This is a genomic window from Actinokineospora auranticolor (assembly GCF_002934265.1).
In the GTDB taxonomy this organism is placed as follows: domain Bacteria; phylum Actinomycetota; class Actinomycetes; order Mycobacteriales; family Pseudonocardiaceae; genus Actinokineospora; species Actinokineospora auranticolor.
Map to the genome: position 1 here is coordinate 340,113 of NZ_PTIX01000003.1, position 115,343 is coordinate 455,455.

Annotated in this window: 106 protein-coding genes and 3 pseudogenes (1 of these 109 only partly in view); 47 read left to right on the forward strand and 62 right to left on the reverse strand. The window is 72.4% G+C overall.

From position 1 onward, the window contains the following. Window positions 1–342: the 5' portion of a DUF4386 family protein gene (locus tag CLV40_RS07700; RefSeq protein ID WP_104478136.1), read on the reverse strand. 267 nt of this gene lie to the left of the window's left edge; 342 of the gene's 609 nt are visible here — the first part of the coding sequence; its start codon is at window positions 340–342; its stop codon lies off the left edge, out of view. A 55-nt stretch (window positions 343–397) separates the two neighbouring features. On the opposite strand from CLV40_RS07700, the gene CLV40_RS07705 reads away from it, so the two are divergent. After that, window positions 398–1,039 carry a TetR/AcrR family transcriptional regulator gene (locus tag CLV40_RS07705; protein ID WP_104478137.1) on the forward strand — a complete coding sequence of 214 codons (642 nt, stop codon included), beginning with the start codon at window positions 398–400 and terminating at the stop codon, window positions 1,037–1,039. 304 nt (window positions 1,040–1,343) lie between these two features. Here the strand turns inward: CLV40_RS07705 and CLV40_RS07710 are convergent, their stop codons facing one another. Beyond that, on the reverse strand, window positions 1,344–1,994 hold the full coding sequence (locus tag CLV40_RS07710) for a DUF1707 SHOCT-like domain-containing protein (RefSeq protein ID WP_104478138.1): 651 nt from the start codon (window positions 1,992–1,994) through the stop codon (window positions 1,344–1,346). Between the two features lie 101 nt (window positions 1,995–2,095). Between CLV40_RS07710 and upp the strand changes: the two genes are divergently transcribed. Both upp and CLV40_RS37815 read left to right on the forward strand, forming a co-directional pair. Continuing rightward, window positions 2,096–2,719 (forward strand): uracil phosphoribosyltransferase, encoded by a 624-nt coding sequence (upp, locus tag CLV40_RS07715; RefSeq protein ID WP_104478139.1) that lies wholly within the window; start codon window positions 2,096–2,098, stop codon window positions 2,717–2,719. After that, window positions 2,694–3,176, forward strand: coding sequence for a hypothetical protein (locus CLV40_RS37815; RefSeq protein ID WP_181043367.1), 483 nt, complete (start codon window positions 2,694–2,696; stop codon window positions 3,174–3,176). The genes upp and CLV40_RS37815 overlap by 26 nt, the downstream gene beginning before the upstream one ends. Before the next feature lie 3 nt (window positions 3,177–3,179). Here the strand turns inward: CLV40_RS37815 and CLV40_RS07725 are convergent, their stop codons facing one another. Next, on the reverse strand, window positions 3,180–3,776 hold the full coding sequence (locus CLV40_RS07725; RefSeq protein WP_104478324.1) for a TetR/AcrR family transcriptional regulator: 597 nt from the start codon (window positions 3,774–3,776) through the stop codon (window positions 3,180–3,182). A gap of 61 nt (window positions 3,777–3,837) precedes the next feature. Here CLV40_RS07725 and CLV40_RS07730 point away from each other — a divergent pair, with 61 nt between their 5' ends. From CLV40_RS07730 to CLV40_RS07750, 5 genes are all read left to right on the forward strand, one after another. Continuing rightward, window positions 3,838–4,044 (forward strand): ribbon-helix-helix protein, CopG family, encoded by a 207-nt coding sequence (locus CLV40_RS07730; protein ID WP_104478140.1) that lies wholly within the window; start codon window positions 3,838–3,840, stop codon window positions 4,042–4,044. Window positions 4,045–4,087: 43 nt separating this feature from the next. Continuing rightward, window positions 4,088–4,471 (forward strand): type II toxin-antitoxin system death-on-curing family toxin, encoded by a 384-nt coding sequence (locus tag CLV40_RS07735; RefSeq protein ID WP_104478141.1) that lies wholly within the window; start codon window positions 4,088–4,090, stop codon window positions 4,469–4,471. Between the two features lie 60 nt (window positions 4,472–4,531). Beyond that, on the forward strand, window positions 4,532–4,921 hold the full coding sequence (locus tag CLV40_RS07740; RefSeq protein ID WP_104478142.1) for a MerR family transcriptional regulator: 390 nt from the start codon (window positions 4,532–4,534) through the stop codon (window positions 4,919–4,921). Next, complete coding sequence (locus CLV40_RS07745) at window positions 4,918–5,898, forward strand: aldo/keto reductase (protein ID WP_104478143.1); 981 nt, start codon at window positions 4,918–4,920, stop codon at window positions 5,896–5,898. Before CLV40_RS07740 ends, CLV40_RS07745 begins: the two co-directional genes overlap by 4 nt. A gap of 78 nt (window positions 5,899–5,976) precedes the next feature. Then, complete coding sequence (locus CLV40_RS07750; protein WP_104478325.1) at window positions 5,977–6,909, forward strand: aldo/keto reductase; 933 nt, start codon at window positions 5,977–5,979, stop codon at window positions 6,907–6,909. Between the two features lie 55 nt (window positions 6,910–6,964). Here CLV40_RS07750 and CLV40_RS07755 read toward each other — a convergent pair whose 3' ends face one another. The 7 genes and pseudogenes from CLV40_RS07755 to CLV40_RS07785 all read right to left on the reverse strand — a co-directional run bounded on the left by CLV40_RS07755 (window position 6,965) and on the right by CLV40_RS07785 (window position 14,085). After that, window positions 6,965–8,119: an NADAR family protein gene (locus CLV40_RS07755; RefSeq protein ID WP_146107961.1), complete on the reverse strand. Its 1,155-nt coding sequence runs from the start codon at window positions 8,117–8,119 to the stop codon at window positions 6,965–6,967. A gap of 151 nt (window positions 8,120–8,270) precedes the next feature. Beyond that, the gene (locus tag CLV40_RS37820) at window positions 8,271–9,794 is read right to left on the reverse strand and encodes an FG-GAP-like repeat-containing protein (protein WP_181043369.1); all 1,524 of its coding nucleotides are present in this window, start codon (window positions 9,792–9,794) and stop codon (window positions 8,271–8,273) included. Between the two features lie 188 nt (window positions 9,795–9,982). After that, window positions 9,983–10,215, reverse strand: a pseudogene (locus CLV40_RS07765) (flavodoxin family protein); the annotation flags it as partial. An 87-nt stretch (window positions 10,216–10,302) separates the two neighbouring features. Further along, a complete protein-coding gene (locus CLV40_RS07770) occupies window positions 10,303–11,943 on the reverse strand; it encodes a phospho-sugar mutase (RefSeq protein ID WP_104478145.1) in 1,641 nt (546 codons plus the stop codon). After that, a complete protein-coding gene (locus tag CLV40_RS07775; RefSeq protein WP_181043370.1) occupies window positions 11,940–12,752 on the reverse strand; it encodes a purine-nucleoside phosphorylase in 813 nt (270 codons plus the stop codon). The genes CLV40_RS07770 and CLV40_RS07775 overlap by 4 nt, the downstream gene beginning before the upstream one ends. Then, entirely contained in the window at window positions 12,749–13,195 is a 447-nt protein-coding gene (locus tag CLV40_RS07780; protein ID WP_104478327.1) for an ABA4-like family protein, read from the reverse strand. Before CLV40_RS07780 ends, CLV40_RS07775 begins: the two co-directional genes overlap by 4 nt. Beyond that, the gene (locus tag CLV40_RS07785; RefSeq protein ID WP_181043371.1) at window positions 13,192–14,085 is read right to left on the reverse strand and encodes a hypothetical protein; all 894 of its coding nucleotides are present in this window, start codon (window positions 14,083–14,085) and stop codon (window positions 13,192–13,194) included. The genes CLV40_RS07780 and CLV40_RS07785 overlap by 4 nt, the downstream gene beginning before the upstream one ends. 87 nt (window positions 14,086–14,172) lie before the next feature. Here CLV40_RS07785 and CLV40_RS07790 point away from each other — a divergent pair, with 87 nt between their 5' ends. Together CLV40_RS07790 and CLV40_RS07795 are read left to right on the forward strand one after the other, a co-directional pair. Further along, window positions 14,173–14,823: a MerR family transcriptional regulator gene (locus CLV40_RS07790; protein ID WP_104478146.1), complete on the forward strand. Its 651-nt coding sequence runs from the start codon at window positions 14,173–14,175 to the stop codon at window positions 14,821–14,823. A gap of 45 nt (window positions 14,824–14,868) precedes the next feature. Then, window positions 14,869–15,738 (forward strand): class I SAM-dependent methyltransferase, encoded by an 870-nt coding sequence (locus tag CLV40_RS07795; RefSeq protein ID WP_104478147.1) that lies wholly within the window; start codon window positions 14,869–14,871, stop codon window positions 15,736–15,738. 105 nt (window positions 15,739–15,843) lie between these two features. On the opposite strand, the gene CLV40_RS07800 is transcribed toward CLV40_RS07795, so the two are convergent. Further along, window positions 15,844–17,532: a serine/threonine-protein kinase gene (locus CLV40_RS07800; protein WP_104478148.1), complete on the reverse strand. Its 1,689-nt coding sequence runs from the start codon at window positions 17,530–17,532 to the stop codon at window positions 15,844–15,846. Window positions 17,533–17,653: 121 nt separating this feature from the next. On the opposite strand from CLV40_RS07800, the gene CLV40_RS07805 reads away from it, so the two are divergent. The 5 genes from CLV40_RS07805 to CLV40_RS07825 all read left to right on the forward strand — a co-directional run bounded on the left by CLV40_RS07805 (window position 17,654) and on the right by CLV40_RS07825 (window position 24,590). After that, window positions 17,654–19,519: a methylmalonyl-CoA mutase family protein gene (locus tag CLV40_RS07805; RefSeq protein WP_104478149.1), complete on the forward strand. Its 1,866-nt coding sequence runs from the start codon at window positions 17,654–17,656 to the stop codon at window positions 19,517–19,519. Further along, window positions 19,516–21,705, forward strand: coding sequence for a methylmalonyl-CoA mutase (scpA, locus tag CLV40_RS07810; RefSeq protein WP_104478150.1), 2,190 nt, complete (start codon window positions 19,516–19,518; stop codon window positions 21,703–21,705). Before CLV40_RS07805 ends, scpA begins: the two co-directional genes overlap by 4 nt. After that, window positions 21,698–22,690, forward strand: a complete 993-nt coding sequence (gene meaB / locus CLV40_RS07815) for a methylmalonyl Co-A mutase-associated GTPase MeaB (RefSeq protein WP_104478151.1) — start codon at window positions 21,698–21,700, stop codon at window positions 22,688–22,690. Before scpA ends, meaB begins: the two co-directional genes overlap by 8 nt. Window positions 22,691–22,798: 108 nt before the next feature. Beyond that, window positions 22,799–23,071 carry a hypothetical protein gene (locus tag CLV40_RS07820; RefSeq protein ID WP_146107962.1) on the forward strand — a complete coding sequence of 91 codons (273 nt, stop codon included), beginning with the start codon at window positions 22,799–22,801 and terminating at the stop codon, window positions 23,069–23,071. 214 nt (window positions 23,072–23,285) lie between these two features. After that, on the forward strand, window positions 23,286–24,590 hold the full coding sequence (locus tag CLV40_RS07825) for an amidohydrolase (protein ID WP_104478153.1): 1,305 nt from the start codon (window positions 23,286–23,288) through the stop codon (window positions 24,588–24,590). Window positions 24,591–24,768: 178 nt separating this feature from the next. On the opposite strand, the gene CLV40_RS07830 is transcribed toward CLV40_RS07825, so the two are convergent. Then, on the reverse strand, window positions 24,769–25,341 hold the full coding sequence (locus CLV40_RS07830) for an AMIN-like domain-containing (lipo)protein (protein WP_104478154.1): 573 nt from the start codon (window positions 25,339–25,341) through the stop codon (window positions 24,769–24,771). A 146-nt stretch (window positions 25,342–25,487) separates the two neighbouring features. Next, entirely contained in the window at window positions 25,488–25,949 is a 462-nt protein-coding gene (locus tag CLV40_RS07835) for a gamma-glutamylcyclotransferase family protein (RefSeq protein WP_104478155.1), read from the reverse strand. Window positions 25,950–26,088: 139 nt separating this feature from the next. Here CLV40_RS07835 and CLV40_RS07840 point away from each other — a divergent pair, with 139 nt between their 5' ends. After that, window positions 26,089–27,492 (forward strand): NAD(P)H-quinone dehydrogenase, encoded by a 1,404-nt coding sequence (locus CLV40_RS07840; RefSeq protein WP_104478156.1) that lies wholly within the window; start codon window positions 26,089–26,091, stop codon window positions 27,490–27,492. A gap of 676 nt (window positions 27,493–28,168) precedes the next feature. On the opposite strand, the gene glpK is transcribed toward CLV40_RS07840, so the two are convergent. After that, entirely contained in the window at window positions 28,169–29,680 is a 1,512-nt protein-coding gene (glpK, locus tag CLV40_RS07845) for a glycerol kinase GlpK (RefSeq protein WP_104478157.1), read from the reverse strand. 25 nt (window positions 29,681–29,705) lie between these two features. Further along, complete coding sequence (locus tag CLV40_RS07850; protein ID WP_104478158.1) at window positions 29,706–30,455, reverse strand: MIP/aquaporin family protein; 750 nt, start codon at window positions 30,453–30,455, stop codon at window positions 29,706–29,708. Window positions 30,456–30,607: 152 nt separating this feature from the next. On the opposite strand from CLV40_RS07850, the gene CLV40_RS07855 reads away from it, so the two are divergent. After that, on the forward strand, window positions 30,608–32,347 hold the full coding sequence (locus CLV40_RS07855; protein WP_104478159.1) for a glycerol-3-phosphate dehydrogenase/oxidase: 1,740 nt from the start codon (window positions 30,608–30,610) through the stop codon (window positions 32,345–32,347). Between the two features lie 3 nt (window positions 32,348–32,350). Here the strand turns inward: CLV40_RS07855 and CLV40_RS07860 are convergent, their stop codons facing one another. Further along, window positions 32,351–33,487, reverse strand: coding sequence for an NsdA family TPR-like regulatory protein (locus CLV40_RS07860; protein ID WP_483860556.1), 1,137 nt, complete (start codon window positions 33,485–33,487; stop codon window positions 32,351–32,353). Here CLV40_RS07860 and CLV40_RS37090 point away from each other — a divergent pair. Next, the gene (locus tag CLV40_RS37090) at window positions 33,368–33,622 is read left to right on the forward strand and encodes a hypothetical protein (RefSeq protein ID WP_146107963.1); all 255 of its coding nucleotides are present in this window, start codon (window positions 33,368–33,370) and stop codon (window positions 33,620–33,622) included. The genes CLV40_RS07860 and CLV40_RS37090 overlap by 120 nt on opposite strands. Window positions 33,623–33,841: 219 nt before the next feature. Here the strand turns inward: CLV40_RS37090 and CLV40_RS07865 are convergent. From CLV40_RS07865 to CLV40_RS07895, 7 genes and pseudogenes are all read right to left on the reverse strand, one after another. Then, window positions 33,842–34,570: pseudogene (locus CLV40_RS07865) on the reverse strand (ESX secretion-associated protein EspG). A 5-nt stretch (window positions 34,571–34,575) separates the two neighbouring features. Continuing rightward, entirely contained in the window at window positions 34,576–35,901 is a 1,326-nt protein-coding gene (locus CLV40_RS07870) for a PPE domain-containing protein (RefSeq protein ID WP_104478160.1), read from the reverse strand. Window positions 35,902–35,929: 28 nt separating this feature from the next. Continuing rightward, window positions 35,930–36,301: a transcriptional regulator gene (locus CLV40_RS07875; RefSeq protein ID WP_104478161.1), complete on the reverse strand. Its 372-nt coding sequence runs from the start codon at window positions 36,299–36,301 to the stop codon at window positions 35,930–35,932. A 143-nt stretch (window positions 36,302–36,444) separates the two neighbouring features. Next, window positions 36,445–36,981: a GNAT family N-acetyltransferase gene (locus CLV40_RS07880; RefSeq protein ID WP_104478162.1), complete on the reverse strand. Its 537-nt coding sequence runs from the start codon at window positions 36,979–36,981 to the stop codon at window positions 36,445–36,447. A 59-nt stretch (window positions 36,982–37,040) separates the two neighbouring features. After that, complete coding sequence (locus CLV40_RS07885; RefSeq protein WP_104478163.1) at window positions 37,041–37,553, reverse strand: DUF1707 SHOCT-like domain-containing protein; 513 nt, start codon at window positions 37,551–37,553, stop codon at window positions 37,041–37,043. Between the two features lie 121 nt (window positions 37,554–37,674). Continuing rightward, complete coding sequence (locus CLV40_RS07890; RefSeq protein WP_104478164.1) at window positions 37,675–38,130, reverse strand: DUF1707 SHOCT-like domain-containing protein; 456 nt, start codon at window positions 38,128–38,130, stop codon at window positions 37,675–37,677. Window positions 38,131–38,187: 57 nt separating this feature from the next. After that, window positions 38,188–39,966, reverse strand: a complete 1,779-nt coding sequence (locus tag CLV40_RS07895; RefSeq protein ID WP_104478165.1) for an acetyl/propionyl/methylcrotonyl-CoA carboxylase subunit alpha — start codon at window positions 39,964–39,966, stop codon at window positions 38,188–38,190. A gap of 162 nt (window positions 39,967–40,128) precedes the next feature. On the opposite strand from CLV40_RS07895, the gene CLV40_RS07900 reads away from it, so the two are divergent. Then, a complete protein-coding gene (locus CLV40_RS07900) occupies window positions 40,129–40,827 on the forward strand; it encodes a hypothetical protein (RefSeq protein WP_146107964.1) in 699 nt (232 codons plus the stop codon). A gap of 62 nt (window positions 40,828–40,889) precedes the next feature. Here CLV40_RS07900 and CLV40_RS07905 read toward each other — a convergent pair whose 3' ends face one another. The 7 genes from CLV40_RS07905 to CLV40_RS07930 all read right to left on the reverse strand — a co-directional run bounded on the left by CLV40_RS07905 (window position 40,890) and on the right by CLV40_RS07930 (window position 49,165). Next, a complete protein-coding gene (locus CLV40_RS07905; RefSeq protein WP_104478167.1) occupies window positions 40,890–42,275 on the reverse strand; it encodes a dicarboxylate/amino acid:cation symporter in 1,386 nt (461 codons plus the stop codon). 34 nt (window positions 42,276–42,309) lie between these two features. Further along, window positions 42,310–42,405 (reverse strand): putative leader peptide, encoded by a 96-nt coding sequence (locus CLV40_RS40525; protein WP_342752250.1) that lies wholly within the window; start codon window positions 42,403–42,405, stop codon window positions 42,310–42,312. Window positions 42,406–42,468: 63 nt separating this feature from the next. Beyond that, a complete protein-coding gene (locus tag CLV40_RS07910) occupies window positions 42,469–43,092 on the reverse strand; it encodes a Maf family protein (protein WP_104478168.1) in 624 nt (207 codons plus the stop codon). A gap of 104 nt (window positions 43,093–43,196) precedes the next feature. Further along, a complete protein-coding gene (locus CLV40_RS07915) occupies window positions 43,197–45,020 on the reverse strand; it encodes a Xaa-Pro dipeptidyl-peptidase (RefSeq protein ID WP_104478169.1) in 1,824 nt (607 codons plus the stop codon). Window positions 45,021–45,031: 11 nt separating this feature from the next. Next, window positions 45,032–46,648: a DHA2 family efflux MFS transporter permease subunit gene (locus CLV40_RS07920; RefSeq protein WP_245931159.1), complete on the reverse strand. Its 1,617-nt coding sequence runs from the start codon at window positions 46,646–46,648 to the stop codon at window positions 45,032–45,034. Window positions 46,649–47,197: 549 nt separating this feature from the next. Beyond that, window positions 47,198–48,490, reverse strand: a complete 1,293-nt coding sequence (locus CLV40_RS07925; RefSeq protein ID WP_104478171.1) for an ATP-binding protein — start codon at window positions 48,488–48,490, stop codon at window positions 47,198–47,200. A gap of 6 nt (window positions 48,491–48,496) precedes the next feature. Continuing rightward, on the reverse strand, window positions 48,497–49,165 hold the full coding sequence (locus CLV40_RS07930) for a response regulator transcription factor (protein ID WP_104478329.1): 669 nt from the start codon (window positions 49,163–49,165) through the stop codon (window positions 48,497–48,499). A 39-nt stretch (window positions 49,166–49,204) separates the two neighbouring features. On the opposite strand from CLV40_RS07930, the gene hisN reads away from it, so the two are divergent. After that, a complete protein-coding gene (hisN, locus tag CLV40_RS07935; RefSeq protein ID WP_104478172.1) occupies window positions 49,205–49,981 on the forward strand; it encodes a histidinol-phosphatase in 777 nt (258 codons plus the stop codon). On the opposite strand, the gene CLV40_RS07940 is transcribed toward hisN, so the two are convergent. From CLV40_RS07940 to CLV40_RS07970, 7 genes are all read right to left on the reverse strand, one after another. After that, complete coding sequence (locus CLV40_RS07940; RefSeq protein WP_104478173.1) at window positions 49,978–50,241, reverse strand: hypothetical protein; 264 nt, start codon at window positions 50,239–50,241, stop codon at window positions 49,978–49,980. The genes hisN and CLV40_RS07940 overlap by 4 nt on opposite strands. After that, entirely contained in the window at window positions 50,238–53,108 is a 2,871-nt protein-coding gene (locus CLV40_RS39350) for a glycohydrolase toxin TNT-related protein (protein ID WP_245931160.1), read from the reverse strand. Before CLV40_RS39350 ends, CLV40_RS07940 begins: the two co-directional genes overlap by 4 nt. A 10-nt stretch (window positions 53,109–53,118) precedes the next feature. Further along, entirely contained in the window at window positions 53,119–53,433 is a 315-nt protein-coding gene (locus tag CLV40_RS07950) for a WXG100 family type VII secretion target (protein ID WP_104478174.1), read from the reverse strand. Then, the gene (locus CLV40_RS07955; RefSeq protein WP_104478175.1) at window positions 53,433–53,861 is read right to left on the reverse strand and encodes a YbaB/EbfC family nucleoid-associated protein; all 429 of its coding nucleotides are present in this window, start codon (window positions 53,859–53,861) and stop codon (window positions 53,433–53,435) included. Before CLV40_RS07955 ends, CLV40_RS07950 begins: the two co-directional genes overlap by 1 nt. Window positions 53,862–54,066: 205 nt before the next feature. Next, window positions 54,067–55,008 (reverse strand): hydroxymethylglutaryl-CoA lyase, encoded by a 942-nt coding sequence (locus tag CLV40_RS07960; RefSeq protein WP_104478176.1) that lies wholly within the window; start codon window positions 55,006–55,008, stop codon window positions 54,067–54,069. A 2-nt stretch (window positions 55,009–55,010) separates the two neighbouring features. After that, window positions 55,011–55,580: a PH domain-containing protein gene (locus CLV40_RS07965; RefSeq protein ID WP_104478177.1), complete on the reverse strand. Its 570-nt coding sequence runs from the start codon at window positions 55,578–55,580 to the stop codon at window positions 55,011–55,013. A gap of 110 nt (window positions 55,581–55,690) precedes the next feature. Next, entirely contained in the window at window positions 55,691–56,497 is an 807-nt protein-coding gene (locus CLV40_RS07970; RefSeq protein WP_104478178.1) for a biotin--[acetyl-CoA-carboxylase] ligase, read from the reverse strand. 170 nt (window positions 56,498–56,667) lie between these two features. Here CLV40_RS07970 and CLV40_RS07975 point away from each other — a divergent pair, with 170 nt between their 5' ends. Then, a complete protein-coding gene (locus CLV40_RS07975; protein WP_104478179.1) occupies window positions 56,668–58,305 on the forward strand; it encodes an acyl-CoA carboxylase subunit beta in 1,638 nt (545 codons plus the stop codon). A 155-nt stretch (window positions 58,306–58,460) separates the two neighbouring features. Next, window positions 58,461–58,706: an acyl-CoA carboxylase epsilon subunit gene (locus tag CLV40_RS07980; RefSeq protein WP_104478180.1), complete on the forward strand. Its 246-nt coding sequence runs from the start codon at window positions 58,461–58,463 to the stop codon at window positions 58,704–58,706. A 587-nt stretch (window positions 58,707–59,293) separates the two neighbouring features. Here the strand turns inward: CLV40_RS07980 and CLV40_RS07985 are convergent. Continuing rightward, a complete protein-coding gene (locus CLV40_RS07985) occupies window positions 59,294–59,839 on the reverse strand; it encodes a GtrA family protein (protein WP_104478181.1) in 546 nt (181 codons plus the stop codon). 24 nt (window positions 59,840–59,863) lie between these two features. Then, complete coding sequence (locus CLV40_RS07995; protein ID WP_219823926.1) at window positions 59,864–62,146, reverse strand: sigma-70 family RNA polymerase sigma factor; 2,283 nt, start codon at window positions 62,144–62,146, stop codon at window positions 59,864–59,866. Between the two features lie 240 nt (window positions 62,147–62,386). On the opposite strand from CLV40_RS07995, the gene CLV40_RS08000 reads away from it, so the two are divergent. Beyond that, complete coding sequence (locus CLV40_RS08000) at window positions 62,387–63,181, forward strand: GGDEF domain-containing protein (RefSeq protein WP_104478182.1); 795 nt, start codon at window positions 62,387–62,389, stop codon at window positions 63,179–63,181. Window positions 63,182–63,467: 286 nt separating this feature from the next. Here the strand turns inward: CLV40_RS08000 and purE are convergent, their stop codons facing one another. The 3 genes from purE to CLV40_RS08015 are packed head-to-tail and all read right to left on the reverse strand — an operon-like array spanning window position 63,468 to window position 66,405. Then, window positions 63,468–63,938, reverse strand: a complete 471-nt coding sequence (gene purE / locus CLV40_RS08005) for a 5-(carboxyamino)imidazole ribonucleotide mutase (RefSeq protein WP_181043389.1) — start codon at window positions 63,936–63,938, stop codon at window positions 63,468–63,470. Between the two features lie 52 nt (window positions 63,939–63,990). Further along, on the reverse strand, window positions 63,991–65,175 hold the full coding sequence (locus CLV40_RS08010; protein ID WP_104478184.1) for a 5-(carboxyamino)imidazole ribonucleotide synthase: 1,185 nt from the start codon (window positions 65,173–65,175) through the stop codon (window positions 63,991–63,993). Between the two features lie 12 nt (window positions 65,176–65,187). Next, window positions 65,188–66,405: a glycosyltransferase 87 family protein gene (locus CLV40_RS08015; protein WP_104478185.1), complete on the reverse strand. Its 1,218-nt coding sequence runs from the start codon at window positions 66,403–66,405 to the stop codon at window positions 65,188–65,190. A 67-nt stretch (window positions 66,406–66,472) separates the two neighbouring features. On the opposite strand from CLV40_RS08015, the gene CLV40_RS08020 reads away from it, so the two are divergent. The 5 genes from CLV40_RS08020 (at window position 66,473) to CLV40_RS08040 (ending at window position 70,599) form a co-directional block, all read left to right on the forward strand. After that, complete coding sequence (locus CLV40_RS08020) at window positions 66,473–67,531, forward strand: DUF1152 domain-containing protein (RefSeq protein WP_104478186.1); 1,059 nt, start codon at window positions 66,473–66,475, stop codon at window positions 67,529–67,531. Window positions 67,532–67,863: 332 nt separating this feature from the next. After that, on the forward strand, window positions 67,864–68,310 hold the full coding sequence (locus tag CLV40_RS08025) for a hypothetical protein (RefSeq protein ID WP_146107965.1): 447 nt from the start codon (window positions 67,864–67,866) through the stop codon (window positions 68,308–68,310). Beyond that, the gene (locus tag CLV40_RS08030; protein ID WP_104478188.1) at window positions 68,303–68,851 is read left to right on the forward strand and encodes a hypothetical protein; all 549 of its coding nucleotides are present in this window, start codon (window positions 68,303–68,305) and stop codon (window positions 68,849–68,851) included. Before CLV40_RS08025 ends, CLV40_RS08030 begins: the two co-directional genes overlap by 8 nt. Continuing rightward, complete coding sequence (locus CLV40_RS08035; RefSeq protein WP_104478189.1) at window positions 68,848–69,363, forward strand: hypothetical protein; 516 nt, start codon at window positions 68,848–68,850, stop codon at window positions 69,361–69,363. The genes CLV40_RS08030 and CLV40_RS08035 overlap by 4 nt, the downstream gene beginning before the upstream one ends. A 78-nt stretch (window positions 69,364–69,441) precedes the next feature. After that, entirely contained in the window at window positions 69,442–70,599 is a 1,158-nt protein-coding gene (locus tag CLV40_RS08040) for an acyl-CoA dehydrogenase family protein (RefSeq protein WP_104478190.1), read from the forward strand. Here the strand turns inward: CLV40_RS08040 and CLV40_RS08045 are convergent, their stop codons facing one another. Then, window positions 70,600–72,678 (reverse strand): tetratricopeptide repeat protein, encoded by a 2,079-nt coding sequence (locus tag CLV40_RS08045; protein ID WP_104478191.1) that lies wholly within the window; start codon window positions 72,676–72,678, stop codon window positions 70,600–70,602. It abuts the gene before it with no gap. Window positions 72,679–72,716: 38 nt separating this feature from the next. Continuing rightward, window positions 72,717–74,723 carry an FxSxx-COOH system tetratricopeptide repeat protein gene (gene fxsT / locus CLV40_RS08050; protein ID WP_245931161.1) on the reverse strand — a complete coding sequence of 669 codons (2,007 nt, stop codon included), beginning with the start codon at window positions 74,721–74,723 and terminating at the stop codon, window positions 72,717–72,719. 153 nt (window positions 74,724–74,876) lie between these two features. Here fxsT and CLV40_RS08055 point away from each other — a divergent pair, with 153 nt between their 5' ends. After that, window positions 74,877–75,425 carry a DinB family protein gene (locus CLV40_RS08055; protein ID WP_104478193.1) on the forward strand — a complete coding sequence of 183 codons (549 nt, stop codon included), beginning with the start codon at window positions 74,877–74,879 and terminating at the stop codon, window positions 75,423–75,425. Between the two features lie 51 nt (window positions 75,426–75,476). Here CLV40_RS08055 and CLV40_RS08060 read toward each other — a convergent pair whose 3' ends face one another. The 3 genes from CLV40_RS08060 to CLV40_RS08070 are packed head-to-tail and all read right to left on the reverse strand — an operon-like array spanning window position 75,477 to window position 78,552. Then, the gene (locus CLV40_RS08060) at window positions 75,477–76,271 is read right to left on the reverse strand and encodes an SDR family NAD(P)-dependent oxidoreductase (RefSeq protein ID WP_104478331.1); all 795 of its coding nucleotides are present in this window, start codon (window positions 76,269–76,271) and stop codon (window positions 75,477–75,479) included. Beyond that, a complete protein-coding gene (locus tag CLV40_RS08065; RefSeq protein WP_104478194.1) occupies window positions 76,271–76,939 on the reverse strand; it encodes a TIGR03089 family protein in 669 nt (222 codons plus the stop codon). Before CLV40_RS08065 ends, CLV40_RS08060 begins: the two co-directional genes overlap by 1 nt. A 23-nt stretch (window positions 76,940–76,962) precedes the next feature. Then, window positions 76,963–78,552, reverse strand: coding sequence for an LCP family protein (locus CLV40_RS08070; protein ID WP_104478195.1), 1,590 nt, complete (start codon window positions 78,550–78,552; stop codon window positions 76,963–76,965). 288 nt (window positions 78,553–78,840) lie between these two features. Between CLV40_RS08070 and rfbB the strand changes: the two genes are divergently transcribed. Together rfbB and rfbD are read left to right on the forward strand one after the other, a co-directional pair. Then, window positions 78,841–79,833: a dTDP-glucose 4,6-dehydratase gene (gene rfbB, locus CLV40_RS08075; RefSeq protein WP_104478196.1), complete on the forward strand. Its 993-nt coding sequence runs from the start codon at window positions 78,841–78,843 to the stop codon at window positions 79,831–79,833. Between the two features lies 1 nt (window position 79,834). Beyond that, window positions 79,835–80,728, forward strand: a complete 894-nt coding sequence (gene rfbD, locus CLV40_RS08080; RefSeq protein ID WP_104478197.1) for a dTDP-4-dehydrorhamnose reductase — start codon at window positions 79,835–79,837, stop codon at window positions 80,726–80,728. Here the strand turns inward: rfbD and CLV40_RS08085 are convergent, their stop codons facing one another. Further along, window positions 80,729–81,811, reverse strand: a complete 1,083-nt coding sequence (locus CLV40_RS08085) for a glycosyltransferase family 4 protein (protein ID WP_104478198.1) — start codon at window positions 81,809–81,811, stop codon at window positions 80,729–80,731. 403 nt (window positions 81,812–82,214) lie between these two features. On the opposite strand from CLV40_RS08085, the gene CLV40_RS08090 reads away from it, so the two are divergent. Further along, window positions 82,215–83,078 (forward strand): glycosyltransferase family 2 protein, encoded by an 864-nt coding sequence (locus tag CLV40_RS08090; RefSeq protein WP_104478199.1) that lies wholly within the window; start codon window positions 82,215–82,217, stop codon window positions 83,076–83,078. Window positions 83,079–83,171: 93 nt separating this feature from the next. Here the strand turns inward: CLV40_RS08090 and CLV40_RS08095 are convergent, their stop codons facing one another. Next, window positions 83,172–83,495, reverse strand: coding sequence for a hypothetical protein (locus tag CLV40_RS08095; protein ID WP_104478200.1), 324 nt, complete (start codon window positions 83,493–83,495; stop codon window positions 83,172–83,174). Window positions 83,496–83,607: 112 nt separating this feature from the next. Next, window positions 83,608–84,726 (reverse strand): mannose-1-phosphate guanylyltransferase, encoded by a 1,119-nt coding sequence (locus CLV40_RS08100; RefSeq protein WP_104478201.1) that lies wholly within the window; start codon window positions 84,724–84,726, stop codon window positions 83,608–83,610. Between the two features lie 77 nt (window positions 84,727–84,803). Here CLV40_RS08100 and CLV40_RS08105 point away from each other — a divergent pair, with 77 nt between their 5' ends. After that, window positions 84,804–85,727, forward strand: a complete 924-nt coding sequence (locus CLV40_RS08105; RefSeq protein ID WP_104478332.1) for a DNA-3-methyladenine glycosylase family protein — start codon at window positions 84,804–84,806, stop codon at window positions 85,725–85,727. Here CLV40_RS08105 and CLV40_RS08110 read toward each other — a convergent pair whose 3' ends face one another. The 6 genes from CLV40_RS08110 to CLV40_RS08135 all read right to left on the reverse strand — a co-directional run bounded on the left by CLV40_RS08110 (window position 85,728) and on the right by CLV40_RS08135 (window position 90,377). Next, entirely contained in the window at window positions 85,728–86,219 is a 492-nt protein-coding gene (locus CLV40_RS08110; protein ID WP_104478202.1) for a tetratricopeptide repeat protein, read from the reverse strand. A gap of 22 nt (window positions 86,220–86,241) precedes the next feature. Continuing rightward, window positions 86,242–86,598, reverse strand: a complete 357-nt coding sequence (locus tag CLV40_RS08115) for a GntR family transcriptional regulator (protein ID WP_104478203.1) — start codon at window positions 86,596–86,598, stop codon at window positions 86,242–86,244. A gap of 40 nt (window positions 86,599–86,638) precedes the next feature. After that, a complete protein-coding gene (locus CLV40_RS08120; RefSeq protein WP_104478204.1) occupies window positions 86,639–87,166 on the reverse strand; it encodes an NUDIX hydrolase in 528 nt (175 codons plus the stop codon). Between the two features lie 14 nt (window positions 87,167–87,180). Then, a complete protein-coding gene (locus CLV40_RS08125; RefSeq protein WP_104478205.1) occupies window positions 87,181–88,572 on the reverse strand; it encodes a coenzyme F420-0:L-glutamate ligase in 1,392 nt (463 codons plus the stop codon). Beyond that, the gene (gene cofD / locus CLV40_RS08130) at window positions 88,508–89,506 is read right to left on the reverse strand and encodes a 2-phospho-L-lactate transferase (protein ID WP_104478206.1); all 999 of its coding nucleotides are present in this window, start codon (window positions 89,504–89,506) and stop codon (window positions 88,508–88,510) included. The genes CLV40_RS08125 and cofD overlap by 65 nt, the downstream gene beginning before the upstream one ends. 82 nt (window positions 89,507–89,588) lie before the next feature. Beyond that, window positions 89,589–90,377 (reverse strand): site-2 protease family protein, encoded by a 789-nt coding sequence (locus CLV40_RS08135; protein ID WP_104478207.1) that lies wholly within the window; start codon window positions 90,375–90,377, stop codon window positions 89,589–89,591. A gap of 231 nt (window positions 90,378–90,608) precedes the next feature. On the opposite strand from CLV40_RS08135, the gene CLV40_RS08140 reads away from it, so the two are divergent. Both CLV40_RS08140 and CLV40_RS08145 read left to right on the forward strand, forming a co-directional pair. After that, window positions 90,609–90,923, forward strand: coding sequence for a WhiB family transcriptional regulator (locus CLV40_RS08140; protein ID WP_104478208.1), 315 nt, complete (start codon window positions 90,609–90,611; stop codon window positions 90,921–90,923). 197 nt (window positions 90,924–91,120) lie between these two features. Beyond that, window positions 91,121–94,465, forward strand: coding sequence for a glycosyltransferase family 2 protein (locus CLV40_RS08145; RefSeq protein WP_245931162.1), 3,345 nt, complete (start codon window positions 91,121–91,123; stop codon window positions 94,463–94,465). Here the strand turns inward: CLV40_RS08145 and CLV40_RS08150 are convergent. Continuing rightward, window positions 94,462–94,920 (reverse strand): metallopeptidase family protein, encoded by a 459-nt coding sequence (locus CLV40_RS08150; RefSeq protein WP_104478210.1) that lies wholly within the window; start codon window positions 94,918–94,920, stop codon window positions 94,462–94,464. The genes CLV40_RS08145 and CLV40_RS08150 overlap by 4 nt on opposite strands. A 108-nt stretch (window positions 94,921–95,028) precedes the next feature. Between CLV40_RS08150 and CLV40_RS08155 the strand changes: the two genes are divergently transcribed. The 6 genes from CLV40_RS08155 (at window position 95,029) to CLV40_RS08180 (ending at window position 100,961) form a co-directional block, all read left to right on the forward strand. Then, window positions 95,029–95,388 (forward strand): DUF3499 domain-containing protein, encoded by a 360-nt coding sequence (locus CLV40_RS08155; RefSeq protein WP_181043372.1) that lies wholly within the window; start codon window positions 95,029–95,031, stop codon window positions 95,386–95,388. 213 nt (window positions 95,389–95,601) lie between these two features. Further along, complete coding sequence (locus CLV40_RS08160; RefSeq protein ID WP_104478211.1) at window positions 95,602–97,011, forward strand: phosphomannomutase/phosphoglucomutase; 1,410 nt, start codon at window positions 95,602–95,604, stop codon at window positions 97,009–97,011. 54 nt (window positions 97,012–97,065) lie between these two features. After that, entirely contained in the window at window positions 97,066–97,272 is a 207-nt protein-coding gene (locus tag CLV40_RS08165; RefSeq protein WP_104478212.1) for a Trm112 family protein, read from the forward strand. Continuing rightward, window positions 97,269–98,363 carry a hypothetical protein gene (locus tag CLV40_RS08170; RefSeq protein WP_104478213.1) on the forward strand — a complete coding sequence of 365 codons (1,095 nt, stop codon included), beginning with the start codon at window positions 97,269–97,271 and terminating at the stop codon, window positions 98,361–98,363. Before CLV40_RS08165 ends, CLV40_RS08170 begins: the two co-directional genes overlap by 4 nt. Window positions 98,364–98,645: 282 nt before the next feature. Beyond that, window positions 98,646–99,875: a mannose-6-phosphate isomerase, class I gene (manA, locus tag CLV40_RS08175; RefSeq protein ID WP_104478214.1), complete on the forward strand. Its 1,230-nt coding sequence runs from the start codon at window positions 98,646–98,648 to the stop codon at window positions 99,873–99,875. A gap of 162 nt (window positions 99,876–100,037) precedes the next feature. Further along, the gene (locus CLV40_RS08180; RefSeq protein WP_104478215.1) at window positions 100,038–100,961 is read left to right on the forward strand and encodes a cation diffusion facilitator family transporter; all 924 of its coding nucleotides are present in this window, start codon (window positions 100,038–100,040) and stop codon (window positions 100,959–100,961) included. On the opposite strand, the gene CLV40_RS08185 is transcribed toward CLV40_RS08180, so the two are convergent. From CLV40_RS08185 to CLV40_RS08200, 4 genes are all read right to left on the reverse strand, one after another. Then, window positions 100,934–101,152, reverse strand: coding sequence for a hypothetical protein (locus CLV40_RS08185; RefSeq protein ID WP_104478216.1), 219 nt, complete (start codon window positions 101,150–101,152; stop codon window positions 100,934–100,936). The two genes, CLV40_RS08180 and CLV40_RS08185, sit on opposite strands and share 28 nt — an antisense overlap. A gap of 42 nt (window positions 101,153–101,194) precedes the next feature. Then, on the reverse strand, window positions 101,195–102,481 hold the full coding sequence (locus CLV40_RS08190; protein ID WP_104478217.1) for a glutamate mutase L: 1,287 nt from the start codon (window positions 102,479–102,481) through the stop codon (window positions 101,195–101,197). A gap of 37 nt (window positions 102,482–102,518) precedes the next feature. After that, complete coding sequence (locus tag CLV40_RS08195; RefSeq protein ID WP_104478218.1) at window positions 102,519–104,027, reverse strand: amino acid permease; 1,509 nt, start codon at window positions 104,025–104,027, stop codon at window positions 102,519–102,521. A gap of 190 nt (window positions 104,028–104,217) precedes the next feature. Continuing rightward, a complete protein-coding gene (locus tag CLV40_RS08200) occupies window positions 104,218–106,557 on the reverse strand; it encodes a hypothetical protein (RefSeq protein ID WP_104478219.1) in 2,340 nt (779 codons plus the stop codon). Window positions 106,558–106,677: 120 nt separating this feature from the next. On the opposite strand from CLV40_RS08200, the pseudogene ahcY reads away from it, so the two are divergent. Beyond that, window positions 106,678–108,167, forward strand: a pseudogene (ahcY, locus tag CLV40_RS08205) (adenosylhomocysteinase). Window positions 108,168–108,402: 235 nt separating this feature from the next. Further along, window positions 108,403–109,041: a dTMP kinase gene (locus CLV40_RS08210; protein WP_104478220.1), complete on the forward strand. Its 639-nt coding sequence runs from the start codon at window positions 108,403–108,405 to the stop codon at window positions 109,039–109,041. Window positions 109,042–109,049: 8 nt separating this feature from the next. On the opposite strand, the gene CLV40_RS08215 is transcribed toward CLV40_RS08210, so the two are convergent. After that, window positions 109,050–109,532: a VOC family protein gene (locus CLV40_RS08215; RefSeq protein ID WP_104478221.1), complete on the reverse strand. Its 483-nt coding sequence runs from the start codon at window positions 109,530–109,532 to the stop codon at window positions 109,050–109,052. 99 nt (window positions 109,533–109,631) lie between these two features. Between CLV40_RS08215 and mtrA the strand changes: the two genes are divergently transcribed. The 4 genes from mtrA to CLV40_RS08235 are packed head-to-tail and all read left to right on the forward strand — an operon-like array spanning window position 109,632 to window position 114,586. Then, the gene (gene mtrA, locus CLV40_RS08220; protein WP_104478334.1) at window positions 109,632–110,309 is read left to right on the forward strand and encodes an MtrAB system response regulator MtrA; all 678 of its coding nucleotides are present in this window, start codon (window positions 109,632–109,634) and stop codon (window positions 110,307–110,309) included. A gap of 13 nt (window positions 110,310–110,322) precedes the next feature. Then, complete coding sequence (gene mtrB, locus CLV40_RS08225) at window positions 110,323–111,987, forward strand: MtrAB system histidine kinase MtrB (protein ID WP_104478222.1); 1,665 nt, start codon at window positions 110,323–110,325, stop codon at window positions 111,985–111,987. Next, complete coding sequence (locus tag CLV40_RS08230; RefSeq protein WP_104478223.1) at window positions 111,984–113,702, forward strand: LpqB family beta-propeller domain-containing protein; 1,719 nt, start codon at window positions 111,984–111,986, stop codon at window positions 113,700–113,702. Before mtrB ends, CLV40_RS08230 begins: the two co-directional genes overlap by 4 nt. Before the next feature lie 59 nt (window positions 113,703–113,761). Beyond that, window positions 113,762–114,586, forward strand: coding sequence for a ComF family protein (locus CLV40_RS08235; RefSeq protein WP_104478224.1), 825 nt, complete (start codon window positions 113,762–113,764; stop codon window positions 114,584–114,586). Window positions 114,587–115,343: the final 757 nt, after the last annotated feature.

Genomic DNA, 115,343 nt, shown 5'->3' on the forward strand with positions numbered 1-115,343 from the left:
GGACAGTGCGTGGAAGGTGTCGGGGTCGTCGACGAACGGGACGATCAGCGGCCACCGCATGAGTCCGATGACCTGTACCGCTGCTGCTGCGATGCCCAGCGGCACGATCGGGCCGGGGTTGTTTGTGCGTTTGGCGAGGTTGGTGGAGATCGGGGCCATAAGAGCGGCGGACGCGGCTAAGAGGAGAAACAGCGCGGAGATGACGAACTGGTTCGCGTGGAACTGCGTGAGCACCTCCTGGGCGGGCTTGGCGAGGACGTCGGGGTAGTCGAAGACGCTTCCCAGGCCGAGGAAGGCCAGGTTGGCGCCCGCGGCACCGGCGATGAGCAGGAGGGGCAGCACGGTCGCTCCGATCTCTGTACGGCGTGCAATATTGCACACTGTACAGTGATGCACCGTGGAAGAGAAGAGCGGTCGTCCGGGCCCGAAGCGGAGCCTGTCCGCCGGGCGGATCGTCGACGTGGCGTTGGAGCTGTTCGACGGTGAGGTCCCGTCGATCCGCGGTGTCGCCGCGCGGCTGGGGGTGCGGCCGAACACGCTGTACACGTACCTGCCGGACCGCGCGGCCCTGGAGCGCGCGCTGGTGGACCGGCTGCTGGCCGAGGCCGACCCGGACCTGCTGCTCGGCCGCCGCAGCTGGCGTCGTCGGGTGGAGGATTACGCGTGTGCGCTAAGAGGGGTGTTGTTGCGCCGTAGGGGGGCTGCGGCGCTGCTGCACTCCGCTCCGATGGACGGGCCCAACGCGCTTCTGGTGGGGGAGCGGTTGTTGGCGCTGTTCATCACGGCGGGTCTACCGCCGACGGAGGCGTCGCGGGCGACGTATGCGGTCATCGTGCAGGTCTTGGGCGCGGCGACGCTGACCGCCGCGGACCAGGACGGGCGGTCGGAGGAGGAGGTCGTCGCGGCTCGACAGTCGTTGGAGATCCCGGCGGAGCACTTCCCCCTGACCGCCCAAACCTGGCCGACAGCGGCGACGTGGAACACGGAACACCAGTTCCGCTGGTCGTTGCGCGCGCTGCTGGACGGCCTGGTGCGGTAGCGATCGGAGTTATCCACAGGCCGCCCGCTGACCTGCTCGCGGGCTGCTTTCGCCCGGTAGAATTGATATTGAGGGATCCCCGGCCCGGATGGGGTACCTGGCTGAAGGTCGCCCGGATTCGGGGTGGGCCGCAGCAGGGTTGGCTGCGGCTGGGTTGATCGCGGACCTGGGCCGGCTGGGCTCGGAGCGGCGAGTGCGGGTCGATCGCGGGCTGGGGCTTGCTCGGCGCGGCGAGTGCGTGTGGATCGGGCAGCGACCGCGTGCGCCGAGGGGCGTCTGGCGGTTGTGCGAGCGGCGGGGTGGGTCAGCCCTGCTCGATCTGCTTCTTGTTCTTCGGCTTCTTCGGCGACCGGATCTCCACGCCGCCCATCAGCGCGAGGCCGGTGACGCGGACGACCGGGGCACCCGGCGGCGGCGCCTGGTCGCGCAGGCCGTTGTGGAAGGCGCCCATGAAGCCGGAGCCGGTCACGTGCACGACGACGTCCGGCGGGACCGTGATCTCGATGCCGCCCATCAGCGCGAAGGCGTGGATGACGGTCTCGCGGGCCTCGAACGTGGCGTGCGTCAGGTCGATCTCCACGCCGCCCATGACCGCGACGGCGTTGAAGGTCGGCGGCACGGTCCACTGTCCCTTGACCTCGGACCCGGAGAGCACCGCGATGGCGTTGTTCTGCGTGCCGCGTCCCCCGATCCGGTGACCCACGGCGTGCTGGGCGACCGGCCCGGGCTGGGTCGGCTGGTAGGCGATGACCTGCTGCCCCGGCAGGTCGCGGACCAGCGGCTCCAGCTCGCCGAAGGTCTTCGCGGCGTAGACGTGCGTCAGCCGTTCGTCCAGCTCGGTGACGGTGAGCCTGCCCTCGGCCATGGCGTCGTGCAGGACCTTGGCGAACCGCTCCCGATCGGCGTCGGAGGCGCGCATGTCGCGCGGACCGGGGAGGCTTGGCTGCTCACTCACGCAGATGAGGGTAGCGCCATCGGGTGGCGCCGTGGTCTGGACATAACCGCTGGAAAAGTGGACCGCGTTCCGCCTGCCCCGGTGCGGCTACGGTGTCGCCCATGGACGTGCTCACCGTCGACCACCCGCTCGCCAAGGCGCGGCTCACCGTCATGCGCGACGCCCGGACCGACAGCGCCACCTTCCGGGCCGCGCTGCACGACCTCACCAACATGCTGATCTACGAGGCCACCCGGGCCGCGCCGCTGCGGGTCGAGCGCATCCACACCCCGGTCGCCCGCACGGACGGGTACTGGCTGGCCAACCCGCCGCTGCTGGTGCCGGTGCTGCGCGCCGGGCTGGGCATGGCCGACCAGGCGCACAAGCTGATCCCGGACGCGCAGATGGGCTTCGTCGGCCTGGCCCGCGACGAGGCGACCCTCAAGCCGACCCCGTACATGGAGTCGTTGCCCGAGGACCTGTCGGGCCGCCCGGTGTTCGTCCTCGACCCGATGCTGGCGACCGGCGGTTCGATGCTGCACACCATCCGCCTGCTGACCGACCGCGGCGCCACGGACGTCACCGCCATCTGCGTCCTCGCCGCCCCCGAGGGCATCGAACACCTCGGCGCGGCGGGCCTGCCCGTGCGCCTGGTGACGGCCAGCGTCGACGACCGGCTGAACGACTCCGGCTTCATCGTCCCGGGCCTGGGGGACGCCGGTGACCGGCAGTACGGCGCGGTCTGACCTCCTCGACGAGGTCGAACGGCACTGGGCCGCCCTGCTCGACGGCCGCCTGACCCGCGACGAGGTCGACCGCTGGGCGGCCCGGTGGCACACCGACGACCGCGCCGCCCCGGAACCGCTGGCGGTGTGGGCGCTCGACCTGCTGCACGGGGTCGACCTGCCCGACCTCGACGGCGGCTTCCTGTTCGCGGACGAGCAGGTCGCCGACTGGTTCGCCGAGTTCCGCCGCCTGCGCGCCGAGGCCCCGCCGGGCCTGGCCGCCATCGGGGAACGCCTGGTCGACCTGGTCGAGGGGCGCGCAGAACGCGACGCCGTCGCGCACTGGGCGCGCTACTGGTGCGACCACTCGGCACGCCCCTTCACCGAGGCCGAGCGCCGCCTGCTCCAGGTGCTCACCCAGGCCCAGGAGCACTCGGACGAGCAGTTCCGCGAGTGGCTGGCCGGGACCCGGCGGTAGTCGTCACGGGGGTGCCACGGTCCAGCCCCTGGTGTGGGCGCGGAGGGCCTGTTCGTACATCGCCGGGACGTCCAGGCCCGGGGGTAAGTTCCCGCGCAGTTCCAGGGAAACCAGCCCGTGGACGATGCCCCAGCAGCCCATCGTCATGGTGGTTGCGTCGTCGTGGAAGACGCCGCGGGTGGTGCCGGTGGTGATCACCTCCATCAGGGGGGCCAGGGCCGCGCGGGCCTGTTCGGTGGCGTCGTCGTCCGGTTCGAAGCCGGGGATGGCGCCGCCGAACATGACCCCGTAGAGGTGGGGGCTGGTCCGGGCGCTCTCGCGGTAGGCGATGCCGAGTGCGACGAGGTCGGTCGCGGGGTCGCCGGTCGGGCGCACCGCGCGGAGGTGGCTGCCGAGACGGCGGAACGCCTCGACGTACAGCTCCCGCACCAGGGCGGGTTTGCCGCCGAAGAGCGAGTACACGGCCGTGGTGGAGGTACCCGCGTCCGCGGCCAGCCTGCGCAGGCTCAGCGCGCTCGCGCCTTCGGCGGAGAGCAGTTCCCCCGCTCGGTCGAGCAGCCGCACCCGAAGCGCCTCGTCGTGGGTCCTGGGTCTGGGCACCACGGGAGTCTACCGTTCTGTAACACTGTCACGGTGGTACCACCGTGGTACCGTCGGCCGCATGGCGATGACGTTGCGGCTCACCGAGGAAGACAACGCCCGGCTCGACGAGCTCGCCGCCGCCGAGGGGCGCTCGAAGCAGGAGGTGCTGCGGCTCGCCCTGGCCGACCGCTGGGCCCGCCTGCACAAGGAGGAGCAGCTCGGCGACGTCCTGGCCCGCGTCCTCCCGCGCTACCAGGGCCTGCTCGACCGGCTCGGCCCGGTCTGAAAGCCGCACGCGGACTGTCCGACCCCTATGTGATCATCTTTCGGTGACCACCTACCTCGACGCCAGCGACCTCCTGGTGCTCGCCGCCGCGGTGACCGGCGGCGACCTGGTGGTCCGCGACCTCGGCCTGCTCGACTCCGCCGCCTACCGCCCCCGCGCCACAGTGCTCGGCGTCGAGGCCTACGGCACCCTATGGCTCAAGTCCGCCGCCCTGCTCGACTCGATCGTGCGCACCCGTCCCCTGGCCGAGGGCAACTGGCGGCTCGGCTGGGTCGCCGCGGTCACCCTGTGCGACCTCAACGGCTGGTGGATCGACGCCGACACCGACGACGCCCTGGAAGTGGTGCGCGAGGTCGGCCGCGGCGCCGTCGAGGTGCCCAAGATGGCCGAACACCTCGAGGCCTGGGCGCTGCCGAAGAACGAGTAGCCGGTGCGAGAAATCAAACACGCTTGACCTGGAGCGCACTCCAGCTCTTACGGTCAGTGCGTGACTTACGCGATCGCCGAGGCGGCCCACCGCAGTGGGCTGTCGATCGACACCCTGAGGTACTACGAGCGGATCGAGCTGATCGACCCGCCTGCGCGTGACTCCGGCGGCAGGCGCGCCTACACCGACGAAGACCTGGCGTGGCTGCACTTCCTCACCAAGCTGCGCACGACCGGCATGCCGATCAAGCTGATGCGCGAGTACGCGCGCCTGCGCCACCAGGGCGTCGCCTCCGTAGGCGCGCGCAAGCACATCCTGGTCCGCCACCGCGAGGACGTGCTCGCGCGGATCGAGGAGCTGCGGTCGTGCCTGCAGGTCCTCAACTACAAGATCGAGAACTACGAGCGGATCAGCGGTTCCGAGCAGGACCGCCAGGAGGTTCCGGCATGAGCATCCCCACCCGCGCACTCGGCTCGCTGCAGGTGAGCGCCCAGGGCCTCGGCTGCATGGGCATGAGCCAGGGCTACGGCCCCGGTGACGCCGAGGAGTCGGTGGCCACGCTGCACCGGGCGCTGGAGCTGGGCGTCACGTTCCTCGACACCGCCAACGTCTACGGCGACGGCGCGAACGAGGAGCTGCTGAGCGGGTTCCTCAAGGGCAGGCGCGACCAGGTCGTGCTGGCCACCAAGTTCGGCATCGCCGGTCGCGGCCCGAACGGCCCGGCCGTGCGGGGTGACGCGGCGTACGTGCGCGAGTCGATCGAGGCGTCGCTGCGCAGGCTGGGCGTCGACCACGTCGACCTGTACTACCAGCACCGCGTCGACCCGGACACGCCGATCGAGGAGACCGTCGGCGCCATGGCCGAGCTGGTCGCCGAGGGCAAGGTGCGCCACCTGGGCCTGTCCGAGGCGGGCGCGGACACGATCCGCCGCGCGCACGCCGTGCACCCGATCGCCGCCGTGCAGAGCGAGTGGTCGCTGTGGACCCGCGGCATCGAGGCGGAGGTGCTGCCGACCTGCCGCGAGCTGGGCATCGGCGTGGTGCCGTTCTCGCCGCTCGGCCGGGGCTTCCTCACCGGGCGGCTCACCGCGACCGAGATCGGCGACGGCGACATCCGCGCCGCCATGCCCCGGTTCGCGGCGGAGAACTTCGACCGCAACCGGGCCATCGTGACCGCGTTGGAGGAGCTGGCCGCGGCGCGCGGGGTGACCGCCGGTCAGCTGGCGCTGGCCTGGGTGCAGGCGCAGGGGCCGGACGTGGTCCCGATCCCCGGCACCAAGCGGCGCGCGTACCTGGCGGAGAACGCGGCCGCCGCCACCATCGAACTGTCCGAGTCAGACATCGCCGCCATCGAGGCGGCCGCTCCGGCCGACGCCTTCATCGGGGACCGCTACGCCCCCGGGATGATGCGCGCGGTCGGCAAGTAAGAGGGGAAACGAGAGTTGAGCAAGCTGGAAACGCGGCACCTCGGTCAGCTCGCCGTCGGCGCCCAGGGGCTGGGCTGCATGGGCATGAGCGACTTCTACGCCGGCCGCGACGATGACGAGTCGGTCGCCACCATCCACCAGGCGCTCGACCTGGGCGTGTCGCTGCTGGACACCTCGGACATGTACGGCCCGTACACCAACGAGGAACTGGTCGGCCGCGCCATCCGCGACCGGCGCGACGAGGTCGTGCTGGCCACCAAGTTCGCCATCGTCCGCGACCCGGACGACCCGACCCGCCGGGACGTGCGCGGGGACGCGGCCTACGTGAAGCAGGCCTGCGAGGCGTCCCTGCGGCGCCTCGAGGTGGACCACATCGACCTGTACTACCAGCACCGCGTCGACCCCAAGACACCCATCGAGGAGACCGTCGGCGCGCTGGCGGAACTGGTGGCGGAGGGGAAGATCCGGCACATCGGGCTGTCGGAGGCCGGTGCGTCGACCATCCGGCGGGCGCACGCGGTGCACCCGGTCAGCGCGCTGCAGAGCGAGTGGTCGCTGTGGTCGCGCGACATCGAGGACGAGATCGTGCCGACCTGCCGCGAGCTGGGCATCGGCGTCGTCCCGTACTCGCCGCTCGGCCGCGGCTTCCTGACCGGCAAGTACACCTCGACGGCCGACTTCGGCGAGGGCGACTACCGGTCCGCGGCGCAGCCCCGGCTCTCCGAGGAGAACCTGGCCAAGAACCTCGCCATCGTGGCGGCGCTGCGGATCCTGGCCGAGGAGCGCGGGGTCACCGCCGGTCAGCTCGCGCTGGCCTGGGTGCAGCACCGGGGCGCGGACGTGGTGCCGATCCCGGGGACCAAGCGGCGCAAGTACCTCGCGGAGAACGTGGCGGCGCTGGACGTGCGGCTGTCCGAGGACGACCTGCGGGTGATCGAGGCGGCGGTGCCGCTGGAGTCCGTGGCCGGGGAGCGGTACCCGGAGCAGGGCATGAAGATGATCGGTCTCTGAGCCGATCGGCGCGCCGAAGTCCGCCCGGGTAGGTCCCGGGCGGGCCACGGCCCGTTCACAGCCGGATCCAGGCGCGGCTGAGCGCCGACTCCGAGCGGATCAGCTCCAGCAGCTGTCCCATCCGGTTCCGGTTGCCCACCCCGTGGACGCCCCAGAAGTCCGACAGCTCCTGGGGGTAGACCAGCCGCGCGGTACCGGTTGCGGCCAGCGCCTGGGCGAAAGCGGGGTGCGCACTGGACTTCAGGCGCAGCAGGTACGCCATCGTCGCGGTTCGCAGGTGGGGCCAGTCGGCGCGGCGTTCGAGCCGCATGGCGAGCAACCGCGCGTCGTACGCGGCTTCCGTGCGCAGGATCGCGGCTTGGTCCCGCTCGTTGGCGACCGCCAGCGCCCAGTAGGCGTGCGTGACGGTCGGGTAGGTCCGGCCCGCGACGGTGATGGGTGCCGGGAACTCGTTGCGCAGCACCAGGATTCCGGGATTCGGCGGTCTCTCGTCCGAGGGCCGCGGCTCACTGATGACGACGGTGGGCTCGTCCGGTTCAGGCGGGCTGCTCGCGGGTTCCCCTTCCGCGTGGAGCCGCGCTGCCTCCTCTTCCGCGTAGCGCTGTGCGGCCCGGCCTTGCTGGACGAGGTAGTCCAGCGCTTCGGCGTGCTTCTCCTCGGTGACCAGCACGGCTCCGCCGAGTCGGTTGACGTAGTGGTTGCCCGGTCCGGCCGCCACCACGCGCAGCGGCCAGCCCTTGCGGTCGTGGTCGCCGAGGAGGAAGTCCCGCCGGTGTTCGGGGACCGCGGCGAAGGCCGCGCGCAGCACCGCGCGGTTCTCCTCGGTCGGGTGGTCGCGGAAGACCTTGAGCGCGGCGACGCACCGGCCGGCGGAGTCCGGTCGGTCGTTGTACCTGTCGATGACGTCGCGGGCCTCGCCGATCAGCCCCTCGGCGGTGATGCGGGACCGCGGGTTGGCGAACTCCCAGCCCGCGAGCTGGTAGGCCGAGGCCGTGGCGCCCTCGGGGAGTTCGGTGGCGATCCAGCCCGAGGTGACCGCCGCGACGAAGTCGTCGAAGGTGTGCAGCGTCCCCCAGTCGACCATGCCGTCGGCGTAGACCACCAGGTTGTCCAGGTGGTATTCGCCGTGGTTGCGGACGAACACGGGGCGCGAGGAGCCGATGATCCGCTCCCCGTCCACGGTCCGCCAGGTCGATTGTCCGGTCCCCATGGGGATGAGCCTAGGGGTGCGGAAAAAACAGGGTTCCGCCGCGGTGGGGGCATCACCGCGACGGAACCCCTGGTGTGGCCGCGGGTCGCCCGAAGGAGGGGGTCGGGCGACCCGCGGGGGCATTCGGTTGTCTGTCCGCTATGGACAGTCCTTAGTAGATGCTGCCGGTGTAGCAGACGGCGGCGATGTAGCCGAGGGTGGTGCAGCTCGACGGGGTGCCGCTGTCGTTGGCGGCGTTCGGGTCGGCGGGGGAGCTCGCGGTCCGCTTGGCGGTGACCTTCCAGGTGCCGATGGTCGACAGCTTCAGCGGGACCGAGAAGGTCTTGGTGACCGACTGGCCGACCGCCAGCGGGCCGACCTCGCAGCTGACGGTGCCGCCCGCGACCGTGCAGCCGGGGCCGGCGACCGCGAGCAGCGGCGACGGGACCGCGGCGGTGACCGTGCCGGAGACCAGGGCGTCGGGGCCCGTGTTGCGGACGGTCATCGCGTACTGCAGCGCGGGCACCATGATGCCGACGCGCGGCGAGGCCTGCAGGGACACCGCGAGGTCGCTGGCCTTCGGGGTCGGCAGGACGGTGCGGTTGAGCAGCACCGAGATGCCGTCCGCGACCCGGTTCGTGGTGATCAGGTCGGCGCGGTTGTCGTTGTCGACGTCGGCGGCGTGCACCTCGGTCGGGGTGGTGCCGGTGGCCAGCGTGGCGGTCTGCTGGAACGTGCCGTCGCCGTTGTTGAGCACCGTGACGCTGTCCGCGCCGGAGAGGGAGACCGCCAGGTCGGGGTCGCCGTCGAGGTCGAGGTCGGCCACCGCGACGCCGAACGGGTTGGGGCCGATGGCCTTCGCGGTCGGCAGTCCGAAGACGCCCGCGCCGTTGTTCAGCAGGATCGAGACCGTGCCCGCGCCGTAGTCGGCGGTGGCCAGGTCGACCTTGCCGTCGCGGTTGAAGTCGCCCGCCGCGATGTCGATCGGGTTGACGCTGGTCGGGAACGGGATCGCCAGGCCGAAGGTACCGTCGCCGAGACCCGCGAAGACCGAGACGGTGCCGGTGAAGAAGCCCGCGGTCGCGATGTCGACCTTGCGGTCGCCGTTGAGGTCGGCGAGCACCACGCCGCGCGAGTAGCCGCCGGAGAGGTAGTCGGTGGGCGTGCCGAGCGTGCCGTCGCCCTTGCCCAGCAGCACGGTGATGCCCTCGGGCCTGCTGATCACGACGTCGGCCTTGCTGTCGCCGTTGAGGTCGCCGGTGGCGATGCCCTCCGCGCCGCCGCTGACCGGGTACCCCACGCGCGGGGCGAAGGTGCCGTCACCGTTGCCGAGCAGCACCGAGACGGCGCCCGAGGTGGTGACGGCCAGGTCGGCCTTGCCGTCCCGGTTGAAGTCGGCCGCCGCGATGGCGGTCGGCTCGTCGCCCGGGTAGATGGTCTGGCGGGGGCCGAGGACGCCGCCGCCGGTGCCGAGCAGCACGGTGAGGCGCCACTCGTAGCGGTCGGCGGTGATGACGTCGGTCTTGCCGTCACCGTTGAGGTCGGCGTCGATGACCGCTTCCGGGTGGTTCCCGGTCGAGTAGTCCACGCGCGGCGCGAACGTGATCGGGTTCGCCGCGGACGCGGGGACTGCGGCGAGGGTCAGCGTGGCGGCGGTGGCGGCCACCACACCCAACACCCGGGAACGAGCGGTCACGGAATACCTCCTAATCGGCACATGCCGTCGACCGCCCCATCGCTTTCCGCGCGCCACCCGTTTCGGGGTTGTCGCAGGTACCTCGCTGTGTGTCACGTCCGATTCGGACAGTGACTGTTGATCGGTGTTCTTGCTCTTCTTGACCGGTTCACAGTGGACCGTGTCTTGATTTGTTGCCGAACCCCGCCTTACGGCATCAGGCGGGCGGCGACGGTGGCACCGAGTTCGCGGCAGGCCAGAAGGTCGACTTTGGAGGGCTCTCCCGTGACGCTGACGTGGGGGTGACCTTCTCCCAACCGAGCCCGGTGGTGATCGACTCGATTCCCCGGATCGCCCCCGCGGTGTCGTTGTTGCCGTGCGCGTAGAGGCCGAACGGGCGCGCGCGGGTGGCGTCGAGGCAGGGGTAGTAGGCGTCGAAGAATGGCGGAGACCAGAGGCCTCCGCCATCCAGGACGCAGTGGCCGACTTCCAGTCGGACTGTGCCGTGGTCTTCAGCCGATAACATTCGCTATCCGTTGAGTAGGTCGCGGATTTCCGTGGAGATCGCGGTGAGGCGGTCCTGGGCCGCGGTGCGGGCGGCCGGGAGGGCGTCCGCGGTGGGGGCGGGTTCGACGACTTCCAGGTAGGCCTTGATTTTTGGTTCCGTGCCGGACGGGCGGACCAGGACTCGGAGGCCGTCGCCCGTGTAGCGCAGGACGTTCGCGCCCGGCATGAGGTCCTCCGCGGTCACCGCCACCCCGGCGAAGGTGGGGGGTGGGTTGGCGCGCAGCGCCGTCATCAGGGTACCGATTCGGGTTAGGTCGGTGACTCGCAAGGAGACCTGGGACGTCAGGTGCAGGCCGTGGCGCAGGGCCAGGTCGTCGAGGGCGTCCGCCAGGGTGCGGGTGGTGGCGCGGAGGGTGGCGGCCAGGTCCGCCAGCAGAATGGCGGCGGAGATGCCGTCCTTGTCGAGGACCGAGGTGGGGTCCACGCAGTGGCCCAGGGCCTCTTCGTAGGCGTAGATCAAACCCTCGCCCGCGCGGACCAGCCACTTGAAGCCGGTCAGGGTGGCTGCGTAGCGGGCGCCGTGCGCCGTGGCGATGGCGGAGAGCAGAGAAGAAGAGACGATGGTGTTGGCGACGAGCGGGGACACCGAGTCCGTTGTGGACAGGATGTGTTCGCCCAGCAGGGAACCGGTTTCGTCGCCGGTGAGCATGCGCCAGCCGGTGGGGGTGGGGATGCCGATCGCGCAGCGGTCGGCATCCGGGTCGAGGGCGATGGCGATGTCCGCGTCCACTGTGGATGCCAGGGAAAGCAACAAGTCAGTGGCGCCGGGCTCCTCCGGGTTGGGGAAGCCGACGGTCGGGAAGTCCGGGTCGGGTTCGGTTTGCTCGCGGACCAGGTGGACATCGGTGAAACCCGCGCGGTGCAGCGCCAGGCTGAGGGGACCCGCGCCTACGCCGTGCAGGGCCGTCGCGGCGATGCGGAGTTCGCGGGCCGTGCCGCGGGGGAGCGTCGCCGCGCGGTCGAGGTAGGCGTTGAGGGTCGGCTCCTCGATCGGGGTCCACGTGCGCACCTGGGGGATCGACACGGCCGCCGGGCACGCGGCGATGGCGGCCTCGATGGCGTGGTCGTCCGGCGGCACGATCTGACCGCCGCCCTGGACGTAGAGCTTGTACCCGTTGTCCTGCGGCGGGTTGTGCGACGCCGTGATCTGGACGCCCGCCACCGCGTTCTGCGCGCGGACGGCGTAGGCCAGCAGCGGGGTGGGCAGGGCATTGGAGAGCACCCGCACGTCGAACCCGGCCGCCGCGAGCACACCGGCGGCAGCGGCCCAGAACGCCTCTGAGCCGTGCCGCGCGTCGCGGCCGACGACGACCACACCGCCCCGGTGCCCCTGGGACACCAACCACGCCGCCACCCCGGCCGTCGCCCGGATGACGACCGCGGTGTTCATCCCGTTCGGACCCGCCCGCACCGGCCCGCGCAGTCCCGCCGTGCCGAACGTCAGGGGGCCTGCGAGACGGTCCTCAAGCTCCTCGGCCCTCCCCGGCACGCCGCCCATCGCCTCCGCGACGATCTTCTGCAGCTCCGCGCGGCTGTCCGGGTCCGGGTCGTCGGCGATCCAGCGGAACGCCTGGTCGCGCAGGGCCGGGGTCAGCCTGCTCACGAGCGCGCGACCAGTTCGCGCAGGAAGCCGCCCATGCCCTCGGCGGCGATCCGGCCCGCCTCCAGCACCTCCAGGTGGTTGAGCGGCTCACCGGTGATGCCCGCCGCCAGGTTCGTCACCAGCGACAGGCCGAACACCTCCACGCCCGCCGCGCGCGCCGCGATCGCCTCCAGCACGGTCGACATGCCGACCAGGCCCGCGCCGAGGACCCGCAGCATGTGGATCTCGGCGGGGGTCTCGAAGTGCGGGCCGGGCAGTCCCGCGTAGACCGCTTCGACGAGCGTCGGGTCGATCTCCTTGGCCAGCGCGCGCAGGCGCGGCGAGTACAGGTCGGTCAGGTCGACGAACTCGGCGCCGACCAGCGGGGACCGCGCGGTGAGGTTCAGGTGGTCGCTGATCAGCACCGGCTGCCCGACCCGGGCGCCCTCGATCAGGCACCCGGCCGCGTTGGTCAGGATGACCGTTCGGACCCCGGTCGCCGCCGCGGTGCGCACGCCGTGCACCGCGCGCGCCACGCCGTGGCCCTCGTACAGGTGGGTGCGGCCGAGCAGCACCAGAACCCGCTTGTCGCCGACCTCGATCGAGCGGATCGTGCCGCCGTGACCCTGCACCGTCGGCGCGAGGAAGCCGGGCAGCTCCGCCACCGGCACCTCGGCGGCGGGCTCGCCGAGCTGGTCGACCGCGGGGCGCCAGCCGGAGCCCAGGATCAGGGCGATGTCGTGGCTGGTCGCCCCGGTGCGGTCGGCGATGGCCTTGGCCGCCTCTTCGGCGGCGCGGCCCGGGTCGGTGTCAACGTCGATTCCGGTCACGCTCCGGAGCCTACGCGCGACACCTCCTCGCGTGCCGGGAATCCCAGTCGCACCAGCAGGTAGAGCGGGAGCCCGAGCGGCGAGAGCAGGATGGTGAAGACCAGGATCGGCGCCATCAGCAGCGGGTGCACGCCGCGGTCGCGGCTGTCGAGGTACATCCACCGGCCGATGAACAGGTCCCACGCCAGCACCTGCGCCCAGACGAGCACGACGGCGTTGTCGTCGGTGAAGAACGCCAGCCAACCGGCCAAGGTGGGCTGGGTGACGCCCGCCCACAGCTCGCCGAACACCGGCACCGCCGCGACCGCCCACACCACCAGCGCGGGCAGCAGGATCAGCGGCGACTCGGCGATCCGCCGCGACCACGACCAGGTCGGGGCCACGATCATCAACGCCCAGAACGGGACGACGGCGTAGAACGCCAGGTTGAACAGGGTGCTCACGCGGTGCTCGCTTCCCGGGTCGCGACCGCGGCCGGGCGCCGGGCGGACAGCGCGCCGATGGCGACGCCGACGACGATCACGCCGAACGCCGTCGCGGTCACCCAGTCGGGGTGGATCAGCGACTGCCCGCGCAGCGCCTGCCAGGTGAGCAGCACCAGCAGCGCCGTGTAGCCCGCGCCGACCGTCCACACCAACCGGACCCCGGACCGCTCGTCGACCCGGCCGCGCAGGAAGTAGCCCAGCAGCGGCAGCAGTTGCAGCGCGTGCATGCCGACGAAGTGGCCGACGCGCAGGTCGCCGCCCGTGGTGCTCCAGCCGGTGAGCGGCATCGACGGGCCGCCGTCGGGGACGCCGACGCTGTGCGCGCCGACGATGTCCGGGACGCCGCTGGTGTTCATCGTCATCAGCACGCCGACGGCCATGCCCGCCAGCGACAGGAACATGCCCAGCCGGATCGCCGCCAGTTCCGGCGCCGGGGCCAGCCGCTGCGCGGCGAGCTTGATGGCGATCAGCAGCGTGCAGACCCACAGCACCGCGACGGTGATGCCCATGATGCTGAACATCAGCGTGTTGAACGGCGTGGTGTTGTTGAAGTGGCTGCGCTCCCCGCGCACCACCTGCATGACGACGATGACCATCTCGATCACGGTCGCGCCGACGATCACCGTCGCGGACCGGTTCAGCAGCTTGGACGGCTTCTCCGGCAGCGACAGCAGCCACGCCCAGCTCAGCGCGAACGCCACGAACGACACGCTGAACTTCAGCGGCTTGAGCCAGATCGCCGAGCCGACCAGCACCCGGTCGTCGACGACCAGGCCGACGGCGGAGACCAGCCCGGTCAACACCATCAGCCCGGTCAACACCAGTAACGGTCGGTGCCAGGTCCGCATCGTGAGCCCCTCGAATGGATAGTAGTGCTATCTGCTATCGATAGATACTCTATCCACCTACCCGTTGTCGAGGGGTTGGGAAGGTGCATGCGGATCAGCGAGCTGAGCAGGCGCAGTGGCGTGGCGGTGCCGACGATCAAGTACTACCTGCGGGAAGGCATCCTCCCGCCGGGCGAGCGCACCAGCCCCAACCAGGCCAGATATGACGACGGCCACGTGCACCGGCTCCGCTTCGTCCGCGCGCTGATCGAGGTCGGCGGCCTGTCCGTGGCCACGGTCCGCGAGGTGCTGGCCCGCATCGACAGCGACGAGGCGAACCTCGACCTCCGGCTCGGCACCGTGCAGAAGGCGCTGCTCCCGTCGACCGACGGCCTGTCCGGGCCCGCGCAGGAGGCTGCCGAGCAGGAGGTGGTGAACCTGTTGGAGGAGTACGGCTACCGGTACTTCCGCGACCACCCGGCGATCGCGTCGCTGGCGAACGTCATGGTGGCCGCGCAGGCGCTGGGGCACAACCGGTTCGCCGAACACCTGCGCCGGTACGTCGCCGTGATGCCCCAGGTCGGCGTGATCGACATCGACTACATCGAACAGGCCCGCACGATCGACCACATGCTGGAGAGCGTCGTCGTCGGCACCGTCCTGGGCGACACGGCGATCGCGGCCGTGCGCAGGCTGGCCCAGACCAGCGAGTCGGCCAAGCGCTTCCCCCCGCGCGGGTCGGAGACCCCCGGCCCGTAGGAAACCCCGTGGCCCGCCCGGACGCGCCTCGCTACGGTCGCTCCCGTGAGCTACGAGCACCCGCTGGCCTACCTGCTCGGCATCGAGGGATTGGCCCTGCTGCGCGGTTTCACCGGCGACCACGACCGCGAGTTCACCGAGGCGCGGATCGCCGAGATCCGGCGGCTGCTCGACGAGCCGTGGACGGGGGTGGAGGTCGACCGGGTCGGCGCGGCCGACGGCTACCGGATCTGGTCGCGCACGTACGACCAGCCCGGCAACGGCGCCTTCGCCATCGACGAACCGGAACTGCGGCGGATCATCGACCCGCTGCCCCCGGGCACCGCGCTGGACGCCGCGTGCGGCACGGGCCGCTACGCGCGGCTGCTGGCCGACCGCGGCCACCGGGTGCTCGGCGTCGACGGCTCACCGGAGATGCTCGACCACGCCCGCCCCCGGGTGCCCGAGGCCGAGTTCCGGCTCGGTGACCTGCGTGGACTCCCGGTGGACGACGCGTCGGTGGACCTGGTCACCTGTGGACTCGCGCTGACCCACCTCCCCGACCTCACCCCCGCCTTCGCCGAGTTCGCCCGCGTGCTCCGCCCCGGCGGCCACCTGGTGGTCGTGGACATGCACCCGGAGTCGGTGGCCCGCGGGTCGATCCCGTCGGTGCGCGACCAGGACGGCCGACCCGGTCGGCTCCCGGCCCACCGACACCTGGTCGGCGACTACCTGCGTGCCGCACTGCCACGGGGTTTCCAGGTCCGGGACTGTCGGGAACCGGTCGCGGAACTGGGTGGGACCCCCGAACCCGCCGACTCCCCGGGCCCCTGGGACGTCTGGCCGTGGAGCCTGATGGCGATGGTCCCCGAAGCCGCGCGCGCCGTTTACCCCGGCTCGCCCGTGATGCTCGTCTGGCACTTCCAACTCGCCTGACCCCGAAAACCGGAGAATCTCTCCCGTACGAGGAAATACCGACCAGTGGCCCGGGGTGCGCATTCCCGTCGTTATCGCTTACGTGACCGCGGGACTTCCCACGAGCTACTTGGTCAATACCCGGAACTCGGGTGCGATCCTGGCGAAGAGGCCCCGCCTGCCCGTGTCCTCCAATTCGATCGGCACGGTCACGCTGACCACCCACAGGTCCCGGTCCATCGGCAGGATGTTGGCGATCGACGTCCGGTTGACGTCCGTACCCGAGGAACCCGGGCCGCCGTCTTCGGCGAAGTCGACGCTGCGGTAGGTCAGCTGGACCGCGGTTTCCGGGATGTTCCCCGATTCCAGCGGCGTGCTGCCCACCACCCGGTATCCCGGTGTGCGGCTCGACAGGACGCGCAGGTACTGCTCGACCGTGTGCTTGGTGTAGAAGTTCGGGAACCGCTCCACGACCAGTTCCGAGGTGCCGTCCGGGGAAACCCAGTGCACGCGGGTGCTGTTCGGGAGGGTTTTCGCGGTGCGCTGCTCCACGAACTTCACCCAGTTGTCCGGCACCGGGACGGTGAACGTCCCACCCTGCTCGCCCGCCAGGGTCGCCGCGTCGGCGGTGCGGGGGGCGAGTTCGCGGATCGGGGCCGCGGCCTGCTGGGACGCGGGGGGCGGGCTCTGCGGCAGCACCTCCTGCCCGCCCACCGCCCGGGTCATGGCGAAGCCGCCGACCGCGGCGCCGCCGAAGAGCAGGACCGCCGACGCCGCCAGGGCCGCGGTGACCAGCGGGGCGCGCCGGGGCAGGCGCTCCTGGCGGGTCGCGAACGGCAGGGGGCCGGGGGCCGCGGCGAGCGGGGCGCCCCGCTCGGTGGGCGCCTCGACCGACACCACCGGCTTGGTCACGACCGTGCGCGCGTCCTCGGGTGACGGCGGGTCCAGGCGCAGGCTCTCGTGGACCGGGCTGCCCGCGGGCGGCAGCAGCGGCAACAGCAGCTCCCTGGCCTCCCGCAGCGTCATCCGGGTGTCCGGGTCCTTCACCATCAGCCCGGTGATCACCGGGCGCAGCGGGCCGTCGTAGTCGGGGACCGGGACCTCGCCGTTGACGACCTGGCCGATGGTCTCCAGGGCGGGCGCGTCCGGGTCGTACGGGGCGTGCCCGTCGACGGCGGCGAACAGCGTCGCCCCCAGCCCCCACAGGTCCGCCTGCGGGGTCACCGCGCCGCCGGAGGCGACCTCGGGGGCGATGTAGCAGGGCGACCCGAGCATCACGCCGAGCTGCGTCAGGGTGCGCTCGGAGACGTTGCGGGCGATGCCGAAGTCGGTGAGCTTGACCCGGCCGTCCGGGCAGACCAGGACGTTGCCCGGCTTCACGTCCCGGTGCACCACCCCGACCTCGTGCGCGGCCTGCAGCCCCGACGCCACCGCGTGGCCGACGATCGCGGCCTGCTCGGTGCTCAGCGGGCCGTTGCCCGCGATCAGCTCGGCCAGGCTGACCGCGACCAGGAACTCCATCACCACGAACGGCTCGTCGTCCTCGCGGGCGACGTCGTGCAGGATGATGACATTCGGGTGCGACACGACCGCGATGGCCCGGGCCTCGCGCAGCGTGCGCTCGCGCAACTCCTCGATCTCCTCGACCGCGTCGTCGGCGAGGATGCGGACCTGCTTGACCGCCACCGGCCTGCGCAGGAACTCGTCGTAGGCCTCCCACACCGTGCCCATCGAGCCCTGGCCGAGCTGTCTGCGCAGGCGGTAGCGCTCCGCTACGAGGCGTTGCTCGGGCTCCTGGGTCGACACGGCCGACATTCTCACCCACGGGCCCATCGGTCAGGGGTGAAAAGTGAAAGGTATCCGAGTGTCTACTCGTCGGTAACCGCGATCTGGCTCACACGCCGGTGCTCTTGCCGGGTCCGTAGAGTCGACTGGCATGACAGCTCAGACCGGGCCCACCGCCGGGCCGGACGACCTGGTCCTCGCGGGTGAGTTCGAGCCCGCGACGCATTCGCGCTGGCAGGGCATGGTGGACCGGGTGCTGCGCAAGTCCGGTGCCGTGCCCGACGACTACGACCACCCGGTCGAGACGCTGCTCACCACCCGCACCTACGACGGCGTCGAGCTGAAACCGCTCTATAACCGAGCTGAAGTCCCGGAGAACTTTCCCGGGCTCCCGCCCTTCCTGCGCGGTGCCCGGCCGGAGGGGTACGTGGCCGGTGGCTGGGACGTCCGCCAGCGGCACGCCGACCCCGACCCGGTCGCCACCCGGGCCGCGGTGCTCGCCGACCTCGAGCACGGCGTCACATCGCTGTGGCTGGTCGTCGGTGCCGCCGGGATCCCGGTGGGCGCGCTCGGCGACGTGCTCGCCGACGTCTACCTCGACCTCGCCCCGGTCACCCTGGACGCGGGCGCCGACTTCCGCGCCGCCGCCGGCGAGCTGCTGCGCCTGCACGCCGACAAGGGCGTCCCACCCGCCAGGGTGCGCGGCAACCTCGGCGCCGACCCGCTCGGCCACCGGGCGCGCACCGGCCAGGACGCCGACCTCGACGGCGCCGCCGCACTGGCCGCCGAGACCGCCCGCAGCCACCCGGGTCTGCGCGCGGTCGTCGTCGACGGCCTGCCCTACCACCAGGCGGGCGGCTCCGACGCCGAGGAACTCGGCGCCGCGCTCGCCGCGGGCGTCGCCTACCTGCGGGCGATCACCGCGGCCGGGCTGACCGTGGACGAAGCGGCGGCCCGGCTGGAGTTCCGCTACGCCGCCACCGCCGACCAGTTCGGCACCACCGCCAAGTTCCGCGCCGCGCGCAGGCTGTGGTCGCGGGTGCTGGAGGTCTGCGGCGCCACCCCGGTCGGGCAGCGGCAGCACGCGGTCAGCTCGCCCGCCATGCTCACCGCGCGCGACCCGTGGGTGAACCTGCTGCGCACCACCCTGGCCTGTTTCGGCGCGGGTGTGGGCGGCGCGGACGCGGTCACCGTGCTGCCCTTCGACACCGCGCTCGGCCTGCCCGACCCGTTCGCCCGGCGGATCGCCCGCAACACCCAGGCGGTGCTGCTGGAGGAGTCGCGGTTGGCCGGGGTGATCGACCCGGCGGGCGGCTCCTGGTACGTCGAGGCGCGCACCGACGAGCTGGCCGGGGCCGCGTGGGCCTGGTTCACCGAGATCGAGCGCGCGGGCGGGCTGCTCGCCGCGCTGGACTCCGGCTTGGTCGCCGAGCGGCTCGCCGCGACCTGGGCGGCCCGGTCGGCGAACCTGGCCACCCGCACCGACGCGCTCACCGGGGTCAGCGAGTTCCCGAACCTGGCCGAGCGGGTCCCGAGCAGGCGGCCCGCGCCCGCCGCGCCGTCCGGCGGGCTGCCGGTCGTGCGGTACGCGCAGGAGTACGAGGAGCTGCGCGACCGCGCGGACCGCGTGCTCGCCGAGACCGGCGCCCGGCCGAAGGTCTTCCTCGCCACCCTCGGCCCCGTCGCCGCGCACACCGCGCGCGCCACTTTCGCCGCCAACCTGTTCCAGGCGGGCGGGATCGAGACCCCCGACGGCGGCGTGCTCACCGACGCGGAGACCGCCGCCGCGCGGTTCACCGAGAGCGGCGCGACCGTCGCCTGCCTGTGCGGGGCCGAGCGGTCCTACGGCGAACTGGCCGCCCCGGTCGCCCGCGCGCTCAAGGCCGCTGGTGCCGCCACCGTGCTGCTCGCCGGTAAACCGTCCGATGTGGAGGGTGTGGACGGTTTCGTGTTCACCGGCTGCGACGCGCTCGACGTCCTGCGCACCACCCTGGAAACCCTGGGAGTCCCCGCATGAGCATCCCCGACTTCGGCGGCATCGACCTCGGCGAGCCCGCGACCGCCACCGCGGCCGACTGGCGCGCGGCGTTGCAGGCGAGCACCGGCAAGGACGCCGACGCCCTGGTGTGGGAAACCCCCGAGGGCATCGGCATCCGACCGGTCTACACCGCCGAGGACCTGGCCGGGCTGGATTTCCTCGACACGTACCCGGGCATCGCCCCGTACCTGCGCGGTCCGTACCCGACGATGTACGTCAACCAGCCGTGGACGATCCGCCAGTACGCGGGTTTCTCCACCGCGGAGGAGTCCAACGCCTTCTACCGCCGCAACCTCGCCGCCGGGCAGAAGGGCCTCTCGGTCGCCTTCGACCTCGCCACCCACCGCGGCTACGACTCCGACCACCCCCGGGTGGCCGGTGACGTCGGCATGGCGGGTGTGGCCATCGACTCCATCTACGACATGCGCCAGCTGTTCGAGGGCATCCCGCTCGACAAGATGAGCGTGTCGATGACGATGAACGGTGCCGTGCTGCCGGTGCTCGCGCTCTACGTCGTCGCGGCGGAGGAGCAGGGCGTCGCGCCGCAACAGCTCGCCGGGACCATCCAGAACGACATCCTCAAGGAGTTCATGGTCCGCAACACCTACATCTACCCGCCGCGGCCGTCGATGCGGATCATCTCCGACATCTTCGCCTACACCTCGCGGACCATGCCGAAGTACAACTCCATCTCCATCTCCGGCTACCACATGCAGGAGGCCGGGGCCACGGCCGACCTGGAACTGGCCTACACCCTCGCCGACGGCGTCGAGTACCTCCGCGCCGGTCGCGACGCGGGACTCGACGTGGACCGGTTCGCGCCCCGGCTCTCGTTCTTCTGGGCCGTGGGCATGAACTTCTTCATGGAGGTCGCCAAGCTGCGCGCGGCCCGGCTGCTGTGGGCCAAGCTGGTCAAGGGTTTCGACCCGAAGGACGCCAAGTCGCTGAGCCTGCGCACGCACTGCCAGACCTCCGGCTGGTCGCTGACCGCGCAGGACGTCTACAACAACGTCATCCGCACGTGCGTCGAGGCGATGGCCGCCACCCAGGGGCACACGCAGTCCCTGCACACCAACGCCCTCGACGAGGCGCTGGCGCTGCCGACCGACTTCTCCGCGCGCATCGCCCGCAACACCCAGTTGTTGCTGCAACAGGAATCCGGCACCACCCGGGTCATCGATCCCTGGGGCGGCAGCGCTTTCGTCGAGCGGCTCACGCACGACCTCGCGCGCCAGGCGTGGGGGCACATCGGCGAGGTCGAGGCCGCGGGCGGGATGGCCAAGGCGATCGACGCGGGCATCCCGAAGCTGCGCATCGAGGAGGCCGCCGCGCGGACCCAGGCGCGGATCGACTCCGGGCGCCAGCCGGTGATCGGGGTGAACAAGTACCAGGTGTCCGACGAGGAGGCGATCGACGTCCTCAAGGTCGACAACGCCGGGGTGCGGGCGCGGCAGGTGGAGAAGTTGCGGCGGTTGCGCGAGGAGCGCGACGGCGACGCGGTCGAGCGGGCGCTGGCCGCGCTGACCCGGGCCGCCGACGCCGACGGGAACCTGCTGGAGCTGGCCATCGACGCGGCGCGGGCGAAGGCCACCGTCGGGGAGATCTCCGAGGCGCTCGGCCGGGTCTGGGGCAGGCACTCGGCGCAGATCCGTACCATCTCCGGGGTGTACCGCGACGAGGTCGGCAAGGGCGCGGCGAACGGCGCGGTGGACACCGCGCGGTCCACTGTGGACGCGTTCGCCGACGCGGAGGGCCGCAGGCCGCGGCTCCTGGTCGCCAAGATGGGCCAGGACGGGCACGACCGCGGCCAGAAGGTGATCGCCACCGCGTTCGCCGACCTCGGCTTCGACGTGGACGTGGGCCCCCTGTTCTCCACCCCCGACGAGGTCGCGCGCCAGGCGGTCGAGGCGGACGTGCACATCGTCGGGGTGAACTCGCTGGCCGCCGGGCACCTCACCCTGGTGCCCGCGCTGCGCGCCGAACTGGCCGCGCTCGGCCGTCCGGACATCATGATCGTGGTCGGCGGCGTCATCCCGCCGCAGGACTTCGACGAGCTGCGGGCCGCGGGCGCGGCGGCGATCTTCCCGCCCGGCACGGTCATCGCCACCGCCGCCACCGAGCTGCTGCGCAAGCTCGCCGAGCAGCACGGGCACGGGCTTGGCTGAGCCGGTCGACGTCGGGACCTACGCCAAGGGCGTGCTGGCGGGTGACCGCGCGCTGCTCTCGCGCGCGATCACCCTGGTCGAGTCCCGGCGGGCCGACCACCGCGCCATGGCCCAGGAACTGCTGGTCGAGCTGCTGCCGCACGCGGGCGGCGCGCACCGGGTCGGCATCACCGGCGTGCCCGGCGTCGGGAAGTCGACCTTCATCGACGCCCTCGGCACGAACCTGACCGCGGCGGGTCGCCGGGTCGCGGTGCTGGCCGTCGACCCGTCGTCGACCCGCACCGGCGGCAGCATCCTCGGCGACAAGACCCGGATGTCGCGGCTGGCGGTGGACCCCCGGGCGTTCATCCGACCGTCCCCCACCTCAGGGACCCTCGGTGGGGTGGCCCGGGCGACCCGGGAGACCATCGTGCTGATGGAGGCGGCGGGATACGACACCGTGCTGGTGGAGACCGTCGGGGTAGGCCAATCCGAGACGACCGTGGCGGCCATGGTCGACTGCTTCCTGTTCCTCACGCTCGCCCGAACGGGCGACCAGCTGCAGGGCATCAAGAAGGGCGTGCTGGAACTCGCGGACGTCATCGCCGTCAACAAGGCCGACGGCGACCACGCGCGCGAGGCCGCCAAGGCCGCCAGGGAACTGGCGGGCGCCCTGCGGCTGCTGCGCGACCCGGATGCGACCTGGACCCCGCCCGTGCTGACCTGCAGCGGCCAGGAGAACCACGGACTCGACGAGGTGTGGCAGCAGGTCGAGGCCCACCACCGCACCCTGACCGACTCCGGCGAACTGGCCGCGAAGCGCAGGCAGCAGCAGGTCGACTGGACCTGGGCCATGGTCCACGACACCCTGCTCTCCCGGCTCCGCGACCACGCCGGCGTCCGCGCCGCGGCCCCTGGCCTGGAAGAACGGGTCCGCGCGGGCACCCTCACCGCCACCCTGGCCGCCGAGGCCATCCTCGCCGCCTTCACCGACCCGGTCGAGTGACCCCGACAGGCTGACCCGCGCGGGACGCGCGGTGTTCGCGGACGGTGACCGCGACCACTAATCTTGGTGACGACTCTCTCTCCCCGAGCCCGGAGGGCAGGCAGTTCCATGCGCATGGCCAGAGTGCTGCTCGCGGCGGTCGCCGCCGTCGTGCTCCTCGTCGGCGGGCCGCCCGCCGCCTTCGCCGCGTCACCCACGCAGGCGGGGGTGGTCGGTCTGGCGCAAGCCCCGACCGCGCCCGGTGTCGACCTCCAGCCCCCGCCCACCGAGGCCGAGCGGGACAAGGCCAAGAACAAGATCGTCGTCGGGGTGGTCGCGGTGGTGCTGCTCGGCATCGTCATCTACGGCAACCGGGTGCGGGCCAAGCGGCGCAAGGGCTGACGCGGTCGGCGGGTGATGCGGTTCACCTCCCCTGGACCACCCCTCATCTTGATCAAGGACCAGTGCGGGCGAACCCCCGTCGCCCGCTCACCGCAGCACCACGACCGCGGGCCGTAAGCCACTGCTTTCCGGGGTTGTTCGACCCTCGAAATGCGGCAGGATCGTGGCAAATGGAAATCGGAACCACGATAGTCGTCGCAACCAGGGGGGTCGCGTGACCGTGTTGGACTCGCGTCCCGACGTGCCGTCCGAGGGGGGACGGAAGGCGCGCTCGGGTGGGGGTGGGCCGGAGCCCACCGTGCTGATCACGCCGACTGGCGTCACGATGCCCCCTGTGCAGGATCTCGGAGCGGGTCGCGGGCCCGCGTGGCTCGACCAGTGGCTGACCGCCAACGCCTCGGACGTGGTGGCCTGGTTCCGCCACATCCACGCCAACCCGGAGCTGTCCCGGCAGGAGTTCGCGACCACCGAGCTGGTCGCGGGTCTGCTCAAGTCGTTCGGCCTGCAGCCGGAGCTGCTGCCCGGCGGCAGCGGGCTGGTCTGCGACGTCGGCACCGGCGAGCGCTGCGTCGCGCTGCGCGCGGACATGGACGCGCTGCCCATGACCGAGGCCACCGGCCTGCCGTACGCGGCCACGGCGCCCGGCGCCGCGCACGCCTGCGGCCACGACGCGCACACCACCATCCTGCTCGCCACCGGCATCGCGCTGGCCTCCGCGCCGTCGCTGCCCGGCCGCGTCCGGCTGATCTTCCAGCCCGCCGAGGAGGTCTTCCCCGGCGGCTCGCTCGACATCATCGACGCGGGCGGCCTGGACGGCGTGGAGCGGATCTTCGGCCTGCACTGCGACCCGCGCACCGAGGTCGGCAAGATCGGCACCCGGGTCGGCGCCATCACCTCGGCCACCGACCTGGTGCAGGTGCGGCTCACCTCCCCCGGCGGCCACACCTCCCGCCCGCACCTCACCGCCGACCTCGTGCACGCGCTGGGCACCGTCATCACCGGGCTGCCCGCGCTGCTGTCGCGGCGCATCGACCCGCGCTCGGGGACGGTGCTGGTCTGGGGCGCGGTGCACGCGGGCGACGCGCCGAACGCGGTGCCCCAGGACGGCCTGCTGCGCGGCACCCTGCGCACCGGCGACCACGACGTGTGGTCGGACCTGGAACCGCTGGTGTCCGGGCTGGTGCAGTCGCTGCTGGCGCCGACCGGGGTCGGCTACGAGCTGGAGTACCAGCGCGGCGTGCCGCCGGTGGTCAACGAGCGGGAGAGCACGCAGTACCTGCGCACCGCGATCGAGTCCGCGCTCGGCGAGTCCGGGCTGGTCGGCACCAAGCAGTCGGCGGGCGGCGAGGACTTCGCCTGGTACCTGGAGCACGTGCCCGGCTCGTTCATGCGGCTGGGCGTGTGGTCCGGCGAGGGCCAGCCCAAGGACCTGCACCAGCCCACGTTCCAGCTCGACGAGCGGGCGCTGCTGGTCGGGATCCGGGTGATGACCCACGCCGCGCTGGCGGCGCTGGGCTGAGAGCAACCGGGGGAGTCCCTGTGCGGAACAGGGGCTCCCCCGGGTTCGACTGTCGGACCGGGCCGTTCCGGGTTCGACTACCGGGTACGGGTTACCCGTGTTCGACTACCGGACACGGGTAACCCGTGTTCGACTACCGGACACGGGTTACCCGGGTTCGACTACCGGATCGGGTCGCCTACCAGGCGTGCGCCACGTCGATGACCAGGCGTGAGCCGCCGCCCGGGCCGTCGAGGACGAGGACGCGGAACGGCAGCCGGGCCCGCACGCCGAGGCCGACGGTGGTCTGGCCCTCGAACGAACCGGCCCACGCGACCTGGCGGAACGTCCGGTACCCGGTGGTGTTCACCAGTTCGGACCGGTTGGCCGGGGTGTAGGTGGGCTGCCCCGCGTCGTCGTAGGCGGGGGCGTAGGCGACGATCTGCAGCTTGGCGCCGCCGCGCAGCGGCACGACGTGGCCGGAGCCGTCCTCGGTGACCTCCGGGACGTAGCGCACGCTGTAGCCGTGCGCGGCCGGTGCGGCGATGTCCAGGACCAACCGGTCGTAGCAGTCCTGCTGGCCGGAGCGCACGTTGGTCAGCGTGCCGCGCTCCAGGGTGCCCGCCGACTTGTCCGTCGAGCCCCAGCTGATCCCGCAGTAGCCCTCGGTGGCCGAGGCCACGGACGGCACCGCGACCGCGAGCGCGGCGGCCGTGCCCACGGCCACCACCGCCGCGGCGATCCGCTTGGGCGTGAGTCTCAGTGTTCGCATCTTCCTCAATCTCCCCTCTGACCCCGACCGCCACTCACGGTCCACTGTGGAGCAGCGGTCGATGCAGGTGCGGCCGTGGTCGGGCCGCACCTCGGGAGACGTGCGTACGGGCGTGGAGTTGCCCGGCGCCGAGGTGGAGCGGACTTTCAGCTGGCGGTGGCCGGGCCGATGCCGTCGCACGGTCGGGTGCGCAGGCCGTCGACGTAGTCGGCCGGTGCGCCCGCGGCCTCCGCCGCGTCCGCGACCACGCCGAGGTAGCGGGCCGACGGCAGGCCGCCCTCGTAGGCGTCGAGCACGTAGAGCCAGGCCAGCACCGAGCCCTCCAGGGTCTGCACCCGCAGCCTGATCTTGGAGTGCAGGCCGAGCTCGGAGCCCTCCCACCGGTCGAGGTTGACCTCGTCGTCGGTGACGTCGTAGAGCACGACGAACACCTGCGAGCCCGGGTCCTCGACGATGGTGGCGAGCGCGCCCTCCCAGCCGAGGTCCTCGCCGCCGAAGGTGAGCCGCCAGCCGACGAGCCACCCCGTCCCGGCCATCGGCGAATGCGGGGCTCGCTGCATCATCTGGCCCGGATCCATGTTCGACCCGTAGGCGGCGTAGAGCGGCACGCGGCACAGCCTAGCGACACAGTGCGGTGTCAGCAGGCAGCCGCGCCAAGGGATCACCTTTTCGCGGCCACCCCGGTGCTCGTCAGTGCGTCCCGGTTACCGTGTTCGCGGTACACGCGCGGGTGAAACGGAGGACCAGGTGACCCGGATCGTGATCATGGGTGGCGGACCGGCGGGCTACGAGGCCGCCCTGGTCGCCGCACAGCACGGGGCCGAGGTGACGGTCGTCGAGCGCGACGGTCTCGGGGGCGCCTGCGTGCTCTACGACTGCGTCCCGTCCAAGACGTTCATCGCCTCCGCGGGTGCCCGGGTGGCCTTCCGCGACGCCGACGAGCTGGGCATCGGCACCAACGACGTGGACTCCACCGTGCACCTGCCGGTGGTCCGCGGCCGGGTCCGGGGGCTGGCGCTGGCCCAGTCCGCCGACATCCGCAACCGGGTGCAGCGCGAGGGCGTGCGGGTGGTCGGCGGCACCGCCCGGTTCTGCGACGACCGCACCGGCATGGCCGCGCACCGGATCGCCATCGAGACCAACACCGGGGAGACCGAGGTCGTCGAGGCCGACGTGGTGCTCATCGCCACCGGCGCCACCCCCCGGGTGATCCCCGGCGCGGAGCCCGACGGCGTGCGGGTGTTCGACTGGCGGCAGATCTACGACCTGTCCGAGCTGCCCGAGCACCTGGTGGTGGTCGGCTCCGGGGTCACCGGCGCGGAGTTCGCCTCGGCGTTCATCGAGATGGGCGTCAAGGTCACGGTCATCTCCAGCCGCGACCGGGTGCTGCCGCACGAGGACGCCGACGCGGCCGCGGTGCTGGAGGACGTGTTCTCCGAGCGCGGCACCACGCTGGTCAAGCACGCCCGCGCGGAGAAGATCGAGCGTGACGCCGACGGGGTCACCGTGCACCTGCGCGGTGGCGAGACCGTGCGCGCCAGCCACGCGCTGATGACCGTGGGCTCGGTCCCCAACACCACCGACATCGGCCTGGACAAGATCGGCATCGAGCCGGGCCCCGGCGGGTTCATCACCGTCGACCGGGTCTCGCGCACCAGCGTGTCCGGTGTCTACGCCGCGGGCGACTGCACCGGTGTGCTGATGCTCGCGTCCGTGGCCGCGATGCAGGGCCGGATCGCGATGTGGCACGCGCTGGGCGAGGGCGTGGCGCCGATCAAGCTGAAGACGGTGGCGGCGAACGTGTTCACCCACCCGGAGATCGCCACCGTGGGCATCAGCCAGCAGGCCATCGACGCGGGCGAGGTGCCCGCGCGCACCATCACCCTGCCGCTGGCCACCAACGCCCGGGCCAAGATGTCCGGCCTGCGCCGCGGGTTCGTGAAGCTGTTCTGCCGCCCCGCCACCGGGGTGGTCATCGGCGGCGTCATCGTCGCGCCGAGCGCCAGCGAGCTGGTCCTGCCGATCGCGCTCGCGGTGCAGAACCAGCTGACCGTGGACGACCTCGCGCTGACCTTCTCCGTGTACCCGTCGCTGTCGGGTTCGATCACCGAGGCGGGTCGCCAGCTGATGCGGCACGACGATCTGGACTGAACTCCGGCGGAATTCACCCGGTTCGGGGGTTTGAACGCTAGGTTCACCACATCGTGCAAATCTAGCGCCTGACTGCTCGCTTCTCGGTGACTGGATTTACACGAGAAAGAGTGAAACTCTGGCCCCGCTCTTTCGATAGACCTACTGAGCCGGTACCCCTGGGGGACCGAACCGTTACGGAGGCTGACCATGCCGCGTCGGACTGAGTGCCCGGAATGCCTGGGCTCAGGACTCGCCCCCAACCGCAAGGACTTCTGCCCGCGCTGCGGCGGGATCGGACAGATCCCGCGGCTGTGGGCCGGGGTGTTCGCGATCGCAGGAAAAGACAGAACGACCAACGCCTAGTACCCGGGCATTGCCGGTGCGCCGCACTGGGGCGGTGCACCGGACACCCGTGCACTCGGCGAACCAGGTTCGGTGATGTTCGTTCGCTTCCCGGTCGCTACCGCGCGGTGGCGGGCCGCCGCGGTGGGTGGCCGGGGGTGGACCGTGCCGGAATCGGATCGCGCTGAGCGGTCCAGCGGATCGCGCTGAGCGGCCCGCTGTTCGACGAAAGCTGGAAATACCCCAGGGGTAGGGGTGCTGGTCGCCCGGGCGGGGCGGCCGGTGCCCCCGCCGAAAAGGGGATTGGCACTACGCTATTCGGTTGATGCCGTTCTCCGGTCGCGCGCGGAATTCAGTCATTCCCCGCCCAGTCGAATGTGCGCGTGACGGCCTTCTTCCACTGGCGGAACAGGCGTTCGCGCTCCGCCTCCGGCATGGACGGTGCCCACTCCTCGTCCTTGGCCCAATTGGCGCGCAGGTCCGCTTCCCCCGCCCAGAAGCCGACGGCCAGCCCGGCGGCGTAGGCGGCGCCGAGCGCGGTGGTCTCCGCGACGACCGGCCGGATCACCGGCACGCCCAGGATGTCGGCCTGGAACCCCATCAGCAGGTCGTTGACCACCATGCCGCCATCCACCTTGAGCGAGGTCAGCGGCACGCCGGAGTCGGCGTTCATCGCCTCGATCACCTCGCGGGTCTGGTACGCGGTGGCCTCCAGCACCGCGCGGGCCAGGTGTCCCTTCGTGACGAACCGGGTCAGGCCGACGATCGCGCCGCGCGCGTCGGCGCGCCAGTAGGGGGCGAACAGGCCGGAGAACGCGGGGACGAAGTAGCAGCCGCCGTTGTCCTCGACCGACCGCGCGTGCTCCTCGATCTCCGCCGCCGTGCCGATCATGCCGAGGTTGTCCCGCACCCACTGCACCAGTGAGCCGGTGACCGCGATGGAACCCTCCAGCGCGTAGACCGGTGGGCGGTCGCCGAGCTGGTAGCAGACGGTGGTGAGCAGGCCGTTCTCGCTCGCGACGCGCTCGGTCCCGGTGTTGAGCAGCACGAAGTTGCCGGTGCCGTAGGTGTTCTTGGCCTCGCCGGGGTCCAGGCAGGCCTGGCCGAAGGTGGCGGCCTGCTGGTCGCCGAGGATGCCGGTGATCGGCACGCCGCCCAGCGCGCCGCGCTCGCGCACCCGGCCGAACTCGCCCGCGGACGGTCGGATGTCGGGCAGCATGGACAGCGGGATCCCCATCTCCGCCGCGATGTCCGCATCCCAGTCCAGTGTGGACAGATCCATGAGGAGGGTGCGGGAGGCGTTGGTCGGGTCGGTGAGGTGCGCGCCGCCGTCGACGCCGCCGGTCATGTTCCACAGCAGCCAGGTGTCCACGGTGCCGAACAGCAGGTCGCCCGCCTCGGCCCGGGCCCGGGCACCGTCCACGTTGTCCAGGATCCAGCGGACCTTCGGGCCGGAGAAGTAGGTGGCCAGCGGCAGTCCGGTGGTCGCGCGGTAGCGCTCCTGGCCGCCGCCGAGCGCGCCGAGGTCGGCGGCGATCCGGTCGGTGCGGGTGTCCTGCCAGACGATCGCGTTGTACACCGGTTCCCCGGTGGTCCGGTCCCACACGACGGCGGTCTCGCGCTGGTTGGTGATGCCGACCGCGACGACGTCCGACGGCGCGAGGTCGCCCTTGGCCAGCGCGCCCGCCACCACGGTCCGGGTGTTCGCCCAGATCTCCACCGGGTCGTGCTCGACCCAGCCCGCCCGCGGGAAGATCTGCTCGTGCTCGCGCTGGTCGATCGCGACGACGCGACCCTCGTGGCTGAAGACCACGCAGCGCGTGGAGGTGGTGCCCTGGTCGATCGCGGCCACGTAGTCGGTCATGGGGTCAGCCTCTCGTGAACTCTCGTCAAACAGGCAGGGTGCGGTAGAGGAGACCCGCGGCGGTCGCGCCGAGCAGGGGGCCGAGCACGGGGACCCAGGCGTAGGGCCAGTCCGGGTCGCCCTTGCCGCGGATCGGCAGCACCGCGTAGGCCAGGCGCGGGCCCAGGTCGCGGGCGGGGTTGATGGCGTAGCCCGTCGGGCCGCCGAGGGAGGCGCCGACGGCGATGACCACGAAGGCGACGGCCGCGTAGCCCAGCGCGGAGTTGCCGAACTGGGGCACGCCGCTGCTGTCGGCGGCTTTGGCGGCGGGGCTGGTGAGCACCCAGAACACCAGCACGAAGGTGCCGATGACCTCGGTGACCAGGTTCCACGGCAGCGCGCGGATGGCCGGGCCGGTGGCGAAGATCCCGAGTGTGGCCCGGGGTTCGTCGTGCGCGTCGAAGTGGGGTTTGTAGGCCAGCCAGCACAGCACCGCGCCGAGGAAGGCGCCGGTGAACTGGCCGAGCAGGTACGCCGGTACCGCCGACCAGGGCAGTTGCCCGGCGCACAGCAGGCCGGCGGTGACGGCCGGGTTGAGGTGCGCGCCGCTGGGGGCGGCGACGCTGGCGCCGGTGAACACGGCGAAGCCCCAGGCCAGGGTGATCAGCAGCCAATTGGTCCCGTGCCCGAGGGTGCCCCTGAGCGTGGTGTTCGCGACGACGCCCGCGCCGAGCAGGATCAGCGTGCCCGTGCCCAGCAGTTCCCAGAGGACGGTCTGCCAGAAGGGCAAAGGCATGCGGTGCTCCTCACGCCGGTGCGCACCTACCCTGAGTGACCTGGACGTTACCTTTCGCCCGTTCGACTGGCAACGGGTCGACTGCCCGCGCGGCCGCGGGCGGGTAGCGTGGTCGTGGTCGGTCCACCCGCTGCCGCACCGGGAGGCGAGCCATGGCCAGCCGCACACCACACTCCACATCGGACTCGCCGGGCGGTGTGCTCGGCCCGGCGGAGCGCGACCGGGCCTGGCGGCGGCTCGCCGCGGAGCCGTTCGACGTCGTGGTGATCGGCGGCGGGATCGTCGGCTGCGGTGTGGCGCTGGACGCGGCCACGCGCGGGCTGCGGGTCGCGCTGGTGGAGGCGCGGGACCTGGCGTCGGGCACGTCGAGCCGGTCCAGCAAGCTGTTCCACGGCGGGCTGCGCTACCTGGAGCAGCTGGAGTTCGGCCTGGTGCGCGAGGCGTTGCGGGAGCGGGAGCTGATGCTCACCCGGATCGCGCCGCACCTGGTGAAGCCGGTCAGCTTCCTGTACCCGTTGCGGCACCGGGGATGGGAGCGCCCGTACACCGCGGCGGGCCTGTTCCTGTACGACACCATGGGCGGCGCGCGGTCGGTGCCCGGGCAGAAGCACCTGACCCGCGCGGGCGCGCTGCGCATGGTCCCGGCGCTGCGCCGCGACGCGCTGATCGGTGGGATCCGCTACTACGACGCCCAAGCCGACGACGCCCGCCACACCATGACCGTCGCCCGCACGGCCGCGCACTACGGCGCCGTCGTGCGCGCGTCGACCCAGGTGGTGGGTTTCACGCGCGAGGCCGACCGGGTGTCGGGCGTGCGCGTGCGCGACGTGGAGACCGGCGCGGAAACCGTTGTGCGCGCGGACGTCGTGGTGAACTGCACGGGCGTGTGGACGGACGAGCTGCAGCGCGCGTCGGGCAGCCGGGGGCGGTTCCGGGTGCGGGCCAGCAAGGGCGTGCACATCGTGGTCGCCCGCGACCGGATCGTGGCGGAGTCGGGGCTGATCCTGCGCACGGCGAAGTCGGTCCTGTTCGTCATCCCGTGGCGCAACCACTGGATCGTCGGGACCACGGACACCGACTGGAACCTCGACCTGGCCCACCCGGCGGCCACCCGGCAGGACATCGACTACATCCTGGCGCAGGTCAACTCGGTCCTGGCCACACCGCTGACGCACGACGACATCGAGGGCGTGTACGCGGGGCTGCGGCCCCTGCTGGCCGGTGAGAGCGAGGAAACGTCGAAGCTGTCGCGCGAGCACGCCGTGGCCCGCGTCGCGCCCGGCCTGGTCGCGATCGCGGGCGGGAAGTACACGACGTACCGGGTGATGGCCGCCGACGCGGTGGACGCCGCCGCCGTCGACCTACCGGGGCGGCTGCGCCCGTCGATCACCGACCAGGTCCCGCTGCTGGGCGCGGACGGCTACCACGCGCTGGTCAACCAGGCGGACCTGCTGGCGGCGCGGTACGGGCTGCACCCCTACCGGGTGCGGCACCTGCTGGACCGGTATGGATCCCTGGTGCACGCGGTGCTCGAACTGGCCACCCCGGAACTGCTGAAACCCGTCGACGCGGCCCCGGACTACCTCCTCGTCGAGATCGCCTACGCGGCGGCGGCGGAGGGGGCGCTGCACGTGGAGGACGTGTTGACCCGGCGGACGCGGATCTCGATGGAGTACGCGCACCGGGGCGTGGACTGCGCCAGACAGGTCGCGGAGGTCATGGCGGGAGTACTGGGGTGGGACGAGGACCGCGTCGAGTTCGAGATCGCGAACTACGTCGCCCGAGTCGCCGCCGAACGCGACTCCCAGATAAAACCCGACGACGCGGCGGCGGACGCGGTTCGGGCTGGGGCACCGGACGTGCGGGAGTTCCTGGTATCGCCGGTCTCGTAGCGGCTACTCGGGCCGCTTGAGGTCTTCGAGGAACACGCGGAAGTCCGCACCCGTCCCACGGGCACGCAGCTCGTCGTCCAACTCGCCCGCCACCATGAGCAACGACGGCCTGCTGCGCCTCCCGCCCCGCAACGCCGCCGCACCCAATCGGGACGCCTCGTCCGAGTCGCCTTTCCGGGCCGCGACGACGGCGAGGGTGAGTTCGGCCTCCGCCTTGCGCATCGGTGCCACGACCACCCCTTCGGGATTGACGCTGCGCCGGATCACCTCCTCCGCATTGCGCTCGGCGAGGTCGTCCTGCCCGGCGATGCGGTAGGTGTCCATGGCGTAGAAGTCCCACTTGTCGGGGTCGACCACGAAGTGGTTGTCCGGTCGTGCCGGGTAGGCCAACTTGTCCAACAGCTCTCGGCCCCGTTCCAGGGCGCTGTGGGCCGCTTCGGTTCTGCCCATCCGGGCATGGGCTTTCGCCTGCTGGCCGTAGAGCTGCACGGCGACCGAGCGGGATGGCGCGGCGGTGATCCCGGCTGCCGCGGCCGGGATGGCAGCGCGGAGGTTCCCGGAGGTGAGGTGGAACCAGGCGAGCATTTCGTGCGCCCACCCGATGATGTCGGGATTCCCGCACTCGACCCCGAGCCCCAGCGCCATCCGCCGGGTGGCCTCGGCGGAGGCCGCGTCGCCCAGGTCGTAGTCGAGGCACCCGACCAGCAGCGCGAGTGTCCCCGCCTGGCCGAGGAGGTCGCGGTGCTGAGCCAGGGTCAGGCGGTTCTCCAGCAGCTCGGTGATCCGGGCCAACCACTGCTTTCCCGTGAGCGCCAACTCCCGGGCGTCGGCGTGGGCGTAGTCGCAGCAGAGCTGTTCGACGGTGATGTCCAGCGCCTCCACCGTCGCCCGGTCGACCGCTGAGGCCCGAAGGCGCTGGAGCAGTTCGACGGTGTCCATGCCCGTGGCCGCGATCAGCGGGTTCTGCCGGGTTGCCTGCGTGTCCAACCGGCGTTGTCCCGGGAAGTCGAACCACAGGAGGTGCTGGGGGAGGTGGAGGGTCCTCGCCCAGTTCCGGAGGACTTCGAGGTCGTGCTGCGGCGTTCGGCCGGTCTCGAGATTGCTGATCTGGGTTTGCGTGAGCCCGAGCCATCTCCCCAGCACGCTCTGGTTCAGGGGTTTGCCGAACAGGTGCAGGTTCCGGGGGTGGGTTCGGTATGCCTTGAATACCTGGCCGATGTTCTGGCTTTCGAAGGCGGCCCGGAATTCGGGAGTTTCGAAGAAATCGTGGCGTAGTTGAACGGGTGGTGTGCGGAGTTGCTCGCTGTCGATCCGGGTGGTGTTCATCGAAACCCCTTGCCCGTCGCGGTTCCGGCGCGAATTCGGTCGAACACCAGGCTACACGGGGTGTCGAGCCCGCACTTCGCGGTTGGATCCGGGCTGGCGGGCGCGGTTCGACCTGGCGATATGTCGGCCTGGGAATATCTTATTCAGATCGCGGTATGGCGTTCTTGCTCAGGTCGCCGGGAGGAGAGTTGACACGTGGTGCAACAGGCGACGGGAGTTGGTGGGGGAGATGGTGGTCCAGCCGTCGACTCGGGTTTGGAGGTAGCGGCCGTCTTCGGTGTCGAAGTAGCTGATCACGCGGTCGGTTCTGGTGCGTTTGCCCCACCGGTCGCGGGTCGCGGCGGCGAAGGTGCCGTGGGCGTGTGGGGGTTTGAGCATCTCGGTGAGGGCCTTGGCGTCCTAGTGGCGGATGCCCCTGGTGCGCAGGCCCTCGGCGAAGGTGGGGGCGGTGGTGGCGGCTTCGAAGTCCGCGGTGGGCAGGGTGACGGACTGGCCGGGGCCCGGGTCGCGTTGGGGCAGCACGGAAAGGGCGTGTCGGGCCAGGCCGGAGGCGTCGGCGGGGTGGAAGGTGAGCCAGTGCTCGGTCTTCACCACCAGCACCGCGTCATCCCCCGTGGCCGCCGCGAGCACCCGCAACGGACCGTCTGTCCACAGGCGACCGTCGAGTTCCCGGTCCGGCCCGCGCAGCAGGTCGAGCAGGCGCGACAAGGTCGGGTCCAGCGAGTACGGGCCGCCCAGCCCGCGCGTCGTCAGACCCGACCACGCCTGTCGCGCCAGGTGCGCGCGCTCGCCCTCCGTGCGCCCCGGTGACGGGACCCGCAGGACGAGGGGCACCGGCTCGATGCCCAGGTGCGCCACCAAGACGTCGAACTCCAGGGCCGTGACCGCCAGCCCCACCCGCGTCAGCCGCCGATCACACCCGGCGGCAGCGCCACGTCCTCGCCGTCCACGCTGACCGACTCGGTGACCGGCGAATCCTCGCCCCGGCTGAGGTCCCGGCGCCTGCCGCCCAGCTGGCGGGCCGACGAACTGCTGGTCGCGTTGTTCGACGACGACTCGACGGTGTCGCCGAACCACTGGCTCGACCCCAGCGCCTCCGCCCCGAAGCGGCGCATCGCCATCTTGTCCGCCACCCGGTCGCCACCCGCCAGCGGCGCACCCGCACCCGCGGCGCCCATCGGCGCACCGGCCGCGGCGGCCGGGTTCGCGGTCAGGCCGGACGACGCGGCACCCGCGCCGGACGACGTCGACGGGTCGGCGCCGATCACCGAACCACCGGTCAGCGGCCGCGTCGAGCGCCCGCTGGAGCGGTCGGACCCCGAACCGACACCGCCGACACCGCCGAGGCCGATCACCGGGCCCTCGGCCGTGATCACCGGGGACGCGCCGGAGAGCAGGCCCGGCTGGATCGGGCGGCGGAACGCCTCCGGGGCCTCCACGACCGACGCGCCGGAGACGTCGATGCGCTGCCCGCCGCGCGGCACGATGCCGTCACCCGACGGGCCGACGCCGATGCCGCCGCTTGGACCGCCCGCGCCGCCGTGGAAGTGGCGCGGCTGCTGGTCGACACCGCTCGGCTGGGTCGGGACCTGGGTCGGCAGGTGACCGGTGAACGACGTGTGCGTACCCGACGACTGCACGCCGTCGCCCTGGTCGCGCCGGATGTCGCCCTGCCCCACCAGGCCGGCGGGCTCCTCGAAGCCGGTCAGCAGGCCCAGGTTCTGCCCGGTGGCGACCTCGTACGCGGCCATCACCTCGAACGCCTTCTGCGCACCCGCCGCCTGCGCGGCCTCCACCGGCTCGACGTCCCCGCCGACCAGCGCGACCTGCGTCGCGGGCGGTACGGCCGGGTCCGGTCGCACCGCGGGCACGTCCTCGGGGGCGGGCATGTCGGCCCGCGCCCGCGCCACGTACTCGGCCTGGTTCTCCACGGCCACGCGCATCTCGCCCGCCTCGACGGCCGCCGCGCGCGCCCAGCCCGCCAGCGGGGCCAGCCGCTCCCGCGCCGCGCCCGCCGCCCGGCCCGCCCACACCGCGGACGAACCGTCCAGCGTCGCCGCCAGGTCCTGGCCGATCTCGCTGAGCGTCGCGGAGAGCTGCGCCCAGCGCCGGGACGGCTCGGCCGACGCCTGCGCGCCGGGGCCGTCGTGCAGCATCAGGTACAGCTCCTTGTGGGTGAAGCCGCGCCAGCGCTTGGTCTCCGGCTGCTGCCCGTTCTGCTCGGTCATCGCTCGTCCCCTCGCCCCTGCGCGGGCCTCAGCCCGCCGTGCCCTTCTGCGTGACGGTCGCCCGGTTGTCCTCTTCGAGCAGGCGGTACTGCTCGGCGACGCGGTCCAGCGTGTGCACCGCGGTGTCGAGCCGGGCGCGGTAGGCGCGCAGCGCGTCGAGCGCGGCCCGCTCGTGGTGCACCGTGCGCGCGTTGAAGACCCGGGTGGCGTCCTCGCTCACCGGGTCCCTGGCCCACCGTTCGACGGCGAGGCCCGTCTCGCCCAGTTCGAGCTGCCCGTCGACCTTGGCCAGTGCGTCGGCGAACGCCGCGCGCAGCGCGGGCACCGCCTCCGGTGCCAGGTCGAGCAGGTCGTGCCCGCGGCCACCCCCGTGCCCGTGCCCGTTGGTTCCCGGTGCCACCGGATGTCACCACCCTTTCCCGCTGGGTCCCCTGTCACTGCCCGTGTCGAGCCAACTCTAACGAGTCGCCACGATCGGTTTCGACTATTCCTACCTAGTTCGTAGACGCGGGTGATTTCGGCTTGGTTTCGCCGGTCTGACGTCTACTCAACGTCCACCCGTTCGGCCGGGTTACGCAGTCCGAGCACGATGTGCTCCGACTGTTCGTCACTCAGCGGTGTGAAGCCCAACTTCTCCGCGATCCGCGCCGACGCCGCGTTGCCGCGCGCGTGCGTGTAGACGACTTCCCGCAGGCCGAGCGCGCCGAAGCCGAAGCGCAGCACGGCGGCCAGCGCGTCGGTGGTCATACCCCGGCCGCGCGCGTCCGGGTGCGCCCAGCAGCCCACCTCGCCGGTGCCCGCGGCCAGGTCGAGGTCCTTGATCAGCACCTCGCCGAGCAGCAGGCCGGTGGTCGGCTCGGCGACCGCCCAGGAGAAGCGGGTCTCGTCGGCCCAGTCCTTGGCGCGGCGGGCGATGTACTCGCCCGCGGTGGCCAGGTCGTGGACCTTGACGTGCGCGAGCCACTGCCTGCTGACCGGGTCGGTGAAGCCCTCGAGGAGCCGGGGGCGGTCGTCCAATCGCGGGTCGTCGCGCAGCGCGCGCAGGTAGTACCCGCCCGCGTTGATCTCCACCGGTTCCACACCGGCACGCTACCCCGCGGCACCGACGGTCGGACTACGGCGACCGAACGGAGCAGAGGTCAGCGCCAGCCGCGCCCGTAGTGGCCCCGGTAGTGCCGCATGTCCCGGCGCCCGCGCCGGTTGCCGCGCTGGTCCTGGCGCCAGTCGTCGCCGAAGAGGGCCCCGCCGATCGCGGTCATCGCGACGGGCAGCAGCAGGATCGGCCAGAAGTGCACGAAGGAGATGAACAGCAGCACCCCGGTGATCGCCGACAGCGGGATCAAGGCGGCGAAGACCCGCTGGCCCACCGGCCGCGACTGCCAGTCGTTCAGGGCCCGCGGCGGCACCGGGACCGGCGAGTGCGCCGGGGTGGGTGGTGGCTGGGGCGCGCCGAAGGCGGGCTTGGGGTCGGGCAGGTCGGTGAACAGCGCCACCAGCTCACCACGGGTCTTGGCCGTGGTGATCCGCGCGCTGCGCTCGCCGTACTCGTCCACGTCGAGCCGTCCCGCGCTCATGTGCTCGCCGAGCGCGCGGATGGCGTCTTCCCGCTCGGCGTCACCGACGCGCAGTTCGGACCGCTCGATCTCGCTCACGTACTCGATGCTACGGAATGCGGACCGCCGACGCGCTGAGGTTGTTCTCAGGAGATCCCGTGATCAAGGCCGGTTTTCGCCGGATCCACCGGACATAGCGGGCAGATGCGGCGAATCGCGCTCAGGCGGGTTTCTTGACCGCCTCGGCGATGGCGCCCGCGGTGATCGCGCCGACCACCACGCCCACGATCGTCCACCACATGCCCAGGTAGATGGTGAGCAGGATCGCCCCGGGTAACCCGAGCACGAACAGCAGCCCCGCGAGGGTGTCCAGGGCCTCGCTGGCCGGGGTGGCCACGAGTCCCTTGCTGTTGGCGGGCCTGCTGGGCAGCATGCTCTTGAGCGCGGCGCTCGGGTTGGGCCGGGCGGCCCCGCTCAGGTCCGGGTGCGGCGCGGGCAGGTCGCTGAACAGCGACTCGATCTCCGCCCGGGTCCGCGCCGCCGCGGCCCGCACGGTCCGGAACTCGTACTCCTCGACTTCCAGCCGCCCGGTGGACATGTGCGCACCGAGCATGGTGACGGCTTCATCCCGCTCCGCGGCGCTGATCCGGATGCCGTCGTGCTCGCCCTGGGCCATGCCCGGATTCTAAATCGGACCCCGGAAGGCCCGGACGCGACCACGATTCACGTCCGGTCAGTCCTTGATCTCGCAGATGACGGCCCCGGTGGTGACGGTCCCGCCCTGGCCGACGGTGAGCCCGGTGACCGTGCCCGCCTTGTGCGCGGTGACGGGGTTCTCCATCTTCATGGCTTCCAGCACCACGATCAGCTCGCCCGCCGCGACGGCCTGGCCGTCCTCGACCGCGATCTTGACGATGGTGCCCTGCATCGGCGCGGTCACCGCGTCGCCGGAGACCGCCGCCGCCGACTCGCCGCCCGCCCGCTTGCGGGGCCGGGCCTTGGTCGCCGTGCCGCCGCCGGTGCCGCCCAGCGCGAACCCGCCCGGCAGCGACACCTCCAGCCTGCGCCCGCCGACCTCGACCACGACGGTCTGCCGCGGCTCGGTCTCCGCGGCCTCCGCGCCGCCGGTGAACGGCTCGATGGTGTTGTCGAACTCGGTCTCGATCCACCGCGTGTGCACGGAGAACCCGTTGTCGTCACCGATGAACGCCGGGTCGCGCACGATCGCCCGGTGGAACGGCACGACCGTGGCCATGCCCTCCACGACCAACTCGTCCAGCGCGCGCCGCGCGCGGGCCAGCGCCTGCGCGCGGTCCTCGCCGGTGACGATCAGCTTGGCCAGCATCGAGTCGAACTGGCCGCCGATGACCGTGCCGGACTCCACACCGGAGTCCACCCGCACGCCCGGCCCCTCCGGCGCCCGCCAGAGCGTGACCGTGCCGGGGGCGGGCAGGAAGCCGCGACCGGCGTCCTCACCGTTGATCCGGAACTCGATGGAGTGGCCGCGCGGGATCGGGTCCTCGGTGAACCGCAGCGGCTCGCCCGCCGCGATCCGGAACTGCTCGCGCACCAGGTCCACGCCCGCGGTCTCCTCCGACACCGGGTGCTCGACCTGGAGCCGGGTGTTCACCTCGAGGAAGGAGATGGTGCCGTCGGTGCCGACGAGGTACTCGACGGTGCCCGCGCCGGAGTAGCCCGCTTCCTTGCAGATGGCCTTGGCGGAGCTGTGGATCTCGGCGCGCTGGGCGTCGGTGAGGAACGGCGCGGGCGCCTCCTCGACCAGCTTCTGGTGGCGGCGCTGCAACGAGCAGTCGCGGGTGCCGACCACCACGACGGTGCCGTGCTTGTCGGCGAGCACCTGCGCCTCGACGTGCCGCGGCTGGTCCAGGTAGCGCTCGACGAAGCACTCGCCGCGGCCGAAGGCGGCGACCGCCTCGCGCACCGCGGAGTCGAACAGCTCGGGGATCTCCTCGACCGTGCGAGCCACCTTGAGGCCGCGCCCGCCGCCGCCGAACGCGGCCTTGATCGCGACCGGCAGCCCGTGCTCGCTCGCGAAAGCGATGATCTCGTCGGCACCGGCGACCGGTTCCTTGGTGCCGGGCACCAGCGGCGCGCCCGCGCGCAGCGCGATGTGCCGGGCGGTGACCTTGTCGCCGAGGTCGCGGATGGCCCGCGGGTCGGGGCCGATCCACACCAGGCCCGCGTCGATCACCGCCTGGGCGAACTCGGCGTTCTCGGAGAGGAAGCCGTAGCCGGGGTGCACCGCGTCGGCGCCGCTGCGCTTGGCCGCGTCGAGGAGCTTGTCCACCGACAGGTAGCTCTCGCCGGGGGTGCTGCCGCCGAGCGCGAACGCCTCGTCGGCGAGCCGGGTGAACGGGAGGTCGCGGTCGGGGTCGGCGTACACCGCGACGCTGGCCAGCCCCGCGTCCCGGCAGGCGCGGATGACCCGTACGGCGATCTCGCCCCGGTTCGCGATGAGGACCTTGGTCAGGACCTTGGCCGAGTCGGACACGCCGGTGCCTCCTCTTGCTGGTGTTAGTCGCCGTTCACCGGCTGGTGGGCAGTTTACGTATCCGGTCCGCGCGATGACGGAGACCAAGCCCACACCCGACGCTACCCTTCTAGCGGTCACCGGGCGGTGTGGCGGAGGTGCGGTCCCGTGGAGGTGTTCGCTGTGCGCGGTCGGAGAGCCCCGACCGCGGTGGTGCTCGCCATGGTCATCTGCGGCCTGGTCGTCGCCGCCGCGTTGACCGGTGCCGCGGTGCTGCGGGTCCGCACGAACCCCGCGGCCGCCGCGCCGCTCACCACGAGCTCCGCCTCGACCAACCCGCGCGCGGGCGAGTGCAAGCGCGAACCGTGCAAGCGGCTCGGCCAGGTGCCGGTCGCGGGGACCGACGTGCAGCTGATCGGCGACTCGGGCGCGGCCTCGGGGCGGCTGCTCATCGGCAGCCCGGGCAGCCCGCAGATCATCGAGATCACCGTGACCGACCTGGGGGTCAAGCTCACCGAGAGCTCGTTGCAGTGCGCGGCGGGCGCGGTGGCGGCGTGCATCGTCCGCGGTGTGGGGGACAAGGGGACGACGGGTCAGGTCATCGCGGGCCGCTCGGACAAGTGGAGCCCGCTGGGCCGCGCGTTCTTCTCGGCGGCGAACTACCTGAGCCTGGCCAACGTGGTCGGCGACTCCTCGCCCGAGGTCATCACCGTGCAGCGCGACTGCCGGACCGGTGAGGACTGCCAGCGGCAGGTCTACGTGCAGGTGTTCGGCCTGGGCGGCGAGGAACTCGGCTGCACCAAGACCTACAGCCGGATGGACCAGCTCCCGGGCTACCCGGAGATCGTCCCGACCGAGATCCAGCTGCGCGGCTGCCCCTGAGTGACGCGAACCGCCCCGGAGCCTGCTGCTCCGGGGCGGTTCGCGCGGTTGACGAGTGCGGCTCAGGCGGGGACGGGTTCCTTCTCGGCGCGCGGGGTCTCCGCCTCGACCGGCCCGTCCAGCAGTGGCGGCGCGCTCGGCGTGTGCAGCACCTTGTCGTCGAGCAGGCCCTCCGAGCGCGAGACCAGCACCGGCACCACGATCTGCCCGCCCACGTTGGTCGCGGTGCGGATCATGTCGAGGATCGGGTCGATGCCGATCACGATCGCCAGACCGGTCGCCACCGCCTCCGGGGGCAGGCCGATCGTGCTCAGGGTCAGGGTCAGCATGCTGAACCAGCCCGTGGTGCCCGCGGTGGCGAAGGAGCCGAACACCGCGACCAGCACGATGCCCGCGTACTGCCAGAAGCTCAGCGAGATGCCGAACAGGTTGGCGATGAAGATGGTGGCGATGGCCGGGTAGAGCGCGGCGCAACCGTCCATCTTGGTCGTGGTGCCCAGCGGCACGGCGAACCCGGCGTAGCCGGGCTCGACACCGAGGTTGACCGCGGTCTGGCGGCTCAGCGGCAGCGTCGCGCCCGAGGAACGGGAGACGAACGCGAACTGGAGCGCGGTCCACGACTTGGCGAAGAAGGTGAGCGGGCTGACCTTGCCCACGAACCGCAGCAGCACCGGGTACACCACGAACAGCACCAGCGCCGCCGCGATGTAGACCGCCGCGATGAGCGAGAGCAGCCGGGAGACGAAGGTGTTGCCGTAGGTGGCGAACGCGTGGCCGATGAGGCCCAGCACGCCGATCGGCGCCAGCTTGATGATCCAGCCGAGCACCTTCTGGATGATGTCGAACACGGCCCGGTTCACCGCGACGAACGGCGCGGCCTTGTCGCCGAGCGCGTAGGTCGCGACGCCGATCAGCACGGCGACGAACACGACCTGCAGCACCTCGCCCTGGGCGAAGGCGTTGACGATGTTCTCCGGCACCAACCCGTTGAGCACGGTCAGCCAGTCGCCGGGGGTGCGGCTGGCGATCTTCTCGACGTTGGCCGCGCTCGGCTCGATGGTCAGGCCCTTGCCCACGCCGCCGATGAGCCCGACCGCGATGCCGATGAGCACCGCGATGAGCGAGGTGATCCCGAACCACAGCAGCGTCTTGCCGCCGAGGCGGGCGGCGGTGCGCGGCCCGCCGAGACCGCGCAGGCTGTTGACGCCCACCACGATCGCGGTGAACACCAGCGGGATCACGGTGAACTGCAGCAGGCTGGTGAAGATGTTGCCGATGGTGCTCAGGGTGGTGTCGAGCCACTCGGCGCCGGTCTGCTTGGCCACGAAGCCGAGCACGGCGCCGAGCACCAGTCCGGCCAGCACGGCCAGTCCGAAGTAGAGGGTTCGGCGATTGGCCCGCTTGGCGGGGTCCACGGGGGTTTCGGGTTGTTCGGGCGCGCTGGACATGGGTGCTCCAGGGTGGGGGAGGGAGATGCGGGTGTCAGGCGGTGGCCGCGCGCGGACACAGCGAACTCGCCTGCCGTCGCAGGTCGACGTGCAGGCGCTGGGTCAGCGCGACACCCGGATGGGACCTCACACCCGGATCAAACCAGGTCGGCGGTGTGGAACTTCCCGTCTCACCCGGAGAGCGGTATCACTCTCACTTGGTGGAACGCCACAGGTCGGTGACGCTCACCCCGATGGCGGAGAGGAGTCGCCGGGTCAGCGGCAGGCTGATCCCGATGACGCTCGACGGGTCGCCGTCGATGCCGTCGACGAACCAGCCGCCGAGCGAGTCCAGGGTGAAGGCGCCCGCCACCTGCAGCGGCTCCCCGGTGGCGATGTAGGCGTCGATCTCGGCGACCGTGGGGGAGGCGAAGCGCACGACCGTCTTCTCCGCGGCGATCGCCGAGTCGGCGATCACGCCGTGGCGCACGCGCAGCACGGCGTGGCCGGTCAGCAGGGTGCCCTCGCCGCCCGCCATCTTCAGCCACCGCGCCTTCGCGACCTCCGGCGTGCCCGGCTTGCCGACGAGCTGCCCGTCGAAGCGCAGCATCGAGTCGCAGCCCACCACGACGGCGTCCTCGACGCGCTCCAGGTCGCCCACCACCGTCCGCGCCTTGGCCTCCGCCAGCGCCGTGACGACCTGCTCGGGGCTCGCGTTCGGCAGACCGGCGATGACCGCGTCCTCGTCCACACCGGACACGCGGACCACGGGCTCGATCCCGGCGGCCTTCAGAACACCAAGGCGGGCAGGGGATTGCGAGGCGAGTACGAAGCGCACCGGATGAGCCTACGGGTCGGTTGCCGACAACCGCCACTTGGTTCACGTGGCTTCTTGCCCACGGTGCTCCGAGTGGCGGTTGTGGTGTTCCTGCGGGATCCCGATCAGATGGAACCGACCAGCGGCACGCGCAGGGACGTCTTCGACAGGTCCACCACCAGGCGCGGCGACGAACCGGCCGCGGCGATGTAGCTGCTGTCCGTGCTGCCGATCACCAGCCCGAGCCGGTGCCCGGCGGGGATCGTCTGGTCGGTCGTGGCCAGGTTGAAGGTGATCGTGTACTGGGTGCCCGGGCTCAGGTTCCGCCGGGTCTCCAGGCCCGCGTAGTGGCCGAGGTCCGACCAGCCGCGCGCGATCACGTTCTGCGTCACCGACGTGGTGTTGGCGGCGGTGTCGAGGTAGCAGGCGCTGTCACCCGTCGCGCTCTCGCCCCAGCACGACCGCGTCGACAGGGTGCGGATGCCCTCGCCGGTGGCCCGGTAGTTGCGGATCGTGGCCGGGCCGTAGTCGACGAGCACAGCGCTCACCCGGGCCGCGCTGCTCGACGAGGTGGCCGTCACGGTGATCTGCGAGGTGCCGGAGATCCGGATCGGGCTGCTGAGGGCACCGGTGCGGTAGGCGAGCCGGGACGCGGACGTGGCGGTGGGGTTGTTAATCCAGTCGTACTCGCCGATCTTCGGGTTGTCGGTGAAGGCGGCGGTGGTCCCCGACGGCGGCGCGGTGGCACCCAGGGTGCCGACACCCGCGGTGCCGCTGGGCGTCAACCGCAACGTGGTCGTGCTCTTGGCCGGCGGCCAGGAGCTGTCGTCCTCCCACACGTCCGGCGACTGCTCCACAGTGGACCCCGGCTCGTCCTCGACGCCGTTGTCGATGCCCACCAGGTAGTGGTCGAACCACTTGTGCAGCGTGTCGACCCAGACCTGGCGCCGGTAGTCGAACGGGTCGACGTGCCCGGTCTGCGACAGCCAGATCTTGCGCTCGACCGTCGGCGGCAGCGCGTTCCACCACTGTCCGAAGTTGATCGTCTTGACGTTGAGGTCGTTGAGCCCGTGCACCGCGAACACGCTGGCCTTGACCCGGGACGCGCTCTGCACGTAGTCCCGTTCCCGGTACATCGCGGTGTAGTCGCCGGTGCTCGGCGAGCCGTTCGTCAGCGTCGACTTCACCGACGCGCAGTTGGCCGCGCCCTGCGCGTTCTCCACCACCTGCGTCAACCCGGTCGGGCTGCCGCTGGTGAAAGTGGCCCCGGAGGCGCGGTAGTAGTCGTACCAGGAGCTGATGGCGCCGATCGGCACGATGGTCTTGAGCCCGTCGACGCCCGTGGCGGCGACGCCGTTGGCGATCGTGCCGTCCCACGACTTGCCGATCATGCCCACCGCGCCGCTGGACCAGCCCGCGGTCTTGGTGGCGGTGCCGGTGGCCGTGGTGTAGCCGGTGGCGCGGCCGTTGAGCCAGTCGATGACGGACTTGGCGGAGGCGATCTCGGAGCGCCCGCCGATGTCCACGCAGCCGTTGGAGCGGGCGGTTCCGGAAAGGTCGACCAGGACGACCGAATAGCCGCGCGGGACGAAGTAGTTGTCGTAGTGCAGCGGGAACTGGATGGGTTTGCCCGCGCTGTCGTAGGTCTTCTTCTGGCTTTCGTTGCCCCGGCCGAGAGTGGCGTAATAGGGGCTGGCGTCCATGATCACCGGAACGCCGGAGGTGACCTCGCTCGGCCGGATGATGTCCGCGGCGACGCGCACGCGGGCGCCGTTGGGAGCGGACAACCCGGTGTCCACCCACACCGTCTCCCGGATCGCGTTCGCGTAGGAGTAGGTCGGTTCCGTGCGCTGCAAGGGGTTCGGGGCGGCCGATGCCGGGACGACCAACGCGCCGAACCCGGCGACGATGGCCACGGCCAGGGTGAGCGCGGATCGCCGTATTGCCATGCGTGCAGACGCTACGGACCGATTCGTCCGCTCGGCAGTCCCGAGTTTTTCGCGTTACCAGTTGGCGGCACCCGGATACCGGACGCGCTCAGCATGCCCAGCACCAGCACCACGACCGGCAGGACCAGCGTCGCCTTGGCGGCGTTGGTGAAACCGAGGTCGTAGGCGTTGGTGGCCAGTTCGCGTACCCGCTCGGCGACCGTCGGCGACCAATCGGACGGCACGGTTGGTCCGTCGCCGCCGAACTGGCTCGCGGTCTGCGCGGCGGCGGTGATCCGCTCGATGAACTCGTCGGCGTAGCGCGGCGGCAGGAACCGGGCGTACTCGCGGGCCGCCGCCGGGACCGCGAAGCCGAGGCCGACCTGGAGCAGCAACCCGGTGGTCGCGCTGCCCAGCACCCCGCCCACCTGCCGCGCGGTGTTGAAGACCCCGGACGCGGCGCCGACCAGGTGCGGCGGCATGCCGAGGGTGGCGGCGGCGGTCAGCGGGGAGAACACCAGGCCGATGCCGATGCCCGCGACCACCAGCCCGGGGACCAGTGCCCACGGGTCGGTGCCCGGTTCGGCGAGCACCGCCAGCACCACCGTGCCCAGCGCCAGCCCGGCCAACCCGGTCATGATCACCGTCCGGCCCTCGACCCGCAGCGCCCGCCCGGCGACCAGCGCGGCGGCGCCCGCCGCCACGGCCATCGGGGCGCACAGCAGCGCGGAGGCGAGCGGGTCGAGGCCGAGCACGGACTGCACGTAGATGACCAGCGGCAGGAACATCCCGGTGGTCGCGAACCCGAGCGCGGCGTGGGTGAGGTTGGCGGCCCCGAACATCGGCGAGCCGAACAGCCCGGGCGGCACCAGCGCGTCGGGGTTGGTCCGCGAGCGGCGCTGCCACGCGGCGAACCCGCCGATGAGCAGCAGACCCGCGCCGATGACCGGCAGCACGCCGATCGGGCCGACGATCGCGCCCCAGTGGTAGTGCTGGCCGTTCTGCAACCCGAACACGAGCAGCGCCAACCCGGCCGAGGCGAGCACGGCCCCCACCGCGTCGACCCGGATCCGCCCCGACGGCCGCCAGTCCGGCAGCAGCGCGATGCCCAGGACCAGCCCGACGAGCCCGATGGGCAGGTTCAGCAGGAAGATCCACTGCCAACCGACGTTCTGCACGAGCAGACCGCCCACCACCGGCCCCGCGATCGTCGCGACCCCGGACACCGCCCCCCAGACGGCGATCGGCGCGCCCCGCCGCTCGGCGGGGAAGAGCCGCGTGATGAAGGACAGCGTCTGCGGCGTCATCGCGGCCGCCCCGAGCCCCTGCACGGCCCGCGCGGAGATCAGCGAGGCGGCCGACGTGGACAGTCCACACCACAGCGAAGCGCCCAGGAACAGCACCAGCCCGACGACGAGCACCCGCTTCGGTCCGAAGCGGTCACCGAGTCGGCCGGTGAGCAGGAGGGGGACGGTGTTGGCGAGCAGGTAGACGCTGTTGACCCAGATGATCTGGTTCAGGGTGGCGTCGAGGTCCTCGAGCATCGCCGGGATGGCGACGGTGACGATCGTGGAGTCGAGCATCACCATGAAGAAGCACGCGCACAGCGCGGCAAGCGCCACCCAGGGGTTGCGCACCCCACCACTCATCGACCGGCTCCCAGCTCACGGGCCGCGGCACCGGCCCGGGGAAAGCCTAGGTGACCGCCCGGCCTCCCGGTCGGTCCGGTCCTGGAACGGGGCGTGGCTCGTGACCTTGGCGCGCCTCCGGCCCCCGGTGTCAATTCTACCGGCGAGCACGGACAGTGCCAGCGGATGATGATCAAGCTTGTGGACAACTCCCGGCGGCGGTTCCGCCCTGGGAGAACCGACCCGCGGTCGAGTGGCCACCCGGCCTCGGTGATCAGCTCGGCTGCCCCATCACTACCGACAATCGCCTGCTCGCCCCACAGGCAGCAACGCGAACTAGTGACCGTTTCGCCTCGAACCAAGCCGCCGCGACTCCCGGTCGTCTGTCCACAGGCTTGATCATCTTCGGTTCGGAATGTCGGTCCCCTTCGCTGGAATGGATAGTGGGGGCCGGAGGCGTCCGCCGAGGGTCGCCGAGTGTCTCCGAGCCATCCACGAGCTTGATCATCTTCCGCCGGAACCGCAGGTGCTCGCCGGGAAACTTGATTCCGGGGCCGGAGGCGTGCCGGGCTAGCGCGGTGAGCGTTCGGTGGGCCAGCGGACGCCGCGGACGTTGCCCGCTTTGGGGACCGGCAGGAACACCGTGAAGGTGGCCGGGCGGGCGATGGACAGCTCCAACCTCCCGCCGTCGGAGTCGACGAGGGCTCGGGCCAGGGCCAGGCCGAGGCCGGTCGAACCCGCGCCGGACACGCCCCGTTCGAAGATGTGCGGGGCCAGGTCGTCGGGCACACCCGCGCCGCCGTCGGTCACCTCGATGACCACCGTCTCCCCGCCGACCGCCTCGCCGCCCCGCGCGGAGACGGTCACCGTGCCGTCGCCGTGGCGGTAGGCGTTGTCGAGGAGGACGCCGACCGCCTCGCGCAGGCGCGCCGGGGTGACCCTGGCCAGCAGGCCCGGTGCCAGCCGCAGGCGCAGCGACCGGCCCTCCTGCCGCAGCAGTTCCCGCCACTCGTTCGCGATGGCGGTCAGTTCCTGGGGCAGGTCGACCGGTTCGGCGCCGACCGCGCGGGCCTCGCGGGCCGCCGCGAGCAGCTCGTCGAGCACGTCGGCCAGGCGTTCCGCCTGGTCGAGGGCTTCCCTGGCCTCGCTGGCCGCGTCGTCGTCGGGCATCATCGCGAGGGCCTCCAGGCGCAGCTGCAGGGCCGTCAACCGGCTGCGCAGCTGGTGGGACACGTCGCCGACCAGGTCCCGTTCGCGCTGCACCAGCTGCGCCAGCGCCAGCGCCGAGGCGTCCAGGGCCTCCGCGACCATGTCCAGCTCGGGCAGGCGGTACCGGGTCCGGTCCAGCCGGAAGTCGCCCGCGCCCAGCTTGCTCGCCCGGTCGGCCACGTGCCGCAGCGGCCGGGCCAGCCTGCGGGCGGTCACCATGGCCACCACCGTGCCGACGGCGATGGTCAGCACGACCACCAGCGCCACCACCGCCGCGACCTGGGCCTGGCGGGTGCGCATCGGGCCCGCGTCGATGGTCAGCCGGATCCGACCCTTCTGGATCATCACCGCCTCTTCGGAGATGGTGTCCCCGGTCAGCGGGTCGCCGAGGTGCAGCTCGACCTCGCCGGGCATCGTCACCGTCAGCTGGCCCCCCTTGGGCACGGCGAGCTGCACCACCGACAGGTCCGTGATGTCGTGGTTCTGCGCGATCTCGTCGTCCAGCGCCGCGGTGATCTGCTGGGAGCGGGACATCAGGTCCGCCCGGGTGACGCTCTCCACCATCTCCATCGCGCTGTAGCCCAGCGGGATGCCCAGGGCGCACGCGGTGACCGTCACCGCGAGCAGGATGGCCAGCAGGATGCGGCGGCGCACGCCCGGCTACTCGGCGTTGAACCGGAAGCCGACGCCGCGCACCGTCGCGATCCGCCGCTCGGTGGACTTCGGACCGCCCTCGCCGAGCTTGCGGCGCAGCCACGACATGTGCATGTCGAGGGTCTTGCTGGTCTTGAGCTCCGGGTCGCTCCACACCTCGGTGAGGATCTCCTCGCGGGTCACCACCTGGCCCGCGCGCTGGATGAGCACCCGCAGCAGCTCGAACTCCTTGTTCGCCAGGGTGATCTCCACGCCGTCCACGGTGACCACGCGCGCGGCGAGGTCCATCCGCACCCCGTTGACGTCGATGGCGCCCGGGGCCTGCCTGCGCAGCAGCGCCCGGATCCGGGCCAGCAGCTCCGCCAGCCGGAACGGCTTGGCCACGTAGTCGTCGGCGCCCGCGTCGAGGCCGACGACGAAGTCCACCTCGTCGGCCCGGGCGGTCAGCATCAGCACCGGGATGCCCCGGCCCGCGGCCCGCAGCCTGCGGCACACGTCCAGCCCGTCGATCCCGGGCAGGCCCAGGTCGAGGACCAGCAGGTCCGGCTGGCCGGTCGAGGCCACCTCCAGTGCGGAGTGGCCGTCGCCGACGACCCGCACCTCGTACCCCTCGCGGTGCAAGGCACGCGACAGGGGGTCAGCTATGGCCGCGTCGTCCTCGGCCAGCAACACCACGCTCACGGTGTCCAGGGTAGGCGTGACACGATCGCGCCCGTGTCAAGCGACGACCTGAATTCCGCCCTCCGGTTGGCTGACGCCGCCGACGCCATCACCCGGGCCCGCTTCCAGGCGGTCGACCTGGTGGTTGAGCGCAAGCCCGACCGCACCCCGGTGACCGACGCCGACACCGCCGTCGAGGACGCGGTGCGCGCCGTGCTCGCCGAGTCCTACCCCGCCGACGCGGTCGCGGGCGAGGAGCGCGGCGGCGCGGTCGGCGCGGGCCGGGCCTGGGTGCTCGACCCGATCGACGGCACCAAGAACTTCCTGCGCGGCGTCCCCGCCTGGGCCACGCTCATCGCGCTGGTCGAGGACGGCACCCCGGTCGTCGGCGTGGTCAGCGCCCCCGCCCTGGGCCGCCGCTGGTACGCCGCCCGCGGCGAAGGCGCCTGGACGGTCCGCGACGGCGGCGAGCCCCGCCGGATCTCCGTGTCCGGGGTGCGGTCTCTGGACGACGCCTACCTGTCCACCACGGACATCAACTCGTGGGTCAAGTACCACTCCCGCGAGCGCTACCTGGCGCTCACCGAGGCCTGCTGGGAGACCCGCGCGTTCGGCGACTTCTGGCAGCACTGCCTGGTCGCCGAGGGCGCCATCGACCTGGCCGCCGAGGCCATCGTGAACCCGTGGGACGTGGCCCCGTTCCAGGTGCTGGTCGAGGAGGCGGGCGGCCGGTTCACCGACCTCGGCGGCGCCGTCCGCTACGACGGCGGCTCGGTGCTCACCTCCAACGGCCACGTGCACGACGCGGCCCTGGACCTGCTCCGCCGCTAGCCGACCGCCGTCGGCAGCACCCCGACGGCACCCCGCACGACCTGCGACCAGGTGAGCCTGCCGAACAGGTAGTGGCAGGCCACCTGCTCGTTGTCGAACCGCGCCCAGTCGTAGCGGTTGCCCTGCTCCCGCCAGAACACCTCCCAGCCGGACTCGTCCCGCACCAGGCACCACGCGTTGTCGGCCTCCGCGCCGACGGACACCACCCCGGCGGGGATGCCCACGGCGGCCAGGTACCCCAGCACCGTCTCGGCGTTCACGACAGCTCCTCCAGGAATCCGAGCGCGACCAACTCGGCGGCGCTGTGCGTGGTGCGGTACCGCTCACCGCTTCCGGGCTGCCCGAACCACGGCGCCGACACGGCCCGCCACACCGGCAGCGGCTGCCGGACCCGGTAGCGCCGGTACCCCGCCTCGCGGTGGGTGGGCGGCAGGGACCGCCGACGGTAGGGGGTGCCGTCGACGCTGAAGACCCGGCCGTCGGGGGTGCCGAACCGGTCGACCAGGGTGTCCTCGGCGAGGAGCAAGGGCTCGCCGGGGGCGGTGCCGCCCTCGGGGTAGAGCTCACCCGGCGGCCAGGCGTACTCGGGACCGTCGGGGTGGACGAGGAACCGCCGGTCCCAGTCGCGCTCGTGGGCACCGGCGAGGGGGTCGTAGTCGGTGAGAAGGGCACCGGGGTCGGTGCCGTCGGTGGGCGCCGGGTGCGCCACGGGCGTCGCGGAGTCGACCAGGACGGAGTCGGGGTGGTCCCCCGGCTCGAACCGCAACCCGGCCGCGTAGTCCTCCTCCTCGACCGGCGCCGCCACCTGCCGCGCCGGTCGGCTGGTGGCGACCGGGAGGTGACCGATGGGGAAGAGGTGGACCAGCAGGAAGGGCTCGAATCCGGTGGCTGCCCGCGGTGCGGGCTGGGCTGGAGGGGATTGCTGAGGGGTGGGCTCGGCGGGGTGCTGGACACCGGAGAGCCGCCCGGGAGCGGGGTCCCCGGGCTGCCTGCTCGGCTGGTCGGCGCCGGTCGTGGGACCGGGGCTCGGGTGGCCCGCGCCGCCGTGGCCGGGATTCGGCTGGGCGGTGCGGTGTGCCGGTGCTTGCCGATCGGAGTTCGGCAAGCCACCTGTCCGGGCTCGGGAGTCCGGGTGGTCGCCTCCGGTGACCGGGCCCGCTTGGCCGGTGCGGTGGCGGGAGTCCTGGTCGGTGCCGGTCGTGGGGCCCGCTTGGTGTCCGAGACCTTGCCGGTTGGCGTGGTCGCCGCCCGGTTTGGCGGTCGTGTTCGGCTGGCCGGGTGCGGAGCCGCGGGGTTGCGCTGGACCGGCGTCCGGCTGGGCGGTTCCGGTGGGGCGGCCCGTGGCGCCGAGCGCTCCTGTGGAGCCGCCGCCCAGGAGGGTGGTGGGGATGGGGGCGGCGAGGAAAGCCGGGGCCGCGGGGTCGGGGTGGTCCGACTGTTCCGGCTGCTGCTCGTGGCGGTCGGTCGGGTTGGCCGGGGAGTGCGGTGCCACACCCGTCTGCTTGCCGGGGGCGGGCGAACCACCCGACTCGGCCTTGCCGCCGGGCGTGCCGCCGCCGGTCTGGGCGGCCGCGCCGGGGCGGGCGGGTTGTTGACCTGTCGACGGCGGTGCGTCGGCGCGGGGAGCGAACGGCTGGGCGGGGAGGGCTGCCGGGCGCGCGGCCGGAGTGGGCGCTGCGGGCGCTGCGGGCGCGGGTTGAGCGGGCAGGCCCAAGGCGCCGGGTTGGGCGGTCGGTGCGTGGCTCGGCGCGCCGGTGCCCAGGACGTTCGCGATGGGGGAGTTGGTCGGGGCGCTCGCGGTCGGTTGGGCGAGGTGGGCGGGGGTGTCGAGCACCGCCGCCGAGGCCGCCTGGACCGTGTTGACCGGGACGTCGGTCGTCAGGGGCGGGAGCTGGGCGCCGGTGCCGTGGTTGACCACCGGGGCGGACGCGGAATCGACCACGGCCGGGATGGCGTCGGTCGTGCGCTCGATGGCCCCCGTGGCGTGGTCGAGAGGGCCGGCGACCACGTTCTGGACGACGCCGGCGGTGTGGTCGTGGGCGCCGGTGGCACCCACTGTGTGATCGACAGCGCCAGTGGTGTGGTCGAGAGCCCCGGCGGCGGTGTCTCGGATGGTGCGCGTGGCGTGATCGAGGGTGTCGACCATTCCGGTAGTCGTGTCTCGGACAGCGCCGACGGTGTGGTCGAGAGCGCCGGTGGTGTGGCCGAGGGCGTTGCCCGTGGTGTTGACGGCCCCGGCAGCGGTGTCTCGGACAGCTCCCACCGTCTGGTCTACGGCGCCGGTTGTCGCGTCGACGGTGTGGTGGACCGTGTCCAGCAGCGGCTTGGCCGCGTGCAGCGGGGTGTGGTCGACCACACCGGATGCCGTGTCCAGGACAGCGCCCGTGGTGTTGGTGATCGTGTGGGTGACGGCGCCGGTCGTGTTGGTGACGACCTGGAGCGGGGAACCGGACACCGCGCCTGCCGTGTGGTCGACCGTCTGGTGGACCGCGCCGACGGTCTGGTCGACGGTGTGCGTCAGCAGGTTCGTCGTGTTGCCCAGCAGGTTGGGCAGCCCGCCTCGACCGTCCACAGTGGTCTGGTGCGTCGCGCCGGGGTTGGCGTTGACCAGGTCCGCCGCGGGCAGGGCCGCGCCCGTCGACACCGATGTGCGCAGCGCGTGGTTGATGTTGGCCACGTTCGCCGCCGTGGCGTTGATGGCCGTGGTCAGCCCCAGTTGCGCGTTCGGGTGCCCGGCCGCCGCGGCGGTGTTGGCCGCGTCCGCGTTCTTCGCCAGCGCGACGAGGTTGCGGACGATCTCCACCTTCGCCGCGCCGATCTGCTCGGCCGCGTGTTCCAGCCGGTCCGCCGCCGCCTCGCAGCCGTTGACCGGTGACGTCAGGTGCCCCGTGTCCGGTTGGACGAAGGTCGACCAGTGCCTGCCCGCCGCGGTCGCCGCGTCGCCTTCCACGGTGGACAGCGCGGAGTGCGCCGCGCTGTCCGCGTCGCCGGTCAGCGTGGCCAGGCTGGTTCCCGCGTCCCGCCACGCCCTGGCGGACTCGCGCATCCGGTCCTCGTCGGCCTCCGGCCAGCGCACGCCCGCCGCCGCGGCGACGTCGACCAGTTCCGGTGGTAACTCGATCCCCATCACGCCTCCCCTAGACGTCGACGGAACCCAAGGCGCGGGTGTTGGTGGTCTCGGTATCCGCGTACGCGCGGGCGGTGTCGCGCAGGCGGGTGCCGACGTCGTCGAGCTTCGCGGGCAGCGCGCCGACCTCGGCCAGCGTCGCGTCGGCGGCGCGCACGTGCGTCGCCGCGAACGCCTGGCCGATCTCGTCACCGCCCCAGCAGGACCCGGCGGCGGCCAGCCGGTCGGCCAGGTCGCGGTGGACCGCGCCCACCCGCTCGGCCAACCCGTCGAACCGGCCAGCCCGCTCGGCCAGGCGCGCGGTGTCGGCGGTGAAGCGATCCATCACGACCTCCCCGACTCCAGCCACTTCACGTTCTCGAAGCTCTCCTCTTCGACCGGCGGCCGCGGCGGCACCAGGTCGACGGGCGCCAAGTCGGCCGTGCCGCGCAACAGCGCCTCCGGGTCGGTGCCCGACGGCAGGACCGGCGCCACGGCGTGCCCGGCGGCCCGTGCGGCGAGCGCGTCCGCTGCGGTCGTCGTGCGCACGATCACCGCGGCCAGTTCGGCGGGCCGGTACACCCGGTACGCGTCGTCGCGCAGGTGCAGCCCGGTGAGCCCACCCTGCGCCGACACGGTGGCCGTGACGAGCCCGCACGGGCTGGTCGCCGACTCGTTGATCGCGGCCAGCGCGCGGTGCACCTCGGCCAGCTGGTCGCGCCCGCGGCGGTAGTCGGCGAGGAGGTCCTCGACCTGGGCTCGGTGGTCGGCCAACGGTTCCTCCGCTGCTGCTCTACAGCTGCTGTTCTTCGACTGCCGGACACGAGACGTCGGACATGGGTGCGCGTTGGACGCGCCACCCCCGACACCGGTTCCCGGCCAGGTGGGTGAAAACCGGGAAAAGTCCTCGGGTCCCACGTGGAGCCGGTGTGGACGAGGAGCGGTCCACAAGAGACAAACGAGCGGGGGCGGCCCTGGGTTACCCCCTGAGGGCGCGGACCACCCTTGACGGGCTGGGGCGGCCGAGGCGTTCGGCCATCCACGCGCTGGTGTCGGCCAGCTTGTCCAGGTCGACGCCGGTTTCGACGCCCAGGCCGTCGAGCATCCAGACCAGGTCCTCGGTGGCCAGGTTGCCCGTCGCGGACTCCGCGTACGGGCAGCCGCCGAGGCCGCCCGCCGACGAGTCGACCGTCGTCACGCCCAGGCGCAGGGCGGCGAGGGTGTTGGACAACGCCTGCCCGTAGGTGTCGTGGAAGTGGACCGCCACCCGGGACGTCGGCACCCCGGCCGCGTTCACCGCGCCGATCACCGACTCGACCAGGCCCGGCGTGGCCACGCCGATGGTGTCGCCCAGGGAGAGCTGCGAGCAGCCCATCTCCATCAGCCGCCGACCGACCGCGGCCACCTGGGCGGGCGGCACCGGCCCCTCCCACTGGTCGCCGAAGCACATCGACACGTACGCGCGCACGTCGAGCCCCTCGGCCCGGGCCCGGGCGACGACCGGCTCGAACATCGCGAACTGCTCGTCCAGCGTGCGGTTGAGGTTGCGCTTGGCGAAGGACTCGGTGGCGCTGCCGAAGACCGCGATGTGCCGCACCCCGGCGGCCAGCGCCCGGTCCAGCCCGCGTTCGTTGGGCACCAGCACCGGGTACGAAACACCCTCGGCGCGCGTCAGCCGGGCCAGCAGGTCCTCGGCGTCGGCCAGCTGCGGCACCCACTTCGGGTGCACGAAGCTGGTGGCCTCCAGCACGCCCAACCCGGCCGCCGCCAACCGGTCCAGGAACTCCAGCTTCACCTCGACCGGCACGACCGCCGACTCGTTCTGCAGCCCGTCGCGGGCGCCGACCTCCCAGATGGTGACCCGCTCGGGCAGCCCGTCGGTCCGCGCCCGCGCGGGCAGGCCGACCTCGCGCGCCCCCACGCCTAGCGCCGTCCCTGGTAGCCCTGGTCGGGGAACTCGCGGGTGCGGTCGTGGCCGCCGCGCGGCTCGGGGCGGTGGAAGTCGTCGTTCGGGTTGTCGTTGACCTCCCGGTAGAGCAGGGTGTGCACCTTCTCCACGTTCGGGATGTCGTCGAACTCCAGCGGCTCCTGCGAGCTGGACTCGATGATCAGCGTGCCGCAGCCGACGATCCGGTCGATCAGGCCGTGCTCGAAGCGCACGCTGCTGATCCGGGCCAGCGGGATGTCGATGCCGGTGCGCTTGACCACGCCCATCCGGAACATCACGCGGTCGGTGGTGACGATGAAGTGGGTGGTGCGCCACCGCACGAACGGCGCGAGGAAACCCCAGATGACGATCACCAGGGCGACCGCGCCGATGATGATGTACGCGATGTTCGCCCACGACAGGTCCTGGGCCAGCACGCCGAGCGTGATGCCGCCGCCGATGGCGACCAGCAGGATCACGTAGGGCAGCAGCAGCATCTTCCAGTGCGGGTGCTTGTGCAGCACGACCTGCTCGCCTTCACTGAGCACGTCGTCGGGGTAGGCCACTGCTCCTCCAAGGATCCGGCGGGCTCCAGATCATCATTGCCGACGCGGTTACCGTACTCGCCGGAACCCCGTCCGGGCGGCGCGGTTCGCGGATTGGTCCGGTCGTCGGGTCATGAACCGGGGCGCACGTGCACCACGTCACCGGCCGACACCGTCCTGGCGGTACCCGCGACGTCGATGACCAGTTGCCCGTCGGCGTCCAGGTCGGTGGCCAGGCCCTGCAGGTGCGCGCCGTCGGGCAGTTCCACCCGGACCCGTTGGCCGAGCGTGGCGCAGGCGTCGCGGTAGTGCGTGAGCAGGCCGGACGTGGCCAGGTCGCCCCGGGCGCCGCGCCAGGACCGCTCGGCCTCGTCGAAGGCGCGCAGCAGCGCGATGGCGACGGTGGTGCGGTCGTCGGTGCCGCCCTGCTGGGCCAGCGACGTCGGCGGCAGCCCGCCGGGGCCGACCGGGACGCCGTCGGGCAGGGGCGCCACGTTGAGGCCGATGCCGACCACCACGGCCGGGTGCTCGTCGGCGGTCGCCTCGGCCAGCACGCCCGCGCACTTGGCCAGCTCGGGACCGGCGAGCAGGTCGTTGGGCCACTTCAACGCGGCGGACACCCCGAGGTGCCGGGCCGTGCGCACCAGGGCGACCCCGGCGACCAGCGACAACGCGCCGAACCTGGCCGTCGGCACGCCCGTCGGCCGGAGCAGGACGCTGAGGTAGAGGCCGGTGGCCGGTGGCGACACCCAGCTGCGCGCCCGGCGACCGCGGCCCGCGGTCTGCTCCTCGGCGAGCAGCACGGTGCGGTCCGGCGCGTTCGCCGCCGCGGCGGCGACCAGGTCGGCGTTGGTCGATCCGGTGGAGGGGACCACGTCGACAGCGGTGTAGGTGCCGGAGAGCGCGGACCGCAGGGCCTCGACGTCGAGAGCTGCCATGGGTCAAGGGTAGAGCCGGCCCCCGGACCCGACCGGTCGGAGCGGAACGGCCCGGTCCGGGGGCGGCGGGTGCCAGCCTGGGACCTCCAGCGCGCTGGAGGTCAAGCCCGGCCCGGTGTGGTCTACGCCTCGGACCCGGGGTAACAGGCGGGTCGCTAGGCTCCGAAGCCATGAGCAGCGCGACCGAGCCCATCGGGTCACCGTCGGATGCCGAGCCGGACCTGCGCACAACCGCGGGAAAGCTCGCCGACCTCTACGCGCGCTACGACGAGGCCGTGCACGCGGGCTCGGCGCGCGCCGTGGAGAAGCAGCACGCCAAGGGCAAGCACACCGCCCGCGAGCGCATCGACCTGCTGCTCGACCCCGGCTCCTTCGTCGAACTCGACGAGCTGGCCCGGCACCGCTCGACCGACTTCGGCCTCGAGAAGAACCGCCCGTACGGCGACGGCGTGGTCACCGGCCACGGCACCGTCGACGGCCGCCCGGTGTGCGTGTTCAGCCAGGACGTGACCGTCTTCGGCGGCTCGCTCGGCCAGGTCTACGGCGAGAAGATCGTCAAGATGATGGACCTGGCGCTCAAGACCGGCCGCCCGCTGGTCGGCATCAACGAGGGCGGCGGCGCGCGGATCCAGGAGGGCGTGGTCTCCCTCGGCCTCTACGGCGAGATCTTCCGCCGCAACACCCTGGCCTCCGGCGTGGTCCCGCAGATCTCGCTGATCATGGGCGCGAACGCGGGCGGGCACGTGTACTCGCCCGCGCTGACCGACTTCATCGTCATGGTCGACCAGACCTCGCAGATGTTCATCACCGGCCCGGACGTGGTGAAGACGGTGACCGGCGAGGAGGTGACGCTGGAGGAGTTGGGCGGCGCGCGCACGCACAACACCAAGTCCGGCGTCGCGCACTACATGGGCGCCGACGAGGAAGACGCGATCGGGTACGTCAAGGAACTGCTGTCGTACCTGCCGTCGAACAACCTGTCCGACCCGCCGGTGTTCCCCGGCTACGCCGACGACGGCGGCCTGGTCGACAACCTGACCGACGCCGACCGCGAACTCGACACGCTGGTCCCGGACTCGGCCAACCAGCCCTACGACATCCACGAGGTCATCAACCGCGTCCTCGACGACGGCGAGTTCCTCGAGGTGCACCCCCTGTTCGCGCCCAACATCGTCGTCGGCTTCGGCCGGGTCGAGGGCCGCAGCGTCGGGGTCGTCGCCAACCAGCCGACCCAGTTCGCGGGCTGCCTCGACATCGACGCGTCCGAGAAGGCCGCCCGCTTCGTCCGCACCTGCGACGCGTTCAACGTGCCGGTGCTGACCTTCGTCGACGTGCCGGGGTTCCTGCCGGGCACCGACCAGGAGTTCGGCGGCATCATCCGGCACGGCGCGAAGCTGATCTACGCCTACGCGGAGGCCACGGTCCCGCTGGTCACCGTGATCACCCGCAAGGCCTACGGCGGCGCCTACGACGTGATGGGCTCCAAGCACCTCGGCGCGGACATCAACCTGGCCTGGCCGACCGCGCAGATCGCCGTCATGGGGGCGTCTGGGGCCTCGAACATCCTGCACCGCCGCACCCTCAAGGCGGCGCTGGACGCGGGGGAGGACGTGGACGCCCTGCGCGCGAAACTGGACCGGGAATACGAGGACACCCTCCTCAACCCCTATTTGGCGGCCGAACGCGGTTACGTGGACTCGGTCATCCCGCCGTCCCACACCCGCGGCCACATCGCCCGCGCCTTGCGCCTGCTGCGCGACAAGCGCGAATCCCTGCCCCCGAAGAAGCACGGCAACATCCCGCTCTGACGGGTGTTCCCGGGGGCCATTCCACCCCCGGGTTCCCCATTGTTCGCAGGTTGTCCACAGGCCCCGAATTCGATCTTCGTTCCGGTCGGTGCCCGCGACTAAAATGGAAACCGGGGGGCCGACGGCCGCCCAAGATCGAAATCAAGGGAGTACCGGTGCCCGACGATCCCGCCGCTAGCGAACCCACGCCCGAGCCCCGCCCCCTGCTCCGCGTGGTCAAGGGCACCCCGGACCCGGCCGAACTGGCCGCCCTCGCCGCCGTGATCGCCGCCGCCCCGGCAGCCCAACCCGCTGACCCGACCCCGCAACCCCCCAGCGCCTGGTCCGACCGAGCCGCCGCGACCCGCCGACCGCTACCCCACGGCCCCGGCGCCTGGCGAGCCTCAGCCTTCCCGCGCTGACCTCACGACGCCGGCCTGCACGCATCTGCCAGCGCTGGCCCTCCCGCCCGGTTGCCCGGCCGTTCCCGCGTTGCTCGCCCGGTGCCAGTCGTCCTGCGTCGACTGCTCCGGCGCCTGCTCGCGCCTGACCTGTCGGTGTCAGCCTTCCCGCGCGACGGTCGCCGGGAGTTGGCCTCCCGCGTGACCTTCCCACTCGGTCTCCCGGCATCTGGCTTCCCCCGCGATGCTCTCCCGCCGCCGATCGCCGCGCCCGTTGTCGATCTTGGCTGCGTCCGGATCAGGCGCTTGTCCACATGCCCCGAAGCTGTCCACAGCCTGGCATCAAGCCCTCCGCTCGCTGCTCCAACGCCGATAGAATGGAAATTAGGGGTTCCCCTGTCGAGGGGACCCCTCGCGGGCGTTCGGACGCGGCCAGGCGATGACGCACTCGGTCGAGGAAGGCCGCCGGTGGATGGCCCTGGTTCGAGACGTGATGGGCGTGGCGCGGAGCGGATCTCGGCCGGGGCGACGGTCCGGGCCTGTCGGCCGTGCCGGAGTGGCGGTGGCTCGTCAGCCGAGCGCGGGGCTCGACCCCGGCGAACGCGACCTCAGGCCGCGCGTTCCTCGTCCGGGGGCGGGACCGGGTGCAGGGCCCGCACGCGGGCCCGCGCCTCGGCGTCCGGGAAGACCCACTTCTTGAAGGCCCACCAGCGGAACACCATCGCCACCAGGGTCCCCAGGATGATGCCGAACCCGAAGTCCGCCACCTCCTGGGTCAGCAGCGTCACGTTCGGGACCTGCAGGTGCAGGAAGTACCGCGACACGTACAGCGGCAGCGCGTTGAGCCCCACCCCGATGCCGCTGATCAGGAAGAACAGCGCCGCCTCGTGCGGCCGCTCGCGCCCGCCGCGGTCCCGGAAGGACCACTCGCGGTTGAGGATGTAGGACACGATCGTCGCGATGATGACCGCGATGATCAGGGCCGTCACCGGGTTGCGGTTGAGCACCGTGAGCTTGAGCGCGTAGTTGATCGCGTTCGTCACCACGAAGCAGATGCCGCCGACCACCGCGAACTTGAGCAGCTCGCGGTGCTTGATCAACTGCGCGCGCACCGGAGCGGGCAGGCGGGCGAACAGGGAGTCGACAACGGCCATGGCGGCGGAGTCTATCCGCCGAGTTCATCCGGATGGCGTAGGCCGGCTATCGGGAGTCGCCTTCATCACCCGACGGCAACCGTCGCCGTTTCCCGCGCCGATCGAGATATCCACGCACAACAGCGGTTTCGAAGTCGGTTCCGGCTTCGACGACGGCTTTGTCGCGTCCGTCGGTTTATCCGGTTTACCCGAATGCTTGCAGCAATGGTCACCGCAGCACGGCGGGTGGTGTTTCTTCGGCAGCCGCACCGACGTCGTGTCCGACGCCGTCCCGAGCACCGCCGTGATCTCGACCTCGCGCTTGCCGCCGGACAGCGCGCGGGTCTCGTCCTCCTCGTCCGGCGCGCGCCCGGTCGTGGCCACCACCGCGACGCGCTCACCCGGCGCCAGCGGGCTCGCGCTCGTGCACGTCAGCTCGGACCGCTCGCGCACGCACGTCATCTCGCCCGAGGTCGGCACCTGCCGCAACCGGCCCGCGAACGTGATCGACACGGTCTTCGTGCTCTCGCCGGTGTTCGTCGCCGACGCCAGCACCCGGGTGTCGCGGCCCCGCTCCTGCTGCTGCACCTGGGCCCGCACGTCGACCCCGTCGGTCAGCGGCACGACCTCGATGCTGATGGTGAACTCGATCGTCTCCCCGCCCGCCGACAGCGAGCCGACGGTCTGCGCGGTCAGCCGGGCGTCGTCGGCGACCAGCCGGAACACCAGGGTCGTCGAGGTGCCCGGCTCCAGCCCGGTGCCGGTGCCGCAGGTGATCGTGCCGGTGCCGCCGCCGCAGCGGACGGTCTCCGGGGCCAGGGACGCCACCCGCGCGGTCGAGTCGCCCCCGGCGGGCAGCGCCCGCACGCCCGTGGGCAGCGGCAGCCGCGCCACGACCGGCTCGGACACGCTGCCGCCGTCGTTGCGGATCGTGATCGGCACGTCGGTCGGCGTCCCGGGGCGCAGCGACACGCCGTCCGCCGGGCTCTGCGCCACCAGCCGCGCGGGCTCGGGCGGCTCGGTGGTCGGCGGTGTTGTCGTCGGAGGAGTGGTCGTCGGAGGAGTGGTGGTCGGGGGAGTGGTGGTTGCGGGAGGCGTAGTGGCCGTCGGCGCGGGTGCGGTTGTCGTAGTAGTCGGAACCGGCTCCTCGGCCTCCTCCGCGTCGGGCTCTGAGTTGGTCGGCGGTTCCTCAATCGGCACGATCACGGGAGTCGTCGGCGTGGTGGTCGGTGGCGTCGTGGTGCGCGGTGGCTGCGTCCTGGTGGTCGCGGGTGGCTTCGCGACCTCCGCCGCGGGCACCTCCTGGTTCGACGGCGTCGCCGCGAACCCGATGACCACCGCCGTCACCAGCGCCACGCCGGACGCCGCCACGCCGATGAGCTGCCGGGGCACGCTGGTGAGCACGCTGATCACGCCGCCCGCCCCGCCGCCGGACGAGCCCGCCGCCGCGCCGCCCGCCACCGCGGCCGTCGCACCGGCCACGGCCGCCGACCCCGCAGCGACCCCGACCGCCGCCTTGCCCGCCGCGGCCAGGTACCCGGCCGCCGCCAGCGGACCCAGCACCAGCGGCGCGATGAACAGCCGCAGCCCGCTGTTGACGTCCGCCAGCTCCGCGGCCAGCGCGCGGCACCGCTCACACTCGTCGAGGTGCGCCTCCACCTGCGCGGTCTCCCGCTTGGACAGCCCGCCGCGCACCCACGCGCCGAGCCGGTCGGCCGTGGCCCGGCAGCGCTCGTCGTCGCTCTGCGCGAGGTGCACCTGCAGGTACGCCTGCTTGAGGCCCTCCCGGGCCCGGTAGGCCAGCGCGGACACGCCGTTGGGGCTCAGGCCCAGCAGCGGCGCCACCTCGGCGGGCGACTGGCCCTCGATCTCGGTGTGCCAGAGCACCGCCTGCCAGCGCTCGGGCAGCTTGGCGAAGGCCTGCGCGGCCAGCGACCGCTCCAGCCCGGCCACCGCGGTGTCGGAGAACGGGACGCTGACCGCGTCCTGGTTGATGCCGCTGACCTGGGACACGTCGTCGGAGTACTCGACCTTGCGGTCCCGGCGGGTCTTGTCGTAGGCGGTGTGCCGCAGCGCGGTGAGCAGGTACGCGCGGAAGGCCGCGTCCGGGCCGCGGCCCTGCTTGAGGGTCTCCAGGACCTTCGCGAACGCCTCGGACACCAGGTCGTCGGCCTCGGCCTGGGAGCGGGCCAGCTGGCGGGCCAGGTTGCGCGCGGCACCGACGTGGCGCTCGTAGAGCGAGCCGTACGCCGCGACCGTGCCCGCTCGCACCGCGTCGATGAGGTCGCCGTCGCTGGGACCGTCGGCCTCGGCCGGAACCGTCGTCACCGTGCTCCCCTCAAGCGCCGACACCTGTGCCGCGACCTAGTGTGACGGATGCTCACCCGCGCGTCACCTACCCCTCACGCGGGGGAGGGATGCCCGTCGGGTTGCGCCCGCACCCGGAATTCACCCGATCCGCGTCACAACCGCAACCCGGGGGCGTCTGCACCTGTGGAACCGGCGAAGGGAACCGAGGCTGTGGTCGTACGAGAAGCGGGGTCGCGGTGGCGCCGTGCGGGAGTGGACATGAGCCGCGACGGTGCTGACTGGTCGATGCGCAGCCTGCGGTCCCGCTGGCGCACGGTCAGCCTGACCGGTGGGTGGCGCTTCCCCAGCGACTGGGGCGTGCCCGAGGTCGACGACGTGTGCGCGGCCGTGGTGACCGGCGGGGACCTGGTCGGCGCGCTGCGCGACCTGGCCAGGGCCCGGGCGTACGCGGGGGTCGGGCTGGAGGAGGCACTGGCCGACCTGGCGGCGCTGTGCGCGGTGCTGGAGGCCCCCTCGGGTACCCGGGCGGCCGCCGACCCCGACGCCACCCCGCCCGCGCTGCTGCGCGCCACCGCCGTCGCCTGGGCCGACGCCGCGTTGGGCCGCCAGTACGCGCCGGAACCGACCGACCCGCTGTCCGGCCAGGCCACCGCCGACTACCTGCGGGTCCGCCTCGGCGAGGTCTACGCCCGCGGCAGGCGCGACGGCGTCTGCCCGTCGGACCGGTACGTGCTGCTGGTGGTCACCCTCGACCTGTCCGGCGTGGTCGGCTGGCCCCGCCTCATGGCGATGATGCTGGTCGGCGACGTCCTGCGGTCGGTGTTCGACGGCGGCGAGAGCGTGGCCGTCCTGGGCTCGTCGGTGGCGGTCGTGCTGGCGGAGCGGGAGCCCCGCCTCGCGGGCCGCACCGCCGACGCCCACACCCTCATCGCCGACCGCCTGGCCATCGACACCGACCTGGGCCGCTGCGCACCCCCGGAAATCCGAGTCGAACCCCTCCCCACCACCGAACCCGCCGCCCTGCGGCTGGTGCACGAGGTCAGCCGCGCCTGAGGCGGTGCGCGAGCTCGACCACCCGCGGGTCGGTCGGGTGCTCCCGGGTGCGACACCCTGACCGACACCACGCTCTACATCGACACGGGCGAAGATCCTGGCGACCCGAAGGTCAGCGTGTTCGGGCGCTTCCCCGACGGGACCGCCGTGACCGTCACGGCGCCGCTGTCCACGGACGACGTGGCCCGTGCGGCAACCAACTCGGTGTCGCGGCTCTCGGCTGGCTGCGGGAGCACGCGGCCTGACTGAACAGTCCCACGCCTGGCCCGGCGTGGGACTGTCGGTATCAGTCGAGGGAAGCGCGCAGGGCGGCGTCCTTCTCCAGGACCATCGTCTCCAGCGCCTTCTGGAAGTCGGCGACCCGCTTGCGGAGGTCGTCGTCGAAGGCGGCGAGGATGCGGACGGCCAGGAGGCCCGCGTTGCGGGCTCCGCCGACAGAGACGGTGGCCACCGGGATCCCGGCGGGCATCTGCACGATCGACAGCAGCGAGTCCATGCCGTCCAGGTACTTCAGCGGTACCGGCACGCCGATCACCGGCAGGGTCGTGGCCGAGGCGACCATGCCCGGCAGGTGCGCGGCCCCGCCCGCACCGGCGATGATCACGCGCAGGCCGCGGTCGGCGGCGGTCTCCGCGTAGCTGAGCATGCGGTGGGGGGTGCGGTGGGCGGAGACCACGGCGACCTCGTGCGGCACGTCGAACTCGGCCATGGCCTCGGCGGCCAGGCGCATGACCGGCCAGTCGGAGTCGCTGCCCATGATCAGGCCGACGGTCGGGGTGGGTGCTGCGGTCACCGGTAACGCACTCCTCTTAGTGGATCTCGTAGCCGTCTTGCCAGGTGGCGGTGGACAGCCAGTGCGCCGCCAGTGTGGCGCGGGCGCGGACCCCGGTCATCTCCGCACCCAGGAACGTGACGTGCCCGACCTTCCGCCCGGGCCGCTCCCGCTTGCCGTAGAAGTGCGCGCGCGCGTCCGGGTACCGGGCGAACAGGTGGTGCAGCCGCTCGTCGACGCCCATCGACGGGGTCTCGGCCGCGCCCAGCACGTTGGCCATGACGACCGCGGGCGCCACCTGGTCGGTCGCGCCGAGCGGGTAGTCCAGCACGGCCCGCAGGTGCTGCTCGAACTGCGAGGTCAGCGCCCCCTCGATGGTCCAGTGCCCCGAGTTGTGCGGGCGCATCGCGAACTCGTTGACGACCACGCCCGCGTCGGTCTCGAACAGCTCCACGGCCAGCACCCCGACCACGCCCAGCTCGTCGGCGACCCGCAGCGCCAGGTCCTGCGCGGACCGCGCGCGGTCCTCCGACAGGCCCGGCGCGGGCGCCAGCACCTCGACGCAGATCCCGTCCACCTGCACGGTCTCCACGACCGGCCAGCTCGCGCCCTGCCCGAACGGCGACCGGGCGACCAGTGCCGCCAGCTCCCGGCGCATCGCGACCCGCTGCTCGACCAGCAGCGGCGTGCCCGCCGCCAGCAGCTCGGGCACCAGCGAGGAAGCCTCGGCGGCCGAGTCCAGCATCCACACGCCCCGGCCGTCGTAGCCGCCGCGCGCCGCCTTGAGCACGCACGGCCAGCCGACGGCGTCACCGAACTTCACCACGTCCGAGACGTCGGTGACCTCGGCGAACTCGGGGATCGGCAGCCCGAGCGCGGCCAGCTTGCGGCGCATGACGAGCTTGTCCTGGGCGTGCACGAGCGCGTCCGGCCCCGGGTGGACCTTCACCCCGTCGGCGACCAGGGCGCGCAGGTGCTCGGTGGGCACGTGCTCGTGGTCGAACGTCAGCACGTCGACCCCCGCCGCGAACCCGCGCAGCGCGCCGAGGTCGGTGTGGTGCCCGAGGGTGACGTTCGGTGACACCAGGGGGGCGGGCTCGTCGGCGGTGACCGCGAGCACGTGCAGTGACTGGCCGATGGCGACCGCGGCCTGGTGCGTCATGCGCGCCAACTGGCCGCCGCCGACCATCCCGACCTTGGGGAAACCGGTGCGTTCGTCCACGAGGCGAGGACTCTACCGACTGGCCCGGCGCCGTCTGACCAGCAGGATCGCCGCGGCCACCACGGGCACCAAGAGGTAGGCGCTGCCGATCACGTACTCGAGCGGCGTCCACTCGAACTCCACGGCCTTGCCGTTGCGCATCGCGAGCAGCACGCAACTGGCGAAGACCAGCACCACCGCCCCCACCGGCGCCAGCGCGACCCACCGCGCGCGGCCCCGCTCGGGCAGCTCGGACGGCAGCCGCGACAGCAGGTAGACGACCAGCGGCACCGCCCACACCCAGTGGTGCGACCACGACACCGGGCTGGCCAGCAGCCCGAGGAACGCGGTGACCAGCAGCGCGGGCACCGGCTCACCGGCGCGGTGCAGCCGCCGCACCCACAGCACGCACGGCACGGCCAGCGCCAGCGCGATCGGCGCGACCACGCGCATCGACCAGTCGGCGTTGTCGGTCAGCCGCAGCACCAGCCCGTTGAGCGACTGGTTGCCCGCCCAGTAGATCGGCCCGATCCGCTGCGGGTCCTGTACCGCGGCACCCCAGAACTGGGTCACGTCGTGCCGGATCAGCACGTACATCAGGCCCTGGAGCAGCAGGAACGTGGCGAACGCGCGGGCCGCGTCCGCGCGCCTGCCGGTGACCAGCAGGTGCCCGACGAAGATCAGCGGGGTCAGCTTCACCGCCGCCGCGACCCCGATCAGCACCCCGCCGAACCGGCTCCCGCGCGCGCCGACGACCAGCACGTCGAGCACCACCATGGCCATCAGCACCAGGTTGATCTGCCCCAGGAAGACCGTCCGCCACACCGGTTCCAGCCCCAGCAGCACGATCCCCAGCACGGTGGCCGTCTTGACCGGCGTGAGCCACTCGGGCCGGTTCGGCAGGTTCTCGACGCAGACCTTGATGACCCACGTCATCAGCAGCATCGATACCGCGCCCAGCAGCGCCCACGCGATCTGCGTCGGGACGAGCGCGAGCGGCACGAACAGCAGTGCGGCGGTGGGCGGGTAGGTGAACGGCAACCGCGCCCACGACGGCTCGGCGCTCAGCGCCATGTGGTCGTAGAGCGGTTCGCCGTGCAGCAGCGCGACCGCACCCGAGCGGTAGACGGCGTTGTCGACGCCCAGGTGCCACCCGAGCCGCCACCCCACTACGCCCGCGATCAGACCCACCACGGGGAAGAACAACAACGCGACCCAAGACGGCCGGGTACGCAGGGCTGACTCGGTCACGTCGACAGCAAATCATGACCCGGATCAGCGGCGTCCGGCTGACCCCGCCCGGACGTAGCCTGACCCCGTGCGCACCCTCATCGTGGCCGCGGGCGGGGGCGGGGACGCCATCGCGGCGGCCATGGTCGCGGCCGGGGAGGCACCCTGTGTCGCCACGTTTTCTTGGGACCGGGTCATCTACGACCCCGTCCCAGGCCCACGCGGTGTCACCGACTTCACCGGACTCCGCACACCCGCCGCGGACTGCCACGAGATCGTCGGCGCCACGACCGCGCGTCCCCCAGCCCGCTCGACGATCCCGCGCTTGGCCGCCGAACTGCCCGCCCGCTTCTTCCTGCTGGACCCGCTCCACGGCGCCCCGGGCCTGGCCCGCCAGCTCCGGGCCGTCGCCCGGCAGGTCGGCGCCGGGCGCGTCACGCTCGTCGACGTCGGCGGGGACCTGGTGGCGCGCGGAGACGAATCCGGGCTGCGCAGCCCGCTGGCGGACGCGCTGGCGTTGACGGCCTGCGAGCTGTCCGGACTGCCGTTCGACGCCCAGGTCTGCGGGCCGGGGCTGGACGGTGAACTGGTCGAGGAACAGGTACTCGACCGGTGCGCGAGGCTGGGCGGCACGCGGCTCGCCGACCTCGACGCGGAGCGGGTGGCGGGCTTCCGGCCGATCTTCCGCTGGCACCCCTCGGAGGTGACGGGACTGTTCGCCGCCGCGGTCCGGGGTGTGCGGGGGACCGTGGAGATCCGCGACGCGGGCGACCTCGTACCGCTCACGGACCGGAGTCCGGCGCGGTACCGGGTTCCGGCGGAAGCCCTGGTCGACGACAACCTGTTCGTCGAGCCGCTGCGCGCGGCGGCGAGCCTCGACGAGGCGCAGCGGGTCGTGGCGGCGATCAGCGGCCGCGACGAGTTGGCGCGCGAGCGGGTGAAGGCGGCGGAGAGGCGGGTCGGGGTGCCGGGCGACCTGCGCGCGGCCGTCGAGAGTGAGGTGCGCGCGGCGCGGGACCGGGAAGCGGACTTCCTGTCCGTGCGCCGGATGGCGGAGCTGCTGCTGAACCGGGGTTTCGCGGCGGCGGAGGTCGAGGCGCTCAAGGAGTCGAGCGCGGTCGACCCGCCGCTGTGGTTGGTTCGGTAACTCGACCTTCGGGCGGAACCCGGGGCGCGGCCTCCAGATCGGGACGCGCGGGCCGCGGCCACGCGGCACTCGACCGCGGGGTTCCCGCTCAACCTCGGGTTGGTCGGCGAAAGCGCTCGGGTAGGCGTCCGGTGTTCCGGAGCGCGCATCCGGCGATGTGCGCATCGACCGGGTCGTGGCTGTGCTCGACCGTGGAAGTGCGTGGCGGAAAGGCGCTGCGGCGTAACCGAAGCGGCTCCCGCGACGACTGGGTGGGTGCCGGGTTTGCCGCGTCCGCCGGGAGTTCTGTGATGAGCGCACCCACTGTTTGGCGCCCTGGACCTTTGTTGACCGTGCGCGCCTCGTTGCCCGGCGCGCTGCTCGTGGTGCTGCTCGTGCTGTGTTACGTGGCGTGGGGCGGAATCCTGCCGCCGGAGGTGTTCTTCTCCATCGGGTGGGGGCTCGCGGTCGCCGCGGCGGCCATCGTGTGGTTCGCCGACCAGCGCTCGGTGCCGGACAGCTGGTGGCAGCCGATGACCTGGGGCGTGGCGGCCGGGTGGTTCGTGCTCGGCCTGCTCGCCGTGCTGCCGCTGTCCCCGCCCGGCGACCCGTGGTTCCGCATCGTCGTCGCGCTGCACCCGGTCGGGTGGTTCATGGCCGTGGTCCTGGCGCTGTGGCAGTGGACGCTGGTGCGGCCGGGGCGGTGGCGGTGGGCGCAGGCGATCGGGACGCTGGTGGCCGTCGGCGTGCTCACCAATGTCGCGGTCTTCATGTTCATGATGATGGCTCGCGGTGACTGAGGGCCTCGCGGGCTCCGCCGTGGGCGCGCGCTCCGGCCTCACCCTCCGGGCCGCGTTGCCCGGGGCGTTCCTGCTCGCGCTGCTCGGGCTCGAACTGCTGATGTGGTCGAAACCCTGGCCGGATGACCTGGACGACCACGCCCTGCTGCCCGGGAGCCGGTTCTTCTACCTCGGTTGGTCGATCGCGGTCCTGGTGGCGGTGGTCGCCTGGTTCGCCGGACCGGGACCCGTGCCCGTCGGGTGGCGGACGCGGATGACCTCGGGCGCGGCGCTCGCGTGGTTCGGGCTCCTGTGGGCGGCCGCGGGTATGTACAACCACGACCTCGACGAGTCCGTGCTCGTCGTGGTCGCCTTGGTGCTGAACCCGTTCGCGGCGGGGTCGGCCGCGCTGGTGGGGCTGTGGCAGTGGGCGTTGCTGCGGCCGGGCGGCCACCCCGTGCTCCGGGTCCTGGGGACGCTGCTGGTCACCGTCCCGGTGTCGACCCTCACCGTCCTCGCCTACCTGCTGCTCAGCGGCGTCATCCCGGAAGCAGTCCAGTGAGCGTGCGCATCGTGCGGGACGGCGGCCTCACCCTGCGGGCTGTGCTGCCGGGGGTGCAGGTGCTCGCCCTGCTCGGGCTGGTCCTGGCGGTGTGGGCGGTGCCCCGGCCGCGGGTCTCCGGCGACCCGGTGCCGGTGTCCGGGGAGGTGTTCCTCTACAGCGGCTGGGCGGTGGTGGTGCTGCTGACGGTCGCGGCCGGGTTGTCCAGCTCGAAGAGCGTCCCGGACACCTGGTGGACCCCGATGACCGCCGGTGTCACCGCCGGGTGGTTCCTGGTCGCGTGGCTGGCCATCACCGTGCTCACCCCGTTCCCCGCCCAGCTGACCTGGTTCTTCCTCGTGGTGAACCCGATCGGCCTGCTGATGGGCGGGCTGATGGCGCTGTGGCAGGGGGCGATGGTCCGGCCGGGCCGGACACCGGCGTACCGGGTGGTGGGGACGTTCCTGGTCAGCGGGGTGGTCACCACCGTCACCGTGTTCCTGTACCTGCTGCTCAGCGGCATCGTCGAGTGAGCGCGGCGGCGGGGAAGGACACCGATGTGAACGCGCGCTAACATCGGTCCGGATGCTGCTGCTACTTGGAGGTAGGACGTGGACGGCTACGGGCTCTACCAGCTCGGCGACGAGCACGACGCGCTGCGCGAGGCCGTGCGCGACCTCGCCGAGAAGGAGATCGCGCCGCACGCGACCGAGGTCGACGAGCAGGAGCGCTTCCCGGCCGAGGCGCTGGCCGCGCTGAACAAGGCCGGTTTCGCCGCGCCGCACATCGCCGAGGCCTACGACGGCCAGGGCGCGGACTCGGTGGCGACCAACATCGTCATCGAGGAGGTCGCCCGGGTCTGCGCCTCGTCGTCGCTGATCCCCGCGGTCAACAAGCTCGGCACCATGAACCTCATCCTGGGCGGCTCGGAAGAGCTGAAGAAGCAGGTGCTGTCGCAGATCGCCGCGGGCGAGATGGCCTCGTACGCGCTGTCCGAGCGCGAGGCGGGCTCCGACACCGCGTCCATGCGCACCCGCGCCCGCCAAGACGGCGACCACTGGGTGCTCAACGGCACCAAGTGCTGGATCACCAACGCGGGCGAGTCGAGCTGGTACACGGTCATGGCGGTGTCGAACCCGGAGGCGGCCAAGCCCGTCGACGGCATCTCGGCGTTCATGGTGCACAAGGACGACCCGGGTTTCGTGGTGGGCTCGAAGGAGCGCAAGCTCGGCATCAAGGGCTCCCCGACCCGCGAGATCCACTTCGAGAACTGCACGATCCCCGAGGACCGGATCATTGGCCAGCCCGGCCAGGGCCTGCGGCTCGCGCTGCGCACCCTCGACCACACCCGCCACTCCATCGGCGCCCAGGCGCTCGGCATCGCCCAGGGCGCCCTCGACGCGGCAGTGGCGTACGTCAAGGAGCGCAAGCAGTTCGGCAAGGCCATCGCCGAGTTCCAGGGCATCCAGTTCATGCTCGCCGACATGGCCACCAAGGTCGAAGCCGCCCGCCACCTGGTCTACGCCGCCGCCGCCAAGGTGGAACGCGGCGCCCCGGACGGCTCCTTCGCCTCCAGCGCCGCCAAGACCTTCGCGTCGGACACGGCCATGGAGGTCACCACCGACGCGGTCCAGTTGTTCGGCGGCGCGGGCTACACCCGCGACTTCCCGGTGGAGCGCATGATGCGCGACGCGAAGATCACCCAGATTTATGAGGGCACCAACCAGATCCAGCGGCTGGTCATGGCTCGTTCCCTGCTGCGCGGCTAGTCACTCGCGGTCTGAAGGGCGGTCGGATCCTTGATCCGGCCGCCCTTTGCGCTGCAAATAGGCGATGCCGCGTCGGGTGCTGACGGTGTTGGGATGGTCGGGTCCGAGGACGCGGGTCCGGTCAGGCAGGAGGCTTTCGAGTTCGGTGAGGGCCCGGGCGGTGTCTCCGCTCTTGCCGCACGCGTAGGCGAGGTTGTGCCGGGTGGTGAGGGTGCTTGGGTGGTCGGGTCCGAGGACGCGGATCCGGTCGGCGAGAACGGCCTCGAGTTCGGTGACCGCTGTAGCCATGTCTCCGCCTTCTCCGCGCGAGTAAGCGAGGTTGTGTCGGGCGGTGAGGGTGTGCGGGTGGTCGGGTCCGAGGACGCGGACTACGTCCAGGAGGATGCTTTCGAGTTTGGTGACTGCTGTGGCCGCGTCTCCGGTTTGCGCGTGCCATTGGGCGAGGCTGTGTCGGGTGGCGAGGGTGCCCAGGTGGTCGGGTCCGAGGATGCGGACCAGGTCGGGTAGGAGGTTGTCGAGTTCGGTGAGCGCTCGCGTGGTGTCACCACTTCTGCTGTACGCGTAGGCGAGGTTGTGCCGGGTACTAAGGGTTTTAGGGTGGTCGGGTCCGAGGACGCGGATCAGGTCGGGTAGGAGGTTGTCGAGTTCGGCGAGTGCTCTGCCGGCATCGCCTGCCTGGATGTGCCAGTAGGCGAGGTCGTGCCGGGTAATGAGCGTGTCGGGGTGGTCGGGTCCGAGGTGACGGGTCGCGGACTCGTGCAGGGCTTCGAAGTAGTCACGCGCACTCGCTACCTGGCCGATCTGGCCCAAGTTGTTCCCTGCTCGGAAAAGCACCGGATGGACTGCCGGTTTCCACAGCGTTGTGCCCGCGGCGATGGCCAGTGCGGCGGTGTTCGCCCGTAGTGCCGTACCCAGGGACGCGTCCAGTTCGATCTCCGGCCAGGTGGCCAGCAGGGCGTCGGCGGCGATGTGGGCCAGGACGGCTTGTTCGGTCTCGGAGACCTGTTCTCGGGTGGCACGTTGGACCAGGGCGTGGACTCGGACCGCGGTGGCTTCCGACTGTTCGTCGAAGGTGATGAGGGAGAGGCGGGCCAGGCAGGCCAGCGCGTCCCAGGCGTCGTCTTTGGTGACGGGGTTGCCTGCTTCCGTGGACAGGTGCTTGAGCGCCGGGTTTGAGGTCAGCACCGACAGCGGAATGCCGTTGGGGTCGAGCATCGCGGTGAGTTGCAGCATCGGCTCGGCGACGCCGGTTGGCTCCAGCTCGTTCGCCCGCTCGATGGACAGTGACCAGGTGACGGCTACTGCCCGATTGGTCTCCGGCCTGAACAGGGTTTTCAGGGTTCGGCTGCGGTCGTGCCAGCGGGTCAGGTACTTCTCGCAGCTCAGGCGGCGGTCTGCCATGAAGGCGCCTGCTTGGCCGATGGCCAGCGGCAGGTGGCCCAGGGTTTCCACGAGTTGCTCGGCTCCCGGCAGCAGGTGTGGTCGGTCCGCGAGGTAGCCGGACAGGCAGGCTTGGGACTGCGCTGGCGTGAACAAGTCGATCGGAACCAGGCGTCGGCCTTCGACGTGGGCCGCGGTCTCTTCGCGGCGGGTGGTGACCACCATGCGGCTGGCGGGGGACATCCTCGGCCACAGATCGTCCAAGGGATCCCAGACGTCATCGAAGATGAGTAGCCAGGGGGTCGTGGTCGTGGCGAGCCAGCTCAGGACCCAGGTCAGGGCGCGGTCGGGGGTCTCGGTGACCCCGCTCAGCTGAGCGGCCAGGCCGACCAGGCCGGAGACCACGTCGTCGCGGGACGCGGCGGTGATCCAGGCGATGACCTCCGCTTTTCCCCGGGCCTGCTCGGCGTAGTCGGCGGCCAGTTGGGTCTTGCCCAGTCCGCCCATGCCGCACAGGACCACGCACTCGCCCGGTTCGACGTTGAGTCCGCGCTTTTGGAAGCCCTTGGCCAGTGGGGGAACCTGGCCGAACCAGCAGGGCAGGGTGAGTTCGCGGGACGCGCCTTCGAGGTACACGTCGCCGTTGATGGTGCCTGCTTGCAGTGCCTTGTCCGCTCTGCCCATGCTGTTGGACCGCATGCCTCGATCATCGCGTGGGTGCCGGGTCGTGTGACCCGCTACTTGGTTTCGCGTTGCCAGTGGGCGAGTTCCTGGCGGGTCAGGAGGGTGTCCGGGTGGTCCGGGCCGAGGACTCGTGATCGGGCGTCTAGGACCGCTTCGAGTTCGGCGCGGGTTCCTGCTCTGTCGCCCGCTATCCCGCGCCGCTGGGCGAGGTTGTGGCGGGTGAGGAGCGTGTCGGGGTGTTCGGGGCCCATGACCCGGATCTTGTCGGGGAGCAAGGTCTCGTACTCGGCCAGTGCTCCGGCCGCGTCCCCGGATTCCCCGAGCCAGTACGCGATGCTGTGGCGGGTGGCCAGGGTGTCGGGGTGGTCTGGGCCGAGGACTCGGATCCGGTCGGCGAGGAGGACTTCGTGGTCGGCGAGCGCGCCGGTGGGGTCACCGGTTTTCCCGCGCCAGTAAGCGATGCCGTACCGGGTGAGGAGGGTGTCGCGGTGATCGGGGCCGAGGACTCGGGTCCGGTCGGGGAGTAGCGCCTCGTAGTCGGCCAGTGCTCCGGCCGCGTCTCCGGTCCTCCCGCGCCATTGGGCGAGGTTGTGGCGGGTGGTGAGGGCGTCGGGGTGGTCGCGACCGAGGAGGCGGATCTGTTCGGGTAGCAGGGTTTCCAGGTCGGCGAACGCTCCGGCGGCGTCCCCGGTCTGCGCGCGCCAGTAGGCCAGGTTGTGGCGGATGACTAGGACGCCGTGGGAGTCCGGGCTGAGTTGGGTCATTGCCGCGTGGAGGTGGGTGAAGTAGGTGAACGCCCGCGCGACTTGGCCGATCTCGCCCAAGTTGTTGCCGGCGCGGATAAGGACCACGTGGATGTCCGGCTGCTGGAGGTGAGCGCGCGCTGTGGTGGCCAGGGCGGCGGTGTTCGCGCGCAGTGCCGCGCCGAGGCGAGCGTCGAGTTCGATTCGCGGCCAGGCGGCCAGGAGCGCGTCGGCGGCGACCTGGGCCGTGGCGGCCAATTCGGTGTCGGAGAGGCGTTCGCGCGTGGCGCGTTGGACCAGGGCGTGGACTCGGACGGTGGCGGTGTCCGAGCGTTCGTCGAGGGTGATGAGGGACAGGCGGTCCAGGCAGGCCAGTGCGTCCCAGGCGTCCTCTTCGGTTGTGCCTGCGGTGAGGTGGTTCAGAACCGGGGGTGAGGTCAGGACGGACAGTGGGATGCCGTTGGGGTCCAGCAGGGCGGCGAGTCGTAGTAGCGGTCCGGCGGCTGGTTCCAGCTCGACGGCCCGTTCGACGGACAATGACCATGTGACGGCGACTGTGCGGTCGGTCTCCGTCCCGGACAGGGTCTCCAGTTCGCGGGTGCGCCACCGGGCCAGGTACTGCGCGCAGCTCAGCCTGCGGTCTGCCATGTAGGCGCCCGCCTGACCGATCGCCAGCGGCAGGTGACCTAGTTCCACCGCCAGCTCTTCCGCGCCGTCGACGAGGTGTGGGCGGTCCGCGTGGTAGCCGGCAAGGCACGCCTGGGACTGGGCCGGGGTGAACAACCCCATGGCCACCAACCGGCGGCCGTCGACGTGGGCGGCGGCGTCCTGGCGGCGGGTGGTGACCACCATGCGACCGGCGGGCGACAGCGTCGGCCACAGGCCGTCCAGGGTGTCCCACACGTCGTCGAAGACGAGGAGCCACGGGGTGTCGGTGGTGGCCAGCCAGCTCAGGACCCAGGCCACTGCGCGGTCGGGGTCCTCGGTCACCCCGCTCAGCTGGGCGGCCAAGCCGACCAGGCCGGAGACCACGTCGTCGCGGGAAGCGGCGGTGATCCACGCGACGACCTCCGCGCCTGCGCGGGCGTACTCGGCGGCCAGCTGGGTCTTGCCCAGCCCGCCCATGCCGCACAGGACCACGCACTCACCGGGCCCGGGCGCCTGCCCCCGCCGCTGGAAACCCTTGGCGGGCGGCGGGATCGGGCCGAACCAGCACGGCAGCGTGAGGTCGCGCGACGCCCCGTTGAGGTGCACCCCGCCGTGGATCGTGCCCGCCTGCACCGCCTTGCCGACCGAACCCATCCTGTTGTCCCGCACGCTCTGATCATCGCCCCGGGACCACAGCGCGTAACCCGGGTGACGCGGTGCGTGTTTCTTTCTGGAGATCACCATTGCGGACCGAAGTTGTCCGCAACCGGTCCTAGAGTGTCCTCAACAGCGAAAACCGCCCTACGAACCGAAGGACACACCGTGACCAGCGCCGAGACCAACTCCTCGCCCCTCGACATCTCGGCCACCCCGGCCCCCGCCGACGTCGACCAGGAGCGGGCCGACCTGCTCCAGACCCTCGCCGCGCACCGGGGCTTCCTCCGCTTCACCGCCCGGGGGCTCACCGACGAGCAGGCGGGGCAGAAGTCGACCGTCAGCGCGTTGAGCGTGGGTGGGCTCATCAAGCACGTCACCGCCACCGAGTCGGCCTGGTACCGGTTCATGATGGGTGGCCCCGACCTCATGATGAGCGAGGTGGGCGACTGGGAAGACGAGCACCGGATGAACCCGGGCGAGAAGATCGAGGACTTCCTCGCCAGGTACGAGGAGGTCGGCAAGCGGACCGACGAGTTCGTGCGCACCGCCGACCTCGACAAGATCTGGCCGCTGCCCGTCGCCCCCTGGTTCGAGCCGGGCGGCACCCGCTCCATCCGCCGGGTCGTGCTGCACCTCATCGCCGAGACCTCGCAGCACTCGGGGCACGCGGACATCATCCGCGAGTCCATCGACGGCCAGCGCACGATGGGCTGACCCCTGACCGGGTGGATCGCCTCGCCCGAGCGGGCGATCCACCACCGCGGGTCACCGGGACATGCGGCGGACCAGCGGCCGGATCAGCGGCTGGTACAGGGATCCGAACAACCGGGGCAGGGCATCGATGACCCGGGCGTCCGGGCCGATCAGCACCCGCGCCTTGTCCCGGCGCACGCCCTCCATGATCGCCAGGGCGGCCTTGCGCGGGCTCGTCAGCGCGACCTTGTCCAGCGACCGGCCGAAGTCCGCGACCTCGGCCGGGTCCGACGTGCGGGCGTTGCGCGCGATGTTCGTCTTGATGCCGCCCGGGTGCACGCACGTCACACCCACACCCGTCCCCTCGACGCGCATCTCCTGCCGCAGCGCCTCGGTGAACCCGCGCACCGCGAACTTCGCGGCGTTGTAGGCGCTCTGGGTCGGCACGCCGATCAGACCGAACACACTGGACACGTTGACCAGGTGCCCCCGCGCGGCCACCAGGTGCGGCAGGAACGCGCGCGAACCGTGGACCACGCCCCAGAAGTCGATGTCCATCACCCAGCGCAGGTCCGCGTCGCTCATCTGCCGCACGGTGCCCTTCAGCGCGACACCGGCGTTGTTGACCACCAGGTCCACCCGCCCGAAGTCCTCGGCGACCCGGGCCGCGTGGGCGTACACCGCGTCGCGGTCGGCGACGTCGAGCTCGTAGGCGCGCACCCCCGACGGCAGCCCGGCCAGCCCCGCCGGGTCCACATCGGACGCCGCGACCCGCGCGCCCGCGTCGTGCAGGGCCAGCGCCAGTGCCCGGCCGATGCCCGACGCGGCACCGGTGACCGCGGCGACGCGGCCGCGGAAGTCGCGCATCACCCGGCCAGCCGGTCGGCGGTCGTGCGCTCGGTCGACCGGTGCCGGTCCAGCCGCGCCGGGTCCGGGTTGCTCACCTGCACCACCGACCCGCCCGCCGCCAGCGGCGCGACCAGGGCCGCCAGCACCCCGTCCGGCACGGTCCACGCCAGGGTCGACAGCAGCCGCGTCCCGGGCGCCAGGTCCCCCGACGCCAGCACCTCGTCCACCGTCAGCCCGCCCAGCGCCGGGCTCGACCCCGGCACGGTCGAACCGAAGAAGTCGTCGCCGAACATCCGGGCCTCGCCGACGAAGTCGGTCACACTCCCGGACGACCCGCCGAGGTCGCGCCCCATCGGGTCCAGCGACACCGCCGCCACCACCCCCGCCGCGGTCTCCCCGGGAGCGACGAACGTCACGGCCGCCTCGCCGTCGGCCACGACGTGCGCGCCCGCCCACCACGCGCCCAGCAGGATGCCCGCGGTCTGCCAGTGCGCGGGCAGTCGCACCGCGACCGGGGTGCCCGGCGCCACGTCGTGCTCCTCGACCAGCCAGTTCGCGGTCTTCGCCGCCCAGTTGGCCAGCGTCGCCGCCGACAGCTCGACCCGCGTGCCCGCCGCGTCGTCGTAGTGGGTCACCAGCGGCTGCGCCGGTGTGGAACGGGCGAAGAGGGCTTTGGTGATGCTCACCCACCCACCGTAGTGAACCGGCGTCAGTTGACGCAGTTCAGCTTCCCCGCCTCGATGCTGGCGGTCGGGGGTGCCGGAGTGGACGAGCCGGACGACGAGGGCGGGGCCGCCGTCGTGGTGGTGCTCGGCGAGGACACCCCGACCAGCGGCTTGGCGTCGAGCTGGTTCGCCGCCTTGGCGAAGGACGTGCCCAGCACCACCCGCACGTGCTTGGCGTCGAGCGTGCGGTCCTCGGCGAAGGTGAAGACGTCCTTGACCAGCGACTCCGCCACCGCCTTCGCGGTGGTCAGCTCACCGGCCGGGTAGCGGATCACCGAGCTCTGCTGCACCGACGCGTCGCCGACCGGGCCCCGGGTGAAGCCCGCGCCCGCCAGCCGGTCGAGGACCGTGGTGGCCAGACCGCGGGTGTTCGAGCCGTTGCGCACCTCGACCGTGACGCCGCCGCCCGGCTTGGCGGTCGCGGTCGGCGAGCGCACCCCGCCGTCGGGCGCGTTCGTGCCGGTCGGCTTGCCCGCGGTGCCGTCCGCCTCGGCGATGGTCTGGGTGATGGCCGCCGAGATCGCCTCCGGGTCGACCTTGACCACGTCCGCGCCGCCGATCTTGGCCTCGCCGAGCGTCGGGATCGTGCGGAACTCGATGTTGCCGCTGCTCAGGCTCTGCATCTGGGCCGCGAACAGGGTCAGGTTCCAGTTCGAGGACAGCACCACGGAGTTCTGCACCGCGTTGACCAGCGCTTTCGCCCGGCTCGGGTTGGTCAGCATGTCCGCGGACAGCACCTTGTCGGCCAGCGCCCCGAGGAACACCTGCTGGCGCACGATCCGGTCGAAGTCGCTGTTGGGCAGCTCGTAGCGCTGCCGCACGAACGACAGCGCCGCCGCCCCGGAGATGACCTGGCGGCCCGCCGGGAACCGGGCGCCGGAGCGCCACTCGTCGACCGGGTTCTTCAGGCAGACCTCGACCCCGCCGACGGCGTTGGTGACCTCGTAGAAGCTCGCCAGGTTCACCTCGGCGTAGCGGTCGATGTGCAGGCCGCCGCCCGCCAGCCGCTCGATCGTCGAGATGAGGTTCTTGCGGCCGATGACCGTGGCCTTCTCCTCCAGCACCTTCGGGTCGGTGACGCCCTGCGCGCTCAGCGTGCGGCGCGCGTCGGTGTAGGCGTAGATGAAGGCGGAGTTGAGCTTGTGCTTGCCGAAGCCCTCACCGACGTCGACCCAGGAGTCGCGGGGGAAGGAGAACGCCACCGCGCGGCGCCCGCCCGCCGGGATGTGCACCAGGATCATGGTGTCGGTGTTGCGCTCGCCGTCGGACTTCCCGGCGTTGAGCATGGCCAGGACTTCCTTGGGCAGCGGGTTGCCGTGCGAGTCGGTGCGGCTGTCCAGGCCGACCAGCAGGATGTTCAGCGCCCCGTCGAGGGTCGGCCCGTTCGCCCCGGCGGACCCGCCGTCGGACGTCCGGTCGTCGATCACGTCGGTGGTGACGGTGTTGGCGTCGACGTCGCCGAAGGCCACCCAGGCCCAGCCGGACGCCGCGACCACCGCCAGCGACAGCAGGGCCACCAGCGACCGGGCCACGACACCCGTCGCCCGCAGGAACGGCGAATGCCGGCGCGTCACCGGTAAGCCACTCCCCGAAGCGCCGTCGATCCCCTCGTGCGCACGCACGTCCACGCACGTCCTCCCCGGTCCCGACCTGTGCCGTCCAGATTACCCAGGTCCTCGTGGTCTCCGCTGTCAGCGTCGGCACACGGTGACCCGAACCGGTGATCTGCCGACACTGGTAACACGGGCCGCCGGGGTCCGACGTTTACTCCCGGGCGCCGCGAATTTTCCCGGCGGCGTGGGAGACTCGGTCGCGAGACCGGGCGCGAGCACACGGGCGAGCCAAGGAACGGGTGGGACCTCATGCGGGTGTTGGTGACGGGCGGGGCGGGCTTCATCGGGTCCCATTACGTGCGGCAGGCGCTGAGCGGGGCCTACCCCGCGCTCGCCGACGCCGAAGTGGTGGTGTTCGACAAGCTCACCTACGCGGGCAACCGGGCCAACCTGGACCCCGTCGCCGACAGCGCGCGCCTGCGGTTCGTCGAGGGCGACATCTGCGACGCCGAGTTGGTCCGGACCACCATGGCCGGGGTGGACCTGGTGGTGCACTTCGCCGCCGAGTCCCACGTGGACCGCTCCATCCTGGGCGCGGCGGACTTCGTGCTCACCAACGTGCTCGGCACCCAGGTGCTGCTGCAGGCCGCGGTCGACGCGGGCGTGGGCCGGTTCGTGCACGTCTCGACCGACGAGGTGTACGGCTCGATCGACGAGGGTTCCTGGACCGAGGACCACATCCTCGAGCCGAACTCGCCGTACTCGGCCTCCAAGGCGTCCTCCGACCTGCTGGCCCGCTCGTTCCACCGCACCCACGGCCTGCACGTGTCCATCACCCGGTGCTCGAACAACTACGGGCCGTACCAGTTCCCGGAGAAGGTCATCCCGCTGTTCACCACGAACCTGCTGGACGGCAAGCAGATCCCGCTCTACGGCGACGGCCTCAACGTGCGCGACTGGCTGCACGTCGACGACCACTGCCACGGCATCCAGCTGGTCGCCGACGGCGGCCGCCCCGGCGAGATCTACAACATCGGCGGCGGCACCGAGCTGAACAACCGCGAGCTGACCGACCTGCTGCTCAAGGCGACCGGCACCGACGAGTCGTTCGTGCGGCCGGTTGAGGACCGGAAGGCGCACGACAGGCGGTACTCGGTCGACATCACCAAGATCTCGACCGAACTCGGGTACCGTCCCCGGGTGTCCTTCGAGGACGGTCTGGCGGGCACCATCGACTGGTACCGCGACAACCGCTCCTGGTGGGAGCCCCTCAAGCAGCGCGCCGCACTCCCCGGGAACTGACATGTCCTCGCCCCTGACCATCCTGGTCCCCGGCGGTTCCGGCCAACTCGGCCGCGAACTGGCCGCCCTGCCCGGCGTGTCCGTGCGCGCGCCGGGTTCCGCGGAACTCGACCTGACGAGCGCGGGCGCGGTGATCGAGGCGGTCACCGCGCTGGCCGCGTCGTCGGCGCGCCCGGTCGTGGTCAACGCGGCGGCCTACACGGCCGTGGATAAGGCGGAAACCGATCAGGGGCGGGCCTTCGCGGTCAACGCCGACGGGCCCCGGGTGCTGGCCGCGGCCTGCTCGTCCCGGGGCGTGCCGCTGATCCACGTGTCCACCGACTACGTGTTCCCCGGCGACGCGGACAAGCCGTACGAGCCCGGCGACCCGGTCGGCCCGCGGTCGGTCTACGGGCTGACCAAGCTGGCCGGGGAGGACGCGGTGCTCGGGTCGGGGGCCCGGGCGTGGGTCGTGCGGACCTCGTGGGTCTACGGCGCGCACGGCAAGAACTTCGTGAAGACCATGGCGAGGCTGGAATCCCAGCGGGACACACTGTCTGTTGTGGACGATCAGGTCGGCACTCCCACGTGGACCGGCGACCTGGCGGCCGGGCTCGTCGCGCTCGCCGAGGCCGTGACGGGCGATGCCGCACCGGAGGCCAGGGTGCTGCACTGCACGGGCGGCGGCGAGACCACGTGGGCCGGGTTCGCGCGGGCGGTTTTCGAGGAGTTGGGGGCGGATCCGGCGCGCGTGCTTTCCTGCACGACGGCGGACTACCCGACGCCCGCGAAGCGGCCCGCGTACTCGGTGCTGTCCGACCGCGCGTGGCGCGAATCGGGCCTGCCGCCGATGCGGGGGTGGCGCGCGGCGCTGGCCGCCGCGTTCCAGGTCGACGGGGCGGCGTACCGGCCGTAGCTACCGGCCCGCCGCCGCGCGGTAGGCGGACACGGTCAGTTCCGCGCAGCGGCGCCAGGTGTGGGTCGCGGCGTGCGCGCGGCGCGCCGAGATGGTCGCGGCGTCCAACGGGTGCTCCAGCGCCTCGAGCAGCGCGGCGGCCAAGGCCTCCGTGTCGCCGAACGGGACGAAGTGGGCGTGGTCGCCCGCGACCTCGCGCAGCGCGGGCACGTCCGTGCAGACGACCGGGACGTCGCACGCCATGGCCTCCAGCACCGGCAGGCCGAAACCCTCGTCCCGGGACGGCAGCACGAGCGCGGACGCGCCCGCCACCACCGTCCGCAGGTCCGATTCGGGCAGGTACCCGGTGGCGCGGACGCGGCCGCCGCCCGCGACGTGGTCCGGTCCGGTGAGGACCAGGGGCGGCAGGTCCGGTGTGGCCGCGTGCGCCTTGAGCAGCCAGTCGAGGGATTTGCGCGGGCCCGCCGCGCCGACGAAGAGCAGGTACTCCGACGGCAGGCCCAGCCTGCGTGCCGTGTCCTGGTTCGGTGGTCGGGCGGTGAACCAGGCCGGGTCGACGCCGAGCGGGGTCACGCGGACCTTGTCGGCCGAGACGCCCAGCCGCTCGACCACCTGGTCGGCGACCGCGCGGGTGGGCGTGCAGACGATGCCCGCGCGGTGCGCGGAGACCTTGACCAGCTCCGGCAGGCGGGTGTCGAACCGGGACAGTTCGTCCGGGTAGCCCAGGAAGTTCAGGTCGTGCACGGTCAGCACGCCCGCCGCGCGGAAGGTGGCGGGGAGCACGAAGTTGGTGCCGTGCGCCACGTCGGTCAGCCCGGCGAACAGCTCGACCGGCGGGAACGCGCCGCGCAGCCACGCCGCGCGCAGCAGTCGGGCGGGGGAGGGGATGCCCCTGGCGCGCACGCCGTGCGGCAGCACCCGGCGCAGCGCCCGCCAGCCGCGCAGCGTGAACGCGACGGCGCGCATGTCCACATGGGACGAGGAGGCCAGTTCCTCGGCGAGCGCGGCGGTGTAGCGGCCGATCCCCGTCCGGTTGCCGAGCAGGGGCGTCCCGTCGATGAGCACGCGGATGGGCCTGGGCATTGCGGCTACCCCCTCCTTCGCCGGTGCGGGCGGCACTGGTCCGGGCCCGCGTGCGGGACGGTCGTCACCAGCGGGGTGCGCGACCCGGTCGTCGGGGTGCCCTCGGCCAAGCCTGCCTCCCTCGCGTGTTGTGCCTTCCCGGGCATAGCGTGCCTCATCGCAGCGCGTGATGGGTGTTCAACCGCGCTAAACGCCACCCGTCCACCGGGCGCGTCCACCCCCGGGGACTGTTCGGCCCACCCCGCTCGGTGGTCGCCTTACCCTGATCGACTGAATCCGCCCCGCCGGTCGGCGCAATTCGGCCACGAAGTCCGATGTGGACGTTTAGTCGGGTACCTGTCACCCGGTGGTGACCGCCGACCGCGCACCGGCGGCTCGACCGGGCGGTGCACAATGTCGGGTCGTGACCGCTGAACCGACCGAATACGGCGATCGGCTAGCCGTGGTGACCGTGACCTACTCCCCGGGCGAAACCCTGGAGCGGTTCGTCCAGACCCTCGCCGAGGCCACCACCCGCCCGGTGCGGGTCATCCTCGCCGACAACGGGTCGGTGGACGGTGCCCCGGAGGCCGCCGCCGCGGCGCACGAGCACGTCGAACTGGTGCGCACCGGGGGCAACCTGGGCTACGGCTCCGGCGCCAACCGGGGCGTCGCGGCCCTGGGCCCGGAGTACGGCTGGGTCGTGGTGGCCAACCCGGACCTGGAGTGGGGCCCGGGCTCGCTGGACGAGCTGCTGGCCGCCGCCGACCGCTGGCCCCGGGGCGGGTCGTTCGGGCCGTTGATCACCGAGCGGGACGGAACCGTGTACCCGTCCGCGCGACAGGTGCCGTCGCTGGGCAAGGGCATCGGGCACGGGGTGCTGGGCAAGGTGTGGCCGGGCAACCCGTGGACGAAGGAGTACAAGCAGTCCGCCACCGACGTCCGGGAACGCGCGGCGGGCTGGCTGTCGGGCTCGTGCCTGCTCCTGCGCCGCACGGCCTTCGACTCGGTGGAGGGCTTCGACTCCCGCTACTTCATGTACTTCGAGGACGTCGACCTGGGCGAACGCCTGGGGGAGGCGGGCTGGCAGAACGTGTACGTGCCGTCGGCCAAGGTCATGCACATCCAGGGCGTCTCAACGGCCAAGGTCTCCACCAAGATGCTCACCGCCCACCACGAAAGCGCCTACCGCTTCATCGCGGACCGCCACAAGGGGCCTGCCTGGGCACCGGTACGCGCCGCGGTGAAGGCGGGCCTCGCCCTGCGCCTGCGCCTGGAAACCCGTTAGCCGAGCGCACTTTCGCGTACGTGAAAAGCGACCCGATCGCCTGCCGACAGCGGTTGTGCCACTGTCAAGGCGTTCGGGTACCCGCGGCCGGCGCTAGGCGGGCCAGTGGTTGGGGTTGTGGTGGGGTGGTCTGGTGAGGCGCTCGGTCGGGCGGCCCGGGGAGGCCAGCGACTGGGTCGCGGCCTCTTGGGCGATCGCCGGGAGTTCGTCTTCCGGGCGGTAGGCGGCGGCCGGGGCCGTCGGGAACACCATGGTGACGTCCGGGTCAGCCTCGTCTATCGCCGAGACGACGGCCCGGGGGATCTGCAAGGTGGCGGCGGCGTCCATCGGGGAGATGGCGCTCTCCGGGGTGACGACGTAGGCGCCGCGCGCGCGGGCACGTGCCAGGATGGCGTCGGCCCGGTCACGGGGGTCCATGGGTAGCGGCCTCTCCTACGTCGATCTGTGGTCCGCTGGTCGTGCCACACCAGAGTATCCCGCCCGGCACGCCGCGTCAGCGGGCGAGGGCGATCAAGCGCCGAAACCCGCGTCAGAGATACTCCGCCTCGCCGCGGTCGCGGAGGATCTCGGTCAGCTTCTTGATGTCCTGGGCCCGGTCGCGGTCGCAGACCAGCACCGCGTCCGAGGTGTCGACGACGATCAGGTCGCGCACGCCGAGGGTGGCCACCAGCCTGCCGCCCGCGGGCACCACGATCACGTCCGAGCCGTCCACCACCACCGCCCGGCTGTCCGGCACCCCACCTGCGAACGACCGGCCGCCCTCGCCGACGTCGGTGCCCAGCAGCCGGACCACGGTCTCGAAGTCGCCGATGTCGCTCCACCCGAAGTCGCCCGGCACGGTGGCGACCTTGCCCTCCGCCGCGGCCGGTTCCATGACCGCGTACTCCACGGCCACCTTCGGCACCGTCGGCCACAGCTCGGCCAGCACGTCCTCCTGGGCGTCGGTGTCCCAGGCGTCGGCGATGCGGCCGATGGGCTCGGCCACGTCCGGGCGGCGCGCGGCCAACTCGGCGAGGAACACGTCGACCCGCCAGACGAACATGCTGGCGTTCCACAGGTACGACCCGGACTCCACGTACCGGGTCGCCACCTCCAGCGTCGGCTTCTCCTTGAACTCGCGCACCGGCTGGATCTCCGCCCGCCGCGCGGGTTCGCTGCACTGGAGGTAGCCGTAGCCGGTCTCCGGGCGGGTCGGGGTGATGCCGATTGTCATCAGGTTGCCCGCGAGCGCGCCGTCGACTGCGCGGCCCACCGTGTAGGCGAACTCGACCTGGTCGGTGATCAGGTGGTCGGCCGCGAAGGACGCCATGACCGCACCCGGGCTGCGCCGGTGGATGACCGCGGCGGCAAGCGCGATGGCCGCGCACGAGTCCCGGGCGAACGGCTCGACCAGGATGTTGCGGTCGGGCAGTTCCGGCAGTTGCCGGGCGACGCCCGCGGCGTGCGCGGTCCCGGTCACCACCAGCAGCCGCTCCGGCGGGGCCAGCGGCGTGAGCCGGTCGAAGGTGGCCTGCAGCAGCGACCGCTCGGTGCCGGTCAGCGCGTGCAGGAACTTCGGGTTCCCGGCCCGCGACAGCGGCCACAGCCGCGTCCCGCTACCGCCCGCGGGCACCACCACGTACAGGTCTTCCGGAACGTTCGACGTCACTGGAACCTCGTGTTCTCGCGGCCGGGGGGACGGGCGGGTCGAACAAGGGTAACCAACCGGCGGGTACGGTCCCCATGATGACGGCGACCCCAGCGCTCGGGGAGCGGACCCGGCGCTGGACGCCCGGCTACCCGCTCGACCTCGACGCGCTCCTGCGGCCGCTGCGCCGCGGCCCCGGCGACCCCGCCTGTCGCCGCGATCCCACCGGCGCCTGGCTGGCCGCCAACACCGCCGACGGCCCCGGCGCGCTGCGGCTGCGCCGCCAGGCGGGCGAGGTCGTCGCCGACGCCTGGGGACCGGGCGCCGAGGCCCTGGTCGAGGGTGTCCCCGCCCTGCTCGGCGCCGATGACGACGACACCGGCTTCCAGGCGCACCACCCGCTCATCGCCGAGACCCGCCGCGCGCTGCCCGGCCTGCGCCTCGGCGCTACCGGGCGAGTCTGGGACGTGTTGTTGGCCGCGGTGCTCGAACAGAAGGTGACCGGGACCGAGGCGCACCGCTCGTGGCGGGAGCTGGCCAGGCGGTTCGGGGTGCCCGCGCCGGGGCCGGTGCCGACCGGGATGTGGGTGCCGCCGACGCCGCGCGCGGTGCTGGGCATCCGCGACTGGGAGTGGCACGGGGCGGGCGTGGACAGCGCGCGCCGCCGGGCGATCATCGCCGCCGCGCAGGTCGCGGGGCGGCTGGAGCGGGCGGCGGAGCTGCGCGGCGTCGAGGGCCGGTTGCTGCTGCGCAAGGTGCCGGGGATCGGCGTGTGGACCGCGGCCGAGGTGGCGCAGCGGGCCTGGGGCGACCCGGACGCGGTGAGCGTCGGCGACTTCCACGTGCCCGCGCTGGTCGGGTACGCGCTGGCGGGCCGCAAGACCGACGACAACGGCATGCTGGAACTGCTGGCGCCCTACGCGCCGCACCGGCACCGCGCGGTCCGCTACATCGAGGCGAGCGGCTTCACCAAGCCGCGCTTCGGCCCGCGCCTGTCGGTCAAGGACTACCGCTCGTTCTGATCAGCGGTCCTTGAAATCGATGGTCATGTTGTCCCAGTCGTCCAGCGGGCGGTCCATCGCCCGCCGGACCCGGTTGCGGGCGTTGAGCAGGCTGTTGGCGAAGCAGTACCCGGCGTTCGGGCCGTCCATCTCCGCCATGTCCTCCTCCGGCAGGTTGGCCAGCGCCAGGTCGTACCAGGAGAGCGCCTCCGGGAGCTCGCCGCGGTCGCCCGCCATCTCCGCCACCAGCTGGCAGGGCGCGGACCAGACGGGGGTCTCGGTCCGGAGGAAGTGCAGTTGCTCCCGCGCGCCCTCGACCTCCCCGATGGAGAACAGCAGGTCGGCGGTGGTGGCCCTGGCGTAGGCCCGGTCCTCCCCGCCGAGGGAGATCGCCTGGTGCAGCAGGGTGAGGGCCCGGTCGGGCTTCCCGTTCAGGCGGTGCCGGTGGGCCGCCTCCAGGAGTGAGTCCAGGAGGCCGTCGTCGGTGTTGGAACTGGTCGGATCCATGGTCACGCGGGCGAAGCTAGCACCGGATTCAGTCGACGCGCAGTGCGGCGCGGGCGATGTTCAGTGCCTCGGTGGGAGTCACCCCGAGGCTGCGGGTGACCTCCGCGTAGCGCTCGGCGGCCTGCCGCGCGCGTTCCAGCGTGCGGTCGCCCGCCGCGCTGACGAACGTGCCCGCCCGACCCCTGGTCTCGACCAGGCCTGCCTCCTCCAGCTCCCGGTACGCCCTGGCCACGGTGTTCGCCGCGAGCCCCAGGTCGGTGGCCAGCGCCCGCACGGTCGGCAGCCGGGTGCCCACCGCCAGCGTGTGGTCGTTGATCCGGGTGGCCAGGCCCACCCGCACCTGCTCGAACGGGGGAACCGGGGACTCCGGGTCGATCGGGATCATGGCCGGGACCGCCTTCGGGTCTACCCGTTCGGGAGAGGGATCAGCGCAGCACGGCGAGCATCATGTCCAGTTCGCCGTCCTCGTCGGGTAAGGCGTCGACGGGCCACCAGCGCAGGTCCAACGACTCCGCGCTGCGGACCGGGTGCGCGCCGCGCGGCGCGCGGACGGCGAAGCGGACGTCGAAGTGCCGGGTCGGCACGCCCAGCGAGCAGGTGATCGGGTGCACGTCGACGTGCACCGGCACCGGGTCGATCCGCAGGTCGGCGATCCCGGACTCCTCGGTCGCCTCGCGCAGCGCCGCGCCCGCCAGGGTCGAGTCGGACGGCTCGCAGTGCCCGCCCAGCTGCACCCACTTGCCGACCCGGGGGTGCAGGGTCAGCAGCAGGTGCTCACCCCCCGCGTCGAACACCAGCGCCGACGCGGTGATGTGGCCCGCCGCGCACGAGCGCTGGCAGGCGTCCGGGCGCGCGGCGAGGTAGCCGAGGAACGCCTGGCGCAGCGCCTCCTGCGTGTAGTAGTCGGGCCGCCACGACGCCAGCGTCGACCACGCGTCCGCGTGCAGGCTCACTCCTCACCCCTCGCTCACAGTTCCAGCAGGCCCTCGGCCCGTCGGGGTTCGCGCGCGACCAGCTCCTCCGGCGGGTGCCCGACCGCGACCGCGCCGAGCGGACGCCAGGTGTCCGGCAGAGCCAGGACCGCGCGCACCACGTCCGGGCAGAAGATCGTCGAGGATACCCAGCAGGACCCGAGGCCCTCCGCGGCCAGGGCCACCAGCAGGCCCTGCACGGCGGCACCGCCCGCGACGGTGAACATGGTCCGCTCGGCGGTCGACCGCCGCTCGTCCGGGTAGTCGTGCGCGCCGCCCGGCACCACGAACGCCAGGACCACCTCGGGGGCCTTGTGCAGCAGCGCGCCCCGGGCCACCCGCCGCTGGACGCGCTCCTCGGGCAGCCCGTCCGCGCGCAGGTCGGCCTCCCACGCCTCGCGCATCGCCGACAGCAGCTCGGCGCGCTTGGCCGTCAACCGGACGAACCGCACCGGTCGGGTGTGGTGCGGGGCGGGCGCGGTCAGCGCCACGGCCACCGCGCGGCGCAGCGCCGCCGGGTCGACCGGTTCGTCGGTGAACTCGCGCAGCGAGCGGCGCAGCAGCACCGCCTCCCGGTGGCCCCGGGTGATCGCCTCGGCGGTGCCCAGGTGGAACAGGTCCTCCTCGACCGGGCGCACCAGGTCGCGCGCGGTCGAGCCGTCGTCGACGATCGCCAAGCCGCGCAGCACCGCGACCGGGACGCCGCCGAGCTTGCCCTTGACCAGGTCGGCCGCGCCCGCGATCTCGTCGGCCACGGCCATCTGCGTGACCGCCAGCTCGTTGCCGTGCGCGTCGACGGACCCCGCGTAGGACAGCACGACCCGCAGCCCGGACGCGCCGATCGCGGCGTCGGTCTGCCCGACCCGCCACGCCCGGCCCATGGTGTCGGTGATCACCACCGCCACCTCGACGCCCAGCCGCTCGCGAAGGCCCGCGCGCAGCGCGAACGCCGAGGCGTCCGGGTCGGCGGGCAGCAGCGCGATCTCGTCACCGGCGACGTTCGAGGCGTCCACGCCGGAGGCGGCCTGCACGACGCCGATGTGCTTGTTGACCGTGATCAGCGTCCGGCCCTTGCGCGCGATGACCTTGTCGGCCTCGTCCAGCACGGCCCGGCGCCGGGCCGCGTCCCTGGCGTCCGGGTCGGTCGGCACCCGCAGCAGTCGTCCCTCTACTTTGGACACGACCTTGCTGGTGACCACCACGACGTCCCCCGAGCGCAGCCACGGCGCCGCCGCCGCGACCGCCCCGGTCAGGTCGTCCCCGGGGCGGAACTCCGGCAGCCCCCGCACCGGCAGCAGCCGCACCTCGCCGGGTTCGGACCGCTCAGCCAAGGTCGACCCCGCCCAGCTCGACGGCCGCCCGCACCATCGCCGCCGTGGCGTCCACATCGGACATCAGCAGCGGGACCGCGCGAACCGCCACGCCGGGCACGTCGGCGGTGTCGCCCGTGGCGACCAGCCAGCCGTCGAGCACGCCGCTGTCCGAGCACGGGCGCGAGCCGTAGTGCCGCCCGACCGCCTGCGCCGAGGTCTCCAGCCCGATCGCGTCCAGGCAGGCGTCGGCCATGCCGCGCACCGGCTTGCCCCCGATGATCGGCGACACCCCGACCACCGGCGCCTCGGTCTTGCGCAGCGCGGTCCGCAACCCCGGCACGGCCAGGATCGTGCCGATGCTCACCACCGGGTTCGACGGTGCGACCAACACCACGTCCGCCGCGCCGACGGCCTCCGCCACACCCGGCGCGGGCGTGGACTCGTCCGCGCCGACCGGCACGATCGACCGCGCCCGCGGTTCGGCCCGGTGCCGCACCCACCACTCCTGGAAGTGCACGGCCTGCCGCTCGCCGGTGCCCGGCCGGTCGATCACCACGTGCGTCTCCACCCGGTCGTCGGTCATCGGCAGCAGCCGCACCCCCGGCTGCCAGCGGTCGCACAGCGCGGCGGTGATGTCGGAGAGCTCGTAGCCCGCGCGCATCATCCTGGTGCGGACCAGGTGCGTGGCGATGTCCTTGTCGCCGAGGCCGAACCAGTCCGGGTCGGCGCCGTAGGCGGCCAGCTCGGCCTTGACCGTCCAGCTCTCCTCGGTGCGGCCCCAGCCGCGCTCGGTGTCGATGCCACCGCCGAGGGTGTACATGCAGGTGTCGAGGTCCGGGCAGATCCGCAGCCCGTGCAACCAGATGTCGTCCGCGGTGTTCACCACCGCGGTCACCTCGTGCGGCGCCCCCTCCGGCGCGGGGCCGACCGGCGGCAGACCCAGGAACTTCTTCACACCCAGCAGGAATCGGGCTCCCCCGACCCCGCCGACGAGCACGACAACCTTCACGACTCGGCGATCCTCGCACGCTCGGGGCGACCCGTCGGCCGGGTCACCGGATTTCACATCGTTGATCTCGGGCGGTCGGATCCTAGAAAGAGCGCCAGAAGAAGAACAGGTCCTGGCCGTAGGAGGCGAGCGACAGGTTCCCGCCGAACGCGTCGTAGATCGAGCTGACCGCGTACCACAGGCCCTCGTTCACCGGCGGCACCGCGATGAGCACCGCGAACAGGATGAACGGCGCCCACATCTGGGCCTTCGCGCCGAACTTGCGCGCCTCGTAGGACAGGTACGGCTCCAGCGCGCCCCAGCCGTCGAGGCCGGGGATGGGCAGGATGTTGATCAGGAACGCGGCCAGCTGCAGCGTGGCCAGGAACGACAACCCGGCCAGCACGGGGTGGTCGAGGACGGCCGCGCCCCTGGCGAGGGAGCCGTCCGGGGTCAGGATGCCCATGCCCACGGCGAGCAGGAAGGCCACGACCAGGTTGGCGATCGGCCCGGCCAGCGACATGCTCGAGCACACCGCTCGGGAGCGCAGCGCGTGCCGGTTGATCCACACCGCGCCGCCGGGGAGCGGCAGGCCGCCGATGGCCAGGAACAGCAGCGGCAGCACCAGGCTCAGCACGGGGTCGGTGTAGCGGCGCGGGTCCAGCGTCAGGTAGCCCTTGAACAGCACCTCGCGGTCACCACCGCGGTAGGCGACGATCGCGTGCCCGAACTCGTGCAGGCACAGCGACACCACCCAGCCCGCCGCCACCAGGACGAAGACCCCCGCCTGCCGAGCGGTGTCCCCCTCCACCGTGGCGAGGAACCCGCCGCCGACGGTCAGCAGGAGCAGGCCGAGGAAGACCGGTGACGGGCGGACCGCTGATCGCTGCACGACACCAGTGTGGCAATGTCTCTCGGTTGCCCGCCGGCCGGTACCGGAAACCGGGGCCGTTTCGGCGGGCACACGATCGGGTACAGGGTGCGCATAGCCCATCACCCTCTCGGGGGCTGCGCTTGACCCGCCGCGGAGACACGGGTGTAATCACATCGATGTCATTCGCCACGGGGATGGCCTATGGCATCCGCCAGCCGGGGAGTGCGGAAGGCGAGGAGGCGGGCGAACATGCAGGGATTGGGTGACGGGGGCCGCGTCGTGGAGTGGGGCGAGCGGTCCGTGGATGACCTGGACGTGCTGTCCGGGTTCTTCGACGAGACCGAGGAGCAGGAGTGGCAGGAGCGCGCCCTGTGCGCGCAGACCGATCCGGAGGCGTTCTTCCCGGAGAAGGGCGGATCCACCCGCGAGGCCAAGCGCATCTGCCTCGGTTGCGAGGTGCGCGCGGAGTGCCTGGAGTACGCCTTGGCGCACGACGAGCGCTTCGGCATCTGGGGTGGTCTGTCCGAACGGGAACGCCGCAAGCTCAAGAAGAAGGCGGTCTAGCGCACCGCGCTTGAGCGATCCGGCGCGGAGCCGGGTCGACCGCGAGCCCGACTGGGGAGTCCGGGCTCAAGGGCGGCGGGCCGCGCGTCGATAACGGTGGCGAGTCGATCCGGGGCGCCCGGATTCCGCGCGGTGGTCGGCCGCCGTACGGTGGGCGGTCCCGGTAGGTGCCGTCGCGAGCGGAGGTGTGCTGGTCCGTGCCCGCTCGGTCGCGCCAGGCGCTGTCCCGTGGCGCACCGGTGTTGCGCACCGCGCCGGTGCTGGCCGTCCTGGTGTGCCACAACGGCGCCGAGTGGTTGCGGCAGGTGCTCTCGGCGCTGCGGCACTCCAGTCCGCGACCCCGGCACGTGCTCGCGGTCGACACGGGCTCGTCGGACGGGACGGCCGCGCTGCTCGCGGACGCCGCGCAGGGCGCGGACCGCGTGGTGGACGGCGTGCTCACCCTCGACAGCGCCACCGGCTACGCCGCCGCCGTGCACGCGGCGGTCGACCACGCCGTCGAGCGCTGGGGTGACCCGGGCGGCTGGATCTGGTTGCTGCACGACGATTCCGCGCCGGACCCGGACTGCCTGGGCACGTTGCTGCTGGCCGCCGAGGTGTCGCCGTCGGCGGGCGTGCTCGGCCCGCTCGTCGTCGACTGGTACGACCCGCGCCTGGTCGTGGCCGCCGGACTGTCCACCGACGCCTCGGGGCACCACCGCACCGGCGTCGGACCGTCCGAACCGGATTGGGGCAGGCTCGGCCGCGGCCAGGACGGGCAGGCCTACCAGCAGAGCACGGAAGTCCTCGCGGTGCCGTCCGCCGGTCTGCTGGTGCGCCGTGCGGTGTGGGACCGGCTCGGCGGCTTCGACCGCGCGTTCGGCGTGCTGCGCGAGGACGTCGACTTCGGCTGGCGCGCCAACCGCGCCGGGCACGTCGTCCTCTGTGTCCCGTCGGCCCGCCTCCGGCACGTCCGCGCGCTCGCCACGGGCCGCAGGGCGATCGCCGCCGACACCGGCCGCCTCGGCACGCGAACCCGCGCGGTGGACCGGGGGCACGGCCTCCGCGCGTACCTGGTCAACTGCGCCGCGGTGTCGTTCCTGCTCGGTGTGCCGCGCCTCACGCTGCTGTGCCTGTTGCGCGCCCTGGGCTTCGCCCTGCTGCGCCGCCTGCCGGACGCCCGCGCGGAACTGCGCGCGCTGGGCTACCTGCTCGCGGGCGGCGCGCGGCTGCGATCCGCCAGGGCGGCGCGGAAAGCGATCGGGACGAGCAGTGTGCGCGGCCTGTTCACCAGTCGGCCGACCCGGTTCCGCGCCGCGGTCCGCGCCGGGATTTCCACCTTGGTGCGCAGGCGAGTCCAAGCGGACGCGGCACTGGGCAGGCTCCCGAGCGACTACGACCCGGCCGCGGTGTGGTTACCGCCGGAGGCCGCGCCGCGCCCGCCGCTGAAGCCGGACTTATTGCCCGAGGGGGTCCAAGGCAGGCCGCGCCGCACCGGGTTGCGGCGCCCGGCACCGGCCATGGCGGTCGCGCTGCCGACCGATCTCCCGACGGGATCGCGGCCGAGCCCGGCACCGCGACCGTCACCGGTCCGGCGGGACGGTTCCACGCCGGAACCGGAACTGCTGCTGGTGCGGGTGGACCGGACCCGGGTGCTGCGCGCGTTGGCGCTGTCGCCGCCGTTGCTGCTGTTGGTCGGGTTGTCCGTCCTGGCGGTTGTCGTCAACTCCGGTCGGTGGGGGATCGACCTGGCGGGCGGGCGGTTGTTGCCCGTGCCGGACCTGGGGCAGGTCTGGTCGGACTACGTGGCCACCTGGCACGGGGTCGCGGGCGGAACGGCCGCGCCCGCCCCCACCGCGCTGGCCGTGCTGGGGGTTCTGGGGACGGTCGCCGCGCCATGGGGCGGGCCCGCCGCCGTGGTCGCTTTCCTTTTCCTGGCAGACCTTCCGCTCGCGGGACTGAGCGCGTACCTGGCCACCCGCCGCGCCCCGGTCCACCGCTGGGTGCGCGCACTCCTCGCCGTCGGCTACGCGCTCCTGCCCCCGGCGACGGCCGCGGTGTCGCAGGGGCGGCTGGACGCTGTCGTCGTCCACATCCTGTTGCCGCTGGTGACCTCCGGTGTGACTTCCCTTCTGGTGCGCGGTCGCACGGGCGACCACACCTGGCTCGCCACCACCGCCGGGACCGCGATCGGGTTGGCGGTCACGGGGGCCTTCGCGCCGCTGGCCCACCTGACGCTGGTCGTCCTGGCGCTGGTCGGGTTCGTCCTGGTGCCCGGCGCCGGGACGCGGCGCGGGGCGGGGCTGTTCCTGCTGGTCCTGATGCCGCTGGCGCTGTTGCTGCCGTGGCCCGCGGTCGTCATCCAGCACCCGGGTGTGGTGCTGCAGGGCGTCGGCGCGCCGCTGCCGACCCCCGCGCCGTCGGTGCTCGACCTGGTGGGCCTGCACGCGGGTGGACCCGGTGCCTGGCCGTGGATCGGGGCCGTCGTGGTGCTGGCCCCGCTGGTCGGTCTCGCGCTGCGGCCGGGCCGGGACGCGTTGCCGGGCTTGGGTTTGGCGGCGCTGGGGGTCGCGGGCGTCGCGTTGACCGGTGCGGTGTCGGCGATGCCGCTGGCCGGGGGCGCGCAGGTGCGGGCCTGGGCCGGGGTGCCGCTGCTGATCGTCGGGTGGGGGCTGCTGTGGGCGCTGCTCGGTGTCGTGCGCACGGGCGGCGCTCGGGTCGTCGTCCCGGTGCACGCCTTGGTGGGGGCCGGGCTCGTGGCCATCGCGGTGCTCGCCGTCGGCGCGGTCGGCGCGGGTCGGTCGGGGCCGCTGGAGACCGGCGGCGGTCCCCGGTTGGTGTCGACCGTGGCGGCGGAGCTGAGGTCGACGGGTCGGTCGGTGCTCGTGGTCGGCGACTCGGTGCGCCAGGTCGTGGGCCGGATGCCCCGGTTCGGGGACGACGACCTGGCGCCGACGCCGTCCGCGTCGACCCGACTGGGCCTGCTCGTCGGGGATCTGCTGGCGGCGGAGGAGAACCGGGTCCAGGCGGCGGTTTCCCGGGCGGCGGTGATCGGCGTCCTGTACCTGGTGCTGCCGGACGCCGAGACGGGGGAGGCGTTTCGGCGGAGGGCGGGTGGCACGGTCGAACCGGCCCCGGCCGTGTCGGACGGGCGGCCCGTGTTCCGGATCTTGGTGCCCTCCGGTGCGGTCTACCTGACCTCACCGGACGTGGCCCGGCAGGCGCTGACCGGCGGACGGCTGCCCGCGGGCGCGGACGGCGTCGTGCCGGTGGACGCCCGACCGCCCGGCGTCGCCGTCCGGGTCTCGGACGGCGCGGAAGGCCGCTTGCTGGTCCTGACCGCCGAAGAGGAACCCGGCTGGCAGGCGACGGTCGACGGCAGGCCGGTGCCGGTGGTGCGGGTGTGGGGCTCGGCGGTGGCGGTCAACCTGCCCACCCGGGCGGCCGAGGTCCGCGTCGAACAACCCGGCGGCCCGCGCGGCGCCCTGCTGCTGGTTCAGGCGGCACTCGCGCTGTTCATCCTGCTCACCGCGATCCCGGCGCGCCCCGAGCGGCCGGACTAGGCCTCGCCGTCGATCACCCCGGGGTCCAGGCCCAGGTAGGTGGCCACCTGCTCCACCAGCACGTCGTGCACCAGGTCCGCCAGGTCCACGCTGTCCTTGGCCCGCGCCTCCAGCGGCCGCCGGTACAGCACGATCCGCGCCCGGGTCGGTTGTCCCCGTTTGTCGACCCCCGCGCGCACCAGCCGGGCCAGCGGCACCCCGCTGTCGGCCAGCACGCCGTCCGGCGCGTCCGGGGTGACCTCCGGCACGTCGTCCACCGCGACGTCGAGCTTGGTCAACTCCGTGCGCCACCGCGCCTCGATCGGCTCCAGCGCGTCGAGGACCAAGGCGTCGAACTTCTCCGCTCTGGTGCTGGCCGCGGGCAGCGTCGACGGGTAGAGGGGGCCGCGCAGACCGCGGCCGTGTCGGTCGCGGTTGCGTCTGCCGCGCCGCCGGGAACTGCGTGCCGTCACCACCCTGAGCAGGGTACGCGGGTGGGTGAGGTGGGCCGGTTGGGCGTGTCGGGGGCGTGTCGTGGGGCACTTGGGGCGCAGGACGCCGGAAAGGCGCTATGGTCACCGATCGTGCGGAGCGTGCGGCGGTGTTCGCGAACCGGGTGTATCAACCCGGCCGTCGCCACGCTGACTTACGCCTACGCCGAGTCCACCGCCGTCGTCGGGCCGCTGGCCACCTACTCCGAACCGCACAGCTACGACCTGTGCGAGGAGCACGCGCTGCGGCTCACCGTGCCGCGCGGCTGGGAAGTGGTCCGCCACGACGGCGCGTTCGCCCTCCCCGAGCCCAGCGTCGACGACCTGACCGCGCTGGCCGAGGCCGTGCGCGAGGCCGGTCGGGTGGACCGGCCGGTCGAGCAACCCGAGCCGGGCACCCAGTCGGGCAGGCGCGGCCACCTGCGGGTCCTCCCGGACCCCGTCACCGACTGAACCGCGGCGCGCGATCCGGACACCGGTCCGCCGACCCGCCACCGCCCCGGTCCACCACCGGCCCCGGTAGGCGGTGGCACGCGGCCGAATCCCGCCGGTCCCCGGTCCCGGGGCGGACTGACCATCGGCGCGGGCGGACCGCCGGTAGGCTCCTGCACGAGGAAACGCGGGTGGCCGGGAGGCGGTCACCGCCCCGACCCCTGGGAGTCCCCCGTGCGCGACCTGTCCGGTGTCTTCAAGGCGTACGACATCCGCGGCGTGGTGGGTGAGCAGATCGACGCAGACCTCGTGCGGGCCATCGGCGCCGCCTTCGCCCGACTGGTCGGCGGCACCGCCGTGGTCGTCGGGTACGACATGCGCGACTCCTCCCCGGGCCTGGCCGACGCCTTCGCCGACGGCGTCACCGACGAGGGCCTCGACGTGGTCAGCATCGGCCTGGCCAGCACCGACATGCTCTACTTCGCCTCCGGCAGCCTCGACCTGCCCGGCGCGATGTTCACCGCGAGCCACAACCCGGCCAAGTACAACGGCATCAAGCTCTGCCGCGCGGGCGCCGCCCCGGTCGGCCAGGACTCCGGCCTCACCGAGATCCAGGGCGACGTCGAGCGGACCCTCGGCGCCGGTCCGGAGGCGCTGGCGGGCGCGGGCGGCAGCACCAACAACCGCGACATGGTCCGCTCCGCGGAGCGCGCCAAGGGCACCGTGGAGACCCGCGACCTGCTCGCCGACTACGCCGCGCACCTGCGCAAGCTGGTCGACCTGTCCGCGATCCGACCGCTCAAGCTGGTCGTCGACGCGGGCAACGGCATGGGCGGGCACACCGTGCCGACGGTCTTCGAGGGGCTCCCGCTGGAGGTCGTGCCGCTGTTCTTCGAGCTCGACGGCAGCTTCCCCAACCACGAGGCCAACCCGCTGGACCCGAAGAACATCGTCGACCTGCAGGCCAAGGTGCGCGAGGTCGGCGCGGACGCGGGCCTGGCCTTCGACGGCGACGCCGACCGCTGCTTCGTGGTCGACGAGCACGGCGACCCGGTCTCGCCCAGCGCCATCACCGCCCTGGTCGCGGTGCGCGAGCTGGCCAAGGAGCCGGGCGGCACGGTGATCCACAACCTGATCACCTCGCACGCCGTGCCGGAGATCGTCGCCGAGCACGGCGGCCAGCCGGTGCGCACCCGCGTCGGGCACTCGTTCATCAAGCAGGAGATGGCCCGCACCGGCGCGATCTTCGGCGGCGAGCACTCCGCGCACTACTACTTCCGCGACTTCTGGCGCGCCGACACCGGCATGCTGGCCGCGCTGCACGTGCTCGCCGCGCTCGGCGGCCAGCCGGGCCCGCTGTCCGAGCTGACCCGCGAGTACAACCGCTACGCCGCCTCCGGTGAGATCAACTCCACGGTCGCCGACCAGGCCGGTCGGCTCGCCGCGATCAAGGCCGAGTTCGGCGCCCGCGACGGCGTGGTGCTCGACGAGCTCGACGGCTTGACCGTCCAGCTGCCCGACGGCGGCTGGTTCAACCTGCGCGCGTCGAACACCGAGCCGCTGCTGCGGCTCAACATCGAGGCCGCCGACGACGCCGCCGTCGCGGCCATCCGCGACGAGGTGCTGGCGATCGTCCGGGCCTGAGCTGCGATTTCCCGTACCCGCCTGGGACACTGGACACCAACGAGGAGGACCACCATGGCAGTCACACTGGACGCGCGGTTGCTGGACATCCTCGCGTGCCCGTCCGACGACCACGCGCCGCTGGCCGTCGGCACGCCCGACGACCCCGAGGCCGACGTGCTGACGTGCACCGAGTGCGGCAGGCAGTACCCGGTGAGCGACGGCATCCCGGTGCTGCTGCTCGACGAGGCCGTCGAGCCATCGGGCCAGGGCGAGGGGTGACCACCGTGCCGGACGACAGCCTGCTCGACGACCCCGCCCGGCTCGGCGCGGCCGACCAGGAGGGGCTGCTGCGCGCGGGCGCCATGGCCGGTGCCCAGGTCCGGGCCACCGCCGAGGCGGCCCGCGACGCGGGCCTGGACCGGCTGGCCGGGCAGCGGCCCCGGGCCATCGTGCTGATCACCCGGCCCGGGCTCGGGCCCGCGGTGTCCCGGCTGCTCGCCGAGCTGCTGCTGCCGTCGTGCCCGGTGCCGCTGGTGGTCACCGACGTGGTGCCGCCGTGGGTGGGCGCGCTGGACGTGGTCATCGCGCACACCGACGAACCCGGCGACGTCGTCCTCGCCGAGGGGGTGGACCGCGCGGGCCGCTTCGGCGCGGGCGTGGTGCTGACCGCGCCCGCCGAGGGCCCGGTCGCGGCCGCCGCCGCGGGCAAGGCCGTGCTGATCGCGCCCCGGATCGCGGTGCGCCCCGGCTTCGGCTTCGCCAAGGCCTACACCGCGGGCCTGCTCGCCCTCGACACCCTCGGGCTGCTGCGGCTCGACAGCGAACTGCTGGCCGACGAGCTCGACCGCGAGGCCGAGCGCAGCCACCCGCAGCACGAGTCGTTCGTCAACCCGGCCAAGACCCTGGCGCTGCGGCTGGCCGACCACGCGCCGCTGCTGTGGGGCCTGGACCACGTGGCCACCGCCGTCGGCAGGCACGCCGTGCAGGTGCTGGGCACGCACACCGACCTGGTCTGCGACGTGGTCGGCTACCCGCAGGCCAGCAGCCGCATCGCGCTGCACCGCGCCGCCGTGAAGGCCACCGCGGGCCGCGACATCTTCGCCGACCCCGACGACTTCGACGGCCCGGCCGCCCTGCCACCGCGGGTGCTGCTGCTGGCCGTGCGCGCGCAACCGGGCGACCCGGTGCGCAGACAGGCGACCGAGACGCTGCCGGGCGCGGACGTGCTCGCCCCGGCCGAGGAGATCACCGCCGACGAGCCCACCTGCGCCGGGGTGCTGGCGCTGCGGTTCGAGCTCGCCGCCCTCTACCTGGGACTGGCCGCGGGCACCACGGGCGGCACCGGGCGGTACGCACCCGCGACCGCCTGAGCGGGCCGGGCCCGCGGGAACCGGGGGCCACGAGCGCACCGTGGACCCACCGGGTGTCGACGCCGAAACCGGGCAACCGACAATCCTCCCGGTGATGGACCGTCCCACCGAGACCGGAACAGGGTGAACCGACGAACCGTGGTCAGACCGACCACGGCCCAACGACGAGGCGGACGTGGCGTGGACGCGGCAGGCACCGCGACCCGGCGCCGCGCGCCGCAGTGCGACGACTCGACGACCGCGGCGGGCGGGCGGCGGGTCGCAAGAGGGAGTGAAGAGCCAGTGGAGCTGCTGCGCAACGCGGTGCGGCCGTACGCGTGGGGATCGCGGACGACCATCGCCGAGATGCTCGGCCGACCGGTCCCCGCACCGCACCCTGAGGCGGAGCTGTGGATGGGCGCGCACCCGGGCGACCCGTCGTACCTGGTGGGCCGCGACGGTGCCGAGCGGTCGCTGCTCGCGGGCATCGAGGCCGACCCGACCGGCCAGCTCGGCGACGCCACCGCGTCCCGCTGGGGCAACCGGTTGCCGTTCCTGCTGAAGATCCTCGCCGCCGAGGAACCGCTGAGCATGCAGGCGCACCCGTCCGCGGTGCAGGCGGCCGAGGGCTACGCCGCCGAGGAGGCCGCGGGCATCGCGCGCGACGCGGTGAACCGCAACTACCCGGACCCCACGGCCAAGCCCGAGCTGCTGTGCGCGCTCACCGAGTTCCACGCGCTCGCCGGCTTCCGCGACCCGCACCGGACCATCGCGCTGCTGGAGCAGCTGCGCACCCCGGGCCTGTCCGCGCACATCGACCTGCTGGTCGGCCAGCCCAACTCCGATGGCCTGCGGGCGCTGTTCACCACCTGGATCACGCTGCCGCAGATCGCGCTGGAGCGGCTGGTGCCGGACCTGCTGGAGGCCTGCGTCGCGCACCTCAAGGCCCGCGGCGAGTTCGCCCAGGAGTGCCGCACGGTGCTGGAGCTGGCCGAGAACTACCCGGGCGACGCCGGGGTGCTGGCCGCGCTGCTGCTCAACCGGCTGGTGCTCGCGCCCGGCGAGGCGATCTACCTGCCCGCGGGCAACCTGCACGCCTACCTGCGCGGGACCGGTGTGGAGATCCTGGCCAACTCGGACAACATCCTGCGCTGCGGGCTCACCCCGAAGCACGTCGACGTCCCGGAACTGCTGCGGGTGCTGGACTTCGGCTGCGGCGACATGCCGGTGTCCACAGGCGAGCAGGCGGGTCGGCTGCGCACGTACCGCACGGACGCCCCCGAGTTCGAACTGTCCCGGGTGGAGTGGTCGGCGGGCGAGACCGACGAGGTGGTGCTGCCGTCGCGGAGACCGGCGATCCTGGTGTGCACCGGGGGCGAGGTGGCGGTGGGCGATCTCGTCGTGCCGCGGGGCCGGTCGGTGTGGGTGTCCGCGAGTGACGGGGACCTGGCGGTGCGGTCGACGGGCGGTGATCGGGCTCAGGTATTTGTGGCAACCGTCGGTGCTGAAGCGCCCGAGCATGACACGCTCTGACACTTTCTCCCGTCATCCACCCCCTCATCCCCACCCGGCACCGTCCCGACTTGGTAGGGCGGCTGCCGCCGAGTAGCCGCGATCGTGAGGACGGGCTCAACCACGAGCCACGCACCTATAGGCTCACCCCGACATATCGGGCCGTCAGCAGGGAGCAGCACAGTGTCCGCAGGAGGCAGCACGAGGGCCATCCTCGCCGCGTTGGGCGCCAACGCGGGCATCGCGGTCGCGAAGTTCGTCGGCTTCCTGGTCACGGGCTCGTCGTCGATGCTCGCGGAGTCGGTGCACTCGGTGGCCGACACGTCCAACCAGGGCCTGCTGCTGCTCGGGCAGAAGACCTCCCAGCGCAAGGCGAACAAGGACCACCCCTTCGGCTACGGCCGCGACCGGTACTTCTACTCCTTCGTGGTGGCGCTGCTGCTGTTCACCCTCGGTTCGGTGTTCGCGCTGTACGAGGGCATCCACAAGGTCGCCGAACCGGAGAAGCTGTCGTCCCCGCTGGTCGCGGTGGTCATCCTGGTGGTCGCGGTCGCGCTGGAGAGCTACTCGTTCTACACCGCCATCAAGGAATCCCGCGCCATCAAGGGCGACGTGTCGTGGTGGGGCTTCATCCGCCAGTCGCGCACCCCGGAGCTGCCGGTCGTGCTGCTGGAGGACGCGGGCGCCCTGCTCGGCCTGGTGCTGGCCCTGCTCGGCGTCGGCCTCACGGTGATCACCGGCGACCCGGTGTTCGACGGCATCGGCACGCTGTCCATCGGCATCCTGCTCGGCGTCATCGCGATCATCCTGATCATCGAGATGAAGTCCCTGCTCATCGGCGAGGGCGCCACCCCGGACGAGCTGGCCAAGATCGAGGACGAGCTGGCCACCGGCAAGGTCGAGCGGATCATCCACCTGCGCACCCAGTACCTGGGCCCGGAGGAGCTGCTGGTCGCGGCCAAGATCGCGCTGCGCCCCGGGCTGCCCATGGAGGACGTCGCCCGGGCCATCGACGACGCCGAGGCCCGGGTCCGCAAGGCGGTCCCCTCGGCCCGGCTGATCTACCTGGAGCCCGACCTCTACCGGACCACCGTCCGCACGCCGTAGTAGATCGTGCCGCAGTGGGCATACAGGTCGAACGGGCGCCCGGGCGGCGGTGCGGTGGCGCTACCGCCGGTCACGACCCGCACGACACTGCTGACCGTGCTGGTGACGGGTGGTACCGGTGCGGCGTCGATCGTCGACGTGCCGCATCCGGTCGCCAGCAGACCCACGGCCAGGACTAGGCGCTTGCGCATGCGGTCCCCCTGTTCTCCACCAGGGTGACGTGGTGGGCAGCGCTATCCGCTGCACCCCGCGAGCGAACCCAGCAGGCGGGTGGCCGCCTCGGTGTGGCCCGCCTGGGTGAGCAGGCCCGCCGGGGCCAGGACGTAGTCGCGGTCGACCGCCACGCGGGCGTGCCGCAGCACCGGGCGCAGGACGGGGTCCGCGCGCAGGGTCTCCTCGACCGCGGTCAGCGCCTCGGGGGTCGCGTGCCGGAAGACGCCGCCGGACAGGACCAGGAGGGTGGCGCCGCGGGGGCCCAGGTTGCCGTCGATGCCGCGCAGGTGGCGGCGGACGGCCAGGACCGCGGCCAGCGCGGCGAGCCGGGTGTCCACGGACGACTCCTCCGGGGTGGACGGCACGAACCCGACCGCCGCCGCGCGCGCTTCCGCCGCCGCGGCGAGGGAGGTGTCGTCCGCGAGCAGGTGTTCGGCGACCGCCTCCGCGACGATGCCCGGGGCCGACCAGCGCATGCCGATGTCGCCCTCCACCGACCGCCGGTCCGGGGGCAGCGCGACGACCGCGCCGGTGGACTCCACAGTGGACACCGCCGAGTACACGTCCGTGGTCGCGCCGCCCACGTCGACGACCAGCACCGCGCCCTCGGTCTCGGCCGACGCGCACGCGAGCCGGGACACCCCCGCCAGCACCGCGTCCGGGGTGACCGTGCGGACCATGGCGCGGAAGCGGGGGCCGCGCGAGAGGCCCTTGCCGCCGATCACGTGCCGCAGGAACACCTCGCGGATCGCCCGGCGGGCCGGGTCGGGAGCCAGGTCGCCCACGTCCGGCAGCACGTTGTCGGTGGCCACGACCGTGCACCCGGCCAGGGCCGCGGCGGCCCGCGCACGCGCCGCCGCGTTGCCCGCCAGCACGATCGGCACCCGGACGCGGTTCGCGGCCAGCTTGCGCGCGTTGTGCAGCAGCACCCGCTCGTCGCCGCCGTCGGTGCCGCCGACCAGCAGCACCACGTCCGGCCGCGCGGCCCGCAGCGCCCGCACGTTGCTCAGCTCGCCAGCCGACACGTGCACGACCTTGGCCCCCGCCGACAGCGCCACCCGGTACCCGGCTTCGGCGCTGACCAGCCGCTCCTGGCCCACCACCGCCAACCGCAGGCCACCGCCCGCCGACGAACACGCCAGCACTTCGACACGGCCCAGCCCGAGCGCGGTCAGCACGGCCCCGACGCCGTCGAGCACCTCGGGCGGGGTGGTGGCGTGCTGCGCGGTACCGAGCAGGCGACCGTCGTCGGCGACGGCCGCGCCCTTCGTCCACGTCGAACCGATGTCCAGGCAGAGGAAGGGCACGGCCGCCGATCCTACGAGTCCGGCGGGTTCGCCGTGCCTACGGCTCGCGCGCGGCCACGGGCTCCGGCTCGATCGCCTCGCCGCGCTCCCGCTTGCCCATCAGCGAGTGCCGCTTGCTGTAGGCGAAGTACAGGACCACGCCGATGACCATCCACACGATGAACCGCAGCCAGGTCAGCACCGTCAGGTTCAGCATCAGCCACAGGCAGGCCAGGATCGCCAGGACCGGGATCACCGGCACCCACGGCACGCGGAACGCGCGCTTGAGGTCCGGGCGCGTGCGGCGCAGCACGATCACCCCGGCGGAGACCAGCACGAAGGCGAACAGCGTGCCGACGTTGACCATCTCCTCCAGCTTGTCCGCCTCGAAGAAGGTCGCCGCGATCGCGACCAGCACGGACACCGCGATGGTGGCCCGCGCCGGGGTGCCCCGGCGGCTGGTCCGCGCGAGCTTGCGCGGCAGCAGGCCGTCGCGGGACATGGCGAAGGTGATCCGGACCTGGCCGAGCATCATCACCATGACGACCGTGGTCAGGCCCGCGAGCGCGCCGACCGAGATGATCTGCGCCGCCCAGTCGACCCCGTTCACCGAGAACGCCGTGGCCAGCGTCTTCTTGCTGGAGCTGCCGTCCGGCTTCACGGTGGTGGCCAGCTGCTGGTACGACACCATGCCGACGAGCACCAGCGACACCGCGACGTAGAGCACGGTCACGATCGACAGCGAGCCGAAGATGCCGCGCGGCACCGACCGCTGCGGGTTCTTGGTCTCCTCCGCGGTGGTGGCCACGATGTCGAAGCCGATGAACGCGAAGAACACCAGCGAGGCACCCGCGAGCAGGCCGAACACGCCGAACGAGCTGCCGTCCCCACCGGCGAGCAGGGAGAACAGCGACTGCTCGATACCGCTGTGGCCCGCACCCCCGGGCTGCGACGGCGGCACGAACGGGGTGTAGTTGGCGGCCTTGACGTAGAAGAGGCCGAGGACGATCACGAAGATCACCACGAGCACCTTGATGCCGGTGATGACCATGCTGACCCGCGAGGACAGCTTGGTCCCGATGGTCAGCAGCGTGGCGAGGGTGACCACCAGCAGCAGCGCGCCCCAGTCGACGCTGAGCCCGCCGAGGTGCAGGACCGTCGCGGTGACCTGCGACGAGTCGAAGTCGAACACGTACCCCAGCACGGTGTTCAGGTAGACCGACCAGCCCTTGGAGACCGCCGCCGCGCCGACCGCGAGCTCCAGGATCAGGTCCCAGCCGATGATCCACGCGACGAACTCGCCGAAAGTGGCGTAGGAGAAGGTGTACGCGCTGCCCGCGACGGGCACCGTGGACGCGAACTCGGCGTAGCAGAGGGCGGCCAGCGCGCAGGCGACGGCGGCGATGACGAACGAGATGGACACCGACGGGCCCGCGAGGTCACCGGCCGTGCGCGCGGTCAGGGTGAAGATGCCCGCCCCGATGACGACCGCGACGCCGAAGACGATGAGGTCCCAGGTCGACAGGTTGCGCCGCAGCCGGGTGCTCGGGTCGTCGGTGTCGGCCATCGATTGCTCGACGGATTTCGTTCTGAAGATGCCTGTGCGTCGCCGTTCCTCGGTCTCCGACACGAACGGCCCCTCTCCTTGTGGGTGAATCGGCCACGAGAGGTTAGCGTTTCGGGTGGGTCTCCGCCGGGCCAAAAGCGACCTTGTGGGTGCTTTGTGCCCGTTACCTTTTGCCTGTCCGGGCTCCGGGTCAGCTGTCGCGGGGCGGCCAGCGCAACGCCGACGGCGGTTCTTCCGGGTCCAACCCGGCGGCCATCGCGACCGCCCGGTCCCACTCCGGGTCGGCGGTGTAGTGGCCGTGGCCCAGCACGCCCGCCTGCCAGCGACGACCCGCGAACGGGCCGCGCATCGGGTCGGGCAGCCAGTGGTCGCCGCCGAGCACCAGCGCGCCGGTCGGGCTGGTGGCCGCGGCGGGCAGCGGGCCCACGGTGCCGTCGGCGCGGAAGCCGGTGCCGAGTAGTTGGCCGTCGCAGACCTGCCGGTCCCAGGTGGTCACCGCGCCGCCGAGCGGATCCGTCCCCCGACAGAGTGACCGCCATCTGGTGCCCAACCGCTGGGCCAGCTCCGCCAGCGACGCGTGCGGCACGGCGGCCGGGAACGCGCGCGGGTACGCCCATTGCAGCTGCGAGCCGACGGTCACCAGCCCGACCCGCCTGCGCTCCGGCTCGTTGAGCGACTCCATCAGCCGCGCCGCGGTCACCGCGACCAGCAGGCTGCCCTGGCTGTGCCCGGTCAGCACCACCCGGGTGTGCGGGTCCTTGAGGTGCTCGATGGCCCGCGCGGCCAGCTCGGGGGCGACCTTGAGCGCGTAGCTCGGCGGCACCGTCGGGTGCGCCTCGCGCGGCCAGAACGACGCCAGGTCGGCGATCACGCCCAGCCGCCTGCCCGCGTCGCGCTCCTGCGCCGCCGTGTACACCGCGCGCAGCAGCGACGCGACCAGCAGGCCCAGGGTGAGGATGCCGAGCGTGGACAGCGGCGCCATCCAGTCCGGCGGCTCGGTGCCGGTGATCCGCATGGTCACCGAGATGATCGTGCCCGCCGCCAACACCCCGGCCAGCGCCAGCGTCACCCGGTGCACGTTGCGCCGTTGCCAGCCCGCCACCCGCCAGGCCCGCAGCGCGCGCAGGCCGTCCTCGACCCGGCCCGCGTGCAGCAGACCCACCTCGCCGTACTTGGCGGGCACCAGCAGCATCCGGGCGCCGGAGACCACGGCGAGCGGCACCGCCACCGCGACCCCGATGACCGCGGCCGCGCCCCACAGCAGCGTCACCTGCTCGTAGCCGCGCGGCAGCGTGATCCACTCGGACCCGACCAGCTTGCGCAGCGAGATCGCCAGGCCCGCGCCGAGCCCGCCGCCGAGCAGCGCGCCGATGGCCAGCACCGGCGCGGCCATCCAGCCACCCGCCCACGGCCGCAGGTGCGGCGGCTGCCGCACCCAGGTCCGCCGGGCGATCAGCGCGGCCGGGATGAGGAACAGACCGAGGAGCAGCACCACCGCGACCAACCCGGCGGCGATCGCCTCGACCGTCGGCCCGGCCCCCGCCAGGTTCCGGGGGAACGGGTGGTTGACCGCGCCCGCGGTGATCGCCAGCGCGGCGCCGAGGACGAGCAGCGCGCCCCGGGGACCGCGGCGCAGCGCGGCGCGCAGCCACCGGCCGCCGCCGGTCGGTTCGGTGCCACGAGGGTCGTCGAGCAGCAGCACGCACAACGCGCAGAACCCGATCAGCGCCAGCGCGGCCAACCACAGCCACCACTGCACGGGGTCCGACGGCGGGGTGAACGGCCCGCCGAGCGGCAGCAGCGTGACGGTGCCGAGCGCGGTGGTCAGGTGCAGTGAGCGCAGCGCGGGCGTGTCCGGGTCGGACACCAGGTTGCGACCGGGCAGTTCGACCTTCAGGTTGGGCCGCGCGTCCGGCGGGTTCGGCGCGGCCGGTGTCTCCCAGGCGATCGAGGAGATCCGGTGCAGCACCAGGATCGCCAGCAGCACCGGCAGCACGCCGACGGTCTGCCGGAACGGCCACGCCGAGCGCAGGCTGTCCGGCACCCACGACAGGCACTCGGTGCCCGGCGCCAGGCACTGCGCGGCGAGCAGATCGATGCTCACGACCGCGGCCTGCGAGACCAGCAGCGCGGTCAGCAGGAGCGCGGCCAACCGCAGCAGCGCGCGGTTCACGGCGGCGAGCAGGCGCGCGCCGCGGTGCCCGCTGGGGGCGGGCGGCAGCATCCAGTGCGCCATGTTGGTAAGTGAAAATGGGAAAAGCAGGGCCCACGTGGCCTTGGCCACCCCGCCCGAGGTCATGGCCCCCCAGACGTACCCCTCGACCGTCCTGGGCACCGAACGGCCTTCCGCGCGCAGCACCGGACCGGGTGCCGGGCGCAGCAACCTGTCCGCGGGGCGCACGATCCGGCCGATGCCGTCACCCGCGACGTCGACCGCGGCCACCGAGGTGACCAGGTTCTCCGGGGTGGTGCCCATGATGCCGTGCACGCGCAGTTCGACCACGCGGGTTTCCGAGCCGGTAAACAGCACGTTCCTCCCTGGTCATCGAACGGCGGTGGGTCACTCTTTCTAGTCGTTTTCGACTTGCCCCGCGCCCGCGGCGGCGACGGTAGTGTTCATCAAGAACCCGAAGTCTGGAGGATGTTTCCGATGACCGCAGAAGACACGCGGAGCACGACCGGCGCGAGCTACGCCCAGACGCGCAACGGGATCGACTTCGCGGTGGCCGACCTGTCGCTGGCGGAGTTCGGTCGCAAGGAGATCCGGCTCGCCGAGCACGAGATGCCCGGCCTGATGGCGTTGCGCCGCGAGTACTCCGAGGTGTACCCGTTGCGGGGGCCCGGATCTCGGGGTCGCTGCACATGACCGTGCAGACTGCGGTGTTGATCGAGACGCTGGTCGCGCTCGGCGCCGAGGTGCGCTGGTGCTCCTGCAACATCTTCTCGACGCAGGACCACGCCGCCGCCGCGGTCGTCGTCGGCCCGCACGGCACCCCCGAGGAGCCCAAGGGCGTGCCGGTGTACGCGTGGAAGGGCGAGACCCTCCCCGAGTACTGGTGGGCCACCGAGAAGATGCTGACCTGGCCCGGCGGCGAGGGCCCGAACATGATCCTCGACGACGGCGGCGACGCGACGCTGCTGGTGCACAAGGGCGTCCAGTACGAGAAGGCCGGTGTCGTGCCCGACGCCGAGGACGACGCCCCCGAGGAGTGGGCGCTCATCCTGGAGACGCTGCGCGCGTCGCTGGCCGCCGACTCCGGCAAGTGGACCAAGGTGGCCGAGGGCCTGCGCGGCGTCACCGAGGAGACCACCACCGGCGTGCTGCGGCTCTACCAGCTCGCCGCCGCCGGTGAGCTGCTGTTCCCGGCGATCAACGTCAACGACTCGGTCACCAAGAGCAAGTTCGACAACCGCTACGGCATCCGGCACTCGCTGGTCGACGGCATCAACCGCGGCACCGACGTGCTGATCGCGGGCAAGGTCGCGGTGATCTGCGGCTACGGCGACGTGGGCAAGGGGTCGGCGGAGAGCCTGCGCGGGCAGGGCGCCCGGGTGGTCGTCACCGAGATCGACCCGATCTGCGCGCTGCAGGCGGCGATGGACGGCTACGAGGTCCGCACCCTCGACGAGGTCGTGGGCAAGGCCGACATCATCATCACCACGACCGGCAACAAGGACGTGGTGACCGCGGACCACATGGCCCGGATGAAGCACCAGACCATCCTGGGCAACGTCGGCCACTTCGACAACGAGCTCGACATCGCGGGCCTGACCCGGTACCCGGGCATCCGCCGGGTCAACATCAAGCCGCAGGTCGACGAGTGGGTCTTCCCCGACGGGCACACGATCATCGTGCTCAGCGAGGGTCGGCTGCTGAACCTGGGCAACGCCACCGGCCACCCCAGCTTCGTGATGTCCAGCAGCTTCTCCAACCAGGTCATCGCGCAGGTCGAGCTGTTCACCAAGCACCAGGAGTACGACCGCGAGGTCTACCGGCTGCCGAAGAAGCTCGACGAGAAGGTCGCCCGGATCCACCTGGAGGCGCTGGGCGGCAGCCTCACCAAGCTGACCAAGGAGCAGGCCGAGTACATCGACGTCGACGTCGAGGGTCCGTTCAAGTCGGAGCACTACCGCTACTGATCGGTAGGCGAGTTTCCGGGCCCCGGCACGCAACCCGCGTGCCGGGGCCCGCGTCTTTGTCCCCGAAAGGTGTAACGAAGCGACCCGGTCGAGCGATCTTGTGTAGTTCTGGCCTGCGCAGGGGGCATGCCAGAACCGGAGGAGCCGCCCCGGGGGGTGGATGGCGCCGTGGACGGCACGCACCGGGTGGGGAGCCCGGGCGCGCCGTCCACGGCCGTCGGTAGTCTGCGACCCCGTGGGACGACTGATCGTCATCGAGGGTCTGGACGGCGCGGGCAAGCGCACCTTGGCGGACAAGCTCACGGCGGCGTTCGCCGAGCAGGGCGCGTTGGTGGGCACGCGGGCCTTCCCGCGCTACGGGAAGTCGGTCACCGCGGACCTGGTCCACGACGGCCTCCACGGCCGCCTCGGCGGCTTGGGGGAGTCGGTCTACGGCATGGCGGTCCTGTACGCGTTGGACCGTCAGGGGGCCCTCGCGGACCTGCGCGCCGACCTGTCCACCCACGACGTAGTCCTCTTGGACCGCTACGTGGCCTCCAACGCCGCCTACGGCGCCGCCCGTCTCCACGAGGGCGCCGACGGGGATTTCGTCCGGTGGGTGCGGTCGATCGAGATCGACCGTTTCGCCCTACCGGTCCCGCACGCCCAACTCCTCCTCCGGGTCTCGGCCACCCTCGCGGCGGAACGTGCCACCCACCGCGAGCGGACGGATGCCCGTGAGCGTGACAAGTGGGAGTCGGACACACCGCTCCAGGTCCGCGTCGGTGATGTCTACGACGGCCTGGCCGCCAAGTCGTGGCTGTCCCCTTGGCACGTAGTGGACGGCGCGTCTGTCCTGGATCCGACGGCCCTAACCGCCACTCTCTTGGCCTGATCGAGAGGCTAGAGCGCCCCCACCAGCTCCGTGCCCCACTTCGCGATCTCGGTGTCGATGTCCAGCGGCCGGGGGGCGCCCTGCGCCTCCATCTCCGCCGTCACCCGGTCCCGCGGCACGAACCAGGACACCTCGAACTCCACCCCGTCCGGGTCCTTCGCGTACAGCGACTTCGACACCCCGTGGTCCGACGCGCCCACCAGCGACCCCGCCGCGACCAACACCCGCTTGAACTCCGCCAGCTCCGCCAGTGTCTGCACCGACCACGCCAAGTGGTACAGCCCCACCGCGCCCTGCTGGGGCCCGGACGCGTCCAGTCCTACCTGGAACAACCCCAGGTCGTGATCGTTGTCCGAGTCGGCCGCGCGCAGGAAAGCCGCCCCCGGGAAGCCCGTGACCAGCTGAAATCCGAGGACATCCCGGTAGAACGCCACGCTGCGCTCCACGTCGCGCACGTAGAGGACGGCGTGGTTGAGCCTGCGGATGCCCATGGGTGCTCCTGTCCGAGTAGTTCAAGGTTCAACATACTCGATCGCGGGACACGGCGGGGGGTGGCGCCTACCGGGTGTGAACAGTGCGACTATGTGTTCATGAAGGCACGAGTGCTGGTGGTTGACGACGACCCGGCCCTCGCCGAGATGCTCACGATCGTGCTGCGCGGCGAGGGTTTCGACACGGCCGTGGTGGCCGACGGTTCTCGGGCGCTGCCCGCGCTCCGCGAACTCAAACCGGACCTCGTGCTGCTCGACCTGATGCTGCCCGGGATGAACGGCATCGACGTGTGCAAGGCGATCCGCGGCGAGTCCGGTGTGCCGATCGTGATGCTCACCGCCAAGAGCGACACCGTCGACATCGTCCTGGGCCTGGAGTCCGGTGCGGACGACTACGTGGTCAAGCCGTTCAAGCCCAAGGAGCTGGTGGCCCGGGTGCGGGCGCGGCTGCGGCGCACCGAGTCCGAGCCCGCGGAGACGCTGGCCATCGGCGACCTGACCATCGACGTCCCCGGCCACGAGGTCACCCGCGACGGCAAGGCCATCCAGCTCACCCCGCTGGAGTTCGACCTGCTGGTCGCCCTGGCCCGCAAACCGCGCCAGGTGTTCACCCGCGAGGTGCTGCTCGAACAGGTCTGGGGCTATCGGCACGCCGCCGACACCCGCCTGGTCAACGTGCACGTCCAGCGGCTGCGGTCCAAGGTCGAGCGCGATCCCGAGCACCCGGAGGTCGTGCTGACCGTGCGAGGTGTCGGCTACAAGGCGGGCCCTCCGTGAGCCGGACCGGACGGTGACCGGATTCCTGCGCCGGGTGGTCGGCGCGCTGCGCGGGCTGCTGGCCGCGGGCAGGCACCGCACCGGCGCGTTCAGCGAGCTGTGGCGCTCGTCGCTGCAGCTGCGCGTCGCGGTCAGCACGCTGGCCCTCGGCTCCGCGGTGACCTTCGTGCTCGGCATGGTCGTGCAGAACCAGATCACCGAGCGGCTGCTGGGCACCAAGGAGTCTGCCGCCATCGCCCAGACCCGGGCCGCGGTGCAGCTGGCCGAGACCGAGCTGGTCGGGATCAGCAACTCGTACCGCATCGAGGACCGGCTCAGCAGCGCCATCAACAAGCTGACCAGCTCGTCGCCGGGCGCGGGCGCGGGCTCGGCGGGCGCGTTCGAGCCGGTGCTGGTCAACGACGACGCCCGCAGGTCGCGCGAGGACGTGGAGGCCGCGGGGCCGTACGACAAGGTCCCGCAGTCGCTGCGCGACTTCGTGCTGAGCACCCCGAACCGCACCGTCTCGCAGATCTACACCGTCGACCGCGGCGGTGAGCGGATCACGTACCTGATGGTCGGCGCCCCGGTCACCACCACGAACCCGGCCGTGCAGCTCTACATGCTCTACCCGCTCTCCGCCGAGCAGCGGACCGTCGACGTCGTGCAGAGCACCATCCTGGTCGGCGGGCTCGTGCTGCTGCTGCTCCTGGCGGGGATCACGAACCTCGTCACCCGCCAGGTCGTGCTGCCCGTGCGCCGCGCCGCCCGCGCGGCCGCCCGGTTCGCCGACGGCGAGCTGGACGAGCGGATGGTCGTCGCGGGTGAGGACGACGTGGCGCAGCTGGCGCAGTCCTACAACGAGATGGCCGAGAGCATCGCCAACCAGATCCGCCAGCTGGAGGACTTCGGCCAGCTCCAGCGCCGGTTCACCTCCGACGTCTCGCACGAGCTGCGCACGCCGCTGACCACCGTCCGGATGGCCGCCGACGTGCTGCACGCGTCCCGCGCCCAGTTCCCCGCGGGCCTCGCCCGCTCCACGGAACTCCTGGTCGACGAACTCGACCGGTTCGAGTCCCTGCTCGGCGACCTGCTGGAGATCTCCCGGCTGGACGCGGGCGTGGAGGACCTGGTCGCCGAGTACGCCGACCTGCGGGCGATCGCCCGGCGCGCGGTGGAGTCGGTGCGGGTCATCGCCCGCAACGCGGGCTCGGAGATCATCCTCGACCTGCCGGAGGACGAGGTCACCGCCGAGGTCGAGTCGCGGCGCATCGAGCGCATCCTGCGCAACCTGCTGGCCAACGCCATCGACCACGGCGAGGGCAGGCCGGTGGAGCTGCGGATGGTCATGGGGCCCGAAGCCGTCGCGGTGACGGTCCGCGACCACGGCGTCGGCCTGCGCACCGGCGAGGCCGACCTGGTGTTCAACCGGTTCTGGCGCGCCGACCCCTCGCGCAACCGGCACACCGGCGGCACCGGTCTCGGCTTGGCGATCAGCCTCGAGGACGCCCGGCTGCACGGCGGTGGCCTCGACGCGTGGGGCGAACCGGGCGACGGCGCCTGCTTCCGCCTCACCCTGCCGCGCGAGCAGGGCATCGAGTACGGCGAGAGCCCGCTGCCGCTGCCCCCCGCCGACGTCCGCCCGATCACCCAGGTCGCACAGCTCCCGCTGTCGGTCACCGAGGAGGTGTACCCGTGAAGCGGTGCCTGGTCCTGCTGCTCGCCCTGCTCAGCCTGGCGAGCTGCGCGAACATCCCCGACCGCACCCCGCCCCGGGTCGTCCTCGACGCGACCGCGCAGCGGCCGCGCCAGATCGGCAAGCCGCCGCCGGGGCTCGACCCGTACACGCTCGTCCAGCAGTTCGTGCGCAACGCGGGCTACACCGACGTGGCCAGCACGTACCTCACCGAGGAGGCGGCGCAGCACTGGGGCAACACGGTCACGCCGACGATCATCGAGGACGAGTTCAAGACGATCCCGCAGTCGGTGCAGGAGAACGGCAGCGGCGGCAACCGCACCGTGGTCGTGTTCACCGGCACCCAGGTCGGCACGCTGTCGGGGGACAAGTCGTTCTCGCCGGGGGTGCAGCCGCTGGAGTACAGCGTGACGCTCACCCGCGACCAGGACAACCAGTGGCGCATCTCCGACCCGCCCCCGGCCCGGCTGATCACCGAGTCCGACTTCGAGAGCAGCTACCGGCGGGTCAGCCTGGAGTTCTTCGACCCGGACCTGCGCGTCCTGGTGCCGGACCTGCGGTACGTGGAGATCGAGCCGCGGCAGAACATCTACGGGCAGGTCGTCGCGTTGCTGCTCGCGGGGCCGTCGGACTCGCTCAAGGGCGCGGTGCGCAGCCAGCTCGACGGACTCGCGCTGAGCACCAACGTGGTGCAGGAACCGGACGGCGCCATCTTGGTCAACCTGGCCAAGGTGGAGAACAAGCAACTCGAGGACAGACAGCGAATAGCCGCGCAACTGGTGTACTCGCTGCGCGAGGTCACTACGAGCCCGCTGCGGCTGCGTAGCCAGGGCGCCCCTCTTGTGCCGGACAAAGCGGACTGGACCGTCGGGGACGTGGGTAGCTACGACGCGCTGACCACGCTGAAGTCGGACCTGCTGGGCATGGTCGTGGTCAACGGCAAGCTGCTGTCCCTGCGCGACGGCAACCCGGCGGAGGGACCGGCGGGGGACGGCGCGTACGACATCATCAGCGCCGCCCAGTCCCTCGACGGCGGCCAGCTCGCGGTCGTGGCCCGGACCCCCACGGGGCCCCGGCTGCGCGTGGGGAAGGCCAACGGCGAACTGCCCGAGGTCGACCTGGCGCGGGCGACCACGCTCACCCGGCCGACCTGGCGGTTCGCGGGCTCGAACGAGGCCGTGCCGACCGAGGTGTGGACGGTGCAGGACGGCAACCTGGTGGTGCGGGTGGGGCGCACGTCCGAGGGCAAGTGGGAGGACTACCCGGTCGAGGCGTCCGAACTGACCCGCAACGGCCCGATCACCCAGCTCCGCCTCTCCCGCGACGGCGCCCGGGTGGCGGCGGTGGTCAACGGCAGCGTGGTGATCGCGTCGGTCGTCCGCGCCAACGAGGCGGTGACGCTGAGCGCACCGCGGACGCTGCAAGGTGGGGTCGTCAAGGACGTCGTGAGCATCGACTGGCTCGACCGGCTCACGGTCATCGTGGCGACCGGGCAGTCGGTGCGGCCCGTGGTGAGCATCCCGATCGACGGGCTGCGGTACAACCCGTACAACAACACCAACCTGTCGCCCCCGGTCACCGCCATCACGGCGGCCCCGAGCCGGGCCGTGCTGGTGACCGACCGGCTGCAGATGTGGTCGACGCAGCAGCCGGGCAAGGTCTGGCAGCGGCACCAGTTCGGCCAGCCGCCGGGGTCGGTACCGTTCTACCCCGGCTGAGTCAACCCCCTGTGGACAACTTTTCGCGGAGCTCCCCGATTTCCGCCACAGTGGTCCACATGAACCCGCGAACCGCACTCGACCTGCTGCTGCCCCGCTACTGCGCGGGCTGCGCCCACCCCGCGACCGACTGGTGCCCGGCCTGCGGGGAGACCCTGGCGGGCCTGCACGAGGTCCACCGGACCGCCACCCGCGCCGGCCCCAGGGTCTTCGCCCTGGCCCCCTACGCGGGTCCGGTCCGCCGGGCGATCCTCGCGTACAAGGAGAAGGCCCGGGTGCGCCTCGCCGTCCCTTTGGGACAGGCGCTGGCCCGCGCCGTCCCCCGCTTGGCCGCGCGCCTGCTGTCCACGCGCCCCGCGGCCACCCCACCCGCTCCGTCCACACGCGACCCCTCATTCGCGGCCGACCCCTCGCCCCGGGCTGCCACCTCACCCTGGGGCGCCCCCTCACCCATGCCCGTCATCGCATCCGGGGTGCCCGATCACCCCGATCCGAACCCACCAACCCCGAACCAGGCGCTCTGGCTGATCCCAGCCCCGTCCCGAGACGCCACCGCCCGACGCCGCGGCGGCCACCACATGCTGCGGGTGGCCGACGAGGTCAGCCGGGCCCTGGGGGAGCGCGGCATCCAGGCAAGGGTCACCCCCGCCCTACGACTCGGCTGGCGCGCCGGGGACTCCGTCGGCCTGTCCCCCGAGGCCCGCGCGCACAACCTGGAGTCCCACCTGTCGGTGGACCCAACCCTGACCCCGCCACCGGGCGCCCCCATCCTCGTACTCGACGACGTGGTGACGACCGGTTCCACGGCCGCCGCCTGCGGTCGAGCCTTAGCCGGGGTCGACCGACCGGTCCTCGCCGTACTCGCCTGCGCCGCCACCGTCTGACCCCGAGCAGCGCCCCACGCGGTGGTCCCTTGGCGCACGGTGGTTTGGCAGCCCAGCCCCCAGGCGAGGCAGTCAGGTGGCATCTCGCCATCACGAGTCATGCGGGCGACGTAGCCGGCGTGTTTGACCGGCAAGGACGTCTGGTTGGTCCTTGTCGGTTGGGGCGTGGGCTTCTGCCGACGCACTGCTGCCTCGCCTGTTCCGGCCTCGACGACAGCGACCCACCTTCCACGGCGCTGGCCTGTGGGTAGGGACCGGGCACAGCGACAGGCACTCCCTGTGCGCCGCGACCCGTTGTCCGCGACCAGGCACGTTCTCCCGGTTGCGGGGCCGCCGGTGGAACCACACGGCTCCTGGACCACGGCCCGCGATCCGGATAGGTGCGGCAACCATCGTGCTCGACTGCCCCTTGCTGACATCCCCACGACTATGGAAGGTGGTCGTCCGGGCGTGCCGCTGCCCAACCTCGAGGCCGGCTCGTGGCGGGTCTCTGTCCCGCTCGTGCTGGGACAACACGCGTTCGCGTGCCGGGCACGTCCAAGCGGCGTGGGATCAAGTGCCGCTACGCCGGTTGACTTCTGCCGTTCGTGGGGACACTCCCGTTGTGCTTACTACTTGGGGGCGCCGGTCCTCGACACCGTCGCGTCCGATGGCGGATCCGGTCTCGGTTCCCCGCCGGGTTGTACCTCTTCTGGTACTTGACGACGTGGTGGCCGCGGAATCAACCGCCGCAGCCCGGCGGTCAGGTGTCAGCCGA

What these genes read in the sequence shown, in the direction of transcription:
- scpA (WP_104478150.1), top strand. Translation starts at nt 19,516, where the DNA reads ATGAGCATCCCCGACTTCGGCGGCATCGACCTCGGCGAGCCCGCGACC.
- rfbB (WP_104478196.1), top strand. Translation starts at nt 78,841, where the DNA reads ATGCGGGTGTTGGTGACGGGCGGGGCGGGCTTCATCGGGTCCCATTAC.
- CLV40_RS07920 (WP_245931159.1), bottom strand. Translation starts at nt 46,648, where the DNA reads ATGAGTGGTGGGGTGCGCAACCCCTGGGTGGCGCTTGCCGCGCTGTGC.
- CLV40_RS07830 (WP_104478154.1), bottom strand. Translation starts at nt 25,341, where the DNA reads ATGCGAACACTGAGACTCACGCCCAAGCGGATCGCCGCGGCGGTGGTG.
- CLV40_RS07905 (WP_104478167.1), bottom strand. Translation starts at nt 42,275, where the DNA reads ATGTCCAGCGCGCCCGAACAACCCGAAACCCCCGTGGACCCCGCCAAG.
- CLV40_RS39350 (WP_245931160.1), bottom strand. Translation starts at nt 53,108, where the DNA reads ATGGGGATCGAGTTACCACCGGAACTGGTCGACGTCGCCGCGGCGGCG.
- CLV40_RS08215 (WP_104478221.1), bottom strand. Translation starts at nt 109,532, where the DNA reads ATGGGCATCCGCAGGCTCAACCACGCCGTCCTCTACGTGCGCGACGTG.
- rfbD (WP_104478197.1), top strand. Translation starts at nt 79,835, where the DNA reads ATGTCCTCGCCCCTGACCATCCTGGTCCCCGGCGGTTCCGGCCAACTC.
- CLV40_RS08185 (WP_104478216.1), bottom strand. Translation starts at nt 101,152, where the DNA reads ATGCGCAAGCGCCTAGTCCTGGCCGTGGGTCTGCTGGCGACCGGATGC.
- CLV40_RS08045 (WP_104478191.1), bottom strand. Translation starts at nt 72,678, where the DNA reads ATGCGGTCCAACAGCATGGGCAGAGCGGACAAGGCACTGCAAGCAGGC.
- CLV40_RS08085 (WP_104478198.1), bottom strand. Translation starts at nt 81,811, where the DNA reads ATGCCCAGGCCCATCCGCGTGCTCATCGACGGGACGCCCCTGCTCGGC.
- CLV40_RS08060 (WP_104478331.1), bottom strand. Translation starts at nt 76,271, where the DNA reads ATGCGCGACTTCCGCGGCCGCGTCGCCGCGGTCACCGGTGCCGCGTCG.
- CLV40_RS07950 (WP_104478174.1), bottom strand. Translation starts at nt 53,433, where the DNA reads ATGGATCGCTTCACCGCCGACACCGCGCGCCTGGCCGAGCGGGCTGGC.
- CLV40_RS07890 (WP_104478164.1), bottom strand. Translation starts at nt 38,130, where the DNA reads ATGGCCCAGGGCGAGCACGACGGCATCCGGATCAGCGCCGCGGAGCGG.
- purE (WP_181043389.1), bottom strand. Translation starts at nt 63,938, where the DNA reads ATGGGCAGCGACTCCGACTGGCCGGTCATGCGCCTGGCCGCCGAGGCC.
- CLV40_RS07985 (WP_104478181.1), bottom strand. Translation starts at nt 59,839, where the DNA reads ATGGCCGTTGTCGACTCCCTGTTCGCCCGCCTGCCCGCTCCGGTGCGC.
- glpK (WP_104478157.1), bottom strand. Translation starts at nt 29,680, where the DNA reads ATGACCGACTACGTGGCCGCGATCGACCAGGGCACCACCTCCACGCGC.
- CLV40_RS07850 (WP_104478158.1), bottom strand. Translation starts at nt 30,455, where the DNA reads ATGCCTTTGCCCTTCTGGCAGACCGTCCTCTGGGAACTGCTGGGCACG.
- CLV40_RS08095 (WP_104478200.1), bottom strand. Translation starts at nt 83,495, where the DNA reads ATGGACCCCCGTGACCGGGCCGACGCCATCCTGGCACGTGCCCGCGCG.
- CLV40_RS07855 (WP_104478159.1), top strand. Translation starts at nt 30,608, where the DNA reads ATGGCCAGCCGCACACCACACTCCACATCGGACTCGCCGGGCGGTGTG.
- CLV40_RS07975 (WP_104478179.1), top strand. Translation starts at nt 56,668, where the DNA reads ATGAGCAGCGCGACCGAGCCCATCGGGTCACCGTCGGATGCCGAGCCG.
- CLV40_RS07785 (WP_181043371.1), bottom strand. Translation starts at nt 14,085, where the DNA reads ATGCGGACCTGGCACCGACCGTTACTGGTGTTGACCGGGCTGATGGTG.
- CLV40_RS08235 (WP_104478224.1), top strand. Translation starts at nt 113,762, where the DNA reads ATGAACCCGCGAACCGCACTCGACCTGCTGCTGCCCCGCTACTGCGCG.
- CLV40_RS07730 (WP_104478140.1), top strand. Translation starts at nt 3,838, where the DNA reads ATGGCGATGACGTTGCGGCTCACCGAGGAAGACAACGCCCGGCTCGAC.
- CLV40_RS07800 (WP_104478148.1), bottom strand. Translation starts at nt 17,532, where the DNA reads ATGTCGGCCGTGTCGACCCAGGAGCCCGAGCAACGCCTCGTAGCGGAG.
- CLV40_RS07805 (WP_104478149.1), top strand. Translation starts at nt 17,654, where the DNA reads ATGACAGCTCAGACCGGGCCCACCGCCGGGCCGGACGACCTGGTCCTC.
- CLV40_RS07755 (WP_146107961.1), bottom strand. Translation starts at nt 8,119, where the DNA reads ATGGGGACCGGACAATCGACCTGGCGGACCGTGGACGGGGAGCGGATC.
- CLV40_RS08140 (WP_104478208.1), top strand. Translation starts at nt 90,609, where the DNA reads ATGCAGGGATTGGGTGACGGGGGCCGCGTCGTGGAGTGGGGCGAGCGG.
- CLV40_RS08105 (WP_104478332.1), top strand. Translation starts at nt 84,804, where the DNA reads ATGACGGCGACCCCAGCGCTCGGGGAGCGGACCCGGCGCTGGACGCCC.
- CLV40_RS07915 (WP_104478169.1), bottom strand. Translation starts at nt 45,020, where the DNA reads ATGGCAATACGGCGATCCGCGCTCACCCTGGCCGTGGCCATCGTCGCC.
- mtrA (WP_104478334.1), top strand. Translation starts at nt 109,632, where the DNA reads ATGAAGGCACGAGTGCTGGTGGTTGACGACGACCCGGCCCTCGCCGAG.
- CLV40_RS07750 (WP_104478325.1), top strand. Translation starts at nt 5,977, where the DNA reads ATGGGCATGAGCGACTTCTACGCCGGCCGCGACGATGACGAGTCGGTC.
- CLV40_RS08115 (WP_104478203.1), bottom strand. Translation starts at nt 86,598, where the DNA reads ATGATCCCGATCGACCCGGAGTCCCCGGTTCCCCCGTTCGAGCAGGTG.
- CLV40_RS07970 (WP_104478178.1), bottom strand. Translation starts at nt 56,497, where the DNA reads ATGGCAGCTCTCGACGTCGAGGCCCTGCGGTCCGCGCTCTCCGGCACC.
- CLV40_RS08165 (WP_104478212.1), top strand. Translation starts at nt 97,066, where the DNA reads ATGGCAGTCACACTGGACGCGCGGTTGCTGGACATCCTCGCGTGCCCG.
- CLV40_RS08000 (WP_104478182.1), top strand. Translation starts at nt 62,387, where the DNA reads ATGAGCCGCGACGGTGCTGACTGGTCGATGCGCAGCCTGCGGTCCCGC.
- CLV40_RS08195 (WP_104478218.1), bottom strand. Translation starts at nt 104,027, where the DNA reads ATGGCCGACACCGACGACCCGAGCACCCGGCTGCGGCGCAACCTGTCG.
- upp (WP_104478139.1), top strand. Translation starts at nt 2,096, where the DNA reads ATGGACGTGCTCACCGTCGACCACCCGCTCGCCAAGGCGCGGCTCACC.
- CLV40_RS07870 (WP_104478160.1), bottom strand. Translation starts at nt 35,901, where the DNA reads ATGACCGAGCAGAACGGGCAGCAGCCGGAGACCAAGCGCTGGCGCGGC.
- CLV40_RS07790 (WP_104478146.1), top strand. Translation starts at nt 14,173, where the DNA reads ATGCGGATCAGCGAGCTGAGCAGGCGCAGTGGCGTGGCGGTGCCGACG.
- CLV40_RS08125 (WP_104478205.1), bottom strand. Translation starts at nt 88,572, where the DNA reads ATGTGGACGCCACGGCGGCGATGGTGCGGGCGGCCGTCGAGCTGGGCG.
- CLV40_RS07820 (WP_146107962.1), top strand. Translation starts at nt 22,799, where the DNA reads ATGCGCATGGCCAGAGTGCTGCTCGCGGCGGTCGCCGCCGTCGTGCTC.
- CLV40_RS07745 (WP_104478143.1), top strand. Translation starts at nt 4,918, where the DNA reads ATGAGCATCCCCACCCGCGCACTCGGCTCGCTGCAGGTGAGCGCCCAG.